The sequence below is a fragment of the Pseudomonas sp. JV241A genome (assembly GCF_900275665.1).
Taxonomy (GTDB): Bacteria; Pseudomonadota; Gammaproteobacteria; order Pseudomonadales; family Pseudomonadaceae; genus Aquipseudomonas; species Aquipseudomonas wadenswilerensis.
The window spans coordinates 113,331-221,339 of sequence record NZ_OPYO01000035.1 but is presented as its reverse complement, the minus strand read 5'-3'; the positions used below and the strand labels follow the sequence as shown (position 1 = coordinate 221,339).

Below are 108,009 nucleotides of genomic sequence, written 5' to 3'. Positions count from 1 at the left end.
GCTCGGCCTCGGCGCCAGCCGCAAGGACTGGCGCCTGGCCGAAGCCGAGCACCTGCTGCGCCTGGCCAGCCTGCGTCTATCCGCCTTGCAGGACATCGTCAGTGCCCGCGAGCTGGTCAAGGGGGCAGACGAAATCCTCCGTGAACAGAGCGACCCGGGGTCGTTTGCCGCCCGCGAGCAACTGGCCAAGAGCCTGGCCACCCTCAACAGCGTCCAGCAGCCCGATCGCACCGGCCTGTTCCTGAAGCTGGCAGCCCAGCGCGAGCAAGTGCTGCAGCTCAGTGCCCAGTCGCCGGAGTTCAACAGCAATGCCGATGCGCTGGGAGCCCTGACCGCTGATGGTGATGGCGCCAGTCGCTGGTCGCAGTGGTGGGCCGAGCTGTCCAAGTACTTCCAGATCGATTTCAACGCGGACGACAATGTTCGTCCACTGCTGGCCGGGCAATCGCTTAATCAGTTGCGCCTGGCCCTGAGCCTGACGATCGAGCAAGCCCAGTGGGCTGCGCTCAATGGCGAAGCCAAGGTCTATACCCAGGCCCTGGATGACGCCAGGAGCGTGCTGTTGGCCAATTTCAACCCGGACAACCCGCAGAGCCAGGCAATGCTTGCCGCTCTCAACGAGCTGGCCGAGCAGCCGGTTGCGGTGGTGGTGCCGGACCTGGCAGACAGCATCAGTGCCGTTCAGGCCTACCTTGAGCGCCGGCATCTGCCGGTCGAGGAGGCCAAGCCATGAAGCGCGTCTACCTGCTGGCGGTGGTGGCCATTGCAGTGGCTGCTGCGCTCGGGATCGCGATCGCCAAGCACAGCGGCTATGTGCTGATCTCCTACGGCAGCTTTCGCTATCAGTCGGGCCTGTGGGCAGCCCTGGCGGCGCTGGCCGGGATTATCCTGGCGGTGCTGCTGGTGCGCTACCTGGTCGGCCTGGTGCTGACTTCAGGCGGGGTGGTCAACCCCTGGTCGCGGCGCAACCGCAGCCGTCGCACGCAACTGGCCATCGAGCAGGGCCAGCTGGACCTCGCCGAGGGTCGCTGGGCCAGCGCTCAACGTCACCTGCATCGCGCTGCCGAAGCCGAGCGTCAACCGCTGCTGTACTACCTCGGCGCCGCGCGTGCCGCCAATGAGCTGGGCCGCACCGAAGACAGTGACAACCTGTTGGAGCGTGCCCTGGAGCGTCAGCCCGAAGCCGAGCTGGCCATTGCCCTGAGCCACGCCCAGTTGCAGATGGACCGCGGCGACAGCGACGCGGCCCTGGTTACCCTGCAGGCCATGCAGGAGCGTCATCCGCACAACGTTCAGGTGTTGCGCCTGTTGCAGCGTCTGTATCGCGAGCGTGGCGACTGGTCAGCACTGATCCGCCTGCTGCCTGAGCTGCGCAAGGACAAAGTGCTGCCGGCGCCGGAGCTGGCTGAACTGGAGCGCCGTGCCTGGGGTGAGAACCTGAGCCTGGCGGCCAGCCGCGAAGGCGATGAACAGACCGCGCGGCAATCCCTTGAGCGCGCCTGGCAGCAGCTTACCGCTGCGCAGCGTCAGGAACCGCCGCTGGTGCTGGCCTATGCCGAGCAGCTACGCCAGCTGGGTGCTGAAAGCGAGGCCGAGCAGGTCTTGCGTACAGCCCTCAAGCGTCAGTACGAAAGCCATCTGGCCCGGCTGTACGGGTTGGTGCGCGGCGGCGACCTGGCTCGCCAGTTGCAAACGGCCGAAGGCTGGCTCAAGGAGCATCCTGACGATCCAAGCCTGCTGCTCACCCTGGGCCGCCTGAGCCTGCAGAACCGCTTGTGGGGCAAGGCGCGGGATTACCTGGAAAGCAGTTTGCGTGTGCAGCGCAATCCCGAGGCCTGTGCCGAACTGGCACGCCTGCTTGCTGGCTTGGGTGATACCGAACGCAGTAACCAATTGTTCCAGGAAGGTCTGGGCATGCTTGATGAGCGTCTGCTGGCATTGCCACTGCCAGAGGTCGTGCGAGCTTGAGTTACCCATGGGCGCGCCGAAAAACGCGGGCCCATGGGCTTGAGCCAATTTCCTGCGTTAGCCGGTAAGTTTTCCTTCAAATACCTACGCATTTTTCTTGCTGAGTTCGGGATACTTCCCCAGTCGTTCAGGGACTTGTCCCGACTGTCTTGCCTTGATACAAGCCGCGCCTTTCCTCTACCGTTATCGCCTGTCTATTGCGCTCCTGGATTCGCCATGTCGTTGGCCCGCTTGCGTTCACTATTCTTCCCGGCGTTGCTGGCATCGATACTGGTCCAGGCTGCCGCCTATTACCTGGAATTCGGCATGGGCCTGGTGCCATGCCCGCTGTGCTACAGCCAACGCCTGTTCCTGGGCGCGTTTGCCGTGGTCTGCCTCTGCGCGGTGGTGCATTCCCCGGGGCGTCTGGGTACCCGCATCTATGCCGCTCTGGCGCTGTTCTTTGCCGCAGGTGGCGCGCTGCTCGCCGCCCGGCACGTGTGGCTACAAGGCAATCCGGCGCTTTCAAGCACCGAGTGCGAACCGGCTTTTGACTACGTTATCGAAAGCATGCCAACGCTCCAGGTCATCAAGGCAATGGTCATCGGCAGCCCCGATTGCGTGCCTATCAACTGGAGTTTCCTGGACCTGACCCTGCCTGAATGGAGCCTGTTGTCCTTTGTGTTGCTGGCAACCTTGCCGACCTTCCGCCTGCTCGGCCGCACCCGCCCCCTGTTCACCCGCGCAGTAAAAAACTGAGGCGAAGTTTTTCACAGTGCAAGCGACCGGCGGCAAAGGATGGTCGGATTAAACACTTGTATGAACTTTGTCGCGTGCGTACCTTGAAGGCTAGGGCGCACGGGAATAATCTCCCTGCACGCATACCGAAAACACAGCTGCTCGATGCCGCTCTGCTGATTCCACCTTTGCTCTGCACATTTGCGGCGCGGGGGCAGGGGCATTACCCAGAAGGGAAGAGATCGCCATGCTAGATAGTTGTCAGAATGCTCAGGAACGCTGGGGTGGGGTTCATAAGCTCATTGACCGCTGGTTGGACGAGCGTGCAGAGCTGGTGACGGCCTTCCGCGAGCTGCGTGATGCCAAGCCGGCGTTTGCCGACAAGGACAAGAACCGTGACTTCTGTGCGGTGCTGATCGATTACGTGTCAGCGTGGCATTTCGAAGTGAGCGAACAACTGGTCAGCGAAGCCAAGGCGTTTGGTGATACTCGCGGCCTCGAGCTGGCCAAGCAGATCAGCCCTCGCATCGACGCCATCACCGAAATCGCTTCGGCTTTCAACGATCACTGCGACAAGGGCAACTGTAACGACCCTGAACGTTTCGCGGAAAAGCTGGGCAAGCTCGGCAGCCTGTTGCATGAGCGTTTCGAGCTCGAGGATTGCCTGATCGAAGTGCTGCATACTGCGCACAGTGAAGAAGGCGCGGTGCAGGCCTGACGGTGCTGCCGACCCTCAGTCGGCAACCCCGAGCAGTTCGATCTCGAACACCAGCGGCGTATAGGGTGCAATCAGGTCACCCGCGCCATCGGCGCCGTAAGCCTGCGCCGAAGGGATCACCAGCCGCCATTTCGCCCCGGTCGCCATCTGCGGCAATGTCACCTGCCAGCCCTCGATAACACTGTCCAGATTGAACCACTGTGCCTGCTGGTTCTGATCGAACACGGTCCCGTCCGGCAACTTGCCAACATAGCGAACCTGGACTTTGCCTCCCGCTTTGGGTTTGCTGCCAGTGCCGGCCTGCAATTCGCTCACGAGTATGCCTTCAGCCAGTTCACGCACTCCGGGCCTGGCCCGTTCAGTGGCCATGAAACGTTTCTCTGCGCTCAGCAATTGTTCGGTCTGGGCTTGAACTGCAGCCTCGTTGGCCTGGGCATCATGTTCACTGAGTATTGCCGTCATGCGCTCTTTGCTCAGCGCCAGCGGCTTGTTCTGATAAGCCTGGCGCAACCCTTCGATCAAAGCATCGAGTTGCAGGCCGGGAACTTCGGTACGCAGGCGTTCACCCAGGCTGGCGCCCAGGCTGTAGGCCAGGTCATGGTCACTTGTCGAAGTAGTTTCAGGCGCTGCAATTAACGATGTCGGCAATAGCAACAGGGTAAGGATTAGATAGCGCGGCACAGGCTCGCTCCTGCTTCAGAGGAAACAAAGTATGCCAGCCTTCGCTCGTCACTTCGTGTAAATATCAGCAACACTTTGTGCAGCATCTACACTTGTTTCCAGCTGCAGCGATAACAACTTTGCCCAGGCATGCAACGCGGCGCATTTAATACTGTCAACATGCCCTAGCGGCGGTAGCAGCAGAAGCATAGTATGAGCCGCAATCTCGTCAGCCAGGAGGTAAACCATGTCGGCCAATAAGAAGCCAGTAAGTACGCCGTTGCACCTGCTCCAGCAACTCTCGGACAGCCTGCTCGATCATTTGGAAAATGCCTGCTCGCAAGCGCTGGCTGATGCTGAAAAACTGCTCGCCAAGTTGGAAAAACAACGGGGTAAGGCACAGGAAAAACTGCACAAGTCCCGTCTTAAACTGCAGGACGCTGCCAAGGCTGGCAAAGCCAAGGCACAGGGCAAGGCCAAGGACGCTGTGGCCGAACTGGAAAAGTTGCTCGACAATTTGAAGGACCGTCAATCGCAAACGCGCACCTACATCCTGCAACTCAAGCGTGACGCTCAGGAAAGCCTGAAACTGGCCCAGGGTGTTGGCAAGGTCAAGGAAGCCGCCGCCAAGGCGTTGACCCTGCGTTCGGCCAAACCTGCTGCAGTGGCTGCTGCCAAGCCAGCCGCCAAACCTGCTGCCAAGGCACCGGCCAAAGCCGCGAGCAAACCTGCTGCCAAGCCTGCGGCAAAACCGGCCGTTAAAGCCGCCGCCAAACCAGCAGCCAAGCCTGCTGCTAAAGCACCCGCGCGCACTGCTGCAGCCAAGCCTGCTGCTGCCAAACCGGCCGCCAAGCCTGCTGCCAAAGCCCCTGCCAAGCCTGCGGCGAAAACTGCAGCGGCAAAACCGGCAGCCAAGCCGGCAGCTAAACCCGTTGCGGCAAAACCTGCCGCTAAACCTGCCGCTAAACCAGCAGCGGCAAAACCAGCAGCCAAGCCAGCCGCAAAAGCTCCGGCCCGTACCGCTGCAGCCAAACCGGCCGCGGCAAAAGCCCCGGCTAAGCCCGCTGCCAAACCTGCCGCGGCAAAGCCCGCCGCCAAGCCAGCCGCTAAGCCTGCTGCCGTAAAAGCACCCGCCAAGCCTGCTGCAAAGCCCGCTGCAGCCAAACCAGCAGCCAAGCCGGCTACTCCAGCAGCACCGGCAGCAGCCGCTGCTCCTGCACCGGCAGCCGCTGCGTCGTCTGCACCAGCAGCTTCGGTAACACCGGCCGCTCAGACCCCGTCTTCGGCGTCCTGAGTCGTCAGCATCACGGCGCGCAGCCTGTGCAGCGCGTCGTGATGCGCACCGGCGCCTTCGGGGGCCAGCCAGCTTATCCAGTCCAGTGCGGTTTCGGGCGTTGCTGCCCAGTCCTTGCAGGCCGTCTCAAGGCGCTCCAGCAGGATGCGTTCTGCCGCTAACTCCAGACCTTTTACCTGCTCGCGCAATCCCGTCAATTGCGGATCCCTGGCTGCCTCGTCTCGCCAGGACTGACGCAGGGCGCGCAGTGGTTTCACCACTTCGGTTTGCCAGGTCTCGGCCAGCTCCGTGAGCTGTCGCACCCGTTGTTCGTTCGCTGCTACGCCACGGGCACTAAGCCAGATGCCGCACAGCAGCAGGCAGACGTCGCCACCCAGGTCCTGCCATTGCAGGCAGGCGGCTTCCACGCCTGGTCGGGCGTAAAGCTTCAGGGCAAAATTCCACAGGTCGGTGTGCATGGTCCCACTCGCGCCAGTTGCCGACGAAGCTGGTAGACTCCGCGGCCATTATGATCAGACTATCGAACCTCACTTTACAGCGTGGTCCACAGCGCCTGCTAGAAGGCGCCGAGATGACCCTGCACGCCGGTCATAAAGCCGGCCTGATCGGTGCCAACGGCGCCGGTAAATCCAGCCTGTTCGCCTTGCTGCGCGGCGAGTTGACGCCCGACTCCGGTGACTGTCAGCTGCCTGCGGACTGGCGCATCGCGCACATGCGCCAGGAGGTCGATACCCTCGACCGCCTGGCGGTCGACTATGTACTCGACGGCGATGCCCGCCTGCGCAAGGTCCAGGCCGACCTGGCTGCGGCCGAAGCCGCCCACGACGGCACTGCGCTGGCACGCCTGCACATCGAACTCGACAGCGCCGACGGTTATACCGCCGACGCCCGGGCGCGCAAGTTGCTGGCGGGTCTTGGCTTTACCAACGAGCAGATGGACCGCCGGGTCGGCGACTTCTCCGGTGGCTGGCGGATGCGCCTGAACCTGGCCCAGGCACTGATGTGCCCGTCCGACCTGTTGCTGCTCGATGAACCGACCAACCACCTGGATCTCGATGCCATCCTCTGGCTGGAAGACTGGCTCAAGGGCTACCCCGGCACGCTGCTGCTGATTTCCCACGACCGAGACTTCCTCGATGCCGTGGTCGATCATGTCGCCCATGTCGAGCAGTGCAAGCTGACCCTCTACCGTGGCGGCTACACCGCGTTCGAGCGCACCCGTGCCGAGCGTCTGGCGCAGCAGCAACAGGCCTACGAGAAGCAACAGGCCCAGCGCGCGCACATGGAAAAGTACATCGCCCGGTTCAAGGCCCAGGCTACCAAGGCCCGTCAGGCGCAGAGCCGGATCAAGGCCCTGGAGCGCATGGAAGAGCTGTCGGCGGCCCATGTCGATTCGCCGTTCGACTTCGTCTTCCGCGAGTCGGAGAAAATCTCCAGCCCGTTGCTCGATCTGTCCGAAGGCCGTCTGGGCTATGGCGACAAGACCATCCTCGAGAAGGTCAAGCTGCAGCTCACGCCGGGTGCCCGGATCGGCCTGCTGGGCCCGAACGGCGCTGGTAAGTCGACCCTGATCAAGAACCTCGCCGGTGAGCTGGAGCCCCTGAGCGGGCGCCTGGTGCGTGGCGAGAACCTCTCGGTTGGCTACTTCGCCCAGCATCAGCTCGACTCGCTGGACAACAAGGCCAGCCCGCTGCTGCACCTGCAACGCCTGGCGCCGACCGAGCGCGAGCAAACGCTGCGCGATTTCCTCGGTGGCTTCGACTTCCGTGGCGGGCGCATTGACGAGCCGGTGCTGAACTTCTCCGGCGGCGAAAAAGCCCGCCTGGCCCTGGCCCTGATTGCCTGGGAGCGGCCGAACCTGTTGCTGCTCGATGAACCGACCAACCACCTGGACCTCGAAATGCGCCTGGCGCTGACCATGGCCCTGCAAGAGTTCAGTGGCGCGGTGCTGGTGGTCTCCCACGACCGCCACCTGCTCAAGAGCACCACCGATGACTTCCTGCTGGTAGCCGACGGCAAGGTCGAGGCTTTCGATGGCGATCTGGACGACTACAGTCGCTGGCTGGTCGAGTACCGTCAACGCAATGCTCCGGTGAGCAGCGCGCCGGTCAATGCCGACAAGACCGACAAGAAGGCTCAGCGCCAGGCCGCAGCGGCCCTGCGTCAGCAGCTGGCACCGCACAAGCGTGAAGCCGACAAGCTCGAGCGCGAGTTGGGCAGCGTGCATGAGCAACTCGCCAAGGTCGACGCCGGCCTCGGCGACAGCGCGCTCTACGAGGCGGCGCGCAAGGACGAGCTGCGTGACCTGCTGGCTCAACAAGCCAGGCTCAAGGTCCGTGAAGGGGAGCTGGAAGAAGCCTGGATGGCTGCCCTGGAGACGCTTGAGAGCATGCAGGCGGAGCTGGAGGCGTTGTCCTGATGGAATCCTTGCAATGGCCATTGCCGGTGGAATGGATCGCACCGTTCTGGCTGGGTTTGCAGATCCTGCTGATCCTTTCGGCGGCGTTCATCCTGCAGCGTGTGGTTGCGCGTTGCCTCAAGCGCCTGGGCGAGCGCTATCCGTTGCCGCCCGAGCTGCTGATGCCGCTGCGCGGTGGCCTGCGCTGGCTGATCATGGGCAGTGCGCTGATCTTCGTCCTCGAACGCCTGGGGGTTTCCGCCACGGTGCTGTGGACCGCCTTGTCCGGTTTCGTTGCGGTGGCGGCAGTGGCGTTCTTCGCCATGTGGAGCGTGCTGTCGAACCTGCTCTGCGCGGTGCTGATCTTTACCGTCGGGCCATTTCGCATCGGTGATGTGGTCGAGCTGGTCGAAACCATCGACAAGCCCGGCGTCAAAGGCCGGGTGGTCGCGATCAACCTGTTGTTCACCACCTTGATCGAACTGCCGGAGGCTGGCGGTGCGCTGGTGCAGGTGCCCAACAGCCAGTTCTTCCAGAAATCGGTACGGCGCTGGCGCGGTGCCGAAGTACTGCCGCTGGTGAGCGAAAGCAAAACTTCGGACAATTGATCGGTCGCAGAAAAAAATCGTGGTGATTTTTTCGCCAGGGCACTAGCTTAGAGGTTTGTAACAAGTTAGTTCCGAGGTGCGCGATGTTATTGGAAACGTGGTTGGCATTTTTTGCCGCTTGCTGGGTAATCAGTCTGTCGCCGGGGGCCGGGGCCATTGCCTCGATGTCCTGTGGCCTGCAATACGGCTTCTGGCGCGGCTACTGGAACGCGCTAGGCCTGCAGTTGGGCCTGGTGCTGCAGATTGCAATCATTGCCGCCGGCGTCGGTGCCATCCTCGCGACATCAGCCACTGCGTTCCAGGTCATCAAATGGTTCGGTGTTGCCTACCTGGTGTATCTGGCGGTCAAGCAGTGGCGCGCGCTGCCGGCTGACATCAGCGACAATTCCGCCGTACGCCCCATCGGCAAGCCGCTGAGCCTGGTGTTCCGTGGCTTTCTGGTCAACGTCAGCAATCCCAAGGCGCTGATCTTCATGCTCGCGGTGCTGCCGCAGTTCATCAACCCGCATGCGGCCCTGCTGCCGCAGTACCTGATCATCATCGCGACCATGGTCACGGTCGACCTGATGGTCATGGCGGGTTATACCGGGCTTGCAGCCAAGGTGTTGCGCCTGCTGCGCACGCCCCGGCAGCAGCGGCGGATGAACCGTACCTTTGCCGGGTTGTTCCTGGGCGCGGCGACGTTGCTGGCGAGTATCCGTCGGGCGCCGGTTTAGGAACCCGCGATAAACTCACCGCACACAAAAAAGGCGACCCGAAGGTCGCCTTTTTGCTTTCTCAGCGCAAAATCTGCGCCGGCTCATCAGGCGGCAAGTTGTTGCGCGCCGGTGCACGTTCGTGCCCCGGTACGCTACCGCCCAGTTGCTCGGCCATCTGCCGCGCAACGTCCATTCCCAACTCCTTCGAGACCTCACGCACCACCCGCGGGCGGTTCAGGGTTACCCGCACATCCTGGCTGTTGACCAGCTTGGTGTCCTGGCCTTCGCCCATGGCGGTGAACGCCGAGGTGATCTCGTAGGTCTTGGTGTTGATCAGGCTGAAGTCGGCCACCAGGCTCAGGCCAAGGATGGCCGAATAGCTGTTGGTGTTGTCCAGGGAGGTGATATCGCGCTGGAAATCGATATCCGACAAGGTGCCGAACAGCACGTAGTCGGCGCCCTTGAAGTTGCCGTTCTTGATGCGCCGGATCACGTCATACACGTCGCCTTTGGCATCGGCGGTGTAGGGCGTGCCCTGAACCAGCTGAAACATCCCGGACTTGAGAATCTCGCCCTTGATGTCACCGGTGAACTTGCGCAGTTCGGTCTGCTCGATGTAGCTGTCGCGGCTCTCGTACTCGCTGTAGCTCGACGAGCCACTGGCGTGGTACATGCTTGCCTGGCCGCTGCTCTGCGCCGAGACCGTGTGGATGTACTGCTCCACACGCTCCTGGTACGCGAGGTCGGTGACCGCGACCTTGGGGGCCGCTTGCACGCTGAACGCGCAAGCCAGGCCCAGAACGCCCATCCATGCACGCATTGCTTAGCGCTCCGTGGTCTTGCGGATTTCTTTTTCGTCCATCCACTCGGCCAGGCCGCTTTCAACGTCGATCAACTGCAGGCTGAACTTGTAGAACACGTCCTTGTAGTCGCTGCTGCGCTTGACGATCGAGCTGATCGAGCCTTCCAGGCGGTACTTGGCGGCGATCATGTTGCCGGTCTTGGCCACAGTGCCCTTCTTGTACAGGCCGCTCTGGTTCTGCAGCTTGAGCTGGTCGACCTGGCTCTGCATCTGGGTGTTGTCGCTGGCGAAGCGGGCGGTGCCGGACTTCATCAACTGGGTCTTGATCGAGGTGGTGATCTCGCGGGTATCGATGTACTCGCTGGTCTTGTTCTTCACGTCATAGACCTGCACCACCGGGCGACCCTGGAGGATGCCGGACTGGGCCAGGGAGCGGGTCATGGATTCGGCGATCATCTGCAGGTCGGTCGAACCGAACTCGTTGGTGACCAGTTCCACGGCCTTGCTGTCGCCGTAGCCGATGTTCTTGCCGCCCAGGACCGGCGACGGGGTGCTGCAGCCGCTGACCAGAGCAATGGCGAGGGCGGCGAGGGAAATGCGTGCAATCATGAAAAGGTGCTCCTGCAAAAATGATTACTGAGACTGAACTTCAAGGCGGAAATCGGTGGCCTGCGGCACGGGTGCGATAGCCGGCAACACGCTGGCCTGCTTGCCGTACAGGGTCACGGTCTTCCAGCTTTCTTCATCGGCAACCGGGAAGCCGTCGTTACCCAGCCAGGCGAAGCGGTAGAACAGGGTTTTGTTGCTGCCGCTGGTGTTGTTCAGCGACACCTTGACGGTCAGGAAGCCGTTCTCGCGCGCAACGCGCATCGGGCCGGTTTCGATGTTCTTCAGTTTGCCCATCTTCACCACCTTGCTGGCGGCGCTGCCAGGCTCTGGCGGTGGCGGGGTCGCGCAACCGGCCAGCAGGGCAGTGACGAGAACGGCGAGCAATTTGATACGCATGACGCTTCCTTAAGGTTGTTTGAGGCTGGCGACGGCCTGACCCGCGGCTTTCGTTTCCACATGCAGGGCTGGACCACCGGCAAAGACCTGGTTGCCGACCACGCGCAGGGTGACGACCTGGAACGGGCGGTCGATCTTCACGCTGACCTGGCTGCCACCCAGGCTCGACGGCAGGCTGAGCTGGTGCTCGCCCTGGCGCAGGCGCACGCGGGCAACCTGGGTTTCGTCAGGCAGGGTGCGCCAGGTGCGGGTGTCGGCACCTTCGGTGATGGTCGAGGCAATACCGACGGCGAGGCCGGCCAACGGGTTGACGTCGTTCAGCTGCTTCTGTGCCACGCCACGGGAGATGGCCCGTACGCTGGTACGCAGGATGATCCCCGGCATGTCGTCACGCAGGGCGCGGCGCGACATGGCGGTGGTGCTGTTGAGGGCGGTCAGCTTCAGCTCGCGGTCATTCAGGTAGATCTCGCTGAAGTGCGCAGTGGAAGTGTCTTCCTTGATCACCGGGAACGACAGCGGGGTGATTACCAGGTTGCCGCTGATTGGCAACGGCAGTGGGACACGCACCGAGTCGCGGGCCGGGGCCAGGCCGCTCTGGATCACGATCAGCACGTCGCTGTCGGTGGTTTTCGCTGCGGGCTTGTCCAGTTCGAGCAGGGCCTGCTCCAGCAGCGGGGTGTTCGGGCGCAGCTCGGCAGCCTTGCGGTAGCCCGGTGCAGCCAGGCCTTTTTCGCCCAGGGCTTCGTACACATAGCCGGACAGGTAGTGGCTGAACGCACTCTGGTAGCTGTTCTTCAAGCCGACCACTTCCGGAGCGTCGAGGCTGGCTACCGGGTAACCCTGGAGCTCCTTGTACTCGGTCTTGACGCCTTCTTTCTCGGCCTCTTCTTCGCGCTTGAGGTACTCCTTGTCGCGCAGCTCGGCGATGACCGCTTCACGCTCGTGGGTCTTCTTGATTTCGGTACGGGCGCCGTCGAAGTCGTTCTGGGCCAGCAGGTTGAGGGCCATCTGCGTGGTCAGCATGACTTTTTCGTAGTCGTAGCCTTCGTAACGGCGGACCTTGTCGTTGACCAGGTAGCTGCCGAACTGGCTCAGGTACTTGTCGGTGTCCAGCTTGACCGACTCTTCCCACTTGAACACCACGTCGTCGGCACTGCGCCAGGCCAGCTGGCTGCCGGCCAGGTCGCCCTTGGAGCGCAGCAGTTCGCCTTTCTCGAAGTAGTAGAGAAGGTCTTTGTCCTCACCCTTGTTGTTCTTTTCCAGCAGTTGCAGGGCAGCGTCGACGTTGCCGCTGCTCAGGTGCTGGTTGGTTTCCTGAAGCTCGCTGTCGTAACTGCGAAAGGCCGAGCAACCAGCCAGTTGGATGGCCGCGACCAGGGTCGCGACGGTGAGGACACGGGATGCCATCTGAATTCTTCTTCCCTGAATTGATGAGAGGCCTGGGGGGCGAGACGGCTGTCATCTCTCTGGCGATATCGCCAAATCCTCTTAAAAGAAGAGCCTAAATTCTTATCCGCTATATAGCGGCGCGGCATTATAAACGCATTTGCTGGCTAATTAATGGCGTTTTGCTTTTTGAATCTGCCGTTGTGCCAGCATTCACATATCGGCCGACGAACGGTTGTTCTTTAGCCGGGAGGGATTCAGGGCTATTTGTCACAAAATTTTTCAAGGATCAGCCTGACAAGCCTTGAGCGAAGGGCAGTGGAAGTGAACAATGCTTTACCTCGTATTTCCATTTGAGAGTCGCTCATGATTCCCCGTTCCCGCTTACTCGCCTGGCTGCTCTGGCCGGTGCTGGCGTTGAGCAGTGCCACACTGCTGGCCGACAGCACCGATGGCGCTGCCAAGGCCCTGCACCTGCTCGATTACATCGGTGCCGATTACCCGGCCACCGTTGAGGCAGGCAAGGTCATTGACGAAGGGGAATACCGCGAGCAGCTCGAGTTCATCGATGTGCTTCAGGGGCTGATCGTCGCCTTGCCTGCGCGTGCGGAGCGCCAGGCCCTGGAGCAAGGTGTGGTCAATTTGCGTCAGGCGGTCAGCCAGCGTCAGGACGGCCTGGGTGTCGCCCGTCAGGCCCGTCTGCTCGGCGCGCAACTGGCGGTGGCTTATGAAGTCAGCCAGGCGCCGATCATTACCCCGGACCCGAGCCGCGGCGCGCCGCTGTATGCCCAGCATTGCTCGGTGTGCCATGGCGATACCGGCGCTGGCGACGGCCCGGCCGGCCTCGGCCTGACCCCGCCGCCGGCGAACCTGCGCAGCGCCGAGCGGCTCGACCGTTTGAGCCTGTTCGACCTGTACAATACGCTCGGCCTGGGTATCGAAGGCACCGACATGCCGTCGTTTGCCGACCAGCTCGACGAGCGTCAGCGCTGGGACCTGGCGACCTATGTCGCCAGCTTCACTGCCGATCCGGCCAAGGCCAAGGGTGACAAAGCCTACAACCTCGCCGACCTGGCCCGTCAGACGCCGGCCGAAGTCGAAGCCAGTGAAGGGCCGCAAGCGCTTGCCCGGTTCCGCGCCCAGCGTGCCCAGCCGCCACAGGTTCAGCGTGGCCCGGCGCAACTGCTGGAGTACACCGCCAGTACCCTGGACAAGAGCCTGGCGGCATATAAGTCCGGCGACCACGAACAAGCCTATGACCTGTCGGTAGCGGCCTACCTGGAAGGTTTCGAGCTGGTTGAAAGCTCGCTGGACAACGTTGATGCCAACGTGCGCAAGGACACCGAAAAGTCACTGATGGCGTACCGGCAGTCACTGCAGGACGGCTTGCCGCTGGAGCAGGTGCAACAGCGCCTGGATGCGGCCAAGGCCAAGCTCAAGGATGCCGCCGGCCTGCTTGGCGGTGATGGCCTGAGCTGGTCGCTGAGTTACATTTCAGGCCTGCTGATCCTGCTGCGCGAAGGCCTGGAAGCAATCCTGGTGCTGGCGGCGATCCTCGCCTTCCTGCGCAATACCGGCCAGCAATCGGCGGTGCGCAGCGTCAACGTGGGCTGGGGCCTGGCCCTGCTTGCCGGGCTCGGTACCTGGGCGCTGGCGGCGTATGTGATTGACGTCAGCGGCGCCCAGCGCGAATTGCTTGAAGGCTGCACGGCACTGTTTGCCAGCGTCATGGTGCTTTGGCTGGGCGTGTGGATGCACGATCGCCGCCACGCGGCGGCCTGGCAGGACTACATCAAGAGCAGCCTGGTCAGTGGCGGCGGGCGCTTCGGTTTTGCCGTGCTGGCGTTCTTTTCGGTGTACCGCGAGTTGTTCGAAGTCATCCTGTTCTACGAAACCCTCTGGCTGCAGGCCGGCCCCGCCGGGCACAACGCGGTGCTGGCCGGTGGCGCCACGGCGCTGGTGCTGCTGGTCGGCCTGGCCTGGGTGATCCTGCGCGGTTCGGCCAAGCTGCCGCTGGCGCTGTTCTTCAGTATCAACGCGGCATTGCTGTGCGCCTTGTCGGTGGTGTTTGCCGGGCACGGGGTCAAGGCCCTGCAGGAAGCCGGGGTGTTCGGTACACGGCCGGTGGCGTTCTTCGATTTCGACTGGCTGGGGATTCATGCCGATGCCTACTCGTTGGCGGCGCAGGTAGTTGCGCTGCTGGCCATTGCCATCCTCTACGGGCGCAGCCGCCTGGCCGAGAAGCGCCGCCAACTGGCGGGCTGATTTGAAGCGAAACGGGTGAGCAGGGATACTGTTCCCCCGTTTTTGTTGGAAATCTGTGCCATGCGTGTGTGGATCGATGCCGACGCCTGCCCCAAGGCGGCCAAGGATCAACTGGTCAAGTTCGCTCTCAAGCGACAGCTGGAAGTGGTGCTGGTGGCCGGGCAGAGCCAGATCAAGCCGGCCTTTGCCTGCGTCAAACTGATCGTCGTGCCCAGTGGTCCGGATGCCGCCGATGATTACCTGGTCGAGCACGCCGTGCCTGGCGAACTGGTGATCTGCAGTGATGTGCCGCTGGCCGATCGCCTGGTCAAGAAGGGTGTTGCCTGCCTCGACCCGCGCGGCAAGGAATTCGACGAGCGCAACATGGGCGAGCGCCTGGCGGTGCGCAACCTGTTCACCGACTTGCGCGAGCAAGGGCAGGTCGGTGGTGGTCAGGCGCCTTATGGCGACCGTGAGAAGCAGGCGTTTGCCAACGCCCTGGACCGGATCCTGACCCGCCTGGCGCGCCAGGTGCCATAGCCGCTGGCTTGGGCTGGCGATCACCCTGTGGGCGCTGGCTTTGCCAGCGATCGAGCGCGCAGCGGTCGAAAGTCAGGCAGCAATGAGGTGTTGACTGTACAGGCCTCATCGCCGGCAAGGCCGGCTCCCACAGTGGATCTGTGCCTCACTCCAGTGTTCAGTCATTCTCGTGGGTCAGTTCCAGCACCCGGTCGACCAGCTTGTAAATGCCACCTGCCGCTTCGCTGATGCTTTTGGCCAGCATGTAGGCCGGGGTGCTGACCAGCTTGCGCTGGGTGTCCTCGACGATGTCATGGACATCGCATTCCTCATGGGTGCCGCCCATCTTGACGATAGCCGCGCTGGTGCCGGCATCGTTACCGATGGTGCAGACCACGCCGGGGCCGTAGATCTTCGCCGCCAGGGCCGGTGAGATGCAGATCAGGCCGACCGGCTTGCCGGCTTCGGCGAAAGCTTCAGCCAGGGCCAGGACGTCCGGGTGCACGCTGCATCCGGCGCCTTCCACGGCAAAATTCGAGAGGTTTTTCGCCGCGCCAAAGCCGCCCGGCACGATCAGTGCGTCAAAGTCCTTGGCGTCGGCTTCACGCAGGTCCTTGACCTCGCCGCGGGCGATCCGCGCCGATTCCACCAGCACATTGCGGGTCTCGGGCATTTCTTCGCCGGTCAGGTGATCGATCACATGCATCTGCGCAATGTTTGGCGCAAAGCACTGCACTTGCGCCCCGCGCTGATCCAGGCGCAGCAGGGTGATCACGCTTTCGTGAATTTCGGCGCCGTCATAAACGCCACAGCCGGAAAGAATCACAGCAACTTTTTTCTGGGTCATGCTCACTACTCCCGATTCGAGGCGCTAAATGTCCTCTAGTTTGGCAGATGTGGCCATAGGGGTTGTGCCATTCCCGGCCTAATCTTGCTGGATAGCCTGGAGATGGATAACCCATGGACCTGATCCTGTTGGCGGTACCGTTTTTCTTCGTTCTGATCGTGGTCGAACTGCTCGCCGACCAGTGGCGGGGCATGCGTACCTATCGCCTGGCGGATGCTATCAACAGCCTCAGCGCCGGGGTGCTGTCGACCACCACCGGCCTGTTGACCAAGGGCGTGGGCCTGGTTACCTACGCCCTGGCCTGGGAACACCTGGCACTGTTCAAACTGCCGGGCGAGGCGCTGTGGGTGTGGGTGCTGGCGTTTGTCTTGTATGACTTCTGCTATTACTGGCTGCACCGTATGGGCCACGAGCGCAACATCCTCTGGGCCGCTCATTCGGTGCATCACCAGAGCGAGGACTACAACCTGTCCACGGCCTTGCGCCAGACCAGCAGCGGCTTCTTGCTGTCTTGGATCTTCTACCTGCCGATGGCCGTGCTGGGCGTGCCGCCGCTGGTGTTCATCACCGTCGCGGCGCTCAACCTGCTGTACCAGTTCTGGGTGCACACCCGGCACATTCCGAAACTGGGCTGGTTCGAATGGCTGTTCATTACCCCGTCCAATCATCGTGTCCACCATGCGCAGAATCCTCTGTACTTGGATCGCAACTACGGCGGAGTGTTCATTGTCTGGGATCGTCTGTTTGGCACCTTCCAGGAAGAGGATGACAACGAGCCGGTGATATTCGGCGTGACCACGCCGCTGGCCAGCTGGAACCCGCTGTGGGCCAACCTGCAGTTCTATGCCCAGCTATGGAGCGATGCGCGGCGGGCCGAGCGCTGGTGGGACAAGCTGCGGATCTGGTTCATGCCCACTGGCTGGCGCCCGGATGACGTGGCCCGGCGTTATCCACAGGCCAAGCAGGACTTGAGCCGCTTCGAGAAGTTCGAGGTGCCCCTGGCCTGGCCGCAGCAGCTTTATGTTGTTGTGCAGTTCGCGGCTTATGTGGCGTTGGGTAGTTACTTGATGGAGCACGCCGAGCAGCTGTCGGTCGGCGCATTGCTGCTGGGCTGGGGCTTGATGGCGTTTGGTTTGTTCGTGCTGGGCACGGCGCTGGAGAACCGGCCCTGGGCCTTGAGGCTGGAGCTGCTGCGTCTGGGGTTGAATGCCCCGGCCATGCTGCTGGCCGGGACTACCGGCTTATGGCCGGTCACCGCCCTGGCTTGGGTCTTGCTGCTTGGCTACAGCTTGCTCAGCCTGTTCGGCCTCTACGGCAGCCGCTTCCTTGCGCGCAACGCGGGCAGCCTTGAATCGCCGGCGCAGCCACAGGCAGCCGCCGAGCACCAGCAGGCCGCCGAGCACCCATAGCTCGTATTTCTTCACGTTGCCCAGAAGGCCTTCGAGAATGGCGCCGAAGTGATAGGCAGCGGCGCCCAGGGCCAGGGCCCAGATGGCTGCGCCAATGCCGTTGAGCAGCAGGTAGCGGCGCGGCGGGTAGCCGGACAGGCCGATGGCCACCGGCATCACCGTGCGCAGGCCATAGACGAAGCGGAAACTCAGAACCCAGATGTCCGGATGACGGCGAATGTGCTCCAGCGCACGGTCGCCCATCATCTGCCAGCGCGGTTTGCGCGCCAGCAGTTTGCGCCCATGGCGGCGCCCCATGAAGTACCACAGCTGGTCGCCCGCGTAGCTGCCGAAGAAGGCCACTACGACCACCAGGTTGATATCCATGTATCCGCGGAACGCAAGGAAGCCTGCGAGAACCAGGATGGTCTCACCTTCGAAAAACGTGCCGAGAAAAAGGGCAAAGTAGCCGAAATCCTGCAGGAATTGTTGGAGCATTTTCTGGGTGCTGGCGAAATGAACGCGCAGCCTAACCCTTCGTGGCCTTTGGGGAAAGTGTCCAAATGTGTCTCGACGTGAACATTTCCTACAAGGACAATGACTGCGTCCTCAAGTCGCAGGGTTGCCCTTGGCTGTCATACAGGCGTCATAATGGCCGCTTATAACTGTCGCGCTCGCCCGCCTGCGCGGGCTCAGGAGTCTGCCGTGAGCTTTACCCCCGCTAACCGTTTGTTTCCTGCCACCCGTCTGCGTCGCAACCGTCGTGACGACTTTACCCGTCGTCTGGTTCGCGAAAATGTTCTGACTGTCGATGACCTGATCCTCCCGGTGTTTGTCCTCGATGGCGAAAACCGCCGCGAAGAAGTCGCCTCGATGCCGGGCGTCGAGCGTTTGTCCATCGACCTGTTGCTGGAAGCTGCGCAAGAGTGGGTAAAACTGGGCATTCCGGCCCTCGCGCTGTTCCCGGTAACCCCGGTGGAAAAGAAATCCCTCGACGGCGCCGAAGCCTGGAATCCCGACGGTATTGCCCAGCGTGCCACTCGTGCCCTGCGTGAGCGTTTCCCGGAACTGGGGGTGATCACCGACGTTGCCCTGGACCCATTCACCACCCACGGCCAGGACGGCATTCTCGATGAAGAAGGCTACGTCCAGAACGACATCACCGTCGATGCCCTGGTACGCCAGGCGCTGTCCCATGCCGAAGCCGGTGCCCAGGTGGTCGCACCATCGGACATGATGGACGGCCGCATCCAGGCCATCCGTGAAGCCCTGGAGCTGGCCGGTCACGTCAACGTACGGATCATGGCCTACTCGGCCAAGTATGCCAGCGCCTATTACGGCCCGTTCCGCGATGCGGTCGGCTCGGCGCTGAACCTGGGCAAGGCCAACAAGGCCTCCTACCAGATGGACCCGGCCAACAGTAACGAGGCCCTGTACGAAGTGGCCGCCGACCTGTCGGAAGGTGCCGATATGGTCATGGTCAAACCGGGCATGCCGTACCTGGATATTCTTCACCGGGTCAAAGACGAATTCAAAGTGCCGACCTTCGTGTACCAGGTCAGCGGCGAGTACGCCATGCACATGGCGGCGATTCAGAACGGCTGGCTCAGTGAAGGGGTTATCCTTGAATCCCTCACCGCTTTCAAACGGGCGGGCGCCGATGGCATCCTCACCTATTTCGCTGTTCGCGCTGCTCAATTGATGAGAGGGCAGTAACGCCCTTCAGGAACGCTAGATGAATAACGAAGTACTTACCGACGTCGCTGTGAAAGACGCCCAGCCTGTGCCCGAGCAGATGGTCGAGACCCCGCCGGAACCGCCTGCGGTTGCCGAGCCTGCGCTCGAAGCCCCTGCGGTAGAGGCGCCAGCTCCGGCACCGGTGGCCGCGCCGGCCATCGTCATTCCCGGTCTGGACGACAGCAGCCTGTACATTCATCGCGAATTGTCCCAGCTGCAGTTCAACATCCGCGTGCTGGAACAGGCGCTGGATGAGTCCTATCCATTGCTGGAGCGACTGAAGTTCTTGCTGATCTTCTCCAGCAACCTGGATGAGTTCTTCGAAATTCGTGTGGCGGGCCTGAAGAAACAGATCACCTTCGCCCGTGAACAGGCCGGCGCCGACGGCTTGCAGCCGCACCAGGCGCTGGCGCGGATCAGCGAGCTGGTGCACAGCGAAGTCGATCGCCAGTACGCGATCCTCAACGACGTGCTGCTGCCGGAGCTGGAAAAACACCAGATCCGCTTCATCCGCCGCCGGCACTGGAACACCAAGCTCAAGACCTGGGTGCGGCGCTTCTTCCGTGACGAGATCGCACCGATCATCACTCCGATCGGCCTCGACCCGACCCACCCGTTCCCGTTGCTGGTGAACAAGAGCCTGAACTTCATCGTCGAGCTTGAGGGCGTCGATGCCTTCGGCCGTGATTCGGGCCTGGCGATCATCCCGGCGCCGCGTTTGCTGCCGCGGGTGATCAAAGTGCCGGAGGAAGTCGGGGGGGCTGGCGACAACTATGTGTTCCTGTCCTCGATGATCCACGCTCACGCCGATGACCTGTTCCAGGGCATGAAGGTCAAGGGCTGCTACCAGTTCCGCCTGACCCGTAACGCCGACCTGGCGCTGGACTCCGAGGATGTCGAAGACCTGGCCCGGGCCCTGCGCGGCGAGCTGTTCTCGCGCCGTTATGGTGATGCCGTGCGCCTGGAAGTGGCCGACACCTGCCCCAAACACCTCTCCGACTACCTGCTCAAGCAGTTCAGCCTGAGCGAGAGCGAGCTGTATCAGGTCAATGGCCCGGTCAACCTGACCCGGCTGTTCAGCATCACCAGCCTGGATAGCCACCCGGAGCTGCAATACACGCCGTTCACCCCGGCGATCCCCAAGCTGTTGCAGAACAGCGAGAACATTTTCAGCGTGGTCAGCAAGCAGGACATCCTGCTGATGCACCCCTTCGAGTCGTTCACTCCGGTGGTCGACCTGCTGCGCCAGGCGGCCAAGGACCCGCACGTCCTCGCCGTGCGCCAGACCCTGTACCGCAGCGGTGCCAACTCGGAGATCGTCGACGCGCTGGTCGACGCCGCGCGTAACGGCAAGGAAGTCACTGCGGTGATCGAATTGCGTGCGCGTTTCGACGAAGAGTCCAACCTGCAGATGGCCAGCCGCCTGCAGGCTGCTGGTGCGGTGGTGATCTACGGCGTGGTCGGCTTCAAGACCCACGCCAAGATGATGCTGATCCTGCGCCGCGAAGCCGGCGAGATCGTCCGCTACGCGCACCTGGGTACCGGTAACTACCACGCCGGCAACGCCCGCCTGTACACCGACTACAGCTTGCTGACCTCCGATGACGCCCTCTGCGAAGACGTCGGCAAGCTGTTCAGCCAGCTGATCGGCATGGGCAAGACCTTGCGCATGAAGAAGCTGCTGCACGCGCCGTTCACCCTGAAAAAGGGCATGCTCGACATGATCGCGCGCGAAACCCAGTTCGCCCTCGACGGCAAGCCGGCGCACATCATCGCCAAGTTCAACTCGCTGACCGATCCGAAGATCATTCGCGCGCTGTACAAGGCCAGCCAGTCAGGGGTGCGTATCGATCTGGTGGTGCGCGGCATGTGCTGCCTGCGCCCGGGCATTGCCGGGGTATCGCACAACATTCAGGTGCGCTCGATCATCGGCCGCTTCCTCGAGCACACGCGGGTGTTCTACTTCCTCAATGGCGGCGAAGAGCAGATGTTCCTCTCCAGCGCCGACTGGATGGAGCGCAACCTCGACAAGCGCGTCGAGACCTGCTTCCCGGTCGAGGGCAAGAAGCTGATCCTGCGGGTGAAAAAGGAACTGGAAGGGTACCTGACCGACAACACTCACGCCTGGATCCTGCAACCGGATGGCCGCTACGTACGCAGCACGCCAACCGGCAACCAGAACCCGCGCAGTGCCCAGGCCACTCTGCTCGAGCGCCTGAGCAACCCGGTGCTTATCGTACGCTGAGTACGAAGCCGACCCGGGCCAGCCACTCGGCCTCCAGGCCGAAGTCGGCCTGGGTCAGCTGGTTTTCATCCAGCCAGCCCACAGGGAACTCGACGTCCAGGCTGTCGCCTTTGGCGTGCAGGGTCACCGTGGGCATCTGCTGGGTGCCGCGGATGTGGTGGAACAGGATCGCAAAGCGCAGTAGCACGCACAGGCGGATCAGCTTGGCGGCGTCGTCGCCGAACTCGGCGAACTTGTCCTTGGGAATGTTGCGCCGGTGGCCGCGTACCAGCAGCGCGAGCATCAGTTGGTCTTCCCGGGAGAAGCCGGAAAGGTCGGAGTGCTCGATCAGGTAGGCGCCGTGCTTGTGGTAATGGTAGTGGGCGATGTCCAGGCCCACTTCATGCACCTTGGCCGCCCAGCCCAGCAGTTCACGCCAGATACCGTCTTCCAGGTCCCAGTCCTTGGCCACCTGGTCGAAGGCATGCAGGGCCTTGCGCTCGACCCGTGCCGCCTGTCCCTGATCAACGTGGTAACGCTCCATCAGCGAGGTCAGGGTGCGCTCACGTACGTCTTCGTGGTGATGGCGGCCAAGCAGGTCGTAGAGCACGCCTTCGCGCAGAGCGCCGTCGCAGTGATCCATGCGTTGCAGCTCAAGGGCGTCGAAAATCGCTTCCAGGATCGCCAGGCCTGCCGGGAATATCGCCCGGCGGTCGGGTTTGACCCCGTCGAAGTCAATCTTGTCGGTTTCCCCCAGCTTGAACAGCTTGCGTTTGAGCCAGGCCAGGCCTTCGGCATTGACCTCGCCGCTGCCCATGCCACCGGATTTCAGCGCCAGGCCAATGGCGCGGATCGTCCCCGAAGAGCCGATGGCTTCATCCCAGGTCAGGCGGTGCAGGGCGTTTTCAATGCTCATCAGCTCCAGGCGTGCGGCGGTGTAGGCCTGGGCGTAGCGCGCCGGGGTGATCTTGCCGTCGCGGAAATAACGCTGGGTGTAGCTGACGCAGCCCATCTGCAGGCTTTCGCGCAGCAGCGGCTCGAACCGCTGGCCGATGATGAATTCGGTGCTGCCGCCGCCGATGTCGGCGACCAGGCGCTTGCCCGGGGTGTCGGCCAGGGTATGGGACACGCCAAGGTAAATCAGGCGGGCTTCTTCACGACCGGAGATGACTTCCACCGGGTGGCCAAGGATGGCTTCGGCGCGGCGGATGAATTCGCCACGGTTGCGCGCCTCGCGCAGGGCGTTGGTGCCAACGATGCGTACGGCGCCATCGGGCAGGCCGTTGATCAGTTGGGCAAAACGCTTGAGGCAGTCCAGGCCGCGTTGCATGGACTCTTCGCTGAGCTGGCGCTCTTCGTTGATGCCGGCGGCCAGCTGAACTTTTTCGCCGAGCCGCTCTAGGATGCGGATCTCGCTATGGTGGGCCTTGGCGACCACCATGTGGAAACTGTTGGAGCCCAGGTCTATGGCAGCGATCAAGGACAGATTCTTGGCTGTGGTTTGCGGCATGGTCATGGGTTCTCGGTCGATAACCCGGCAATCCTGCCACGATCCGGCGCTGGCGCCAACGCGCAGCGTATCAAGGCTTGATATGGGGCAGGTTGTGCGGGAAATATGACTTTCCCGTGACAGCAGCGATATGCGCGGTCATGCACAACTATAGTTACACTCAATCGTTCCCGGCTTCCTGTAGGCGGCGGGTGCAGCTATGATGGGCCACGTTTTTTTGCTTACGACCTTGGAGACTTCCATGAGCAGCGATCTTATCAAACACGTCACCGACGCCACCTTCGAAGCCGAAGTTCTGAAGGCTGAAGGCCCGGTGCTGGTCGACTACTGGGCTGAATGGTGCGGCCCTTGCAAAATGATCGCGCCGGTTCTGGACGACATCGCCGCTACCTACCAGGGCAAACTGACCGTCGCCAAGCTGAACATCGACGACAACCAGGAAACCCCGGCCAAGCACGGCGTGCGTGGCATCCCGACGCTGATGCTGTTCAAGAACGGCAACGTCGAGGCCACCAAGGTCGGTGCACTGTCGAAATCTCAGCTGGCAGCCTTCCTGGACGCCAATATCTGAGTGAAAAAAGCCCCGCATTCGTCGGGGCTTTTCTTTATCTGGTGACTAGACGCCAGAAAAAGCAGGTGTTACATTCGGCCTCGCACTGTTTCTTCGGTGCCCTCTGCACGCCGTCGCCGACGCATCCCTAATTCGAATCAGTACGCGATCCTGTCGCCTTCTTTGCGGCGCGGCTTCATTAAGCCAGAAGCTTAATTCCCCCTTCTTACATGATTACGTCACTCCCCTTATGAACCTGACTGAACTCAAGCAAAAGCCGATTACCGATCTGCTCGAAATGGCCGAACAGATGGGCATAGAAAATATGGCCCGTTCGCGCAAGCAAGATGTGATTTTCTCCCTGTTGAAAAAGCATGCGAAAAGCGGCGAGGAAATCTCCGGTGACGGCGTGCTGGAGATTCTCCAGGACGGCTTCGGCTTCCTGCGCTCGGCCGATGCCTCGTACCTGGCCGGCCCGGACGACATCTACGTGTCGCCAAGCCAGATCCGCCGTTTCAACTTGCGTACCGGCGACACCATCGTCGGCAAGATCCGCCCGCCAAAAGAAGGCGAGCGTTACTTCGCCCTGCTGAAAGTCGACACCATCAACTTCGACCGGCCGGAAAACGCGAAGAACAAGATCCTGTTCGAGAACCTGACGCCGCTGTTCCCCAACGAGCGCCTGAAGATGGAAGCCGGCAACGGTTCCACCGAAGACCTCACCGGCCGGGTTATCGACCTCTGCGCCCCGATCGGCAAAGGCCAGCGCGGCCTGATCGTCGCTCCGCCAAAAGCGGGCAAGACCATCATGCTGCAGAACATCGCGGCCAACATCACCCGTAACAATCCCGAGTGCCACCTGATCGTCCTGCTGATCGACGAGCGCCCGGAAGAAGTGACCGAAATGCAGCGCACCGTGCGCGGCGAAGTGGTTGCCTCGACTTTCGACGAGCCGCCAACCCGCCACGTGCAGGTTGCCGAAATGGTCATCGAGAAGGCCAAGCGCCTGGTTGAACACAAGAAAGACGTGGTCATCCTGCTCGACTCCATCACCCGTCTGGCCCGTGCCTACAACACCGTGATCCCGAGCTCCGGCAAGGTCCTCACCGGTGGTGTCGATGCCCACGCCCTGGAGAAGCCGAAGCGTTTCTTCGGTGCCGCGCGTAACATCGAAGAAGGCGGTTCGCTGACCATCATCGCCACCGCGCTGGTCGAAACCGGCTCGAAGATGGACGAAGTGATCTACGAGGAGTTCAAGGGTACCGGCAACATGGAGCTGCCCCTGGACCGCAAGATCGCCGAGAAGCGTGTCTTCCCGGCCATCAACATCAACCGTTCGGGTACCCGTCGCGAAGAGCTGCTGACCGCCGACGACGAGCTGCAGCGCATGTGGATCCTGCGCAAGCTGCTGCACCCGATGGATGAAGTTGCTGCTATCGAGTTCCTGATCGACAAACTCAAGCAGACCAAGACCAACGACGAGTTCTTCTTGTCGATGAAGCGCAAGTAAACTGCTGCGCTGGGCAAGAGCCGGGGCGACCCGGCTTTTTGCTATCTGTACTTTGGCTATTCTGAGCAGCCGAGTTCGGCGCTACACTCTGCAGCCCGACCGCTACGGCAGCCAATACGAGGCTTTTGCATGCAGTATCGCGATTTGCGCGACTTTATCCGTGGCCTGGAACAGCGCGGCGAACTCAAGCGCATCCAGGTGCCGATCTCTCCAGTCCTGGAAATGACCGAAGTCTGCGACCGCACCCTGCGCGCCAAAGGCCCGGCCCTGCTGTTCGAAAAACCTACCGGCTTCGACATTCCGGTGCTCGGCAACCTGTTCGGTACCCCGGAGCGGGTAGCCATGGGCATGGGTGCCGAGTCGGTCAGCGAGCTGCGCGAAATCGGCAAACTGCTGGCCTTCCTCAAGGAGCCCGAGCCGCCGAAAGGCCTCAAGGACGCCTGGTCGAAGCTGCCGATCTTCAAAAAGGTCGTGGCAATGGCGCCGAAGGTGGTCAAGGATGCGCCGTGCCACGAAGTAGTCATCGAAGGCGACGATGTCGATCTGGGCCTGCTGCCTGTGCAGCATTGCTGGCCGGGCGACGTTGCGCCGCTGATCACCTGGGGCCTGACCGTTACCCGCGGGCCGAACAAGGACCGCCAGAACCTGGGTATCTATCGCCAGCAGGTAATCGGCCGCAACAAGGTCATCATGCGCTGGCTGAGCCATCGCGGCGGCGCCCTGGACTATCGCGAATGGTGCGAAAAGCACCCCGGCCAACCCTTCCCGGTGGCCGTGGCCCTGGGCGCCGACCCGGCGACCATTCTCGGTGCTGTGACGCCGGTGCCTGATACCTTGTCCGAATATGCCTTCGCCGGCCTGCTGCGCGGCAACCGCACCGAGCTGGTCAAATGCCGTGGCAGCGACCTGCAGGTGCCGGCGACAGCCGAAATCATTCTCGAAGGCGTGATCCATCCGGGCGAAATGGCCCCGGAAGGGCCGTACGGCGACCACACCGGTTACTACAACGAAGTCGACAGCTTCCCGGTGTTCACTGTCGAGCGCATCACCCACCGCACCAAGCCGATCTACCACAGCACCTACACTGGCCGTCCGCCAGATGAGCCGGCGATCCTCGGCGTGGCGCTGAACGAAGTGTTCGTGCCGATCCTGCAGAAGCAGTTCCCGGAGATCACCGACTTCTACCTGCCGCCTGAGGGCTGCTCGTACCGCATGGCGGTGGTGACCATGAAAAAGCAGTACCCGGGCCACGCCAAGCGCGTAATGCTGGGTGTCTGGTCGTTTTTGCGACAGTTCATGTACACCAAGTTCGTTATCGTCACCGACGACGATATCAATGCGCGGGACTGGAACGACGTGATCTGGGCAATTACCACGCGGATGGACCCCAAGCGCGATACGGTGATGATCGACAACACCCCGATCGATTACCTGGACTTTGCTTCGCCGGTGTCCGGGCTGGGATCAAAAATGGGCCTGGATGCCACCCACAAGTGGCCGGGTGAAACCACCCGCGAGTGGGGCCGGGTCATCGTCAAGGATGAGGCCGTCACTCGGCGGATCGATGAGCTTTGGCATCAGTTGGGAATAGACTAAATGCAGGTAACCTTGCAGCCGTCCGGGGCCGTGTTGGCGCTCAAGCCCGGAGAAAGGATTCTGGATGCGGCGCGGCGCCTGGGCTACGACTGCCCGCAGAGCTGTCGCAACGGTAACTGCCATGTCTGCGCCGCGCTGCTGGTCGAAGGCCGGGTGCGCCAGGATGGCGTCGAGCGTGATCACGGCGAGCTGTTCACTTGCATCGCCGAGCCCCTGGAGGACTGTGTCTTGTTGTGGGATGGCGTGCTGGCCCTGGGCGAATTGCCGGTACGGACCCTGGCCTGCCAGCTCAGCGAATGCGTGGAAGTCGGCGGCGACGTCTGGCGCGTGCGCCTGCGTGCGCCAGCCGGCAAGCCACCGCGCTACCATGCTGGGCAGTACCTGATGATCGAGCGTGACAGCGGCGACAAGGCCGCCTTCTCACTGGCCTCGGCACCGCACAGTGGCCGCGACCTTGAGCTGCATGTGCTGGCCCGCGAGAACAGCGCACTTGAGCTGATCGCCCAGTTGCAACGCAATGGCATGGCACGGCTCGAGATGCCGTTTGGCGACACGCACCTGGCGGAGTTGCCCGACGGCCCGCTGGTGCTGATCGCCGCCGGTACCGGCATGGCGCAGATGCACAGCCTGATCGAGCATTGCCGGGCCAGCGGTTTCAAGCACCCGGTGCACCTGTACTGGGGCGTGCGCCTGCCGGACGACTTCTACCAGATCGAGCACTGGGCCGAATGGGAGCACCTGCCCAACCTGTTCCTGCACAAGGTGGTCAGCGATCTGTGTGGTTGGGAAGGGCGCTGCGGCCTGCTGCACCAGGCGGTGTGTGAAGACATCAGCGACCTGGCCGGTGTGCATGTCTATGCCAGCGGCTCGCCGAACATGATCTATGCCACGCTCGATGCCCTGGTCGAAGCCGGCATGGATGCGCATCAAATGCGCGCCGATGTATTCGCTTATGCCCCACGCAATTGAATGACGGAATAAGGCACGCTGCAACAGCGTGCCGGCTTAAATAACGGTTGGCGTTGCCCGTGGTGATAAGCCAATAATTATTGGCAACAACGAAAATAACTTTCGCTACACTTGAAACAGTGCACCTGTTATCGCACCTGCACGGCCGTTGTTGCCGTCTCCGGAGGCCTGGGGGCTTGTATTGCAGCGCTTATCTGCCGTACGGTAACTCGGTGCGCAGTGCTTTGGCTTATAGTGCAGTGCTTTGGTAATTCACGGGGAAGTGTGGCGGCAGCTATGTCGGCGATCGAAACTGCATCTTTGAATGTGGCATATCCTCCTTTGCTTGATTTCGGGGAACAATTAACCCGCGAGCAACTTGTACATTCAGTTCAACACACCATGTCCCGGCATCAGGGCGGCCCGGTGTGGTTGTTTGCCTACGGCTCGTTGATCTGGCGCCCGGAGTGCAATGCCGCCGAAAGGCGCCGGGCGCGGGTGCATGGTTATCATCGTGGTCTGTACCTGTGGTCCCACGAGCACCGCGGCACGCCGGAATGCCCGGGTCTGGTCTTCGGCCTGGATCGCGGTGGTTCGTGCAGCGGTTTCGCCTACCGCTTGCCGGACGACTGCCTGGAAGAATCGCTGCTGGCCTTGTGGCAACGGGAGATGCCTTACCCGGCCTATCGTCCGCACTGGCTCAATTGCCGTCTTGAGGATGGCAGCAAGGTCCAGGCCCTGGGCTTCGTACTCGAACGCCACTTGCCGTGCTACGCCGGCAATTTGCCGGACACCTTGCTCAGTCAGATCTTTGCCAGTGCCAAGGGTCGTTATGGCACTACCCGCGACTATGTCGAGCAGACCCTCGATGCCCTGCGCAGCCACGCCATGCCGGATCGCAATCTGGAGGCGCGCTTTCGGCGTTGTCATTCCAGGTAGGAGCGGGCTTGCCCCGCGATGAGGTCGGTAATGTGGGAGGCATTGCGGGGCAAGCCCGCTCCCACAGCTTCAGCTGTTTAGGCCATGGTCACTACCAGCTTGCCTACCGCCTTGCGCTGGCCAAGCATCTCGATGGCTGCACCGGCTTCAGCCAGCGGGAAGGTTTGCGACACCAGCGGCTTGAGCTTGCCCTCGGCAAACCAGGCAAACAGCTGCTGAAAGTTCGCCGCGTTGTCAGCCGGCTGGCGTTGGGCAAAGGCGCCCCAGAACACCCCGAGCACCGCCGCACCCTTGAGCAGCGCCAGGTTCACCGGCAGCTCGGGGATGCGTCCGCTGGCAAACCCGACCACCAGCAGCCGGCCATTCCAGGCGATACCGCGCACCGCCTGGTCAAACAGGTCGCCACCCACCGGGTCGTAGATCACATCGGCGCCATTGCCGCCGGTCAGGCGTTTGATCTCGTCCTTGAGGCTGGCTTCGCTGTAGTTGATCAGCTCGTCGGCACCGGCAGCCTTGGCCACGGCCAGCTTCTCGGCACTGCTGGCTGCGGCAATCACCCGCGCGCCCATGGCTTTGCCAATTTCCACCGCCGCCAGGCCGACACCGCCGGAAGCACCGAGCACCAGCAGGGTTTCCCCGGCCTTGAGCTGGCCGCGCTGGCTGAGCGCATGCATCGAGGTGCCGTAGGTCATGCCGAAGGCCGCAGCGGTGGTGAAGTCCATCTGCGCTGGAATCGGCAATACGTTATAGGCCGGCACCGCCACCTGTTCGGCAAAACTGCCCCACCCGGTCAGGGCCATGACCCGGTCGCCGACCTTCAGGTTGCCAGCCTTTTCGCCCACGGCGCTGACCACGCCAGCGGCTTCGCCACCCGGCGAGAATGGCAGTGGTGGTTGGAACTGGTACTTGCCTTCGATGATCAGGGTGTCGGGAAAGTTGACCCCGGCGGCCTGCACGTCCAGCAGGATCTCGTTCTTCTTCGGCACCGGGCTGGCGACGTCTTCCAGGACCAGGTTTTGCGCCGGGCCAAGGGCTTTGCACAACACTGCTTTCATCGGGACTATTCCTTTGCGCGTAGTGGCCGATAAGTGTAGGTGGGCGAGGTGCCGGGTCAACGAGCATGGCCCGCCCTGATAGGCCGGCATAAGCCCGGGCTTGGGTTTGACCGGTGCGCTGGGTATGCTGGCGCCAACTGTATGAGGAGCGAATTCGTGAAAGCGTGGATCTTGATGGTACTGGCGCTGATGCTGCCGATGGCGGCCATGGCCGAGGAAGCCAAGGAAGGGGAACCGAAGGTTTCCTATATTTCCCTCACCCCGCCTTTTGTGGGTAACTACGCCCTCGATGGCGGGTCGAAATTGCGCGTGTACAAGGCCGACGTGGCCCTGCGGGTCAACAGCGACGCCGCGGCGGCAGCAGTGCGTCATCACGAGCCGTTGATCCGTAACCAGCTGGTTGCCCTGTTCACCCAGCAGAACCTCGAGAGCATGAGTAACGTCGAGGCCAAGGAAAAGCTGCGTCAGGAAGCCCTGAAGCAGGTCCAGCAGGTGCTCGAAACCGAAGAAGGCAAGCCGACGGTCGACGACCTGCTGTTCAACAACCTGATCGTCCAGTAATCACGACGTCAGGCTGCGGCGAAAGCGCGCCAGGGCAATCGCGAAGAAGGCCAGGCCAATGGCGGCGAGCGCTGCGATGTCTGGCCAGACTACTTCCAGCCCGGCGTCACGGAACAGGATGGCTGCACTCAGGCTGACGAAGTGGGTCGAGGGCGAGCCCTGCATCACCCACTGCAGCCACTGCGGCATGCTGTCCAGTGGCGTGCTGCCGCCCGAGAGCAACAGCATCGGGATGATCACCGGGATGGCCAGCAGGCCGAACTGCGGGGTCGAGCGTGCCAGGGTGGCGAGGAAGATCCCCAGCGCGGTGCTGGCGAACAGGTACAGCGCCGTCACCGCCAGAAACAACCCCAGCGATCCCGCCAGTGGCACCCCCAGCGCCCCTTTGACGATCACTTCCAGCGACACCCAGGTGCACAGCACCACCACCAGGGCGTTGCTGCCGATCTTCGCCAGCATGATTTCCAGGGCGGTCAGCGGCAGCACCAGCAGGTGGTCGAGGGTGCCGTGTTCGCGCTCGCGCAGCAGTGCCGTGCCGGTGAGGATGATGGCCAGGATGGTGATGTTGTTGACGATCTGGATCACCGCCAGGAACCAGCCACCCTCAAGGTTGGGGTTGAACAGCGCCCGGGCGCTGAGCAGCGCCGGGCTGCCGGCAGTGGCCGAGCCCTGGTTGGCGTAGTCGAGCAGTTCGCGTTCGACGATCCGGCCGATGTAGCCGGCGCCCATGAATGCCTGGCTCATGGCCGTGGCGTCGACGTTGACCTGCAGCTCCGGCGAGCGTCCGGCCAGCAGGTCGGTCTGGAAGTTCACCGGCACGTTGATCACAAAGGTGTAGCGGCCGCTGTCCATGGCCTGGTCGAGCTGATCGTAGGCCAGTGGCACAGCGCGCTGGAACTCCGGTGGTTGCAGGGCTTCGGCGAGCTTGCGCGAAACCAGGCTATGGTCTTCGTCGATCACCGCGACGCTGGCGTTGTGCACGCCGATCACCGAGCCTGCGGCCGGCATGTAGATCGCCACGCTGAAGGCATACAGCAGGAACAGCAGCAGCACGCTGTCATGACGCAGGCTGGTCAGCTCCTTGAGCCCCAGGCGCAGGGTGTGTGCCAGACGATGCATCAGACCTCCTGCTTCTTCAGCATGGCCAGACTCAGGCCGGTGAAACCGACAAAGAAGCCCAGCAGTGCCAGGCATTGCGGCCAGAGTTCACGCAAGTCCAATGCCTTGGTGAAGGTGCCGACAGCGATATCGAGAAAGTAACCGGCCGGGAACAACTGCCCCATCAAGGTCGCAGCGCCGTCGAGCGAGGAGCGCGGCACGATCAGCCCGGAGAACTGAATGGTCGGCAGGCTGGTGATGATCATGGTGCCGAGGATCGCGGCGATCTGGGTACGGGTGAAGGCCGAGATCAGCAGGCCCAGGCTGGTGGTCGCCAGCAGGTACAGCAAGCCACCGCAGGCCAGTGCCAGGGCGCTGCCCTTGAACGGCACGCCGAACAGCCAGCGGTTCATTGCCACCAGCAGCGCCAGGTTGATCATGCTCACCGCCAGGTACGGCGCCTGCTTGCCGAGCAGGAACTCCAGGCGGGTCAGTGGCGTGGCATAGAAGTTGGTGATCGAGCCCAGTTCTTTCTCGCGCACGATACCCAGCGCGGTGAGCATCGCCGGAATGAACGCCAGGATCAGCGCCATCACCCCAGGGCCGATGGCGTTCACGCTGACCACATCCTGGTTGTAGCGAAAGCGGGTTTCCAGGCGCACCGGGGTTTGCCCGGGCCGGGACTTGCTGCTCAGCGCCGCCAGTTGTTCAAGGTTGGCCTGGTGCACGGCCTCGACATAGTTGCGGCTGGTCTCGGCGCGAAACGGCATGCCGCCATCCAGCCAGGCCGCGACTACCGGCTGGCGCCCGGCGTACAGGTCGCGGCCAAAACCTGGCGGAATCTCCAGGGCCAGTTTGATTTCCGAGCGCTGCAGGCGTTTATGCAACTGTGCGGCATCGCGGATCGGTGTCTGCTCGGCGAAGTAGCGTGAGCCGCGGAAGGCTTCCAGGTAAGCGCGGCTTTGCGGGCTCTGGTCCTGGTCGTAGACGGCGAAGGCGAGGTTCTCCACATCCAGGGAGATGCCATAACCGAAGATCACCATCATGAACAGCGCGCCGAGCAGGGCGAAAGCCAGGCGCACCTTGTCGCGCAGCAGTTCCTTGCCTTCGCGGGTGGCGACGGCGAACAGGCGCTTGAGGCTGAAGCCGCGGCGCAGGTGCAACGGCGCTGCGTTGGCTGGAGTATCGAGCTGGGTGCTGACCGTCGGCGCTTCGCTGGCTCCCTGAGCCTGTTCCAGGCAGGTGACGAAGGCGTCTTCAAGGGTCTCGCCACCAAACTGCTGCTGCAGCGCCGCCGGGGTATCGCAGGCCAGGACCTTGCCGGCATGCATCAGGGAAATCCGGTCGCAGCGCAACGCTTCGTTCATGAAGTGGGTGGAGAGGAAGATCGTCACCCCCTGGTCTCGCGACAGCTCGATCAGCAGGCGCCAGAAATCATCGCGGGCGGCGGGATCGACGCCTGAGGTGGGTTCGTCGAGGATCAGTACTTCCGGGCGGTGCAGCACTGCCACCGCCAGTGACAGGCGCTGGCGCAAGCCCAGGGGCAGGGCGCCGGACTGCTGGTCGGCGATGGCGCCCAGGTCGAAACGCTCGATCAACTCGGCGATACGCGGGCCACTCTCGGCCTTGGGCAGGTCGAACAGCCGCGCATGCAGGTCAAGGTTCTGTCGCACGCTGAGTTCGCCATACAGCGAGAAGCTCTGGGACATGAAACCGACGCGCTTGCGCGTGGCCAGGTCCTTGGCGTTCACCGGGCGGCCGAGCAGGGTGGCGCTGCCTTCGCTGGCCGGCATCAGGCCGGTGAGCACTTTCATGGTGGTGGTCTTGCCGCAGCCGTTGGAGCCGAGAAAACCGAAGATCTCGCCACGGCCGATGGCGAAGCTGACCTTGTTCACGGCGGTGAAGTCGCCAAAGCGCAAGGTCAGTTCGTGGGCCTCGATGGCGATCTCGGCATTGCCGGTGTCACGCGCAGGGATCACCAATGGCTGCTGGCTGTGCTGGCTGTCGCCCTGGAAGTGGGTAAAGGCGTCATCGAGCTTGTGGCTGGCGGTGGCTGCGGCCAGTTCTTCGCTCAAGCCCGCGGCAATCAGCCGGCCACGATCAAGCATCAGGCAGTGTTCAAACTGTTCGGCTTCTTCCATGTAGGCCGTGGCCACCAGCAGGGTCAGTTGCGGTCGCTCCTGGCGTACCTGTTCGACCAGCTCCCAGAAGCGCCGGCGCGACAGCGGGTCGACGCCGGTGGTGGGTTCGTCGAGAATCAGCAGGTCCGGTTCGTGGATCAGCGCACAGCACAGCCCGAGCTTCTGCTTCATGCCGCCCGACAACTTGCCCGCCGGGCGCTCGGCAAAGCGCAGCAGGTCGGTGGCCAGCAGCAGGTTGTGCATGCGCTGTTCGCACTCCTTGGCGCCAAGGCCGAACAGGGTGGCGAAGAAGCGGATGTTCTCGCTGATCGAAAGCTCAGGGTAAAGGTTATTGCCCAAGCCTTGGGGCATGAAGGCGATGCGCGGGTACAGGTTGTTGCGATGGCGGCGCTGGCGGATCGAGCCGCCGAGCACCTGCAGCTCGCCGCTTTGCAGTTTCTTGACCCCGGCGATCAGCCCGAGCAGGCTCGACTTGCCGGCGCCGTCCGGGCCGATGAGGCCGCAGCGGGTGCCAGCCGGCAGGCTGAAGGCGATGTCCTGCAGGGCACTCAGCCCACCGTAGCGGTGGTTGATGCCCTCGGCGTTCAGCGCCAGCGCGCTCATTGCAGGTTGGCCGGCCAGTCCACATCAGCGGTGCGCACATAGCCTGCGCCCGGCATGCCGGGTTTGGCCTGGGGCACGGCGCTCGGTTCGGTCAGGCGCAGCTTGACCCGGAACACCAGCTTCTGGCGCTCGTCACGGGTTTCCACTTGCTTGGGGGTGAACTGTGCCTTGGCCGCGACGAAGGCAATCTTCGCCGGCAAGGCCCGGTCGGGCAGGGCGTCGAGGACGATGCGCGCCTGGTCGCCGACAGTCAGGCGGCCTGTGGTGGAGGCGGGCAGGTAGAGGTTCATGTACTGGTCGCTCGGGTCGATCAGCATCAATACGCGGCCGCCAGCACCGAGCACTTCGCCAGGTTCGGCCAGGCGCAGCTGGATCACGCCGTTGATCGGCGCGCGCAGGCTGCTGTCGTCGATTTCGCTGGTCAGTTGCGCGACCTGGGCTTCGGCAGCGCCGATGGCCGCCTTGATTGCCGCCAGTTGCGCGCGGGCGGCGACCACGGCCGAGTTGCTGGTGTCGTAACGGGCCTGCTGCTGGTCGAGCAACTGCTGGCTGGCATATTTGCGCTGGAAGATTTCGCGTACGCGCTTGAGCTCCTGGCTGGCCAGCAATTGCTCGCTCTGGCGCAATTGCACCGTGGCCTGGGCCGCGGAGTAGTTCTCCCGGGCGCGCAGCACTTCGGCTTCGGCCTGGCTGCGCTGGGCTTCGAGGGTGCGGGTGTCGATGCGGGCGAGCAACTGGCCCTGTTTGACCGTATCGCCTTCATCGACCAGTACTTCGGCCAGGCGCCCGGGGATCTTGCTGGCGATCTGCACTTCAGTGGCTTCGAGCCGGCCGTTGCCCATGCTCAGGCCTTCGGGCAGGCGGTCATGCAGGGACTTCCAGTAGCCCAGGCCACCTGCGGCCAGGAGCAGGGCGATCAAGGCGCCGGCGAAGAGTTTGGGGGTGTGTTGGCTCATCGACATGGTTGGGCAATCCTTGCTGCATTAACGTCAAATTGTGACGCCGCACCGGTCCTGGTGCGTTGATGTTCGTCAAATGAGCGGCAATCCTACCCTGTTTAACGCAGTGCGAGTACCGCTGCCCATTGTTCGGCGGTGACCGGCATCACCGAAAGACGGCTGCCTTTGTGCACCAGCGGCAGTTCGGCCAGGGCGGTTTGCTGCTTGAGGTAGCCCAGTTGCAGGACCTTGCCGAAGGTTTCGACATGGGCGACATCCACGGCGCTCCACGGGTTCTTCTCGTCGTTGGCCTTGGCGTCGAAGTAATGGCTTTGCGGGTCCAGCGCAGTGGGGTCGGGGTAGGCTGCGGCGCTGATGCGGGCGATGCCGGCAATGCCCGGCTCCGGGCAGCTGGAGTGGTAGAAAAAGAACAGGTCACCGACCGCCATGGCGCGCAGGAAATTACGCGCCTGGTAGTTGCGCACGCCATCCCAGCGCGCTTCGCCAAGGCGCGCCAGGTCCTTGATCGAGAGTTCGTCGGGCTCGGATTTCATCAGCCAGTAGGCCATGGGTGGTGCTCCAGACAATGTTTGAAATAACCTGTTTCAGGAAACCGACGGTCGGTTGGCGTCAACGTTTGCGTGTCGCCTCAGGTTGTCGGAGAATGCGCGCATTTTAAGCTTGACGCTGCTGCAACAACAAAAACGTTGCTGACAACGTGATCAGTTTGCCTGAGGGGGGCAATCGATGAATCGCAAACCGGATTTGCTCTGGATTCTGGTGTTTCTGTTCGGTTTGGGTGTTGTCACTACCGGTTATGCGCAAAGCCTTTGGGAACGCAAACTCGACGCCCCCTACGAAATGCCGGTCAATCCGCAACAGCGTTGATTGCCCTTGCTGGCGCCTATCAATCGGGTGCCAGGTACCAGCCACGGTCCGAGACCGTCCCCTGCAGCGGCACATCCCAACTGGCTTGCGCCAGTCGCTCGACCTTCTGGCATTCATGCGCCAGGCCCAGCAGCAATGGCTTTTTCCAGGCCTTGCGGCGGGCCTGATAGGCCAGGCTGCGGTCATAGAAACCGCCGCCCATGCCCAGCCGACCACCCACTTCATCAAAACCCACCAGCGGTAGCAGGATCAGGTCCAGCGCCCAGATCGGCCGTTGCCGGGCCAGGCTGATGTGCGGCTCGGGGATGCGAAAGCGGTTGGGCCGCAGCTTCTCGCCGGCTTCGATGCGCTGGAACACCATCTTGGTCTTCGGCCAGGCGTGCAGCACCGGCAGGTAGGTGCGCTTGCCGCGACGCTGGGCTTCACGCATCAGCAGACGCGGGTCGATCTCGCAATCATTGGGCAGGTACAGGGCGATGTGTCTGGCCCGGCGAAACAGCGGGTGCTGCGCCAGCTGACGGTACAGGCCTCTGGCTGCCTGGCGCTGTTCGGCCGGCGTCAGGGCGCGGCGGGCATCGCGAAGCAGGCGGCGAAGTTGGGGGCGGGTAAGCGGCGCGGTGTCGGTCATGGCACGGGCGGTCCCAGAGAGGGCTGCCACCTGCGGGTGACAGCTCGATTGCCCGCGCAGAAGGGCGGGCAAAGGTAATTCAGGCTCCCCGACGAACCGCTGTCGGTGTAGCCCTTGAACCCGAAAGTTCAAGGTGGAGATTGCAGGAGGCGTTAAGGCTTTCCGTCAAGCGGACATGCACACCGGCCTCACGTGCAACCCCCGTGGTTGTGCGTATCGGCTCAGGGACATGACCGACTGGCAAGCACTCCAGGGAGTGGCGCCAGTATACCGATACTCAACCCTTATTTGAATCTTGATCGTCGGCCAATGCCTGATCGACGCGTTCAAGCAGGTCGCGCACCTGTTCACGGTTAACGCCAGTGCCCGTCGCTTCCGGGCGTTCCTGGTTGTGCAGCAGGTCGTGGGTGATGTTCAGTGCGGCCATCACGGCAATCCGGTCGGCACCGATGACTTTGCCGCTGCTGCGGATTTCGCGCATCTTGCCGTCCAGGTAGCGCGCGGCGCTGACCAGGTTGCTGCGTTCTTCCGGCGGACAGATGATCGAATACTCTTTGTCGAGAATCTGAACAGTGACGCTATTGCTTGAGCTCATGAGTCTTGCTCCAGGGCCTTGAGTCGCAAAATCATCGATTCGACCTTACGCCGGGCGATTTCATTTTTTTCGATGAGGTGGGCGCGCTCTTCGCGCCAGGATTTTTCCTGAGCTAATAAGAGTGCATTTTGCCGTTTTAGTTGCTCGACCCGCTCAATCAGCAGTTCGAATCGGCCCATCAGCGCTTGCAGATCGTTCTCTTGCATTGGTTGCCACTCGATTCGGTCTTGCGGGTGGTTGCCCGGTTTATGCCCTGGCCGGCCCGGAGTTGGCCGCGTCGATGGTCTTGGCGCGCCTGCCGGTGCTAGGATACAAGGTCTTCATTCTAGTCATTGCGCCGTCTGGCGCCTAGTTGCCCATGCCCAATACCAATTCGCCGTACACCGCCTTCGCCACCTTGCTCAGCAGCAACGGGCATCCTGTTTCCCCTGCCGAACTGCACGGGCTGTTGCTCGGGCGCAGCTGCGCCGGTGCTGGCTTCGATGCCGACGCGTGGCTGGCAGACGCCGCCGGCCTGCTGGAAAGCGAGCCGGTAGACAACGTTCGTAACGCTTTGATCGGCCTGCAAGAAATGGTCAAGGGCGAACTCACCAGTGACGATATCACCGTCGTGCTGTTGCTGCCGGGTGATGATGAGCCGCTGACCGAGCGTGCTGCCGCCCTGGGTCAATGGTGCCAAGGCTTCATTGCCGGTTTCGGCCTGAACGCCGGTGGCAAGGAACTGAGCACCGAGGCCAAGGAAGTGCTGCAGGACCTGGTCGCGATCTCTCAGGTTCAGGACGCCCTGGAAGAATCCGAAGACGGCGAAAATGATTACATGGAAGTCATGGAATACCTGCGTGTCGCCCCGCTGCTGCTCTACACGGAGCTGGCAAAGCAGCCGGTCGAGCCTGCGGCCAAACCTTCGCTGCACTGATCAACCAGGGACTGCCACTGCCCATGAGCCACATCCCCAAGTCGGAATACGCCCGTCGACGCAAGGCGCTGATGGCGCAGATGGAACCCAACAGCATCGCCATCCTGCCCGCCGCCGCGGTTGCCATCCGCAACCGCGACGTCGAGCATGTGTACCGCCAGGACAGCGACTTCCAGTACCTCAGCGGCTTCCCCGAGCCCGAGGCGGTGATCGCTCTGATCCCTGGCCGCGAGCACGGCGAATACGTACTGTTCTGCCGCGAGCGTAATCCCGAGCGCGAGCTCTGGGACGGCCTGCGTGCTGGCCAGGAAGGAGCGATCCGCGATTTTGGCGCTGATGACGCCTTCCCCATCACCGATATCGACGACATCCTCCCCGGCCTGATCGAAGGCCGTGACCGGGTGTATTCGGCCATGGGCAGCAACCCCGAGTTCGACCGCCACTTGATGGAGTGGATCAACGTGATCCGCTCCAAAGCGCGCCTGGGTGCGCAGCCGCCGAACGAATTCGTTGCCCTGGATCATCTGCTGCACGACATGCGCCTGTATAAATCGGCGGCGGAAGTGAAAGTGATGCGCGAGGCCGCGGCGATTTCCGCCCGTGCCCACGTGCGGGCCATGCAGGCCTGTCGCGCCGGTCTGCGCGAGTACAGCCTGGAAGCCGAACTGGACTACGAGTTTCGCAAGGGCGGGGCGAAGATGCCGGCCTACGGCTCGATCGTCGCCGCCGGGCGCAATAGCTGCATCCTGCATTACCAGGAGAACGACGCGCCGCTCAAGGACGGTGACCTGGTGTTGATCGACGCCGGTTGCGAGATCGACTGCTACGCCAGCGACATCACCCGTACCTTCCCGGTCAGCGGGCGTTTTTCGCCGGAGCAGAAGGCTATCTACGAGCTGGTACTGAAGGCTCAGGAAGCCGCCTTTGCGGTGATCGCCCCGGGCAAGCACTGGAACCACGCCCACGAAGCCACGGTGCAAGTGATCACCGAAGGCCTGGTGGAGCTGGGCCTGCTCAAGGGCCAGGTGCAGGAACTGATTGATAGCGAAGCCTACCGGGCCTTCTACATGCACCGCGCCGGGCACTGGCTGGGCATGGATGTGCACGATGTCGGCGAGTACAAGGTCGGTGGTCAGTGGCGCGTGCTCGAGCCGGGCATGGCCCTGACCGTGGAACCCGGCATCTATATCGGTGCCGATAACCAGAGTGTCGCGAAGAAGTGGCGCGGCATCGGTGTGCGAATCGAGGATGACGTAGTGGTAACCAAGCAGGGCTGTGAAATCCTGACCTCCGGCGTACCCAAGACGGTTGCCGAAATCGAAGCCTTGATGGCTGCTGCGCGCAGTGACGCGGCATGAGCCGGGTCAATCTGGCGATCATTGGCGGCGGCCTGGTCGGCGCCAGCCTGGCCCTGGCCCTGCAAGCCGGGGCCAAGGCCCGTGGCTGGAAGATCCTGCTGATCGAGCCGTTCGCCCCTGGTGACAGTTTTCAGCCGAGCTACGATGCCCGTTCTTCGGCGTTGTCCTTCGGTACCCGGCAAATCTACGAACGCCTCGGCCTGTGGCAGCAGATCAGCCGCCGCGCCGAGCCGATCCGCCAGATCCAGGTCTCCGACCGCGGGCGCTTTGGCGCCACCCGCCTGGATGCCCTGGAAGAAGGCGTGCCGGCGCTTGGCTATGTGGTCGAGAACGCCTGGCTCGGCCAGTGCCTGTGGAAGGGCCTGGACGCCGAGGTGGTGAGCTGGCGCTGCCCGGCGGAAGTCACCGCCATGCAGGCGTTGGAAGACGGCTATCGGCTGTCGCTCAACGACGACACCACGCTTGAATGCGACCTCGCGGTACTGGCCGATGGCGGCCGCTCTGGCCTGCGCGAGCAACTGGGCATTCATGTCAGCCAGCGGCCGTACAACCAGAGCGCCCTGATCGCCAACATCACCCCGAGCGAAGCCCATTGCGGCCAGGCCTTCGAGCGCTTCACCGATGACGGGCCGATGGCCTTGCTGCCATTGCCGGAAAACCGCTGCGCGCTGGTCTGGACCCGCGCCGGGATGGACGCCAAGCGTTTGGCCGAACTGGACGAGCGCAGCTTCCTCAGCGAGCTGCAGGACGTGTTTGGCTACCGCCTGGGCGCGCTGCGCCAGGTTGGCGCCCGGCATTTGTATCCATTGTCGCTGGTGGAGGCCCAGGAGCAGGTGCGCCCGCACCTGGTGGTGCTCGGTAATGCCGCGCACAGCCTGCACCCGATTGCCGGGCAGGGTTTCAACCTGTCGCTGCGCGATGTGCAGTCGCTGGCCGAAGGCCTGCTGGCCAGCCCAGGTTTGCCGGGAGATTTCACCACACTGCAAGCTTATCGCGAGCGTCAGCGCCTGGATCAGGACCTGACCGTGGGCTTCTCCGACCGTGTGACTCGTTTGTTCGGCAGCGCCCAACCGTTGGTGGCCACCGGCCGTAACCTGGGCCTGCTCGGCCTTGACCTGCTGCCCCCGGCCAAGCGCTGGTTCGCCCGCCAGGCCATGGGCCTGGGCACTCGCCCGGACCCACGGAACTGAACATGAGCGACCCGCGCAAACTGGCCCGGCGCGCGCGCAGGCTGCGCTGGCTGCTGAACATCTATCCGCCGTACCTGGGTGCGGGCATCCGTGTGCTCAGCGTCAGCCCCGACCTGCGCCATATCCGTGTGCGCATGGGCCTGCGCTGGTTCAACCGCAACTATGTCGGCACCCAGTTCGGCGGCAGCCTGTATGCGATGGTCGACCCGTTCTACATGTTGATGCTGATGGAGCTGCTCGGGCGTGAGTACATCGTCTGGGACAAGGCCGCCAGCATCGACTTCGTGTCCCCGGGCAAAGGCCCGGTGTTCGCCGACCTGCGCATCGACGATGCGCTGCTCGACGACATCCGCCAGCACACCGCCGGCGGCAAAAAGTATCTGCCACGACTTCAGGTCGATATCCGCGACGCCGCCGGTGAGCTGGTGGCGCGGGTCGACAAAACCCTTTACGTGCGGCTCAAGCCGCAAGCGAGACAGGCTTAAGGCATGGAAATGCGCGCAGATCTGTTGATTGTCGGTGCTGGTATGGTCGGCAGCGCTCTGGCCCTGGCGTTGCAGCACAGCGGCCTGGAAATTCTCTTGCTCGATGGCAGCCCGTTGTCGATCAAGCCCTTTGACCAGCAGTCGGCATTCGAGCCGCGGGTCAGCGCCTTGTCGGCGGCCAGCCAGCGCATCCTCGAGCGCCTGGGCGCCTGGCAGGGGATCAGCGAACGGCGCTTGAGCCCCTACTCGGACATGCGTGTGTGGGACGGCAGTGGCACTGGCCAGATCCATTTCTCGGCCGCCAGCGTGCATGCCGAGGTGCTCGGCCATATCGTCGAGAACCGGGTGGTGCAGGATGGCCTGCTGGAGCGCCTGCACGACAGCGAGATCGGCCTGCTGGCCAATGCCCGCCTGGAGCAGATGCGTCGCTCCGGCGACGACTGGCTGCTGACCCTGGCCGACGGTCGCACCCTGCGTGCGCCGCTGGTGATTGCCGCTGACGGTGCCAACTCGGCGGTGCGCCGCCTGACCGGTTGTGAGACGCGCGAGTGGGATTACCTGCATCATGCCATCGTCACCAGTGTGCGTTGCGCCCAGCCGCATCAGGCGACCGCCTGGCAGCGCTTTACCGATGAGGGGCCGCTGGCGTTCCTGCCCCTGCTGCGCGATGGCCAGCAGGATTGGTGCTCGATCGTCTGGTCGACCACGCCGGAGCAGGCCGAACACCTGATGGCGTTGAGCGACGAAGGGTTCTGCGCCGAGCTCGAGCGTGCCTTCGAAGGGCGCCTGGGCAGCGTGCTGCAGGCCGATCCGCGGGTCTGCGTGCCACTGCGTCAACGTCACGCCAAACGTTACGTGGCCGAAGGCCTGGCGCTGATTGGCGATGCCGCGCACACCATTCACCCGTTGGCCGGGCAGGGTGTCAACCTCGGTTTTCTCGATGCCGCGGTGCTGGCCGAAGAGCTGCAACATGCCTACGAGCGTGGCGAGCGCCTGGCCGATATTCGCGTGCTGAGCCGTTTCGAGCGCCGGCGCATGCCGCACAACCTGGCCTTGATGGCGGCGATGGAAGGTTTCGAGCGCCTGTTCCAGGCTGATCCATTGCCCTTGCGCTGGTTGCGCAATAGCGGCCTGAAATGGGTCGAGCAACTGCCGGAAGCCAAGGCTTTGTTCGTGCGCCAGGCCCTGGGCTTGAGCGGTGACCTGCCGGAACTGGCGCGGGCCTGAGGGCCCCGCAACATCTGGTAACTCCTCACTTGTGAGTTCGGTTGAGAAGCCAAATGGGATTAACTACCATTTGCGCCTCTCTTGAACTCCGAGGACCGCACCATGTTGCCACGCAAGCACGTACTGGCCGCCCTGGCTCTGACCCTGTTCGGCACTGCCGCCCAGGCGGCGGACGAGGTGGTGGTGTATTCCTCGCGCATCGACGAGTTGATCAAACCGGTATTCGACGCCTACACCAAAGAGACCGGGGTGAAGATCAAGTTCATCACCGACAAGGAAGCACCGCTGATGCAGCGGATCAAGGCCGAGGGCGAGAACGCCACTGCCGACCTGCTGCTCACCGTCGACGCCGGCAACCTCTGGCAGGCGGAGCAGATGGGCATCCTGCAGCCGATCAAGTCGGACATCATCGACAAGAACATCCCCGCCCAATACCGTGCCTCGTCCCACGACTGGACCGGCCTGAGCCTGCGCGCGCGGACCATTGCCTACTCCACCGACCGGGTCAAACCCGAAGAGTTGAGCACCTACGAGGCCCTGGCCGACAAGAACTGGGAAGGGCGTCTGTGCCTGCGTACGGCGAAGAAGGTCTACAACCAGTCGCTGACCGCCACCCTGATCGAAACCCACGGCGAGCAGAAAACCGAAGAAATCATCAAGGGCTGGGTCAACAACCTGTCCACCGACGTGTTCTCCGACGACACCGCGCTGCTCCAGGCGATCAACGCCGGCCAGTGCGATGTCGGTATCGTCAACACCTACTACTACGGCCGCCTGCACAAGGAAAACCCCAAGCTGGCAGTCAAGCTGTTCTGGCCTAACCAGGCTGACCGTGGCGTGCACGTCAACCTCTCGGGCATTGGCCTGACCAAATATGCGCCGCATCCTGAAGCGGCGAAGAAGCTGGTCGAATGGATGACCGGTGAAGAGGCGCAGAAGATCTTTGCGGGCGTGAACCAGGAGTTCCCGGCCAACCCGGCAGTGGCGCCTTCGGAAGAAGTGGCCGCCTGGGGCAAGTTCAAGGCCGACAGCATTCCGGTGGAAGTAGCCGGCAAACGCCAGGCCGAAGCCATTCGCCTGATGGATCGGGCTGGCTGGAACTAAGCGCCAGGCTTTATCCTTCCGGGGCCCTATCGGGCCCCAATCGCTGGCAAGCCAGCTCCCACAGGGATAGCGGTGCTCTCTTTTCACTGTGGGAGCTGGCTTGCCAGCGATCGACCGCAACGCGGTCGCAATCATTCCCATAGAGATTTCACTTTTGGCCCACCCCGCCCAACGCCGCTGGTACCCCCTGGTCTTCACCATCGCCGCCCTGGTGCTGTTGCCGCTGAGCGTGCTGTTGTTGTCCTGGCAGTCGGTCGACATGCAGATCTGGTCGCACCTGCTCGATACCCAGATGAGCCGCCTGCTGGGCAACACCCTGACGCTGATCCTCGGTGTCGGCGTCGGCGTGACGGTGCTGGGGGTGAGCCTGGCCTGGCTGACCAGCCTGTGCGAGTTTCCCGGGCGGCGCTGGCTCGACTGGGCCCTGATGCTGCCCTTCGCAATTCCGGCCTATGTGCTGGCGTTCGTGTTCGTCGGCCTGCTGGATTTCGCCGGGCCGGTGCAAACCCTGTTGCGCGAGTGGTTCGGGCCCATGCACCTGCCGCGGGTGCGCTCCACCGGCGGGGTGATCACCGTGCTGGTGCTGGTGTTCTACCCGTACGTTTACCTGCTGGCCCGTAACGCCTTCCTGGCCCAGGGCAAAGGCCTGATGGAAGCGGCACGGGTACTGGGACTTTCGCCGCTGCAGGCATTCTGGCGGGTCGCCATGCCCATGGCGCGGCCGGCGATCGGTGCCGGGGTGGCGCTGGCGTTGATGGAGACCCTGGCGGATTTCGGCGCAGTGTCAGTGTTCAATTTCGACACCTTCACCACCGCCATCTACAAGACCTGGTACGGCTTCTTCAGCCTCTCCAGCGCCGCCCAGCTGGCCAGCCTGCTGTTGCTGGCGGTGATGCTGGTGTTGTACGGCGAGCGGCGTGCCCGTGGCGCGGTGCGCAGCAGCAACGAACGGCCGCGGGGCAAGGCGTTGTATCACTTGCGTGGATTCAAGGCGCTGGCTGCCAGCAGCTGGTGCCTGCTGGTGTTTGCCTGTGCCTTCGTGGTGCCGATGCTGCAACTGATGGTGTGGTTCTGGCAGCGCGGCCGCTTTGACCTCGACGAGCGCTATGCCGGCCTGATCCTGCATACCCTCTACCTGGGCGCCATGGCGGCGCTGATTACCGTGTGTGTCGCCCTGGTGCTGGCGTTTGCCCGGCGCCAGGCACCGACGCCGGGCATCCGCGCGGGTGTCGGCCTTGCCAACCTGGGCTATGCCTTGCCCGGTTCGGTGCTGGCGGTGTCGATCATGCTGGCCTTCAGTTACCTCGATAATCAGTTGGTGGTGCCGCTCTCCAACTGGCTGGGTGGCGCCGGCAAGCCGTTGCTGCTCGGTAGCCTGTCGGCTTTGTTACTGGCTTACCTGGTGCGTTTTATTGCAGTGGCCTACGGGCCATTGGAAAACAGCCTGGGGCGGATTCGTCCTTCTTTGCCGGAAGCGTCCCGCAGCCTGGGCGTCAGCGGTCCGAGATTGTTTTTCAAGGTGTATCTACCCTTGCTGGTGCCCGGTGCAATGAGTGCAGCGCTGCTGGTGTTCGTCGACGTGCTCAAGGAGATGCCGGCGACCCTGCTGATGCGCCCGTTTGGCTGGGACACTCTGGCAGTACGGGTGTTCGAAATGACCAGCGAAGGCGAATGGTCGCGAGCGTCGCTGCCGGCCTTGACCCTCGTGTTAGTCGGCCTGTTGCCGGTCATCGGGCTGATTCGACGTTCGGCCCAGCACCCGGGTCAAACGCGCTGAGGGTGTAAGCCTGCCTCCTTGCAGCTACAATGCGCGGCATTCGCTGCGGCCGGTCCTACAGGCCGGGTAGCTGCAACGCTGCCAGCCGTAGCCTCGCCACGCCCGGAAGGAGAAACCCATGGGACAGCGTACGCCTCTTTATGACCTGCACTTGGCCCTTGGCGCCAAGATGGTCGATTTTGGCGGTTGGGATATGCCTCTGCATTATGGTTCGCAGGTCGAGGAGCACCATCAGGTGCGCCAGGCCTGCGGCGTATTCGATGTATCCCACATGACCGTGATCGATATCCGTGGCGTCCAGGCCCGCTCTTGGCTGCAGCATGTGCTGGCCAACGATGTCGACCGCCTTGGCGCTCCCGGCAAGGCCCTGTACAGCACCATGCTCAACGAGCAGGGCGGAGTCATCGACGATATGATCGTCTACCGTTGTGAAGACGGTTACCGCCTGGTGGTCAACGCTTCGACCCGCGACAAGGACATGGCCTGGCTGCAGGCGCGCAAGATCGGTTTCGAAGTCGAACTCAGCGAACGCCCGGAACTGGCCATCCTGGCCATCCAGGGCCCGGACGCACGGGAAAAGGTCGCTGAACTGGTGACTGCCGCACGCGCCGCGTTGATCCGTGAACTGAAACCTTTCGAAGGCCTGGCCGACGGCGACTGGTTTATCGCCCGCACCGGTTACACCGGTGAGGATGGCCTGGAAATCATCTTCCCCGCTGTCCAGGCCCCGGCATTTTTCAACGACCTGGTCGGCGCCGGCATTGCCCCGAGCGGCCTTGGTGCGCGCGACACCCTGCGCCTGGAAGCCGGCATGAACCTTTATGGCCAGGACATCGACGAAGCCCATACGCCGCTGACTTCGAACCTGGGCTGGAGCGTCGCCTGGGAGCCGGCAGCGCGCGATTTCATCGGCCGTAAAGGCTTGTTGGAAGAAATCGAGCATGGCGTCGAGCAGAAACTGGTCGGCCTGGTGCTCGAAGAACGCGGGGTTTTACGCGCCCATCAGGTGGTCCGTGTCGCCGGGATTGGCGAAGGGGAGATCACCAGTGGTAGTTTCTCTCCTACGCTGAGCAAATCCATTGCCCTGGCGCGGGTGCCGATGGCCACCGCCGATCGTGCCGAGGTGGAGATCCGCGGCAAGTGGTACCCGGTGCGAGTGGTCAAGCCGACCTTCGTGCGCCATGGCAAGATCCTGATCTGAACCTTTCTGGCGGGCCAACCGCTGACCCAATCGAGGACAACAATTATGAGCAATATCCCCGCCGACCTGCGTTTTGCCGAAAGCCACGAATGGGCCCGGCTGGAAGCTGATGGCACTGTGACTGTCGGGATCAGCGACCACGCCCAGGAAGCCCTGGGTGACGTGGTGTTCGTCGAGCTGGCGGAAGTGGGCAAGGTCTTTGCCGCCGGCGATGCGGCGGGTGTGGTCGAGTCGGTCAAGGCAGCTTCCGACATCTACGCACCGGTCAGCGGTGAAGTGATTGCGGTCAACGAGGAGCTGGCCGACAGCCCTGAGTCGCTGAACAGCGATCCGTACGCCAGCTGGATCTTCAAGCTCAAGCCAAGCGACAAGGCCGAGCTGGACAAGCTGCTCGACGCCGCCGGTTACAAAGCCTCCATCGGCGAATAGTTTCACGCAGGCGGCAATCTCTTCCTAGACTCAATATGCCTCGAGCGCTCGAGGCTTGGTCGAGGAAGAGAGAGCCGCTATGTCCCAGTCGCCGTCCCTGAGCCAACTGCAAGACCGCAATTCTTTCCTGCGTCGCCACCTGGGGCCCGATGCCTCGGAGCAGCAGGCCATGCTCGCCACCCTCGGCGTTGGCAGCCGGCGCGAGCTGATCGAGCAGACCGTGCCGCCGGGCATTCGCCTGATCCGGCCGCTGGACCTGCCTGACGCCCTCGATGAACAGGCCGCCCTGGCCAAGCTCAAGGGCTACGCCGAGCAGAACCAGGTGTGGACCAGCCTGATCGGCATGGGTTATCACGGCACCGTCACCCCCACCGTCATTTTGCGTAACGTCCTGGAAAACCCGGGCTGGTACACCGCCTATACCCCGTATCAACCGGAAATCGCCCAGGGCCGCCTGGAAGCCTTGCTCAATTTCCAGCAGATGATCATCGACCTCACCGGCCTGGACCTGGCCAACGCCTCGTTACTCGACGAAGCCACCGCCGCGGCGGAAGCCATGGCCCTGGCCAAGCGCGTGGCCAAGTCGAAAAGCAATGCCTTCTTCGCCGATGAACACTGCCATCCGCAAACCCTTTCGGTGCTGCAGACCCGTGCCGAAGGCTTCGGCTTCGAACTGATCGTCGACGCTGTGGATAACCTCGCCAAGTACCAGGTATTCGGGGCTTTGCTGCAATACCCCGATACCCATGGCGAAGTGCGCGACCTGCGCCCGCTGGTTACCCAGTTGCATGCCCAGCAGGCATTGGCCTGTGTAGCTGCCGACCTGCTCAGCCTGGTGATGCTGATGCCGCCCGGCGAGCAGGGCGCCGATGTGGTGCTGGGCTCGTCCCAGCGCTTTGGCGTGCCCATGGGCTTTGGTGGCCCGCATGCGGCGTATTTTGCCTGTCGTGACGAGTTCAAACGGGCCATGCCCGGGCGCATCATTGGCGTGTCCAAGGATGCCTGGGGCAACACTGCGTTGCGCATGGCCCTGCAGACCCGCGAGCAGCATATCCGCCGCGAGAAGGCCAACTCCAACATCTGCACTGCCCAGGTACTGCTGGCCAACATCGCCGCGTTCTATGCGGTGTACCACGGCCCGGAAGGCTTGCAGCGCATCGCCCAGCGCGTGCATGCGCTGACCTTCGTGCTTGCTGCGGGCCTGGAGAGCAAGGGCATCAAGCGCCTCAATGAACACTTCTTCGACACCCTGACCCTGGAGGTCGGTGGCAGCCAGACGGCAATCATCGAAAGCGCCGAGGCGGTGCAGGTCAACTTGCGGATTCTTGGCCGCGGGCAACTGGGCGTGAGCCTCGACGAGACCTGTGACGAAAGCACGGTCATGCGCCTGTTCGATATCTTCCTCGGCGCCGACCACGGGCTGGATATCGCCGCGCTGGATGCTCTGGCGCAGCCCGAAGGCATTCCGCCAGCACTGGTGCGGCGCTCGGACTTTCTCCGTCACCCGGTGTTCAACCTGCACCACAGCGAAACCGAGATGCTGCGCTACCTCAAGCAGCTGGAGAACAAGGACCTGGCACTGAACCAGTCGATGATCCCGCTGGGCTCGTGCACCATGAAACTCAACGCCAGCAGCGAGATGATCCCGATCACCTGGCCCGGCTTTGCCCTGCTGCACCCCTTTGCGCCGGCGGCACAGGTGCAGGGTTACAAGGCGATGATCGACGAGCTGGAAAGCTGGTTGTGTGCGATCACCGGCTTCGATGCCATCTGCATGCAGCCCAACTCTGGCGCCCAGGGCGAGTACGCCGGGTTGATGGCGATTGCCAAGTATCACCGCAGCCGCCATCAACCGCAGCGCGATATCTGCCTGATCCCGGCTTCGGCCCACGGCACCAACCCGGCCTCGGCGCAGATGGCCGGGATGCAGGTGGTGATCGTCGAGTGCGACCAGGCCGGCAACGTCGACCTGGCCGACCTCAAGGCCAAGGCGCAGGCGGCCGGCGAGAAGCTGTCATGCCTGATGGCCACCTATCCATCGACCCACGGCGTCTACGAGGAGGGCATCAGCGAGATCTGCGAGGTTATCCACAAGCACGGCGGCCAGGTGTACATGGACGGCGCCAACCTCAATGCCCAGGTCGGCCTGGCGCGACCGGCGGATATCGGCGCCGATGTCTCGCACATGAACCTGCACAAGACCTTTTGCATCCCCCACGGCGGTGGCGGCCCGGGCATGGGCCCGATCGGCGTGCGAGCGCATCTGGCGCCCTTTGTCGCCAGCCACCCGGTAATCCCGCTACCCGGCCCCGACCCGCAGAACACAGCGGTCAGCGCCGCGCCCTGGGGCAGCGCCAGCATCTTGCCGATCAGCTGGATGTACATTGCCATGATGGGCCCGCAGCTGGCCGATGCCAGCGAGGTGGCGATCCTCTCGGCCAACTACCTGGCCGAGCAGTTGGGCGGCGCCTTCCCGGTGCTTTATCGCGGACGCAACGAACGGGTGGCGCATGAGTGCATTCTCGACCTGCGGCCGCTGAAAGCCCTGACCGGGATCACCGAGGAGGATGTGGCCAAGCGTCTGATGGATTACGGCTTCCACGCACCGACCATGTCATTCCCGGTGCCGGGGACCTTGATGGTCGAGCCGACCGAGAGCGAGTCCAAGGCCGAGCTGGACCGCTTTGTCGAGGCGATGTTGAGCATTCGTGCCGAGATCCGCGAAGTGCAGGAGGGTAACTGGCCGGCAGAAGATAATCCGCTCAAGCATGCGCCGCATACGCTTGAGGATGTGCTGGGCGTATGGGAGCGGCCCTACAGCATTGCCCAGGGCGTGGCGCCCAGTGCCCATGCGCGGATGCACAAGTACTGGCCGGCGGTGAACCGGGTCGACAACGTGTATGGCGACCGGAATCTGTTCTGTGCCTGTGTGCCGGTGGAAGATTACCGCTGAGGCAATTGTTTCGGGTAGGAGCGGGCTTGCCCCGCGATGAGGCCGGTGCAGACTGGCTTTTTCGCATTCGCGGGGCAAGTCGAGGCGTCGCACCGCCGCTCCCACAAGGGTTGCCGCTTACTCGCTGGCTACCGCGTTCTTGGCCAGGATCGCATTGGCCAGTTCCATGTCACTGACTTTCAGGCCCGGGTTGTCGGCGCGGACTTTCTGCATCGCCGCTTCCAGGTATGGGCCGCGGATCGCACCTTCGCTGGCGACAAAGCTGCCGGCATCATCCTGGGCAGCCACGACCAGCTTGTGGTCTTTGGAGGTCAGGTAAGAGGACGCTGTGGTGGCGCCAGAAGAGATGACGTTGCGCCAGAAGGTATCAGCCATGGCAGATCCAACCGGTAGGGAGAGCAGGGCAAGGGTTGCGACTGCAAACTTGAAACGCATTAAGGTGACTCCAACTGAGGTGAACTGGGGCCTTTGATTGGGTTTATGTGGATCTAGTTCCCTGGCCAGATAAAAGGTTTGGCGCCTGCTTCAGGCGATGACGCGAAGCACTTCGGCCTCGGTTGTCTGCCCTGCGGCAACCTTCTCGGCGCCACTGTGCTTGAGGCTGAGCATGCCGTCATCAAGCGCCAGTCGGCGCAAGGCGAGCAGATCGAGGTCGGGCTCGAATCGGGCTTTGAGTGCATCACTGATGCCCAGCAGTTCGTAAATCGCGCTACGTCCGTGATAGCCGGTCTGCCGGCATTCACTACAGCCCACCGCTTGATGGCTCTGCCCCGGCGACGCTGGCGCGGCCTTGCAGTGCTTGCACAGGGTGCGCACCAGGCGCTGGGCCATGACCCCGATCAGGCTGGCCTTGAGCAAGTAAGGCGCGATGCCCAGCTCCAGCAAGCGGGTGATGGCGCTGCAGGCGTCGTTGGTGTGCAGGGTCGAGAGCACCAGGTGCCCGGTGAGGGCCGCCTGAATCGCCACCTGGGCAGTTTCCAGGTCTCGTATCTCGCCGATCATGATGACATCCGGGTCCTGGCGCAGCAGGGCGCGGGTCCCGGTGGCAAAATCCAGGTCGATGCTTGGTTGCACCTGCAACTGGTTGAAGGCCGGCTCGACCATCTCGATCGGGTCTTCGACGGTGCACAGGTTGATCTGCGGGGTGGCCAGGTGCTTGAGGCTGGCGTAAAGGGTGCTGGTCTTGCCCGAGCCGGTGGGCCCGGTGACCAGGATGATGCCATGGCGATGGTCAAGCATCGACAGCCAGCGCCTGAGATCGGCTCCGCCGAGGCCCAGTTGCGCAAAGTCCTGTTGCAGCAGTTGCGGGTCGAAGACTCTCAGCACCAACTTTTCGCCGAAGGTAGTGGGCAGGGTCGACAACCGCAGCTCGACCTCTTCGCCGCCAGGCAGGCGGGTCTTGATCCGGCCATCCTGGGGGCGGCGCTTTTCTGCGACATTCATGCGCCCCAGGCTTTTCAGGCGGCTGACCACAGCCAGGGTGACCGGCCCCGGGAACTGGTAGACCGGATGCAGCACGCCGTCGATACGAAAGCGCAGCTGACCCTGGTCGCGCCGGGGTTCGAGGTGAATATCGCTGGCGCGCTGTTCGAAGGCGTACTGCAATAGCCAGTCGACGATGCTGACGATATGCGCATCGTTGGCTTGCGCCTCGCGGCCCCGGTTGCCCAGTTCGAGCAACTGCTCAAGATTGCCCGCGGCCGTCGGCATTGACTGTTGCTGGCTGGCGCCACTGACCGATTGCGCGACCTGGAAAAACGTCTGGCTGAGCTGGCGGATCTGCACCGGGCTTGCCAGCACGCGCTTGATCGGCCGTTGCAGCACCTGGGCCAGGTCCGCTTCCCAGGCGCGTACATAGGGTTGTGCGCTGGCCACGGTGACGCCGCTGGCATCGGCGGCCAGCGCGAGGATGCCGTGGCGCCGGGCGAACCCTGCGGACATCAGACCGGTGAGCCGGGCAAGGTCGATCTTCAGGGGATCGATATGCAGGTAAGGCTGGCCAGCCTGCCTGGCCAGCCATTGGCACAGGGTACCCAGGTCCAGGCGTTGGCCGGGATTGCCCAGGTCGGCAAACTGTTGGCTGGCGATCCATTCGAGTGGGTGCTGCTCGTGCTGCACGGGAGGGCAGATGTTGCGATCATCCGGGCTGATGCGTTGATCGGCCACTAGCTCGTCAAGCAAGGTGCCGAGGTCAAGCCAGCGATCTTCGCTGAGGTTGTGCATGCGTGCGGGCTTCCTTGCCGCGCCACCGACAGTGGTGGCCTGAGCAAGGTTAGCCGCTGAGGCGGGCTTTCCACGGGTACAAGGGTTACCAGGCTTTTCGGGTCTCGCTCAATTGCACCTCGGTCACGCAGATCAGGTTGCGCATTTTTTGTGCAATCAGTTCGGCGCGGTGCCAGCTCAGGCCGCTGATGCCGATCTCGACGTTGAGCAGATCATCCTCTTGCTCAACCTTCAGCCGATGCGGCACCAGAAATTGCAGGGCAAACAGGTTGAGCAGCCGGCACAGGCTGTCGGGCTCGGCTTCTACCTGCAGTTGGTAGCAGACATCGCTGTGCACGTTGCTGGCGGCCCAGACATCGTTGCGCAAGGGCGTAAGGGGGCTGTCCAGCCGTTCGAGAGCGCTCATGGGATTCTCCGCAGAAAGTGGAGAAATTTTTACATGCAGGTCGGGGTATTTCTTCTCTATGATCGTGCGATATCGCCAGCTATTGAATAGCTCAATTCGTCACTATCCGTTTTTGAGGAATAATCATGCACAGCGAGTTAGACGCCTATGACCGGCGCATCCTGGCCTTGTTGCAGGAAGATGCCTCGCTCTCCAGCGCGCAGATCGCCGAGCGCGTGGGCTTGTCGCAATCGCCATGCTGGCGGCGCATACAACGCCTGAAAGAGGAGGGGGTGATTCGCGCCCAGGTAACCCTGCTCGACCGCAAGAAGATCGGCCTGAACACGCAGATTTTCGCCGAGGTCAAACTCAACGCCCACGGGCGCTCCAACTTCACCGAGTTCACCGAGGCGATCCGCGGCTTTCCGGAAGTGCTGGAGTGTTATGTCTTGATGGGCGCAGTGGATTTTCTGCTGCGCATTGTCACCCCGGACATCGAAGCCTACGAACGGTTCTTCTTCGAAAAGCTGTCGATGGTGCCGGGGATCCAGGAGGTCAACTCGACCGTGGCCTTGTCCGAAATCAAGTCCACGACGAGTCTGCCGGTATTGCCTTGAGCCTTACTTGCGCAGCAGATGCTTCCAGCCGCGACTCTGGAACACCGCCATGGCCTGGTGGACGCGGGCTTCGAGCACTTCGTCGCTGATCGGCAGGTTGGCCAGCTCGTGCAGCTTGTTCAGTTCACCGAACAGGCGGTCCAGGTCCGGGCTCTCCAGCACCTGACGGGCGTGGTGCAGCCAGGCCAGCAGGCGTTCGATCCGCGGCAACTGCTCGGCCAGGTCTTCCGGCTGGCGATGGTACAGCGGCAGGTTGAGGGCCTTGGCTTCTTCGGCCAGCAGCACGTTCAGCCAGTTGGCCAACTGTGCGGCGCCCTGGCGGTCGCCGCGCTTGTTGCGCTCGACGGTCCAGCCACGGGCCAGCAGCCAGCGCGAGGTTTCCAGGGAGAACTGGCCCCAGCGGGTTTCCAGCAGCTCTTCAGCGAACTGCTCGGGCGCAGCGCGACGCACGTCTTCATCGTCGGCACCGGCCAGCACCAGCGGGCGCCAGTCTTCGAGCAGGGCGTCAAGGCTGTTGCGCAGCTCGCGGGTGCTGGCGCGTGGGCCGGCCTGACCGAGGCTGCTGGCCAGGGCGCGCAGCTCCCAGAGGCTTTCGACCCAGTCCTGCAGCAGGCGCCAGTGGCCATTGAAACGGTACTGTTCGGCCAGGCGCTGGCTGCTGCCGAGCAACTGCCAGGCCAGCGCAGCGAAGGCGTCGTCGAGGGTCATCTCGGCGTTCAGTTCGGCGCCAGGCAAGCTCAGGGCGTAGCTGCCGGCGTCGAGCAGGCGGTAGCCGCGCTCGGCCTTGCTGATGTCGCAGGGCATCAGCGGCAGTTTTGCCGACAACTCGGCGGCCAGTTCCAGCAGGGCTTCGGGGGCGCCTTCGCGCAGCTCCAGCTCCAGCTCGCAGATTTCTTCCTTCTGCTTGCCGGCGACCACGGTGCCGAGGTCCAGTGCGGCTTCGATCACCACCTTGGCCTTGCCGCGGCCCCAGGCGATTTCGGCGTATTCACGAGTGAAATCGGTGGTGAACAGCGGCTTGATGGTCTTTTTGTCGACATCAGCCAGTTGCTCTGGCCAGCACTCGGCGTCGAGTTTTTTCAGGTCGAGCTTGGCCTTGGGCAACTCCCACTCGAACTCGTTGCGCTGGGACAGGCCGGCGACGCTCTGGCCACGGGTCTTGAGGGTCTGGATCACCACATCGCCGTCGCGGCGCAGGCGCAGGGCGACCTTGGCGGCGGCCAGGTCGCGCTCCGGGGTGTCGAAGTACTGGTTGAGCAGTTCGCGGCTTTGCCACCCGGACTTGTTGCGCTTGTTCAGCAATGGGTGTTCACGCAGGGCGGCGAGGGTCTCGCGGCTGACCCGCAGTTTGATTTCGGTTTCTTTATGCATTGCTGGGTAATCCAGGCTCGAATGACAGGGAGCGTCTTGGGGGTGCAGTGTACAGGAGTCGGCTAGCGGCGGTTTATTCCCGGTGCCGGATGGCCCTATGATGGGCTTCGCCCAAGGAGAAAGCGCATGCCGTTGCCATCGCTCAAAGAGCAGTTCGCCGCCCTGATCGCTGCGCCATCGGTCAGTTGCACCCAGCCGTCACTGGATCAGTCCAACCGTGCGGTGATCGACCTGCTGGCCGGCTGGCTGGGGGACCTGGGTTTTGCCTGCGATATCCAGCAGGTCAGCCCGGGCAAGTTCAACCTGCTGGCAAGCTACGGCAGCGGCCCGGGCGGGCTGGTGCTGGCCGGGCACAGCGACACCGTGCCCTACGACCCCGAGCTTTGGCAGACCGATCCGCTCAAGCTGACCGAGGTCGACGGGCGCTGGGTGGGCTTGGGCAGCTGCGACATGAAGGGCTTTTTCGCCCTGATCATCGAAGCCGTGCAGCCCTTGCTGGCTCATGACTTCAAGCAACCGCTGCTGATTCTCGCCACTTGTGACGAAGAAAGTTCGATGGCCGGCGCCCGCGCCCTGGCCGAGGCCGGGCGGCCCTTGGGCCGTGCGGCGGTGATCGGCGAGCCGACCGGGCTCAAGCCGGTCCGCCTGCACAAGGGGGTGATGATGGAGCGCATCGACATCCTTGGGCGCAGCGGCCACTCGTCCGATCCGAGCCTGGGCCATAGCGCCCTGGAGGCCATGCACCAGGTGATGGGCGAACTGATGAACCTGCGTCGGCAATGGCAGAAGGAATTCAGCAACGCGCAGTTCAGCGTGCCGCAGCCGACAATGAACTTCGGCTGTATCCATGGTGGCGACAACCCCAACCGCATCTGCGGCCAGTGTGCCCTGGAATTCGACCTGCGCCCGCTGCCGGGCATGGACCCTGAAGTGCTGCGTGCTGCCATTCGCCACAAACTGGCGCCGCTGGCCGAACAGCATCAGGTGCGCATCGACTATGCGCCGCTGTTCCCCGAGGTGCCGCCGTTCGAGCAGGCTGCCGATGCGGAACTGGTGCGGGTAGCCGAACGTCTTACCGGTCATCGCGCCGAAGCGGTAGCCTTTGGCACCGAAGCGCCTTATCTTCAGCGCCTGGGCTGCGAGACCCTGGTGCTCGGCCCTGGCGACATCGCCTGCGCCCACCAGCCGGGTGAATACCTGGAAATGTCACGCTTGCAGCCTACTGTGCGTCTATTGCGTGAGTTGATCGAACATTATTGCCTCAGCCCGGTAATTGCCCGCTGAGCTGAACCGTTTTGCAGAGGAGATTGCGCGTGACGCCAAGCCTGTTCCGACGATAACCCTTCGAGCGCTGTGTGCTTTCCCGTTCTTGTCCCTATTTTCTACAGGCTCTCCGGTTATGCCCGAATACGTCAATTGGCTGCGTCACGCTTCGCCTTACATCAACGCCCACCGCGACTGCACCTTCGTGGTCATGCTCCCCGGTGACGGGGTCGAGCACCCCAACTTCGGCAATATCGTCCACGACCTGGTGTTGCTGCACAGCCTTGGCGTGCGCCTGGTGCTGGTCCACGGTTCGCGCCCGCAGATTGAAAGCCGCCTGGCTGCCCGCGGCCTGGCCCCGCACTACCACCGCGGCATGCGGATCACCGATGCTGCCACCCTGGAATGCGTGATCGACGCCGTCGGCCACCTGCGCATCGCCATCGAAGCGCGCCTGTCGATGGACATGGCCGCCTCGCCGATGCAGGGCTCGCGCCTGCGCGTGGCCGCTGGCAACCTGGTTACCGCACGGCCGATCGGCGTGGTCGAAGGCGTCGATTACCACCACACCGGCGAAGTGCGCCGGGTCGACCGCAAGGGCATCAACCGCCTGCTCGACGAGCGCTCTATCGTCCTGCTTTCGCCTTTGGGCTACTCGCCCACCGGCGAGATCTTCAACCTGGCCTGTGAAGACGTCGCCACCCGCGCCGCTATCGAACTGGGCGCCGACAAGCTGCTGCTGTTCGGCGCCGAGCGTGGCCTGCTCGACGAGCAGGGCCGGCTGGTACGCGAGTTGCGCCCACAGCAGGTGCCCGCGCACCTGCAGCGCCTGGGCAGCGATTACCAGGGCGAGCTGCTCGATGCTGCCGCCGAAGCCTGCCGTGGCGGCGTGGCGCGCAGCCATATCGTCAGCTATGCCGAAGACGGCGCCTTGCTCACCGAGCTGTTCACCCGCGACGGTGGCGGCACCCTGGTGGCCCAGGAGCAGTTCGAGAAGGTCCGTGAGGCGGCAATCGAGGATGTCGGTGGCTTGCTCGACCTGATCAGCCCGCTGGAGGAGCAGGGCATCCTCGTGCGTCGTTCGCGCGAGGTGCTGGAGCGCGAGATCGAGCAGTTCAGCGTGGTCGAGCGCGAAGGCATGATCATCGCCTGTGCGGCGTTGTACCCGATTGCCGATTCTGAAGCGGGTGAGCTGGCGTGCCTGGCGGTGAACCCGGAGTATCGCCATGGTGGCCGTGGTGACGAGCTGCTGGAGCGTATCGAGACGCGGGCGCGGGAGATGGGGCTCAACACGCTGTTTGTGCTAACGACGCGGACAGCGCACTGGTTCCGCGAACGCGGCTTCGTGCCGAGCGGCGTCGAGCGGCTGCCGGCGGCGCGGGCATCGCTGTACAACTATCAGCGTAATTCGAAGATCTTCGAAAAAGCGCTGTAGCCTTTGGGGCTGCCTTGCAGCCCATCGCTGGCAAGCCAGCTCCCACAGGTCCGGTGTACACAGCACTTGTGGGAGCTGGCTTGCCAGCGATGAGGCCATAAAAAACGCCGTCGACTCAGGGGCCGACGGCGTTTTTCATTCCAGCATCCAACCGTTGTTACACGGTATGCAGATACCAGTTGTACTCAAGGTCGGAGATGGAGTGTTCGAACTCCTCCAGCTCGCTCTCTTTGCAGGCCACGAAGATATCGATGTATTTCGGATCGATGTACTTGGCCAGGATCTCGCTGTCGTCCAGCTCGCGCAGGGCATCACGCAGGTTGTTCGGCAGGCTCTGCTCGTTCTGCTCGTAGGAGTTGCCTTCAACCGGCTCGCCCGGGTCGACCTTGTTGGTCAGGCCATGGTGAACACCGGCCAGTACGGCGGCCATCAGCAGGTACGGGTTGGCGTCGGCACCGGCTACGCGGTGTTCGATGCGCACGGCATCCGGCGTGCCGGTGGGCACGCGCAGGGCCACGGTACGGTTGTCCAGGCCCCAGCTCGGCGAATTCGGCACGTAGAACTGGGCACCAAAACGGCGGTACGAGTTGACGTTCGGGCAGAGGAACGCCATCGACGCCGGTAGGGTCTCGAGCACACCGCCGATCGCGTGACGCAGTGCGGCGTTCTGCTCGGGATCCTCGCTGGTGAAGATGTTCTTGCCATCTTTGTCCAGCACCGAGATATGGACATGCAGACCATTACCCGCCTGGCCCGGATAGGGCTTGGCCATGAAGGTGGTATCCATCTCATGGTCGTAGGCGATGTTCTTGATCAGGCGCTTGAGCAGGACCGCGTAGTCGCAGGCCTTCATCGGGTCGGCAACGTGGTGCAGGTTCACTTCGAACTGGGCCGGGGCGCTTTCCTTGACGATGGCGTCGGCAGGAATGCCTTGTTCCTTGGCGCCTTCGAGGATGTCCTGCAGGCAGTCGACGTACTCGTCGAGGTCGTCGATCAGGTACACCTGGGTCGAGATCGGGCGTTTGCCGGAAATAGGCGAGCGCGGCGGCTGCGGACGGCCATTCACGTTCTCCTGGTCGATCAGGTAGAACTCCAGCTCGAATGCGGCACAGATGGTCAGGCCGAGCTCGTCGAACTTGCTCACGACCTGACGCAGGACTTCGCGCGGGTCGGCGAAGAACGGCTCGCCTTCGAGCTCGTGCATGGTCATCAGCAGTTGTGCGGTGGGACGCTTCTGCCAAGGCTCGTTGGACAGGGTGTCAGGGATTGGATAGCAGATGCGGTCGGCATCGCCGATGTCCAGGCCAAGGCCGGTGCTTTCGACGGTCGAACCGTTGATATCCAGGGCGAAGAGGGAGGCCGGCAGGTTGATGCCTTTCTCGTAAACCTTGTGGAGGCTGGTGCGCTCGATGCGCTTGCCGCGCACCACACCATTCATATCTGCAATCAGAAGGTCAACGTAGAGAACCTCAGGATGTTCCTTAAGGAACGCGTTCGCTTCGTTAAGCTGAACGGCACGCGGGGGTACCGACATGATGCAACACCTTTGTTGTTAAAAATATCAATCAATGGGGGCTTGCAGGTTCAGTCAATCGGAAAGCCTTGCTGAAGTCAAGCCAGCCCCATGATGCCCTAAAATGGCCCTCAAGCGGCATTTTTGCTGCAATTGGGGGCGCCGACAAGGGCTGCTTTCGTACGGTAACGGCGATCTTGAGCGGGGCGTGTTCTATTTTTTACGGGGGTGTTGTGTAAAAAAATGAACAAGGCTAAGCTCGGTGGCAACCCATAACACCAATAATACCGGGGGTTACATGTCACGCCTGCCGACAACCGGCATCATCGCCCGCCGTTCACAGAACGGTTTGCACGCGTTCCTCGCGGGTGGCTTGCGCCATGCGCCAGCACGTTGCGCCCCGGCTGAAATAATTGACGGCCCGGGCGTCCTGCCTGCTGCCGACGCTGCTTCGAATTACCTCTGCCATCACTATAGCGGGCTCGTCAGCCTTGCGGGAACTGCCCGTTGCGGCCTCCCTGCGCCTGACTTTTGCTTTAGCCTCGTGGGGCATCCAGAATGTCTGGGACGGCCCACTCCGGGTGTCGTCCTGACGTCTGTCCAGACATTTACCTCCTGAGGTATTTATGAGTAGCAACCTCGACCAGCTCACCGATTGGTTGAAAGAACACAAGATCACCGAAGTCGAGTGTCTGATCAGCGACCTCACCGGTATCACCCGTGGCAAGATCTCGCCGACCAACAAGTTCATTGCCGAAAAAGGCATGCGCCTGCCCGAGAGCGTGCTGCTGCAGACCGTGACCGGCGACTATGTCGACGACGACATCTATTACGAGCTGCTCGACCCGGCCGACATCGACATGATCTGCCGCCCCGACGAGAACGCGGTGTTTCTCGTGCCTTGGGCCATCGAGCCGACCGCCCAGGTGATCCACGACACCTACGACAAGCAAGGCAACCCGGTTGAGCTGTCGCCGCGCAACGTGCTCAAGAAGGTCTTGAAACTCTATGCCGACAAGGGCTGGCAGCCGATCGTGGCGCCAGAAATGGAGTTCTACCTGACCAAGCGCTGCGAAGACCCGGACTTCCCGCTGCAGCCACCGATCGGCCGCTCCGGGCGCCCGGAAACCGGCCGTCAGTCGTTCTCGATCGAGGCGGCCAACGAATTCGACCCGCTGTTCGAGGACGTCTACGACTGGTGCGAGCTGCAGAACCTGGATCTCGACACGCTGATCCACGAAGACGGCACGGCGCAGATGGAGATCAACTTCCGTCACGGCAACGCCCTGTCGCTTGCCGACCAGATCCTGGTGTTCAAGCGCACCATGCGCGAGGCCGCGCTCAAGCACAACGTCGCCGCCACCTTCATGGCCAAGCCAATGACCGGCGAGCCGGGCAGCGCCATGCACCTGCACCAGAGCATCATTGACGTGCACACCGGCAAGAACATCTTCTCGGACGAAGACGGGCGCATGAGCGAGTTGTTCCTCAACCACGTCGGCGGCCTGCAGAAGTTCATCCCGGTGGTGTTGCCGCTGTTCGCGCCGAACGTCAACTCGTTCCGCCGCTTCCTGCCGGATACCTCGGCACCGGTAAACGTCGAGTGGGGCGAAGAGAACCGTACCGTTGGCCTGCGCGTACCGGATGCTGGCCCGCAGAACCGCCGGGTCGAGAACCGTCTGCCAGGCGCCGACGCCAACCCGTACCTGGCGATCGCCGCCAGCTTGCTGTGCGGCTTCATTGGCATGGTCGAAGGCATCAAGCCGAGTGCGCCGGTACAGGGGCGTGGTTACGAGCGCCGCAACCTGCGCCTGCCGCTGACCATCGAGGACGCCCTGGAGCGCATGGAAAACTGCAAAGCCCTGGAGCCATACCTGGGCAAGAAATTCATCGCCGGCTACGTCGCCACCAAACGCGCCGAGCATGAAAACTTCAAACGCGTAATCAGCTCCTGGGAACGTGAGTTCCTGCTGTTTGCGGTCTGATCAACCCGGAGCCGCAGGGCCGCGGCCGTCAACAAACGGAGAAGCACATGAGCGTCAACAACCCGCAAACCCGTGAGTGGCAAACCCTTAGCAGTGAGCATCACCTGGCACCTTTCAGTGACTATAAACAGCTGAAGGAGAAGGGGCCGCGGATCATCACCAAGGCCGAGGGCGTGCACCTGTGGGACAGCGAGGGCAACAAGATCCTCGATGGCATGGCGGGCCTGTGGTGCGTGGCGGTCGGTTACGGCCGTGAAGAGCTGGTTGAAGTGGCCGCCAAACAGATGCGCGAGCTGCCGTATTACAACCTGTTCTTCCAGACTGCCCACCCACCGGCACTGGAGCTGGCCAAAGCGGTCTCCGCGGTGGCGCCGAAAGGCATGACCCATGTGTTCTTCACCGGTTCCGGTTCCGAAGGCAACGACACCAACTTGCGCATGGTCCGCCACTACTGGGCGCTCAAGGGCAAGCCGCAGAAGCAGGTGATCATCGGTCGTATCAACGGTTATCACGGTTCCACCGTGGCCGGTGCCGCCCTGGGTGGCATGAGCGGCATGCATGCACAGGGCGGGACGCTGCCGGGCATCGAGCATATCCCGCAGCCGTACTGGTTCGGCGAAGGTGGCGACATGACTCCGGACGCGTTCGGCGTGTGGGCAGCCGAGCAGCTGGAAAAGAAAATCCTCGAAGTCGGCGAAGACAACGTCGCCGCCTTTATCGCCGAGCCGATCCAGGGCGCGGGCGGGGTGATCATTCCGCCAGACACCTATTGGCCGAAGATCAAGGAAATCCTCGCCAAGTACGAGATCCTGTTCATTGCTGACGAAGTGATCTGTGGCTTCGGTCGCACCGGTGAGTGGTTCGGTTCCGATTACTACGACCTCAAGCCCGACCTGATGACCATCGCCAAGGGCCTTACCTCCGGTTACATCCCCATGGGCGGTGTGATCGTGCGTGACGAAGTGGCCAAGGTGCTCAGCGAAGGTGGCGACTTCAACCACGGCTTCACTTACTCCGGTCACCCGGTGGCGGCGGCGGTGGGCCTGGAAAACCTGCGGATCCTGCGCGACGAGAAGATCATCGAGCGTGTCCACGAAGAAACGGCACCGTATTTGCAGAAACGTCTGCGTGAGCTCAACGATCACCCATTGGTGGGCGAAGTGCGTGGCCTGGGCATGCTCGGTGCCATAGAACTGGTCAAGGACAAGGCTACCCGCGCCCGTTACGAAGGTCAGGGTGCAGGCATGATCTGCCGCCAGTTCTGCTTCGACAACGGCCTGATCATGCGCGCCGTGGGCGACACCATGATCATCGCCCCGCCGCTGGTGATCAGCCATGCAGAGATCGACGAGCTGGTGGAAAAGGCGCGCAAATGCCTGGACCTGACGCTCGAAGCGCTGAAGTAGCCAAGTGCTAGGCTAGCGTAATGGCATCAATGAGTTTCAAGGTGCCTCTTTTGTTGAAAGAGCGCCTTGTAACTTGCCAGACTAGCGACTGTTTCAGTCGCTCGGAGCTTGCGCCGAATAAGCCGGCCGCTGAACAGATGGCTAAATAAAAATTCTGGAGCATTACGCATGAAGAAATTGGGCAAGACGTTGCTGGCTATGTCCCTGATGGGCGCCATGGCCAGTGCTGTTCACGCGGATGACAAAGTACTGCACGTCTATAACTGGTCCGACTACATCGCACCAGACACCGTCGCCAAGTTCGAGAAACAGTCCGGCATCAAGGTCGTCTACGATGTCTTCGACAGCAACGAAACCCTTGAGGCCAAGTTGCTGGCGGGCAAGTCCGGCTACGACGTGGTAGTACCTTCTAACAACTTCCTGGCCAAGCAGATCAAGGCCGGCGTCTACCAGGAGCTGGACCGCTCCAAGCTGACGAACTGGAAGAACCTCGACGAAGACCTGCTCAAGGCCGTTGGTGACGCCAGCGACCCGGGCAACAAATATGCGTTCCCCTACATGTGGGGCTCCATCGGCATCGGCTACAACCCGGAGAAGGTCAAGGCTGCGCTGGGCATCGACAAGATCGATTCCTGGGACGTGGTGTTCAAGCCCGAGAACATCGCCAAGCTCAAGAGCTGCGGTGTGAGCTTCCTCGATGCTCCGACCGAGATGATCCCGGCGGCGCTGCACTACCTGGGCAAGCCGACCAACAGCACGAAAAAAGAAGACCTGAAAGCCGCCGAGGACCTGTTCCTCAGCGTGCGTCCTTCGATCGGTTACTTCCACTCCTCCAAGTACATCTCGGACCTGGCCAACGGCAACATCTGCGTGGCCGTGGGTTACTCGGGTGACCTGGAGCAGTCCAAGGCCCGGGCCCACGAAGCCGGTGACAAGGTCAAGCTGGACTACATCATTCCGAAAGAAGGCGCCGGTACTTTCTACGACATGGTTGCCATCCCCAAAGATGCCGCCAACGTCGACGCCGCCTACAAGTTCATGGATTTCCTGATGCAACCGGAAATCATGGCCGAGATCACCAACGCCGTACGTTTCCCGAACGGCAACAAGGCGGCCACCCCGCTGGTGGACAAGGACATCTCGGGCGATCCGAGCATCTACCCACCGGCTGATGTGAAGAAACAGCTGTACGCAATTGCTGACCCGGGTGCCAAGGCCCAGCGCGAAATCACTCGCAGCTGGACCAAGATCAAATCGGGCAAGTAACCCTGGTTGCCTCCCTGGGTGCGGTGTAAATCCCGCCCAGGGAGCATGAAAGCACAAATTTTTTTTGCGGCACGAGTGCATCGAAGGTAAGTTGCGCGCCGGTTTGCTTATCCGGCAGGTATTTCTGTCGTTCGCCACTGGCACATTTGTGAGGACCTCCCACTTGTCTATTTCTGTATTTCGCAAGGCCGTCATGGCTGGAGCGGGTCTGACGCTGGCGATCAGCGTCCAAGCGGCGCCCACGGTGCACATTTATAACTGGTCGGACTACATCGGTCAGACCACCCTCGCCGACTTCGAAAAAGCCACTGGCATCAAGCCGGTGCAGGATGTCTTCGATTCCAACGAAACCCTGGAAGGCAAGCTGCTGGCCGGTCGCACCGGCTATGACGTGGTCGTGCCGTCCAACCATTTCCTCGGCAAGCAGATCAAGGCGGGCGCGTTCCAGAAGCTCGACAAGGCGCTGCTGCCCAATTACGCGAACCTCGACCCGGCGCTGATGAAGCGCCTGGAAAAGAACGATCCTGGCAACCAGTACGCCGTCCCCTACCTGTGGGGCACCAATGGCATCGGCTACAACGTCGAGAAGGTCAAGGCGGCGCTGGGTACCGACAAGATCGATTCCTGGGCCATGCTGTTCGAGCCGGAAAACATCAAGAAGCTTTCCAAGTGCGGGGTCGCCTTCCTCGACTCGGCCGACGAGATGCTCCCGGCCGTCCTCAACTACATGGGGCGAGACCCCAACAGCACCAACCCCAAGGACTACGCCGACGCCGAGAAGAAACTCCTGGCCGTGCGTCCTTACGTGACCTACTTCCACTCGTCCAAATACATCTCGGACCTGGCCAACGGCGACATCTGCGTGGCCGCCGGTTTCTCCGGCGATGTATTCCAGGCCAAGTCCCGCGCCGAAGAAGCCGGCAAGGGCGTCAAGGTGGCCTATGCGATTCCCAAGGAAGGCGGCAACCTCTGGTTCGACATGCTGGCGATCCCCAAGGATTCCAAGAATGTCAAAGAGGCCCACGCCTTCATCAACTATTTGCTGCAGCCTGAGGTCATTGCCCAGGTCAGTGATTACGTCGGTTATGCCAACCCGAACCCCAAGGCTGGCGATCTGATGGACCAGAGCGTGCGAACCGACGCAGCGGTTTACCCACCGCAAGAAGTGCTGGACAAGTTGTACGTCAATTCCGAGCTACCTCCCAAGGTGCAACGGTTGATGACCCGTAGCTGGACCAAGGTCAAGTCGGGCAAGTAAAAATCCAGGGTCCGTCACGGCAGGGGCGGGCGCAAAAAATCTTGTTGGGAGTTTCACAAATGGCAGTTGCCTCCGGTGCCTATAAGAAAGCCCTCGAGGGCGACCAGCAACCTAAACAGGTGCTGGTCAAAATCGACCGGGTCACGAAGAAGTTCGACGAAACGATCGCCGTGGACGATGTGTCCCTGGAAATCAAGAAGGGCGAGATCTTTGCCCTGCTCGGTGGCTCGGGTTCGGGCAAATCCACCTTGCTGCGCATGCTCGCCGGTTTCGAACGGCCAACCGAGGGGCGTATTTTCCTCGATGGTGTAGACATCACCGATATGCCGCCCTACGAGCGGCCGATCAACATGATGTTCCAGTCGTACGCGCTGTTTCCGCACATGACCGTAGCGCAGAACATTGCCTTCGGCCTGCAGCAGGACCGCATGCCCAAGTCCGAGATCGATGCCCGCGTGGCCGAGATGCTCAAGCTGGTGCACATGACCCAGTATGCCAAGCGCAAGCCGCACCAGCTCTCCGGTGGCCAGCGTCAGCGCGTGGCCCTGGCCCGCTCGCTGGCCAAGCGGCCGAAGCTGCTGCTGCTCGATGAGCCGATGGGCGCGCTGGACAAGAAACTGCGCTCGCAGATGCAACTGGAGCTGGTGGAGATCATCGAGCGGGTCGGCGTGACCTGCGTAATGGTGACCCACGACCAGGAAGAGGCCATGACCATGGCCCAGCGCATCGCCATCATGCACCTGGGCTGGATCGCCCAGATCGGCAGCCCGATCGATATCTATGAAACTCCGACCAGCCGCCTGGTCTGCGAGTTCATCGGTAACGTCAACCTGTTCGAAGGCGAAGTGGTCGATGACGCCGAAGGCCACGCGGTGATTTCCAGCCCCGAGCTCGAGCGCCGCATCTACGTCGGCCACGGTGTCACCACCTCGGTGGAAGACAAGCGCATCACCTACGCCCTGCGTCCGGAAAAACTGCTGGTGACCACCGAGCAGCCGACCTGCGAGCACAACTGGTCGCGCGGCAAGGTCCACGACATCGCCTACCTGGGCGGCCATTCGGTGTTCTACGTCGAGCTGCCTGGCGGCAAGATCGTCCAGTCGTTCGTCGCCAACGCCGAGCGCCAGGGCACCCGGCCGACCTGGGACGACCAGGTCTACGTCTGGTGGGAGGATGACAGCGGCGTGGTACTGCGCTCATGAACGCCCGCAAGCTCAAGCGAGCCTTCAACCGAATAAAGCCCGAGGGGCGCCATGTGGTGATCGGCGTGCCGTTCATCTGGCTGTTCCTGTTCTTCATGCTGCCGTTCTTCATTGTTCTGAAGATCAGCTTCGCCGAAGCCGACGTGGCGATCCCTCCGTACACCGAGATCTACAGCTACGTCGAAGACAAGGTGCAACTGGTGCTCAACCTGGCCAACTATGGCCTGTTGACCGAAGATGAACTGTACATCTCGGCGTACCTGGGTTCGTTGAAGATGGCCTTCGTCAGCACCCTGCTGTGCCTGCTGATCGGCTATCCGATGGCCTATGCCATTGCCAATGCGCGCAAGGAAACCCAGACCGTGCTGTTGCTGCTGATCATGATGCCGACCTGGACGGCAATCCTGATCCGCGTGTATGCCTGGATGGGCATCCTCAGCAACAACGGCCTGCTCAACGCCTTCCTGCTGTGGCTGGGCTTGATCGATCAGCCGTTGCAGATCCTCAACACCAACCTCGCGGTATACATTGGTGTGGTCTATTCGTACCTGCCGTTCATGATCCTGCCGCTCTATGCCAACCTGGTGAAGCACGACCAGAGCCTGCTTGAGGCCGCGTCGGACCTGGGTTCGAGTACCTTCAACAGCTTCTGGAAGATCACCGTGCCGCTGTCGAAGAACGGCATCATCGCCGGCTGCATGCTGGTGTTCATTCCGGTGGTGGGTGAGTTCGTCATTCCTGAGCTGCTCGGCGGCCCGGAAACCCTGATGATCGGTAAAGTGCTCTGGCAAGAGTTCTTCAACAACCGCGATTGGCCGGTGGCCTCTGCCCTGGCGGTAGTGATGCTGGCGATCCTGATCGTACCGATCCTGCTCTTCAACCGTAGTCAGGCCAAAGAGATGGAGGGCAGGGCATGAAGCGTTTCAGTTTCTCCAAATTGATGTTGATCCTGGGCCTGCTGTTCATTTACCTGCCCATGCTGATCCTGGTGATCTACTCGTTCAACGCCTCCAAGCTGGTTACGGTGTGGGGCGGCTGGTCGGTGAAGTGGTACGTCGGCCTGCTCGACAATACCCAGCTGATGGGCTCGGTGATGCGCTCGCTGGAGATCGCCTGCTACACCGCGATCGCCGCAGTGGCGCTGGGTACCCTGGCCGCCTTCGTGCTGACCCGGGTCACCCGCTTCAAGGGCCGTACCCTGTTCGGTGGCCTGGTTACCGCACCGCTGGTAATGCCCGAGGTGATCACCGGTCTGTCGCTGTTGCTGCTGTTCGTGGCCATGGCGCAGATGATCGGCTGGCCCCAGGAGCGTGGCATCGTCACCATCTGGATCGCCCACACCACCTTCTGCGCAGCCTATGTGGCGGTAGTGGTGTCGGCACGTCTGCGTGAGCTGGACCTGTCGATCGAAGAAGCGGCCATGGACCTCGGTGCGCGGCCGTGGAAGGTGTTCTTCCTGATCACCATCCCGATGATCGCACCGTCGCTGGCAGCAGGCGGGATGATGTCCTTCGCCCTGTCGCTGGATGACCTGGTGCTGGCCAGCTTCGTGTCCGGCCCTGGCTCGACCACCCTGCCGATGGAGGTCTTCTCTGCCGTGCGTCTGGGCGTGAAGCCAGAAATCAACGCCGTGGCCAGCCTGATCCTGCTCAGCGTGTCGCTGGTGACCTTCATGGTCTGGTACTTCAGCCGTCAGGCCGAAGAGCGTCGCCGCCGGGCGATCCAGCAGGCGATCGAAGAAAGCGCTGCCGACTCGTGGAAACAACCGGACGTGCGTCGCGCGCCGGCGCCGGTTTCGGCGTGATCTGACGGGCCTCATCGCCGGCAAGCCAGCTCCCACAGGTTCTGTGTACGCAGTCCCTGTGGGAGCTGGCTTGCCAGCGATGGGGCCTTCGGGTTTTCACTCCGGCCAGTGCCAGGCCGGCTCATCCAGCATCCCCTGACCGGCAACACGGGTCTGCCCCAGCACCTTCTCCAGCACGATCGAATTGCAGGTCGCATCCTGTTCCAGCGCGGCCACCAATCTTCGTGCATGCGACACCACCCATACCTGACACTGCTCCGAGGCGCGAACGATCAAGCGTGCCAGTGCCGGCAGCAAGTCCGGGTGCAAGCTGGTTTCCGGCTCGTTCAACACCATCATGGTCGGTGGCCTTGGCGTCAGCAGCGCGGCGACCAGCAGCAGGTAGCGCAAGGTGCCGTCCGACAGCTCGGCTGCGGTCAGCGGTCGCAACAAGCCTTCTTGATGGAACAACACGCCAAACGCCCCACCCGGCACTGCATCGATTTCCAGGCGCGCGCCTGGGAAGGCATCGGCGATGGTCGCCTGTAAGGCGTGCGGGTCGCCGATCTCGATAATGGTCTGCAGCGCGGCGGCCAGGTCGCGGCCATCGTGGTGCAGCACCGGCGTGCGCGTGCCCAGTTGCTGGCGGCGGGCCGGGGCATCACGGTCGGTGCGAAAGTGATCGTAGAAGCGCCAGCCACGGATGCGCTCGCGCAGCAGCAACACTTCGGGCGAGGAACGCAGGTTGCCGACCTGGTCGAACAGGCTGTCGAAGCTCGGTGTGTGCTGCGCCTGCACATCCCATTGCCGTCCTTCGCGGGCCTTGACCATCGGCCCCTGGCGATCCACCAGCAGGCTGGCCGGACGGTACAGCGTTCCTGCCCAGATGCTTTCGCGCTTGATCTGCGGGTCGAGTGCGAAACATGATTTGCTCGGTTCCGGCAGGCCCAGGCCGATGGCGTAACCGAACGCCTCGTCAGCAAACCCCAGGCGCAAGCGCCGAGCGTGCTGGCGCGGACCGCCCTGGATGGCGACTTCGCCGTTGCTCATGCGCCGGCTGATCTGCTCGGGGCCGGCCCAGAACGTTGATTCCAGCCCGCCTTCCACGGCCAGGGCGTTGACCACGCCACCCTGGGCCGTTTCGGCGAGCAGGCGCAAGGCCTTGTACAGATTGGACTTGCCGCTGCCGTTGGGCCCGGTGATGACATTCAAGCGTGCCAGCGGCAGCACCAGATGATTGATCGAGCGGTAGTTGGCGACAGCCAGGGTGGTCAGCATGGCGGCGTCCGTTCAGGCAAAGAGGCCAGTATCGCCGATTCTGCGTGGTGAACGAATTGTGTATGCCGACAAGCGGCAAGTGGATCCCTGATCTACGCTAACACTCGCATTCCTCAATAGATCTGGCACGTGCAAGGAGCCTGCATGACGGTGTCGCGTTCTTTATCGATCGTCTGCCTGGGGGTGTTGTTGGTGCTGGCGGGGTGCGGCGAAAAAAAGGCTGCTGAAGCCGAGCTGCCCAGGGTCGGCGTACAACGAGTTGAGCCCAGTGATTTCGCGGCTTCGGTGACGCTGACCGGTGATGTTCAAGCGCGGGTGCAGACCGATCTTTCGTTTCGCGTGGGCGGCAAGATCATTGCCCGCAGCGTCGACGTCGGCGATCACATCAAGGCCAACCAGGTCCTGGCCCGGCTCGACCCCAAGGACTTGCAGACCAATGTCGATTCGGCCAAGGCCGAAGTCTTTGCCGAACAGGCGCGCGTGACCCAGACCGCCGCCGCCTTTGTCCGTCAGCAAAAGCTATTGCCCAAGGGTTACACCAGCCAGAGTGAGTACGACTCTGCCGAAGCGGCTTTGCGCAGCAGCCAGAGCGCCCTCAAGGCCGCCCAGGCACAACTGGCCAACGCCCGTGAACAGCTGAGCTACACCGCCCTGGTGGCCGAGGCGGACGGGGTGATCACCGAGCGCCAGGCCGAAGTCGGCCAGGTGGTCCAGGCCACGGTGCCGATTTTCAGCCTGGCCCGCGATGGCGAGCGTGATGCGGTGTTCAACGTCTATGAGTCCTTGCTGGTGGCGCCGCCGAGCGAGCATGCCATCACCGTGCGCCTGGTCGATGATCCGAAGATCCAGACCCAGGGCCATGTGCGGGAAGTCACCCCGACGGTGTCGGCGCAAAGCGGCACGGTGCAGGTCAAGGTGGCCCTGGACCAGGTCCCGGCGGGAATGGAACTCGGTTCGGCCGTCACCGCTACCGGTAGCAGCCAGGGCAAGCCAAGCGTCGAGTTGCCCTGGTCGGCCCTGACCAAGGCCCTGCATGACCCAGCTGTGTGGGTGGTGGGCGAAGGCAACAAGGTCAGCCTGCAGCAGGTCAAGGTGATTCGTTACCTCACGGGCAAGGTGGTGGTCGGCGAGGGCCTCAAGGGCGGGGAGACCGTGGTGGTGGCGGGCGGACAACTGCTGAACCCGGGCATGCAGGTGGAAATCGCCGCGAACAAGGACAGCGGGGTGGCGCAATGAGAACCGTGACCCTGGGCCTGTGCAGCCTGCTGTTGCTCAGCGGCTGTGAACAGCAGGCGACTGCGCCTGAACCGGTCCGGCCTGTGTTGTCGATGATCGCCGAGCCTCAGGTCCAGGCCAACCTGGGCCGTTTCGCTGGCAGCATCCAGGCGCGCTACGAGAGTACCTTGGGTTTTCGTGTGGGCGGTCGCATCGCCCGACGCTGGGTCGATGTCGGCAGTCAGGTGAAACCGGGTGACTTGCTTGCCAGCCTTGATCCGACTGATCAGCGTAACCAGTTGCGCGCCGCCGAAGGCGACCTGGCCAAAGTCCAGGCGCAATGGATCAACGCCCAGGCCAATGCTCGCCGCCAGCAACAGTTGTACGACCGCGGCGTGGGCGCCCAGGCGCAGCTGGACATTGCCCAGACCGACCTGAAAACCACCACCGCCGCGCTGGAGCAGGCGCGCGCGGCCGTGGCCCAGGCGCGTGACCAGCTTGGCTACAGCGAACTGCGTACCGACCACGCGGCAGTGGTCACCAACTGGCAAGCCGAGGCAGGGCAGACGGTCAGTGCCGGTCAGGCCGTGGTCACCCTGGCCAGGCCGGATATCAAGGAGGCGGTGATCGATCTGCCGACGTACCTGGCCGAGCAGCTGACGACCGAACTGAAATTCCAGGTCGCTTCGCAGCTGGACCCCAGCATCAATACCGCCGCGACCCTGCGTGAACTCGAACCCCAGGCCGATGCTGCCACCCGCACCCGGCGCGCGCGACTGACCCTGGTCGACACTCCGGCGGCTTTTCACCTGGGCACAGCCATCAGCGTCACCTTGACTTCCCTGGTGTCGCCGCGAACTGAGCTGCCGCTATCGGCATTGCTGGAACGGGATGGGCAGACCCAGGTCTGGGTGGTCGATCCGCAGCAGAACACCGTCGCTGTGCGCGAGGTGAAACTGATGGAACGTACATCCGACAGCGTCGTGCTGAGCTCAGGGGTGCAGGCAGGCGAACGGGTGGTGACGGCAGGCGTGAACAGCTTGAAGCCGGGCCAGAAAGTCAAAGTCGATGAGGAAGATCCACGATGAAAGGAAGCTTCAACCTATCGGAGTGGGCGCTGAAGCACCAATCCTTTGTCTGGTACCTGATGTTCGTCGGCTTGCTGATGGGCGTACTTTCCTACATGAACCTGGGGCGCGAGGAAGACCCGTCATTCACCATCAAGACCATGGTGATCCAGACACGCTGGCCTGGAGCGACGCAGGATGAAACCCTCAACCAGATTACCGACCGGATTGAAAAGAAGCTCGAAGAGCTGGATTCGCTCGACTATGTGAAAAGCTACACCCGCCCGGGTGAGTCGACGGTCTACGTCAACCTGCTCGATACCACTCCGGCCGAGAGCATCCCCGAGATCTGGTATCAGGTGCGCAAGAAGATCCAGGACATACGCGGCCAGTTTCCCCAGGGTATCCAGGGCCCGGGGTTCAACGACGAATTCGGTGATGTGTACGGTTCGATCTACGCCTTTACCGCCGACGGCCTGACCATGCGCCAGTTGCGCGACTACGTCGAACAGGTGCGCGCCGAGATCCGCGAAGTGCCCAACCTGGGCAAGGTGGAAATGATCGGCACCCAGGACGAGGTGCTGTACCTGAATTTCTCCACACGCAAACTGGCGTCGTTCGGTATCGACCAGCGCCAGGTGCTGCAAGCCCTGCAGAGCCAGAATGCGGTAACCCCAGCCGGGGTCATCGAAGCCGGGCCTGAGCGGGTTTCGGTGCGCACCAGTGGCCAGTTCGCCTCGGAAAAAGACCTGCAAGCGGTCAACCTGCGCATCAATGACCGCTTTTTCCGTCTGGCCGACATTGCCGAGATTCAGCGTGGCTATGTCGACCCACCCGCGCCGATGTTTCGCTATAACGGTCAGACCGCCATCGGCCTGGCCATCGGCATGAAGGCCGGTGGCAACATCCAGGCCTTCGGGGCCGACCTGCACAAAATGATGGACCGGGTGATTACCGAACTACCGGTCGGTGTTGGCGTGCATACCGTGTCCGACCAGGCCGTGGTGGTCGAAGAGGCAGTGGGGGGGTTCACCAGCGCGCTGTTCGAGGCGGTGATCATCGTGCTGGTGGTGAGTTTCGTCAGCCTCGGCGTGCGCGCCGGGCTGGTGGTGGCCTGCTCGATCCCGCTGGTGCTGGCCATGGTGTTCATCTTCATGGAATACAGCGGTATCACCATGCAGCGGATTTCCCTGGGTGCTTTGATCATTGCCCTGGGCTTGCTGGTGGACGATGCGATGATCACCGTGGAGGTGATGGTCACGCGCCTTGAAAAGGGCGAGAGCAAGGAGCAGGCGGCAACATTCGCCTACACCTCGACGGCATTCCCGATGCTCACCGGTACCCTGGTAACCGTGGCGGGCTTCGTACCCATCGGCCTCAATGCCAGTTCGGCGGGGGAATACACCTATACCTTGTTCGCAGTGATTGCCGCGGCTTTGCTGGTGTCCTGGGTGGTGGCCGTGATGTTCGCGCCAGTGCTGGGGGTGCATATCCTCAGCACCAAAGTCAAAGCCCATGATGCGGAGCCCGGCCGCGTCGGCAAGGCTTTCGAGCACAGCCTGCTGTGGTGCGTGCGCCATCGCTGGGTGACCATCATCGGTACGGTGTTGTTGTTCGTGCTGGCGTTGTTCTGCATGCGCTTTGTCCAGAACCAGTTCTTCCCCTCTTCGGATCGCCCGGAAATCCTGGTCGATCTGAACCTGCCGCAGAATGCTTCAATCGAGGAAACCCGCAAGGCCGTGGACCGCTTGGAGGCGACGCTCAAGGGTGATCCGGATATCGTGCGCTGGAGCACCTATATTGGCCAGGGTGCGATCCGCTTCTACCTGCCGCTGGACCAGCAGCTACAGAACCCCTACTACGCCCAGCTGGTGATCGTCAGCAAAAGCTTCGAGGCGCGCGAGGTACTGATCAAGCGCTTGCAGCAGCGCTTGCGCGAGGACTTCGTCGGCATCGGCAGCAACGTTCAGTCACTGGAAATGGGCCCACCGGTGGGCTTGCCAATCCAGTATCGGGTCAGCGGCAAGGACATCGATCAGGTGCGCCAGCATGCCATCGCGCTGGCAACCTTGCTGGACAGCAACGATAACATCGGCCAGATGATTTATGACTGGAACGAGCCAGGCAAGGTGTTGCGGATCGAGATCGCCCAGGACAAGGCGCGCCAGTTGGGCTTGTCGTCCGAGGACGTGGCCAATGTGATGAACAGCATCGTCAGCGGCATGCCGGTGACCGAGGTGAATGACAATATCTACCTGATCAATGTCGTGGCCCGTGCCGAGGACAGCGAACGTGGCTCGCCGCAGACCTTGCAGAACCTGCAGATCGTCACCCCCAATGGCACCTCGATCCCGCTGCTGGCTTTTGCCACCGTACGTTACGAGATGGAGCAACCCCTGGTCTGGCGCCGCGACCGCAAGCCAACCATTACCATCAAGGCGGCGGTGCGCGGCGAGATCCAGCCAACCGACCTGGTGCGTGAACTCAAACCGCAGATCGACGACTTCGCCAGCAAGTTGCCAGTGGGCTACCAGGTGGAAACCGGTGGTACGGTGGAGGCCAGCGGCAAGGCCCAAGGCCCAATCGCTAAAGTGCTGCCATTAATGTTCTTTTTGATGGGCACGTTCCTGATGCTCCAGCTGCACAGCGTGCAGAAGCTGTTCCTGGTCGCCAGCGTGGCGCCGCTGGGCTTGATCGGTGTAGTCCTGGCGCTGGTGCCGACGGGCACGCCGATGGGCTTTGTGGCGATCCTGGGGATCCTCGCGCTGATTGGCATCATCATTCGCAACTCGGTGATCCTGGTGACCCAGATCGACGAGTACGAAGCCCAGGGCTATTCACCCTGGGACGCGGTACTGGAAGCGACCAACCACAGGCGCCGGCCGATCCTGCTGACGGCGGCAGCGGCGAGCCTGGGCATGATCCCGATTGCCCGGGAAGTGTTCTGGGGGCCGATGGCCTACGCCATGATTGGCGGGATTATCGTGGCGACCTTGCTGACCCTGCTGTTTTTGCCGGCGCTGTATGTGGCCTGGTACAAGATCCGCGAGCCGCAGCGTTCGTAGATATGTCATCGCGGGTCAAGCCCGCTCCCACAGTTGCAACGGTGGGAGCGGGCTTGACCCGCGATGAATTCAGCGCTTGTTCAAACCCTTTGCCAACCGATCCCCGCCCAGCTGGATCAACGCCACCAACACCACCAGCATGACGATCACCGTCAGCATGATCTGGCTGTCGAAGCGCTGGTAGCCATAGCGGTAGGCAATGTCGCCCAGGCCCCCGGCACCAATGGCGCCAGCCATGGCCGAGGAGTTGATCATGGTCACCAAAGTGATGGTAAAGCCGCCGACAATACCCGGCAGGGCTTCTGGCAGCAGCACATGCCAGACGATGTGCCAGCGCCGGCAACCCATGGCCTGGGCCGCTTCGATCAGGCCATGGTCGACCTCGCGCAGGCTGACTTCGGCGATGCGCGCAAAGAACGGCGTGGCGGCAATGGTCAGCGGCACTACCGCTGCCCAGACACCATAGGTGGTGCCGACGATCAAACGGGTGAAGGGGATCAGCGCCACCATCAGAATCAGGAACGGAATCGAACGGAACAGGTTGACGAAGGCGCCGAGCACCCGGTTCAGGGTGGGCGCTTCGAAGATCCCGCCCTTGCCGCTGGTGACCAGGATCACCGCCAGCGGTACACCGGCGAGCAGGGCAATCAGCGACGAGACGCCAACCATCAGCAGCGTGTCGAGTACACCCTGAAGCAAGCGATCAAACCACATAACCCAGTACCTCCACCTGTGCAGCCCATTGCCGGGCGCGCTCAATCACCTGCTCGTGGCTGTGCGGCGAGTGGGCCACCGACACCACGAGTTGCCCCAGGGCGCGGCCCTGGATCGGTTCAATGCCGCCTTGCAGCAGGCTGATCTGGCCGCCGAGCAAGGTGAACAAAGAAGACAGCTCCGGCGCCTGCTTGTCCTTGCCGCTGACCCGCAGGTTGAGCACCAGCGCCGCTTCCGGGCTGGGCGCCTGTGCTTGCAAGCGTGCCTGCAACGCAGCCGGCAGGGCGGCTTGCAACGGTGCAAGCAGGGTCTTGCTGACCTCATGCTGCGGGTCGCCAAACACTTGCCAGACGGCACCCTGCTCGACGATTCGCCCACGCTCGAGCACCACCACTCGATGGCAGATATCGCGAATCACCGCCATCTCATGGGTGATCAGCACGATGGTCAGGCCCAGGCGCTGGTTGATGTCGCGCAGCAGGCCGAGGATCGACTCGGTAGTCTCCGGGTCTAGTGCCGAAGTGGCTTCGTCACACAGCAGAATTTCCGGGTCATGTACCAGCGCCCGGGCAATGCCGACGCGCTGTTTCTGCCCGCCGGACAACTGAGCCGGGTACACGTGGTGCTTTTCCTGCAGCCCGACCAGTTCCAGCAACTCGGCGACCTTGCGCTGGCGCTGGGCCTTGGGCACGCCGGCAACCTTGAGCGGCAACTCGACGTTCTGCCACACGGTCTTGGCCGACATCAGGTTGAAGTGCTGGAAGATCATGCCGATGCGCCGGCGCAGGCGCACCAGGCGGTCTTCGTCGTACTCGCCAATGTCCACCTGGTCGATCAGCACCCGGCCATGGCTCGGTTGCTCCAGGCGGTTGATGGTACGGATCAGCGACGACTTGCCGGCACCGCTGCGGCCGATGATGCCGAAGATCTCACCGTGCTGGATGTTCAGGTCGATGCCGTCCAGCGCCGGGGCTTGCTGGCCCGGGTAGGTCTTGCCCAGGCCGATGAAACGTACATGGGCGTTGCCCAGCTCCGGGTGCAAGGCCCGTTGCCGGGCCTGTTGCAGGGGCGCGAAAGGCCGCTGCTGCTCCTGCGCCACGCGGGCGCTGACGGCGCTCATCTCAGCTCTCCCAGCCAGCTTGGTAGAGCTTGCCGTGGGCCTGGTCGAGGGCGGCCCGCACCACCGGCGAGTGCTGGTAGATGTCGATGAATCTGGCCAGGCGCGGGTCGTCCTTGCTCTGCGGGCGGATGACGAACTGGATCACGTATTCCTTGTGGTCCAGGCCGTCGAACAGCAGCGCCGAGGTGGCGTCGAAGGTCTTGGCCAGGCGAATGTAGGCCGGGTAGCCCTGGACCAGGTCGGCGTCATCGTAGGCGCGCACTAGTTGCACCGCTTCGACCTGGAGGATCTTCAGTTTTTTCGGGTTGGCGACGATGTCTTCTTCGGTGGCCTTGTAGCCGACACCGGGCTTGAGGGTGATCAAACCGGCCTTGGCCAGCAGCTGCAAACCGCGGCCGCTGTTGATCGGGTCGTTGGCGATGGCGACGCTGGCGCCCTCGGGCAACTCAGCGAAGCTTTTGAATTTTTTCGAGTACAGGCCGACGTTGTTGATGATCCCCGGGGCGAAGGGCACCAGGTCGAAACCGCCGGCGGCCTTGGCGTTTTCCAGAAACGGGATGTGCTGGAAGTAGTTCACGTCGATGTCACCGGCCGCCAGGCTGACGTTGGGCGCGATCCAGTCGCTGAACTCGATCAGCTCGACGTCCAGGCCCTGTTTCTTCGCTTCGCTGACGGCCGCTTCGAGGGGGATGGAAAAGGCTGCGGTGGTGCCGACTTTCAAGGCGTCGGCGGCCTGGGCGGTGCCGAACAGGCTAAAGGTCAGGGCCAGGGCTGCGACCGGGCGGGCAATAAAGGTCTTAAGCATGCTGTAGCGCTCCCGTCGGGGTCGTAGGGGTGTGGCGATAGCTGGCGCCAGGATGGTCTGCCGGCAGGTGAGGCTGGTCGCTGGCGAAGAGTTTCTCGCGCAGGCTGCCCTGTTCGTAGGCGGTCTTGTACGAGCCGCGGCGTTGCAGCTCGGGGATCACCAGGTCGATGAAATCGACATAGCTTTCCGGGGTAACCGTGCGGGCCAGGTTGAAGCCGTCCAGGCCGGTTTCGGCGATCCAGCTTTCCAGCTCGTCGGCGACCTGGGTCGGCGAGCCGATCAGGGTGATGTAGCGTCCGCCAAGGGCGTGTTGCTCGAGCAGCTTGCGCCGGGTCCAGTCGTTGTTCTGCAGGTTCTTGGTGGCGGACTGGATGGCGTTGCTTTTCACGTACTGGATCGGCTCGTCCAGTTCGTACTCGGAGAAATCGATGCCGGTGGAGCTGGCAAAGTGCGCAACACCGGCCTCGGCGCTGGCATAGCGCAGGTACTCGGCGTGCTTGGCCTTGGCCTGCTCTTCAGTGCGGGCGACGATCACCGTCAGGCCCATGAACACCTTGATCGCCTGCGGGTCACGCCCCGCTGCCACGGCGGCAGCGCGCACCTTGTCGACCTGGGCGCGGGTGGCGGCCTTGTTCTGGCCGCTGATGAACACGCACTCGGCGTGGCTGCCGGCAAAGCTCAGGCCGCGCTCGGAGCTGCCGGCCTGGAACAATACCGGGGTGCGCTGTGGCGATGGCTCGCACAGGTGATAACCCTCGACCCGGTAGAACTCGCCCTTATGGTTGACCTTGTGCACTTTGTCCGGCCGGGCGTAGACCCGCTGCTGGCGGTCGTTGACCACCGCGCCGTCTTCCCAGCTGCCTTCCCAGAGCTTGTACAGCACCTGCAGGTACTCGTCGGCCTGGTCATAGCGGCGGTCGTGCTCGGGCTGCTGATCCAGGCCCATGGCCTTGGCTGCGCTGTCGAGGTAGCCGGTGACGATGTTCCAGCCCACCCGGCCACGGCTCAGGTGGTCGAGGGTGGAAAGGCGCCGGGCGAACAGGTAAGGCGGCTCGTAGGTCAGGTTGGCGGTCAGGCCGAAGCCGAGGTTGCGGGTGACGGCGGCCATGGCTGAAACCAGCAGCAGCGGGTCATTGACCGGAAGCTGGATCGACTCCTTCAGCGGTACATCGACGGACTGTTGGTAGACATCGTAGACGCCGACGATATCGGCAATGAACAACCCGTCGAACAGCCCGCGCTCCAGTAGCTGGGCCAGCTCGGTCCAGTATTCGAGGGTCTTGTACTGGCTCGAGTTGTCCCGCGGATGGGTCCACAGGCCGTGGTTGATATGGCCGACGCAGTTCATGTTGAAGGCGTTGAGCAGGATCTTCTTCTTGGCCATCAGATGGTGCCCCGCAACGGTGGATTTTCATCGTTCAGGTAGTAGTTGCCGATGGCGTGGTACTTCCAGCGCACCGGGTCGTGCAGGGTATGCACCCGGGCGTTGCGCCAGTGTCGATCAAGGCCATGCTCGGCCAGGGTTGCCTGGCTGCCGGCCAGCTCAAACAGCGTGGTGCCGGCGGCGAGGGAAATCTCGGTACTGATCGCCCGCGCTTCGGCCACGGCGATGGAGGCGGCGGCGACGGTTTCGGCATTCGGCTCGGCCTGGGCACGGTCGAGGTGCTCGCCGGCGCGTTCGAGCAGGGCTTCGGTAGCGTGCAAGCGGATCGCCAGGTGGCCGAAGGACTTCAGGGTCAGCGGGTCTTCGCTGGCCTGGTCGACACCGGAGTCGACCCATGGCCGGCTGCGGGTGCGCACGAAGTGCAGGGCATCTTCATAGGCGGCGCGGGCGATGCCGGTGTCAATGGCAGCATGGAGGATCTGCGCCAGCGGGCCGACCGTGGTCGGGCGCTCGAAGGCACTCTGGAACGGCAGCACGTCCTCGGCGGCGACCTGCACGTTGTCGAACACCACTGAACCGCTGCCGGTGGTGCGTTGGCCGAAGCCGCTCCAGTCGTCAATTACCTTCAATCCAGCGCTGTCAGCCGGCACGAAAGCCAGGCGCTGAATGCCCTCTTCATCGACGACCGACGTGGGGATGCGCTGAGCGTAGATCGCACCCGTGGCGTAGAACTTGCGGCCATTGATGCGATAAGCGTCGCCATCGCGGGTCAGGGCAGTGGTACGGTCGTGGGCAGTCTTGGTGCCGAGCTCGGCCAGGGCATTGCCGAAGCGCTTGCCGGCCAGTACTTCGGCGTACAGGCGCTGCTGTTGCTCCGGAGTGCCGTTCACCCGCAGCACTTCCAATGCATAGAAGTGGTTCTGTGGAATTTGCCCCAGCGAGGCGTCGGCCTGGGCGATGCGGGCGATGACCCTGGCCAGGGTGACGTTCGATACGCCAGCGCCGCCATAGGCCTTGGGCACGCTGATGCCCCACAGGCCGGAGCGGGAGAACAGCTCGAGTTCAGGGTGCGGCAGGCGTCGTTCGCGGTCGCGCAAGGCGCTGTCGCGATGCAGTTGGACGGCGATTTCCTCGGCGATTTGCAATGCCTGGGCGTCAGTGTGGATGACCGCGACGTTAGCGTGCGGTTGTGGCAATAGGCTCATAAACAGGGCTCCAGTGGTCTGGTCAAATCCAGGAGTGCCGGGCAGGCAAGGTACCGTTGAGGTGATAGGCGCCGACGGCGTGGTATTTCCAGCGCACCGGGTCGTGCAGGGTGTGCACGCGGGCATTGCGCCAGTGCCGGTCGAGATTGAACTCGGCCAGGGTGGCGCGGCTGCCGGAGAGCTCGAAGAGCTTCTCGCTGGCTTGCAGGGAGATCTCGGTGGTCAGCACCTTGGCTTCGGCCACGGCGATCGAGGCGCGGGCGGCAGCGGCGGCGTCGACCGGTGCGGCGTTGACTTCGTCGAGTACCCGCGCAGCCTTGCCCAGCAGTGCCTGGGCAGCATGCAGTTCAAGCTGCAGGCGGCCGACGTCGGCGATCACGTAGAGATCGTCACTGGCGCGATCGACCTTGGCGTCGATCCACGGCCGGGCTTTTTCGCGGACAAAAGCGATGGTGTCGGCAATCGCCGCTTCGGCGATGCCTGCATCAATGGCAGCCTGGATCAGCTGCGATGCGGCGCCCTGGATGTTCGCTACTTCGCCCTGCTTCCAGGTATCGATCATCAGTTCGGCGTCGACCTGCACCTTGTCCAGCAACACGGTGCCGCTGGCGGTGGTACGTTGGCCGAAACCGGACCAGTCGTCGACGATGCGCAAGCCCGGGGTGCCACGGCGGACGAAGGCCATGACCTGGCGGCCGTCGTCGTTCAGCGCCTTGACCGCCACCCAGTGGGCAAACAGGGCGCCGGTGGAATAGAACTTCTGGCCACTGAGCACATAATGATCGCCCTCGCGGGTGATCCGCGCCTTGAGGTCCAGGGTGTGCTTGGTGCCGCGTTCCGGCCCGGCATTGCCGATGCGCCAGCCGTCGAGCACTGATTTGAACAGCAGCTCTTTCTGCCGCTCAGTGGCGGTGCCTTTGAGCAGTTGCAGGATACCGAACTGGTTTTGCGGGATCTGCCCCAGCGCCGGGTCGGCGGCGCTGATGATGCGAAACACCTCGGCAATGGTGACAAACGACACCTGCGCGCCGCCAAACGCCCGCGGGATGCTGATGCTACCCAGGCCGCTGCGGGTGAATTGTTCGATTTCTGCCCAGGGCAGCTTGCGTTGCTGGTCGCGCCTGGCCGCCTGGCCGCGTGCTGCCTCGGCCAGCTCATGGGCCGCCTGCAGGGCTTGCTCGTCATTGCTCAGCACCTTGGCCGGCAACAACAGCGGGGCGCTGTCCAGGTCGCTGTGGATTGTGGTTTCTGCCAGATTGGACATCAGTACCGCTCCTTGGCTGCACTCAATGCCCTGGCGTTACGCACTGGGGTGATTGTGTTCCTGACCATACCTACCTCACGAATTGAAAACGTCGACGCGGGGGTGCGGCGACAAAATTGCGCTGGTCCGGTGGTCCGGTTCATATACCCTAATAGCGTATAAAAATTAAATAAACTAACTTTTAGGAATAAATATAGAAGTACTTGGCGGTCGCTGGAGGAACGCCTGCCGGGGCAGGGCAGGCGCTATCAGAAAGGCGGGACAGGGGAGGGAAAAACTCAGTAACCGGTGTTCTGCGTGCCGAGGAATTTGCCGAGGAACTGGCGGGTGCGTTCTTCTTTCGGCTGGGCAAACAGCGCCTTGGCTTCGCCCTGTTCGACGATCACGCCCTTGTCGAAGAAGATCACCCGGTTAGCTACATCGCGGGCAAAACTCATCTCGTGGGTGACGATGATCATGGTGCGCTTTTCTTCGGCCAGGCTGCGGATGGTCGCCAGCACTTCGCCGACCAGTTCGGGGTCGAGCGCCGAAGTCGGCTCGTCAAAGAGGATCACCTCCGGCTCCATGGCCAGTGCCCGGGCAATCGCTACCCGCTGCTGCTGACCACCGGACAGCTTGCGCGGGTAGGAGGCCTCCTTGCCGGCCAGGCCGACCTTGGCCAACAGCTTCATGCCCAGGGCCACGGCCTGCTCGCGAGGCGTCTTCTTGACCACCAGAGGGCCTTCGATGACGTTCTCCAGCGCAGTGCGATGGGGGAACAGGTTGAAGTTCTGGAAGACGAACCCGACCTCCTGGCGCAGCCGACGGATCAGCCCGCTTTGCTGGCTGAGCGGACGGTTGGCGTCAATCTCCACATTGCCGACCTTGATGCGCCCGCTGCTAGGGGTTTCCAGCAGGTTCAGGCAACGCAGGAAGGTGGTTTTGCCGGAACCGCTGGGGCCGATGATGGCGATCACCTCGCCGGCCTCGACCTTGAGGCTGATGTCATCGAGCACGGTCTGGCCGTTGAACTGCTTGCTCAGTCGTTGTACCTCGATCATGCCTCAGGACTCCTGGTCGTGCCGGTTGACTCGCGCTTCCAGGCGGTTCTGCAGGTGTGCGAGAACGCTGGCCAGCACCCAGTAGATCAGTGCAGCGGCAAGGTACATGGTGAAGATTTCGAAAGTGCGCGCAGTAATCAGCTGCGCCTGGCGGAACAGCTCCGGCACCTGGATGGTGGCGGCCAGGGCGGTGTCCTTGACCAGCGAGATAAAGCTGTTGCCCAGTGGCGGCAAGGCGGTGCGCGCCGCTTGCGGCAGGATCGCCCGGCGCATGGCCTGGCCACGGGTCATGCCGATGCTGGCGGCCGCCTCCCACTGGCCGCGGTCGATGGAGCTGATTGCGGCGCGAAGGATTTCACAGGCATAGGCGGCCATGTTCAGCGAGAAGCCGATCAGCGCCGCCGGCAGCGGATCGAGCTCGATGCCTAGCTGCGGCAGGCCGTAGTAGATCATGAACAGCTGCACCAGCAGCGGCGTGCCGCGAAAGAACGAGACGTAGACCCGCGCGGTCCAGCTCAGCAGCTTGAGCGACGACAGGCGCATCAACGCCAGGCTGAAGCCCAGCAGCAGGCCAAAGAACATCCCGCCGAGGCTGAGGACTACCGTGAAGTACGCGCCCCTGAGCAGGAAGGGCGCGGACTCTATTGCGAGTTGGAAAGCTTCTTCCATTATTGAGTGACGTCAGCGTTGAAGTACTTTTCCGAAAGCTTTTTCAGCGTGCCGTCGGCGCGCAGCTTGTCGATGGCCTTGTTCACGGCGGCTAGCAGTTCCGGCTCGCCTTTGCGCAGGGCAATACCGGCCTCCTGGCGGGAGAACGCGTCACCGGCGGCGGTGGTGTCCTTGGCTTTCTTGGCGTATTCCAGTGCGGCCAGACGGTCGATCAGGATGGCGTCGATACGGCCGACACGCAGGTCCTGGAACTTGGTCGGATCGTCTTCGTATGTGCGCACGTCAGCGGTCGGCACATTGGCTTTGACCCACTGTTCGTAGTTGGTGCCCAGGCCCACGCCGACTTTCTTGCCGCCCAGGTCGGCAGCGGACTTGATGTTCAGGTCGGCGGCCTTTTTCGTCAGCACAAGCGCCTGAATCCCGGAAACAGTGTAGGGCTCGGAGAAGTCGTACTTCTTCTTGCGTTCTTCGGAGATGGTCACCTGGTTGACCACCGCATCCAGGCGCTTGGACTCCAGGGCCGCGAGGATGCCGTCCCACTTGGTCGGTTGCAGCTTGACCTTGACCCCCAGCTCCTTGGCCAGGGCCTCGGAGAGTTCCACCTCAAAGCCGGCCAGCTTGCCGTCGGCATCGACGAAGCTGAACGGTGGATAGGTGCCTTCAAGGCCGATGTTGATCACGCCCTTGTCCTTGATCTGCTGCAGTTGCTCGCCAGCCACAGCCTGGCCGAGCAGGCTGGCCCCGAGCAGCAGGCCAAGGCCGGCGGCTACTGCCTGTTTACCGAAAGCGGAAATCTTCATGGTTAGCCCCAATGTTGTTGTGAGTGTGGCGCTGACTATAGGGTGACGCTTTTAGTCTGAAAAATAATATAAATTCATGCTCTTATATCATTTTCAAATAAGTTGATTAGCCGTTCCAGACCTCAGGGTAGGCGAATAATGCTGGTGCCCCACCGGTATGCAGAAAAATCAGCGGGCCGTCGTCGAAGCGCTGGCGGGCAATGCCGTCGAGCAGCCCGGCCATGGCCTTGCCGGTATACACCGGGTCGAGCAGCAATCCTTCCTGGCTGGCCAATAAGCGAATGGCGGCAAGGGTGCCAGCGTTCGGTTCGCCATAGCGTGGGGCGAAGTACTCGTCCCACAGTTCGATCTTGAAGGTTTCTGGCAAACGCACGCCCAACAGCTCGGCGGTGCGTTCGGCCAGGCCCTGGACTTTCGGCCGCTGGTCTTCATCGCTGCGCGATACGGTCACGCCGATCACCGGCAGTTTCGGCAGTTTGTGCGCCAGGGCGATGGCCAGGCCGCTGTGGGTGCCGGCGCTACCAGAAGCCAGTACTACCCCGGCGAACTGCTCGCCGCAATGTTCGATCTGCTGTGCCAGCTCAAGGCCTGCGCGTACATAACCCAAGGCACCCAGCGCGTTGGAGCCGCCAATCGGCACGATGTAGGGTTTGCGCCCGCTGGCGTGCAGGCGCACCGCCAGGGCTTGCAGTTGTTCATCGGCATTATCGAGGTTGTCGACCAGTTCGACCTTGGCGTCGAACAACTCCAGCAACAGTCGGTTGCCGTTCTGCCGGTAGTTGAGCGAATCGGTACCGATCGGGTTTTCCAGCAGAGCTACACACGTCAGGCCCAATTGAGCGGCCAGGGCTGCGGTCTGGCGCACATGGTTGGACTGGATCGCCCCGGCGGTGACCAGGGTGTCGGCACCTTTGCTCAGGGCGTCGGCGGCCAGGTATTCGAGCTTGCGCAGCTTGTTGCCGCCCATCGCCAGCGGCGTGCAATCGTCACGTTTAACGTAGATGTCGCGGCCAGCCCAGGCCGAGAGGCGATGGAGTTTTTCCAGCGCGGTGGGGGCGCCAAGCAAGTCCAGACGATTGAAGCGGGCAAGCTGTCGGTCGATCATGGGGTCACGTCGGCTAGGTAAAATTTGACTATAAGCAGCCTGCGGCGTGCGGGCAACTACCTGGCTTATGCCGCCTTTATCGCGTTCTGGAATAAAGGGTTATTTTTTCCCCTGTAGGAATTTGCCGTAAAGTGATCGTCAATTGTGGCGGAACTTCAACCCACCGACCGCCGCTGCAGCAGGAGAGGTAACCGTGAGCGAGAACGCGCAATCAGGGCATTGGCAGCTGCAAACCATCGTTGGCCAGCTGCGTGCCGCCCGCGATCAGTGGCGCAGCAGCAATGGTCGCAGCAGCGGCGAGCAAGGCGGCCGTGAGCTGCCTTCGCGCGAAGCGGTGCGGCATATTCTCGAGCAGTTGTGTGGTGCCTTGTTCCCTATGCGCCTGGGCCCGGTCGACCTGCGTGAAGAGAGCGAAGACTTTTATGTCGGCCATACCCTCGACGCGGCCCTGACCGCCTTGCTTGCCCAGGCCCGCCTTGAACTGCGTTATGTCGCTCGCCAAGGTAAAAACACATCGTCCGAGATCGATGCCAAGGCCTTGCGCCTGATCCAGGACTTTGCCGCGGCCTTGCCGGGTCTGCGCAGCATCCTCGATACCGATGTGCTGGCCGCTTTCCACGGTGACCCGGCGGCGCGCAGCGTCGATGAGGTGCTGCTGTGCTACCCGGGTATTCTCGCCGTCATCCACCACCGCCTGGCCCACCATCTGTACCGGGCCGGCCTGCCATTGCTGGCGCGGATCAGTTCGGAGCTGGCCCACTCGGTCACCGGCATCGATATCCATCCCGGCGCGCAAATCGGCCCGAGCTTCTTCATCGACCACGGCACCGGCGTGGTGATCGGCGAAACGGCGATCATCGGCGAGCGGGTACGCATCTACCAGGCCGTTACCCTGGGCGCCAAACGCTTCCCGGCGGACGAAGACGGGCAGTTGCAGAAGGGCCATCCGCGTCACCCGATTGTCGAGGACGACGTGGTGATTTATGCCGGCGCGACTATTCTGGGACGAATCACCATCGGCAAGGGTTCGACCATCGGCGGCAACGTCTGGCTGACCCGCAGCGTGGCTCCGGGCAGCAACCTGACCCAGGCCAATCTGCAGCATGATGACGGTACCCAGAAGTAGATTCTAATGGCCATCGCGGGGCAAGCCCGCTCCCACTGTGGGAGCGGGCTTGCCCCGCGATGGGTCGCGCAATGGTCCCATCCATGTTTAACTTGAACGCTTGTTCAAGTTAAAACGGTGGTCCGCTGCCGGTGTTCAACAGGAGGAAACCCTTTGCTGAACCCGTTCAATCCAAGCTTCTCCCCCCTCGGCGAGGTGCACGACCAATGAGTGCACCCAGCCCCGACTCCAGCGGCAAGATCCGCATGAATCCGCCGGTTTTCTACTTCGCGGCGAGCTTTATCCTGATATTCGGCCTGGTGGTCATCAGCAATCCGCAAGCCGCTGGCGAGTGGCTGCTGGCGGCGCAGAACTGGGCGGCCAACACCGTTGGCTGGTACTACATGCTGGCGATGACGCTGTATCTGGTCTTCGTGGTGGTCACCGCCTTGTCTGGCTACGGCAAGATCAAGCTCGGTGCCGACCACGACGAGCCCGAGTTCAGCTACCTGTCCTGGGCCGGCATGCTGTTCGCAGCAGGCATCAGCATTACTCTGTTCTTCTTCTGTGTCTCCGAACCCCTGACCCACATGCTCCAGCCGCCGCAAGGCGAGGCCGGCACGGTCGAGGCTGGGCGCCAGGCGATGCAGCTGCTGTTCCTGCACTGGGGCCTGCATGGCTGGGGCGTGTTCGCCTTTGTCGGCATGGCCCTGGCGTATTTCGCCTACCGGCACAACCTGCCGCTGGCCTTGCGTTCGGCGCTGTATCCGCTGATCGGCAAGCGTATCAACGGCCCGATCGGTTACGCCGTGGACGGCTTCGGCATCATCGCCACGGTGTTCGGCCTGGGCGCCGACATGGGCTTTGGCGTGTTGCACCTCAACTCTGGCCTGGACTACCTGTTCGGCGTGCCGCATACCCAGTGGGTGCAGGTGATCCTCATCACCCTGATGATGGGCGCGGCGGTCGCCGTGGCGGTTGCCGGGGTCGAGAAGGGCGTGCGGGTGATGTCCGACATCAACATGTTCCTGGCCTGCGCTCTGCTGCTGTTCGTGCTGTTCGCCGGGCCCACCCAGCACCTGTTCAATACCCTGATCCAGAACCTCGGTGACTATCTCGGCGCCTTGCCGCGCAAGAGTTTCGATGTCTACGCTTACAACCAGGCCAATGAGTGGCTGGGCGGCTGGACCGTGTTCTACTGGGCCTGGTGGATTGCCTGGGCGCCGTTTGTCGGCCTGTTCATTGCGCGGATTTCCCGCGGCCGGACCATCCGCGAGTTTGTCTTTGGCGTACTGCTGATTCCCCTGGGTTTCACCCTGGCGTGGATGTCGATCTTTGGTAACAGCGCGCTGTTCCAGGTGCTCGAACACGGCATGACCGCGCTGGGCCAATCGGCCCTCGACAACCCGTCGATGACCCTCTATTTGTTGCTGGAAACCTACCCGTGGAGCAAGGCAGTGATTGCCGTCACGGTGTTCATCAGCTTCGTGTTCTTCGTGACCTCCGCCGACTCCGGCACCGTGGTGCTCTCGACCCTCTCTGCACGTGGCGGCAACGCCGACGAAGACGGTCCGAACTGGCTGCGGGTGTTCTGGGGCGCGATGACCGCGCTGGTGACCAGCGGGTTGTTGTTCGCCGGCAGCATCGATTCGCTGAAGTCGGCGGTGGTGCTCACCTCGCTGCCGTTCTCGGTGATCCTGCTGTTGATGATGTGGGGCCTGCACAAGGCGTTCTACCTGGAATCGCAACGGCAGATCGCCCAGCTGCATTCGCTGGCACCGTTCGCCAACTCACGGCGTGGCCGTGGTGGCTGGCGTCAGCGTTTGAGCCAGGCCGTGCACTTCCCGTCACGCGATGAGGTGTATCGCTTCATGGATGACGTGGTGCGCCCGGCGATTGCCGAGGTGACCCAAGTGTTTGGCGAGAAGGGTCTGCATGTCATCACCCAGGAAGACCCGAGCCACGACAACGTCAGTTTGAAGATCGGCCATGGCGAAGAGCAGCCGTTCATTTACCAGGTGCAGATGCGCGGTTACTTCACCCCGTCATTTGCCTTGGGGGGCCTGGGTACCCAGGAACTGAAGAACCGCCGCTACTACCGTGCCGAAGTGCACCTGAGCGAAGGCAGCCAGGATTACGACCTGGTTGGCTACAGCAAGGAGCAGATCATCAACGACATTCTCGATCAGTACGAGCGGCATATGCAGTTCTTGCACCTGGTGCGTTGATTTTTCTGGCCCCATCGCTGGCAAGCCAGCTCCCACAGGGTTTTGTGGGAGCTGGCTTGCCAGCGATGGTAGCGCCGCGATGGATCTTTAAAACGGCGCGTCCCCCAGAATCGTCGCCCGGTGCATCACCCGCCGCACCGGCCGGTAATCATCCACCGCGTAATGCTGGGTCACGCGGTTATCCCAGAACGCCACGTCGTTTTCCTGCCAGCGCCAGCGAATGGTGAACTCCGGACGGGTCGCGTGAGCGAACAGCAGCTTGAGAATTGCCTCGCTTTCAGCCTCGCTCAGTTCGTTGATGCGGGTGGTGAAACCGTCGTTGACGAACAGCGCCTTGCGCCCGCTCACCGGGTGAGTACGGATCACCGGGTGCGACAACGGCGGGTTGTTGCGCCGTGCCGCTTCCCAGCGCGCCAGGTCTTCAGGGGTGGTACCGAAGCGCTCCAGCGGAAACGACTTGGTGAAGTCATGGGTCGCGGTAAGGCCAGCAAGCAGCTGCTGCAGCGGTGCCGACAGCGCCTCGTAGGCAGCGATGCCACTGGCCCACAAGGTATCGCCGCCGTAGGCCGGCAGCTGCTTGGCACTGAGCACGGCACCCAGCGCCGGGGTCGGCAGGAAGGTCACGTCGGTGTGCCAGATGGCGTTGTCGCGCACGTCGGTGACGGCGGTATCGAGCACCAGCACTTGTGGGGTTTCCGGCACATTCGGGTAGATCGGATGGATATGCAGGTCGCCAAAGCGCGCGGCAAATTCGGCCTGCTGCTGCGGGTTGATCGGCTGGTCGCGAAAGAACAGCACCTGATGCTTGAGCAGTGCCTGTTCGATGGCGTCGCGTTGTTCTTGGCTGATTTCGCGGCTGAGGTCGATGCCGCTGATCTGGGCGCCGAGGGCAGGGCTCAGCGGGGTAATGGTCAGGCTCATGGTTGTTCTCTATCCGTTGTCAATGGCTCTGGCCGTGCCAGGGCACCAGCTTGCGCTGCAGGGCGCGCAGGCCCATCTCCAGGGCGAAGGCAATCAGCGCGATCACCAGGATGCCCAGCACCACCACATCGGTTACCAGGAACTGCGCCGCCGACTGGACCATGAAACCCAGGCCGCTGGTGGCGGCGATCAGCTCGGCAGCCACCAGGGTCGACCAGCCGACACCCAGGCCGATGCGCACGCCGGTGAGAATGTCGGGCAGGGCGCTGGGCAGGATCACATGGCGAATCAGCTGCCAGCGCGTGGCCCCCAACGACTGCGCCGCGCGCAGCTTGGTGGGGTCGACGGTACGCACGCCAGTGGCGGTGGCAATGGCGATCGGGGCGAAGATCGCAAGATAAATCAGCAGCACTTTCGACAGCTCGCCGATGCCGCACCAGATCACGATCAGCGGCAGGTAGGCCAGGGGCGGAATCGGCCGGTAGAACTCGATCAGCGGGTCGAGAATGCCGCGGGCGATACGGTTATGGCCGATGGCAATACCGATCGGAATCGCCGTGACGATCGCCGCAGCGAGGGCCAGGCCGATACGTTGCAGGCTGGCGCCCAGGTGCTGCCACAGGGTGGATTCCATGTAGCCCTGGGTCAGTAGCAACCAGGCCTTGCTCAGCACCGCTTCGGGTGAGGGCAAAAACAACGGCTCGATCCATTCGGCGGCGGTAACCGCCCACCACACCAGCAACAGCGTGGCCAGGGTCAGGGCGCTGATCCAGCGGGTGCTCAGACTGCGCCGGGGTTTGCTCGGCGTGGTTTGGCTGGCGGCGCGTTTGGCCGCTACCGGGACATCCAGGCTGCTCATGCAGACTCCTGCCGCGTCGCGGCACTGCGTTGGGAGAACACCCGGGCCAGCACGTGCTCGCGGGTTTCGATAAAGCGCGGGTCGGACTTGATCGAGCGGGCCGGCTCGCCGGCGCTGTAGCGCTGGCCGAAATCCAGTTGCAGGCGTTCGACGATCTGCCCGGGATTCGGCGCCAGCAACACCAGTTCGGTGGCGAGGAACACCGCCTCTTCAATGTCGTGGGTAATCAGGAACACCGGTTTGGCGGTGCGCTGCCAGACTTGCAGCAGCAACTCCTGCATCTGTTCACGGGTAAAGGCATCCAGTGCGCCAAACGGCTCGTCCATCAGCAGCACACGCGGGTCGGCAGCCAGCGCCCGGGCCAGGCCCACGCGCTGCTTCTGGCCACCGGACAGCTGCCAGATTCGCCGGCTGGCAAAGTCCGCCAGGTCGACCAGGGCGAGCATCTCGCGGGCCTTGCTTTCCCGCTTGGCGCGCGATACCCCGGCCAGTTCCAGGCCGAAGGCAACGTTGGCCAGCACATCCTGCCAGGGCAGCAGCGCATCATCCTGGAACACCACGCCGCGCTCGGCGCCGGGGCCTTGCACCGGGACGCCGTCGAGGGTGATACGGCCGCTGCTGGGCGCCACGAAACCGGCAATCAGATTGAGCAGCGAGGTCTTGCCGCTGCCCGAAGGGCCGAGGGCCACCAGCAATTGCTGCGGGCCCAGGCTCAGGTTGATGTCGGCCAGCACCGGCTCGGCCGCGCCGGGGTACTGTGCGCTGATGCGCTCCAGTTGTAACAGGGCCATGGTCTGCTCCGAGTCTCAGTTGGCAATGAATTTGGCGCTGACGTAAGGCGCATAGTCCGGCAGCACCGCTTCGACCTTGCCTTGCTCCTTGAGGAAGGTAGCGGTGTCGGTGATTGCCTGGGTGGTCGGTGCGCCCAGCGCTGCAACCTGGTCGGCGGCCAGCGGGAACACGTTGCCTTGCAGCAGGCCAGGGATATCAGCCGCCTTGGCGCCGGAGAGCTTCACCAGCTTGTCGACGTTGCTCTTGTTCGCCAGCCACGCTTGCGGGTCTTTGCGGTAGTCGGCGTAGGCATCCAGGGTGACTTTGGCGAAGGCCTTGACGATCTCCGGGTGCTTGGCCGCGAAGTCCTTGCGCACGATCCAGGCGTCGAAGGTCGGTGCGCCTTTGTCGGCCAGCTCACCGGAGGTGATCAGTACCTTGCCGTTTTCCTTGGCCACGCCCAGGGCCGGGTCCCAGACGTAGGTGGCGTCGATGTCACCGCGCTTCCAGGCGGCGATGATTGCCGGTGGTGCGAGGTTGAGGATCTGTACCTTGGCCGGGTCGATGTTCCATTGCTTGAGCGCAGCCAGCAGGCTGTAGTGACCGGTGGAGACGAACGGTACGGCGATCTTTTTGCCAATCAGGTCCTGCGGCGAGTTGATGCCGGCGCCATCGCGGGCGACCAGGGCTTCGGCAGCGCCAATCTGGGTGGCGATCAGGAAGGTTTCCACCGGCAGCTTGCGGGTCGCGGCCGCGGCCAGCGGGCTGGAACCGAGGTAGCCGATCTGCACATCGCCGGAGGCCACGGCGGTGATCACGTCGGCGCCGCTGTCGAATTTGCGCCAGTCGATGTCGGCTTTGCTGGTTTTCTCGTAGGTACCGTCGACCTGGGCGACTTTCGCCGGGTCCACGGTGGTCTGGTAGGCCACCGTCAGGTCGGCCGCCTGGGCAAACCAGCTGGTGCCGGCCAGGGTCAGGGCGGCGAACAGGCGCAGGGGAGCATGCAGGGTCATGGTTAACTCCTTGTCAGGCGGGCGGTTGTGTTGGTGTGGAATAAGACTAGATGATCTAAGAAAGTTAAAATAAATAACTTTTTTGCATTAGCTTAGGAGCCAATTGATTTAAGGCTCTGCAAATGAGGTGGTTTCATCGCGGGGCAAGCCCACTCCTGCAGGTCCTTGTGGGAGCGGGCTTGCCCCGCGATACGATCTCACTGAATAAACTTGGCGCTCACGTACGGCGCGTAGTCCGCCAGTACCGCTTCGACCTTGCCCTGTTCCTTGAGGAACCGCGCGGTCTCGCCAATCGCCTTGGGCGTCTGGCTCTGCAGCAACTGCGGCTGCGCCTGGGCATCGGGGAACGCCGCCCCGGCCAGCAACTGCGGAACATCTGCCGGATTGGCGCCGGTCAATTTGGCGATCTTCTGCACCGGTACCGAGTCGCTCGTCCACTGCGCCTTGTTGGCAGCGTAGTCGGCAAATGCATCAAGGGTGACCTTGGCGAACTTGCTCACCACCTCAGGATGCTTCTCGGCAAAATCCTTGCGCGCTACCCACACTTCGAACGTCGGTGCACCCCAGCCGCCAACCTCGGCGGCGTCGGTGAGCGTTTTGCCGGTCTTGCGGATTTCGCCCAATGCCGGCGACCAGACAAAGGCACCGTCGATGTCGCCACGTTTCCACGCTGCGGCGATTTCCGCTGGTTGCAGATTGACCACCTTGACCTGACGGGTGTCGAGGTTCCAGTGCTTGAGCGCACCAAGCAGGCTGTAGTGCGAGGTGGACACGAACGGCGTGGCGATGGTCTTGCCGACCAGGTCCTGCGGGCTGTTGATGCCGCTGCCGTTGCGCACCACCAGAGCTTCGGCGGCGTTGATCTGCGCCGAGACGATAAACGCCACGATCGGCAACTTGCGCGAAGCGGCAGCGGCTAACGGGCTGGAGCCCAGATTGCCAATCTGTACATCGCCAGAGGCAATCGCGGTGACCACTTCCGGGCCGCTGTTGAAACGGCGCCAGGCGATCTTTTCACCGATGGCCTGTTCATAGGCGCCGTCGGCCTGGGGCACTTTGCTCGGGTCGATGCCGGTTTGGTAGCCCACCGTCAGTTCATCGGCCTGGGCGACAAAAGTGATGCTGGTCAAGGCCAGGGCATAAAGGAAACGCAATGATGGTCTGGCCATGAGGGGCTGCCTTGTCGAAAGGGGAAGGTTCGTCAAAGCTAAGCGATCTAAAAAACCGCTTCAAAATACCCTTTAGGAATTAGCTTATGTGCCGATAACGGCAGCGGAGAAAAATTCGGATCATATTCCGTAATAATCTGAAAAATTACGAAATAAGTCTTTTTGGATTTATAGGATTGTCATTATCCTTCACCCCCACCGCTGGCGCATTAGACCAAAGTAGTGAAATGAATAGTTACGATTGACTAGACGGTCACCCTTTGGTGCTAATCGCCAATCGACGTCGAGCGGGACACAAAGATCCTGCCGTAAGCGACACACAAGAATTAGAACGTAGAGGAGCAAAACATGTACAAGTCCACCTTGGCACTTGCCGTGGCCGTTGGGGTTCTGGCCCAGCAGGCGGGTGCTGCCGGTTTCGTTGAAGACAGCAAGGCAAGCATCACTGCCCGCAACTTCTACATCAACACCGACAACCGTAGCGGCACCGCTGACCCATCCAAGACTGAAGAGTGGGGCCAAGGCTTCATTTTCAACTTCACCTCCGGTTACACCGAAGGTACCGTCGGCTTTGGTGTCGATGCCATCGGCCTGCTGGGCATCAAGCTCGACTCCGGTCGTGGCACTGCCTACAACAAAACCAACGGCAGCACTGGCGGTACTGTATTCCCGAGTGAAAGCAACGGCCGTGCTGTCGACGATTTCGGCAGCCTGGGCCTGACCGGCAAGGTCAAGTTCTCCAAGACTGAAGCACGCCTCGGTACGCTGATGCCGAAGCTGCCGGTCGTGACCTACAACGACGGTCGACTGCTGCCGCAAACCTTTGAAGGTGGTCAGGTCACTTCGAACGAAATCGAGAACCTGACCTTGATCGGCGGTAAGCTGGAGCACGCCAAAGGTCGTAACTCCACCAATAACGACTCGCTGTCGATTGCAGGTGCCAACAGCCGTACTGGTCAGCGCAGCAACGCCTTCTACTACGCCGGTGGCGACTACAAGGTCACCAAGGACCTGCTTGCCCAGTACTACTATGGCAACCTGGACGACTTCTACAAACAGCACTTCCTCGGCCTGACCCATAACTGGGCGCTGCCGGTCGGTAGCCTGAAGTCCGACCTGCGTTACTTCTACAGCGATTCCGATGGCAAGAACGCCAGCACTGAAGGCCGCCTGGCTGGCTATAAAGCTTCCGGATACCAGAACAACGGCGAAGTGGACAACCGCACCTGGAGTGCGATGTTCACCTATAGCCTGCAAGGTCATGCGCTGAGCGCTGGTTACCAGCGTGTCAACGGCACCAGTGACTTCCCGTTCCTGAACCAGGGTGACGGTGCTTCGGCCTACCTGATCACCGACCGTCAGATCGGCAAGTTCCAGCGTGCCGGCGAGCGCACCTGGCTTGCGCAGTATGCCTATGACTTCGCTGCGGTTGGCCTGCCGGGCCTGACCACCTCCGTGGTCTACCTCAAAGGTACCAATATCAATGCTCCGGGCAGCGACCGTTCCGAATGGGAGCGCGACTTCTCCCTCGGCTATGTTGTACCTGAAGGTACCTTCAAAGGCCTGGGCCTGGCCTGGAAGAACGCTTCGCTGCGTTCCGACGCAGTAAACCAGCGTGACCAGGACGAAAACCGTCTGATCCTCAGCTACACCCTGTCGATCCTGTAAGTCGGCAATCAGAGCCCGTCCCGCATTTGTGCCGGGCGGGCTTTCTTTTGCCTGTTTTTTGATATCCCTTTTTGATCTAAATAATTCGATATTTATTCTTTTTAATTTTACGAGTAAGCAGGCACAGTGAAGCCATAACGAACCCAGCCAAGGAGCCGCACCATGAGCCTCAGACTCGGCGATATCGCCCCCGACTTCGAACAGGATTCCAGCGCCGGCAAGATCCGCTTCCACGAATGGCTGGGCGACAGCTGGGGCGTGCTGTTCTCTCACCCGGCCGACTTCACCCCGGTGTGCACCACCGAGCTGGGTTTCACTGCCAAGCTCAAAGAGCAGTTCGCCGAGCGCGGGGTCAAGGCCATCGCCCTGTCGGTGGACCCGGTGGATTCGCACCACCGCTGGATCGAAGACATCAACGAAACCCAGAGCACTGTCGTCAACTTCCCGATCCTGGCCGATGCCGATCGCAAAGTCTCCGACCTCTACGACCTGATTCATCCCAATGCCAGCGATACCCTGACGGTGCGTTCCTTGTTCGTTATCGATCCGAACAAGAAGATCCGCCTGACCATCACCTATCCGGCCAGCACCGGGCGCAACTTCCACGAGATCTTGCGGGTGATCGATTCGCTGCAACTGACCGACAACCACAAGGTTGCCACCCCGGCCAACTGGCAGGATGGTGACGAGGTGGTGATCGTGCCGTCGCTCAAGGATGAAGACGAAATCAAGCGCCGCTTTCCCAAGGGTTACCGGGCGGTCAAGCCGTACCTGCGCCTGACCCCGCAACCCAATCGTTGATCTTTAGCCATAGCAGGGAACTCGGGCCGTTTTACGGCCCTTTTTTTATTCCCCCCAATACCTGTAGGAGCGGGCTTGCCCCGCGATGCTCTCATAGCTCTAAAAAGAATAAACAAATGAAAAAATATGATTTATCGATATATGCATCAAGCTGTTAAGGTCACTTCACTCCAGCGAGAACTCCAACTCGCGGCCCTCTAGAACACGATCAAGGATGCGTTCCAATGCTGGTTGTTTCTCTCGGTGGTAGTCCCAGTCTGCGTTCCCGCTCCGGTGTCCTGCTTGAGCGCAGCCGCCAGTGGCTGCAAGGCCAGGGCGTGGAAGTGGTGACTTTCCAGGTGCGGGATTTTCCGGCCGAAGACCTGCTCCATGCACGTTTCGACAGCCCCAAGGTGCAGCACTTCCTGCAATTGGTAGAACAGGCCGATGGCCTGGTGGTTGCTACCCCGGTGTACAAGGCCTCGTTCGCCGGTGCGCTGAAAACCCTGCTCGACTTGCTGCCCGAACGCGCCCTGAGCCACAAGGTGGTGCTGCCGATCGCTACCGGCGGCAGCATCGCCCATATGCTCGCCGTGGACTACGCGCTCAAGCCGGTGCTGTCGGCACTCAAGGCCCAGGAAACCCTGCAAGGGATCTTCGCCGACGACAGCCAGATCGCCTACGGCGAAGGCAGTGCCGCCGCACAACTGGCGCCGGCCCTGGAGCAGCGTCTGCTCGAATCCCTGGAACTGTTTCACAGCGCCCTGGCGCGTCGACCCAAACCGGTTGCGCCGGGCGTGTTGAATGAGCGTCTGCTCAGTGCTCGCTGGAGCATCTGAGGCGTATCACCCGCTACCTGTAGTTCCCACCTTACTCGCCCGCCAACGGGCAAGCAGGTGCAGCCTGAACCCCAACAGCAAAGGAGAGCGCTATGCGCACTGTCATTTTGCGTCGTGGTCTGGTCGCTCTGTTTGCTGCGGCTGTGTCCTTCGGCGCCATTACTCAAGCCCAGGCCGAAAGCCTGCGTATCGGTTACCAGAAGTACGGCACCCTGGTGCTGCTCAAGGCCAAGGGCACGCTGGAGAAGCGCCTTGCCGCTCAGGGCGTGCAGGTGCAATGGACTGAATTCCCCGGTGGCCCGCAACTGCTCGAAGGCCTGAACGTCGGCTCGATCGACTTCGGGGTGACCGGCGAGACGCCGCCGGTGTTCGCCCAGGCCGCTGGCGCCGACCTGCTGTATGTCGCCTACGAACCGCCAGCGCCGCACAGCGAAGCCATCCTGGTGCCCAAGGGCTCGGCAATCCAGTCGGTCAAGGAGCTCAAGGGCAAGAAAGTCGCGCTGAACAAAGGCTCCAACGTTCACTACCTGCTGGTCCGCGCCCTGGAAGACGCCGGCCTCAAGTACAGCGACATCCAGCCGGTATTCCTGCCGCCCGCCGATGCCCGCGCCGCCTTCGAGCGTGGCAGCGTCGATGCCTGGGTGATCTGGGACCCGTACCAGGCCGCTGCCGAGCAGCAGTTACAGGCACGCACCCTGCGTGACGGCGAGGGCATCGTCGACAACCATCAGTTCTACCTGGCGACCAAGCCCTACGCGCAGAAGCACCCTGAAGTGATCAGCGCCTTGGTCGATGAAGTGCGCGCAGTGGGCGAGTGGTCCAAGGCCAACCCGCAGGAAGTCACCGACCAGGTCGCGCCGCTGCTCGGCTTGCCCGCCGACATCACCCTGACCTCGGTCAAGCGCCAGGGCTACGGCGCCGCCTTCCTCACCCCGGAAGTGATCGCTGCCCAGCAGAAGATCGCCGACACCTTCAAGACGCTCAAGCTGATTCCCAAGCCGTTGAGCATCAAGGACGTGATCTGGACACCGCCGGCCAAGGTCGCCAGCGCCCCTTGACGATTTGCCCGCGCCGGGGCGCCGCCCCGGTCTGCGCCACCCCTAGGAGACAACTCCAATGAGCCTCAACGTATTCTGGTTTCTTCCAACCCATGGCGACGGCCATTACCTTGGCACCGCCGAAGGCGCGCGCGCCGTCGATCACGGCTACCTGCAGCAGATTGCCCAGGCGGCTGACCGCCTCGGCTTTGGCGGTGTGCTGATCCCCACCGGGCGTTCCTGCGAGGACTCCTGGCTGGTCGCCGCTTCGCTGATTCCGGTGACCCAGCGCCTGAAGTTCCTGGTAGCCCTGCGTCCGGGGATCATCTCGCCGACCGTGGCAGCGCGTCAGGCGGCGACCCTGGATCGTCTTTCCGGTGGTCGTGCCTTGTTCAACCTGGTCACCGGTGGCGATCCGGAGGAACTGTCCGGTGACGGCCTGTTCCTCAGCCACGAAGAGCGCTACCAGGCCTCGGTGGAGTTCACCCGCATCTGGCGCCGGGTGCTGGAAGGCGAAACCGTCGACTACGACGGCCAGCACATCCAGGTCAAAGGCGCCAAGCTGCTCTATCCGCCGATCCAGCAGCCGCGTCCGCCGCTGTACTTTGGTGGCTCTTCGGAAGCGGCCCAGGACCTGGCGGCCGAACAGGTCGAGCTGTACCTGACCTGGGGCGAGCCACCCGCCGCGGTTGCCGAGAAGATCGAGCAGGTGCGTGCCAAGGCCGCCAAGCAAGGCCGTAGCGTACGTTTCGGCATCCGCCTGCACGTGATCGTGCGTGAGACCAACGCCGAAGCCTGGCAGGCCGCCGAGCGCCTGATCTCGCACCTGGACGACGACACCATTGCCCGCGCCCAGGCCTCGCTGGCGCGCTTCGATTCGGTCGGCCAGCAACGCATGGCCGCGCTGCACGGCGGCAACCGCGACAACCTGGAAGTCAGCCCCAACCTCTGGGCCGGTGTCGGCCTGGTGCGCGGCGGTGCCGGTACGGCCCTGGTCGGCGATGGCCCGACCGTGGCCGAACGGGTCAAGGAATACGCGGCGCTGGGTATCGACACCTTTATCTTCTCCGGTTATCCACACCTGGAAGAGTCGTACCGGGTGGCCGAGCTGCTGTTCCCGCACCTGGACGTGGAGCGCCCGCAACTGCCGCAAAGCGGTGGCTACGTGAGCCCGTTCGGCGAGATGGTCGCCAACGACATCCTGCCCAAATCCTCGGCGCAGCGCTGAGGGCCCGGCCATGAGTCGTTCATCCACTCCCTGGCAGCAACGCCTGGCGCCCTGGGCGCTGCCGTTACTGTTGTTGGCGGTCTGGCAACTGGCAGTCAGCGTCGGCTGGCTGTCGACGCGGATTTTGCCGGCGCCAAGTGCGGTGTTGAGCGCTGGCGTCGAGCTGGTGCGCAGCGGCGAGATCTGGACCCACCTGGCAATCAGTGGCTGGCGGGCAGCCGTCGGCTTTCTGATTGGTGGCGCCATCGGCCTGGCGCTGGGCTTTATCACCGGCCTGTCGAAATGGGGCGAACGCCTGCTCGACAGTTCGGTGCAGATGATCCGTAACGTGCCGCACCTGGCGCTGATTCCGCTGGTGATCCTGTGGTTCGGCATCGATGAGTCGGCGAAGATTTTCCTGGTGGCCCTGGGCACCCTGTTCCCGATTTACCTGAATACCTACCACGGCATTCGCAACGTCGATCCGGCCCTGGTGGAAATGGCCCGCAGCTATGGCTTGTCCGGCTTCGAGCTGTTCCGCCAGGTGATCCTGCCGGGCGCCTTGCCGTCGATCCTGGTTGGCGTGCGCTTTGCCCTGGGCTTTATGTGGCTGACCTTGATCGTTGCCGAAACCATCTCGGCCAACGCCGGTATCGGCTACCTGGCCATGAATGCCCGCGAGTTCCTGCAGACCGATGTGGTGGTACTGGCCATCGTCCTCTATGCCGTGCTCGGCAAGCTTGCCGATCTGGCCGCACGCGGTCTTGAGCGGGTCTGGCTGCGCTGGCATCCGGCCTATCAACCGAGCAGGGGAGAGGGCGCATGACCATCCTCAAGGAAACGCCACCACGACTGCTGCGCGGGATTCCGCTGGCGGCGCAGAACCTGCAGAAGACCTTCGGCCAGCGCCAGGTGCTGCGTGACATCGACCTGCATATTCCGGCCGGGCAGTTCGTCGCCATTGTCGGGCGCAGCGGCTGCGGCAAGAGCACCTTGCTGCGCTTGCTCGCCGGGCTCGACCAGCCCAGTGGCGGCGAGCTGTTGGCCGGTTCCGCGCCGCTGCGCGAAGCCCAGGAAGACACCCGCCTGATGTTCCAGGAAGCGCGCTTGCTGCCGTGGAAGAAGGTCATCGACAACGTTGGCCTGGGCCTGTCGGGCAACTGGCGGCCGCGAGCCCTTGAAGCGCTGGAGGCGGTCGGCCTGGCCGAGCGCGCCCATGAATGGCCGGCGGCGTTGTCGGGCGGCCAGAAGCAGCGTGTGGCCCTGGCCCGCGCCCTGATCCACCAGCCACGCCTGTTGCTGCTCGACGAGCCATTGGGCGCGCTGGATGCGCTGACTCGTATCGAAATGCAGCAGTTGATCGAACGGCTGTGGCGCCAGCATGGCTTTACCGTGTTGCTGGTTACCCACGACGTCAGTGAAGCGGTGGCGGTTGCCGACCGGGTGATCCTCATCGAAGACGGCGAAGTGGGCCTGGACCTGACGGTCGAGCTGCCTCGCCCGCGGGTGCGCGGGTCACACCGCCTGGCCGCACTGGAAACCGAAGTACTCAACCGGGTTCTGTCGATTCCGGGCACACCGCCCGAGCCGGAACCTGTCGCACCTTTGCCGACGCAATTGCGTTGGGCTCTCTGACCTGTAAGGAACCAAGCAGATGACTATCAAAGCGATCAACGTACGCAACCAGTTCAAAGGCACCGTCAAGGAAATCCTCGAAGGCCCGGTGTTGTCGGAAATCGATGTGCAAACGGCCTCGGGTATCGTCACTTCGGTGATCACCACCCGCTCGGTGCGCGAGCTGGAGCTGACCATTGGCAGTGAGGTGATTGCCTTTGTGAAGTCGACTGAAGTGTCGATTGCCAAGCTCTGACTACCAGGGCAAGGCTTTGCCTTGCATCGCTGGCAAGCCAGCTCCCACAAGGTTCGGTGTATACAGTCCCTGTGGGAGCTGGCTTGCCAGCGATGAGGCCATCAGCGTTTAGGCAGAAACGGCGGCAAATACAGCCCCAGATACGCATCAAACACCCGCATCCCTTCCTCGGCCATGCGCGGCGTGATCTGCCCGTGCAACTGCACCGAACGGGCATACACCCGATCGCCCAGTTCCATGGCCAGCGCAAACACATCCACGTCCTGCGGCAACACCGGCAACTGGAAATGCTCGGCGAACAAGGTATGCATCAGGTCGCCCAGCTCGATGTCGTGCTGGCGGTCAGCCTGGGTCACTTCGCTCAGACCATGCTGGGCCAGGATCAGCTGGCGCGCCGCGGCATCTTCGTTGTAGATCACCAGCATGCGTTGCTCAACCAGGCGCGACAGGTCGTGCCAGGTGTTCAACGCCGCTGCATCAATGGGCGCTTCAAGGCAGGCGCGAAAGGCGCTGTGCACGTCGGCGGTGAGCGCTTCAAGCAGGGCCGGGACACTGGCGAAGAAGTGATACACCGACGACGGCGGAATCTGCGCGCGCTCGGCCACGCTGTAGATCGACAGGCTGGCCACCCCTTCGCTGGCCAGCAGCGTGCGCGCCGCCTCGAGGATCGAATCGATCCTCGCCTGGCTGCGGGCCCGGGGTTTGCGCGGGGTAGCAGTGCGGGTCATGTCAGTTGCTGATCGCCAGGATGCTCGCCTGGTAAGCGCTGACGAACAGGTCGAAGTCGGCCTTGTCCTCTTCGCGCTCGAGCTTTGCCTGGGCTTCCAGGGACTCGTGCGCTGCCGTTTCGAAGCGTTGCTGCTGCTCGATCGGCAGGGCCTGGGCGCGGAAGAACTCTGCATGGGCCTGGCTTTGCCGCAAGGCGAAGCGGCTGAAGCTTTCCTTGTGCTCGGTCATGCTCGCCAGCACCTGCGCCGATGGCGTCAGGGAAGGGTCGCTGACCTTGGCTTTCTGCGCGTGCAGGGCCTTGGCGTGTTCGTCGCTGCCGTGGCTGCGGTCGAGCAGTTCGGCCAGGGGCGCAATGCGTTCGAGCAGTTCAGCGGCCCACTGCTTGAGCTCGACCGGCTGACCGTCACGCTGCAACTCCAGGCCCGGACGGCGACCTTCCTTGACCACGCTAAGGAAGTTGCCGGTGCAGTTGCCGCACTCCAGGTTGCCCAGCAGCGGGCTTTCTTCCAGGGCGCAGAACAACAGGAAGGCGTCGAGGAAACGCGCTTCGGGCAAGTCGATACCGGTTGGCAGGAACGGATTGATGTCCAGGCAGCGCACTTCGACGTACTGGATGCCACGGGCCATCAGCGCCTGGATCGGCCGCTCGCCGCTGTAGGTGACGCGCTTGGGGCGGATATTGGAGTAGTACTCGTTTTCGATCTGCAGGATGTTGGTGTTCAACTGAACCCACTCGCCATCCTTGTGCGTACCGATCTCGACATAGGGCGCGTAAGGCGTGGCTACCGCTTTGCGCAGGCTGTCGGTGTAGCTGGCGAGATTGTTGTAGCAGGGCGTCAGGCCGGACTGGGCGTTGCTCTGGTAACCCAGGTCGCTCATGCGCAGGCTGGTGGCGTAGGGCAGGTACAGGGTGTCGGCGTCGAACTGTTCGAGCTGGTGCGGGCGGCCACGCAAAAAGCCCGCATCCAGGGCCGGCGAGGCGCCGAACAGGTACATCAGCAGCCAGCTGTAGCGGCGGAAGTTGCGGATCAGGGCGATGTAGGCCGACGACTGATAGTCGCGATTATCTTCCGTGCCGTGTTCGGCAGCGCGCAGCAGCGGCCAGAGTTTTTCTGGCAGCGAGAAATTGTAGTGAATCCCGGCGATGCACTGCATGGTGCGGCCGTAACGCAGGGCCAGGCCCTTGCGGTAGACGTACTTGAGCTGACCGATGTTGGAGGTGCCATACCAGGCGATCGGAATGTCTTCCTCGGCCGGCAGCGGGCAAGGCATCGACGGGCTCCAGAGGAACTCGTTGCCAAGCTTGGTGTAGGCGAAGCGGTGGATGTTTTCCAGGCTTTCGAGGGTCTGCGCCGGGTCGGCCAGGGCTGGGGTGATGAACTCCAGCAGCGACTCCGAATAGTCCGTGGTGATCTGCTCGTGGGTCAGCGCCGCGCCGAGGGCTTCGGGGTGCGGAGTCTGGGCCAGACGACCTTCCTCGGTCACACGCAGGCATTCACGCTCGATGCCGTGCAGGCACTGCTTGAGCAGGGAGAGGTTGTCGCCTTGGCCGAGCAGGCTCAGGCGGCGGTTGAGAAGTTCGCTCAAGATGGATTCCTTCACGCGTCAGTCGCCCCAATATGGGGGTGGAGATGACGGTCTACAAGGGTGGACAGAGGAACTGGCGTTGTCGCCTGGTTGTGGCCGGCTTTCGGCAGCGCCTGCGCTCTGCCGAAAGTACCGCAGTTTGGCCATTTGCGGCTAGAGGACGACGAATGTCCCCTGCGCTTTTGCCACCAGTTTGTCGCCCTGAAGTACATCGGCGTCGACCACCAGCGTGCGCCGCCCGGCATGCAGCACCCGGGCAACGCACAGCACTTCACCTTCGCTGACCGCGCGCAGGTAGTTGATCTTGCATTCCAGGGTCACGCTCTGCTGGTCGAAACCATGGGAACTGGAACAGGCCAGGCCCATGGTGGTGTCGACCAGGCTGAAGATCGCCCCGCCATGCAGCTTGCCGCCCCGGTTGCGCAGGTGCGGCTCCAGGGCCATGACCACCTCTGCAACACCGTTTTCCAGGCGTTGCAGACGGCAGCCGAGCAACTGGCTGAAGGCGCTGAAGACGACGTCGTCGGGAGCCGTCATCACTTCTTCTTCAGCTGCTTGGCGTTGGCGAACAGCGAGGCCATGGCGTTGTTGGCCGGTGCCGGGGTTTCCTTGGCACGGGCTGGAGCGCTTTGCTGGCGCGGGGCCGAGCCCGGGCGGCTGCCACGGGCGCCGTCGATCTTCTCGCCCGGGGTGTCGCTCATGCGCATCGACAGGCCGACGCGTTTGCGCGGGATGTCGATTTCCATGACCTTGACCTTGACCACGTCGCCGGCCTTGACCGCTTCACGCGGGTCCTTGATGAACTTCTCCGACAGGGCCGAGATGTGCACCAGGCCATCCTGGTGCACGCCGATGTCGACGAAGGCACCGAAGTTGGTGACGTTGGTCACCACACCTTCGAGGATCATCCCCAACTGCAGGTCCTTGAGGTCTTCGACGCCTTCCTGGAACTCGGCGGTCTTGAACTCGGGGCGTGGGTCGCGGCCGGGTTTGTCCAGCTCCTGGAGGATGTCGGTGACGGTCGGCAGGCCGAAGGTTTCATCGGTGAATTTCTTCGGCTCCAGACGCTTGAGGAAACCGCTGTCGCCAATCAGCGAACGGATGTCGCGGTCGGTTTCAGCGGCAATGCGCTGTACCAGCGGGTAGGCTTCCGGGTGCACTGCGGAGGCGTCCAGCGGGTTGTCGCCGTTCATTACGCGCAGGAAGCCTGCGGCCTGCTCGAAGGTTTTCTCGCCCAGGCGGCTGACTTTCTTCAGTGCTGCGCGGGTCTTGAAGGCGCCGTTGGCATCGCGGTGAGCGACGATGTTCTGCGCCAGGGTGCTGTTGAGGCCGGAGATACGGGCGAGCAGGGCGACCGAGGCGGTGTTGACGTCAACGCCGACGGCGTTCACGCAGTCCTCGACCACAGCATCCAGGCCACGGGCCAGTTTCAGCTGCGAAACGTCATGCTGGTATTGGCCGACACCAATGGATTTCGGGTCGATTTTCACCAGTTCGGCCAGCGGGTCCTGCAGGCGCCGGGCAATGGACACGGCGCCGCGGATCGATACGTCGAGGTCCGGGAACTCCCTGGCCGCCAGTTCCGAGGCCGAATACACCGAAGCACCGGCTTCGGAGACCATGATCTTGGTCATCTTCAACGCCGGGTGTTTTTTGATCAGTTCGGCGGCGAGCTTGTCGGTTTCGCGGCTGGCGGTACCGTTACCGATGGCGATCAGTTCCACCGAGTGCTTGGCGCACAGCGCGGCGAGCACGGCGATGGTCTGGTCCCACTGGTTTTTCGGCACGTGCGGGTAGACGGTGGCGGTGTCCAGCAGCTTGCCGGTGGCATCGACCACGGCGACCTTGCAACCGGTACGCAGGCCCGGGTCCAGGCCCAGGGTGGCACGCGGGCCGGCCGGGGCGGCCAGCAGCAGGTCGTGCAGGTTGTGGGCGAAGACGTTGATCGCCTCGCCTTCGGCGTTGTCGCGCAGCTCGCCGAACAGGTCGGTTTCAAGGTGGCTGTAGAGCTTGACCTTCCAGGTCCAGCGCACCACTTCGGCCAGCCACTTGTCGGCAGGACGGTTCTGGTTTTGCAGGCCGAAACGCTCGGCGATCATCATTTCGCAGGGGTGCAGGGTGCCCGGCAGCTCTTCGCCGACTTTCAGCGAAGCAGCCAGCACGCCTTCGTTACGGCCCCGGAAAATCGCCAGGGCGCGGTGCGACGGCACGCTCTTGAGCACTTCGTCGTGCTCGAAGTAATCGCGAAACTTCGCCCCTTCCTCTTCCTTGCCGGCCACCAGGCGAGCACTGAGCACCGCTTCCTGCTTGAGGAAGCTGCGCAGCTTGTCGAGCAGGCTGGCGTCTTCGGCGAAGCGCTCCATGAGGATGTACTTGGCGCCTTCGAGGGCGGCTTTGACATCGGCCACGCCTTTTTCGGCGTCGACAAAACGCGCGGCTTCGGTTTCAGGGCTCAGTTGCGGGTCGTTCAGCAGGCCATCGGCCAGCTCGCCCAGGCCGGCTTCCAGGGCGATCTGACCCTTGGTGCGGCGCTTTTGCTTGTACGGCAGGTACAGGTCTTCGAGGCGGGTCTTGGTATCGGCCAGTTTGATTTCGCGGGCCAGCTCCGGGGTCAGCTTGCCTTGCTCTTCGATGCTGGCAAGGATGCTGACACGCCGGTCGTCCAGCTCGCGCAGGTAGCGCAGGCGCTCTTCCAGGTGGCGCAGCTGGGTGTCATCCAGGCTACCGGTGACTTCTTTCCGGTAACGGGCGATAAAAGGTACGGTCGAACCTTCATCAAGTAGAGCCACGGCCGCTTCGACCTGTTGTGGGCGGACACCGAGTTCCTCGGCGATGCGGCTGTTGATGCTGTCCATAAAACCACCTGACAAATTGTGAATACAAAGGCCGCGGGCGGGCGCTGTAGAGCGCTTGTGGTCAATGCGGCGCTGGCTGAAAGCGGCGCATTATACCCAGCGCGTCCGGCTTGCGGTGATAGCAGCAGGCCAGTTGTCGGCCCGGCAATACTGGCACCCGGGGAAAAATCTGCTAACAATGCACACGGCACGGCCATTGATGGCTAAGCCATAATGCGTGCCGAGATTAGAGGAGCTACCCATGAGCAGCACTGCACAAACCGCCGAAGGCGACAAAATTCTCATCGTCGACGATGACCCGGGCCTGAGCAGCCTGCTGGAACGTTTCTTCACCAGCAAGGGTTATCGTGCCCGTGCAGTACCCAATACCGAACAGATGGACCGCCTGCTGGCCCGCGAAGTTTTCAACCTGGTGGTGCTCGACCTGATGCTGCCTGGCGAAGACGGCCTGACTGCCTGCCGCCGCCTGCGCGCCGCGAACAACCAGATCCCGATCATCATGCTCACCGCCAAGGGCGACGAGCTGAGCCGCATCAAGGGCCTGGAGCTGGGTGCCGACGACTACCTGGCCAAGCCTTTCAACCCCGACGAGTTGATGGCCCGGGTCAAGGCCGTGCTGCGCCGTCAGGCACCGGCGGTACCGGGCGCACCGGGCAGCGAGGACGAAACCGTTACCTTCGGCGACTACGAGCTGTCGCTGGCCACCCGCGAACTCAAGCGCGGTGAAGAAGTGCACATGCTCACCACCGGCGAGTTCGCCGTACTCAAGGCGCTGGTGATGCACGCCCGCGAGCCGCTGACCCGCGACAAGCTGATGAACCTGGCCCGTGGTCGCGAGTGGGACGCCCTTGAGCGCTCCATCGACGTGCAGATCTCGCGCCTGCGGCGGATGATCGAACCCGACCCGTCCAAGCCGCGTTATATCCAGACCGTCTGGGGCGTTGGTTATGTGTTTGTGCCGGATGGTAATGCCACCAAGTGATGTTTCGTTTGCAGGAGTAGCTCACCGCCAGCAGGGCAGACCTTCGGGGTTGCCCTGTTTTTGCCTGTGCAGCGCTTTGCAAAGCCTGCGAGCCCCGCTCGTTCCCGCATAGTGTGTAGCCGTTGTCGATGAAAACGCCCCTGTGGTTCCCGCAAAGCTTCTTCGCCCGCACCCTCTGGCTGGTGCTGATCGTCGTGCTGTTCTCCAAGGCCCTGACCCTGGTGTACCTGCTGATGAACGAGGACGTGCTGGTTGATCGGCAGTACAGCCACGGCGTGGCCTTGACCCTGCGCGCCTACTGGGCTGCCGACGAGTCTGACCGCGACAAGATCGCCGAGGCGGCGGGGCTGATTCGCGTGGTTGGCTCCGGCGTTCCCGAGGGTGAACAGCACTGGCCGTACAGCGAGATCTACCAGCGCCAGATGCAGGCCGAGCTGGGCGCCGATACCGAAGTTCGCCTGCGCGTGCATGCACCACCGGCCTTGTGGGTACGGGCTCCGAGCCTGGGCGATGGCTGGCTGAAGGTGCCGCTGTATCCGCACCCGCTGCGTGGGCAGAAGATCTGGAGCGTGTTGGGCTGGTTCCTGGCCATCGGCTTGTTGTCCACCGCGTCGGCGTGGATCTTCGTGCGCCAGCTCAACCAGCCGCTCAAGCGCCTGGTGTTCGCTGCCCGGCAGCTGGGCCAGGGGCGCAGCGTACGGCTGCCGATCAGCGACACGCCGAGCGAAATGACCGAGGTATACCGCGCGTTCAACCAGATGGCCGAGGATGTCGAACAGGCCGGCCGCGAGCGCGAGTTGATGCTGGCCGGGGTTTCCCATGACCTGCGCACACCGCTGACGCGCTTGCGTCTGTCGTTGTCGTTGCTGGCCAACGAAAGTGACCTGACCGACGACATGGTCCGCGATATCGAAGACATGGACGCAATTCTCGACCAGTTCCTGGCGTTCATTCGCGATGGCCGCGACGAGCCGGTCGAAGAGGTCGATTTCAGTGAGCTGGTGCGTGAAGTGGTGGCGCCGTTCAACCAGCCGGAAGAACAGGTACGCCTGTGCCTGGAGCCGATCCCTCCGTTCCCGCTGCGCCGGGTGTCGCTAAAGCGCCTGCTCAACAACCTGATTGGCAACGCCCTGTATCACGCCGGCAAGGGTGTGGAAGTGGCGGCCTATGTATCGGGTGAGAGTGGTGCGCCTTACGTGGTGCTGAGCGTGCTGGACCGTGGTGCCGGGATCGACCCGGGCGAGCTGGAGGGTATCTTCAACCCGTTCATTCGCGGTGACCGTGCCCGCAGCGGCAAGGGCACCGGGCTGGGCCTGGCGATCGTCAAGCGGATCGCCGCCCAGCACGGCGGCAACGTGCAGTTGCGCAACCGTTCAGGCGGCGGCCTGGAGGCGCGGGTGCGGTTGCCGTTAGGGCTGATGCTGCCCCGCGACGCGGTCTAGCCTTTGCCTTTGGTGCGGGTCAGGTTCGGCCCGCCATTCTTCTCCAGGTGTTCGATGATCATCCCGGCAACGTTCTTGCCGGTGGTGACTTCAATGCCTTCCAGGCCTGGTGAGGAGTTCACCTCCATCACCAGCGGACCGTGATTGGAACGCAGGATATCCACCCCGGCCACGCTCAGGCCCATGACCTTGGCCGCGCGGATGGCGGTCATGCGCTCTTCCGGGGTGATCTTGATCAGGCTGGCGCTGCCGCCGCGGTGCAGGTTGGAGCGAAACTCACCAGGCTTGGCCTGGCGCTTCATCGAGGCGATGACCTTGTCACCGACCACGAAGCAGCGGATGTCGGCGCCTCCGGCTTCCTTGATGTATTCCTGGACCATGATGTTCTGCTTCAGCCCCATGAAGGCTTCGATCACCGACTCGGCGGCCTTGGTGGTTTCGCACAGCACGACGCCGATGCCCTGGGTGCCTTCGAGTACCTTGATCACCAGCGGGGCGCCGTTGACCATCTGGATCAGGTCGGGGATATCGTCCGGCGAGTGGGCAAAGCCAGTGACCGGCAGGCCGATCCCCCGACGCGACAATAGCTGCAGCGAACGCAGCTTGTCCCGCGAGCGGGCAATGGCCACCGATTCGTTGAGCGGGAACACCCCCATCATTTCGAACTGGCGCAGCACTGCGCAGCCGTAGAAGGTCACCGAAGCGCCGATCCGTGGGATCACCGCGTCGAAGTTTTCCAGCGGCTTGCCGCGGTAGTGAATCTGCGGCTTGTGGCTGGCGATGTTCATATAGGCGCGCAGGGTGTCGATCACAACCACCTCATGGCCTCGTTCGGTACCGGCTTCGACCAGGCGACGAGTGGAATACAGACGCGGGTTTCGCGACAGCACGGCGATCTTCATGCAACACCTGTGGAGGGAGTGATAGTGGCCGGGAATGCCGGCTTGTCCTGAACGTACTTGAGCCCCGGATTGACCACCAACTGGCCATGGATCAGGGCTTTGGAACCGAGCAACAGGCGATAGCGCATGGCCTTGCGGCAAGCCAGGGTGAATTCCACTTCCCACACCCGGTCACCCAGCGCCAACGGCGTGCG

Annotated in this window: 98 protein-coding genes, 1 other RNA gene and 1 pseudogene (1 of these 100 cut by a window edge); 55 read left to right on the top strand and 45 right to left on the bottom strand. The window is 62.7% G+C overall.

The annotated features are described in order from the left end of the window. From JV241A_RS24750 to rsd, 4 genes are all read left to right on the top strand, one after another. The coding region (locus JV241A_RS24750) for a uroporphyrinogen-III C-methyltransferase (RefSeq protein WP_134064919.1) at positions 1-733 on the top strand (733 nt) is incomplete at its 5' end. Then, positions 730-1,968, top strand: coding sequence for a heme biosynthesis protein HemY (locus JV241A_RS24745; protein ID WP_115084743.1), 1,239 nt, complete (start codon positions 730-732; stop codon positions 1,966-1,968). The genes JV241A_RS24750 and JV241A_RS24745, both read left to right, overlap by 4 nt. 216 nt (positions 1,969-2,184) lie before the next feature. Beyond that, complete coding sequence (locus JV241A_RS24740) at positions 2,185-2,706, top strand: disulfide bond formation protein B (protein ID WP_115084745.1); 522 nt, start codon at positions 2,185-2,187, stop codon at positions 2,704-2,706. A gap of 226 nt (positions 2,707-2,932) precedes the next feature. Continuing rightward, positions 2,933-3,403 carry a sigma D regulator gene (gene rsd / locus JV241A_RS24735; protein WP_115084747.1) on the top strand — a complete coding sequence of 157 codons (471 nt, stop codon included), beginning with the start codon at positions 2,933-2,935 and terminating at the stop codon, positions 3,401-3,403. A gap of 15 nt (positions 3,404-3,418) precedes the next feature. On the opposite strand, the gene JV241A_RS24730 is transcribed toward rsd, so the two are convergent. Continuing rightward, a complete protein-coding gene (locus JV241A_RS24730; RefSeq protein WP_233674103.1) occupies positions 3,419-4,060 on the bottom strand; it encodes an FKBP-type peptidyl-prolyl cis-trans isomerase in 642 nt (213 codons plus the stop codon). 250 nt (positions 4,061-4,310) lie between these two features. Here JV241A_RS24730 and JV241A_RS24720 point away from each other — a divergent pair, with 250 nt between their 5' ends. After that, the gene (locus JV241A_RS24720; RefSeq protein WP_134064918.1) at positions 4,311-5,357 is read left to right on the top strand and encodes an AlgP family protein; all 1,047 of its coding nucleotides are present in this window, start codon (positions 4,311-4,313) and stop codon (positions 5,355-5,357) included. Here JV241A_RS24720 and JV241A_RS24715 read toward each other — a convergent pair. Next, positions 5,333-5,815 carry a TIGR02444 family protein gene (locus JV241A_RS24715; RefSeq protein WP_134064916.1) on the bottom strand — a complete coding sequence of 161 codons (483 nt, stop codon included), beginning with the start codon at positions 5,813-5,815 and terminating at the stop codon, positions 5,333-5,335. The genes JV241A_RS24720 and JV241A_RS24715 overlap by 25 nt on opposite strands. A gap of 50 nt (positions 5,816-5,865) precedes the next feature. Here JV241A_RS24715 and abc-f point away from each other — a divergent pair, with 50 nt between their 5' ends. From abc-f to JV241A_RS24700, 3 genes are all read left to right on the top strand, one after another. Further along, entirely contained in the window at positions 5,866-7,776 is a 1,911-nt protein-coding gene (abc-f, locus tag JV241A_RS24710) for a ribosomal protection-like ABC-F family protein (RefSeq protein WP_115084998.1), read from the top strand. Then, complete coding sequence (locus JV241A_RS24705; protein ID WP_115084754.1) at positions 7,776-8,363, top strand: mechanosensitive ion channel family protein; 588 nt, start codon at positions 7,776-7,778, stop codon at positions 8,361-8,363. The genes abc-f and JV241A_RS24705 overlap by 1 nt, the downstream gene beginning before the upstream one ends. 83 nt (positions 8,364-8,446) lie before the next feature. Further along, complete coding sequence (locus JV241A_RS24700) at positions 8,447-9,079, top strand: LysE family transporter (RefSeq protein WP_115084756.1); 633 nt, start codon at positions 8,447-8,449, stop codon at positions 9,077-9,079. 61 nt (positions 9,080-9,140) lie between these two features. Here the strand turns inward: JV241A_RS24700 and JV241A_RS24695 are convergent, their stop codons facing one another. The 4 genes from JV241A_RS24695 to JV241A_RS24680 are packed head-to-tail and all read right to left on the bottom strand — an operon-like array spanning position 9,141 to position 12,275. Beyond that, entirely contained in the window at positions 9,141-9,881 is a 741-nt protein-coding gene (locus JV241A_RS24695; protein ID WP_115084758.1) for a penicillin-binding protein activator LpoB, read from the bottom strand. 3 nt (positions 9,882-9,884) lie between these two features. Then, complete coding sequence (gene lpoB / locus JV241A_RS24690) at positions 9,885-10,472, bottom strand: penicillin-binding protein activator LpoB (RefSeq protein ID WP_115084760.1); 588 nt, start codon at positions 10,470-10,472, stop codon at positions 9,885-9,887. Positions 10,473-10,496: 24 nt separating this feature from the next. Continuing rightward, positions 10,497-10,868 (bottom strand): YcfL family protein, encoded by a 372-nt coding sequence (locus tag JV241A_RS24685; protein ID WP_115084762.1) that lies wholly within the window; start codon positions 10,866-10,868, stop codon positions 10,497-10,499. Positions 10,869-10,877: 9 nt separating this feature from the next. After that, positions 10,878-12,275 carry a hypothetical protein gene (locus tag JV241A_RS24680; RefSeq protein ID WP_115084764.1) on the bottom strand — a complete coding sequence of 466 codons (1,398 nt, stop codon included), beginning with the start codon at positions 12,273-12,275 and terminating at the stop codon, positions 10,878-10,880. Between the two features lie 345 nt (positions 12,276-12,620). Here JV241A_RS24680 and JV241A_RS24675 point away from each other — a divergent pair, with 345 nt between their 5' ends. Together JV241A_RS24675 and JV241A_RS24670 are read left to right on the top strand one after the other, a co-directional pair. Continuing rightward, the gene (locus tag JV241A_RS24675) at positions 12,621-14,519 is read left to right on the top strand and encodes a cytochrome c/FTR1 family iron permease (protein WP_134064914.1); all 1,899 of its coding nucleotides are present in this window, start codon (positions 12,621-12,623) and stop codon (positions 14,517-14,519) included. A 60-nt stretch (positions 14,520-14,579) separates the two neighbouring features. Further along, the gene (locus JV241A_RS24670) at positions 14,580-15,038 is read left to right on the top strand and encodes a YaiI/YqxD family protein (protein ID WP_115084767.1); all 459 of its coding nucleotides are present in this window, start codon (positions 14,580-14,582) and stop codon (positions 15,036-15,038) included. Between the two features lie 157 nt (positions 15,039-15,195). On the opposite strand, the gene elbB is transcribed toward JV241A_RS24670, so the two are convergent. After that, entirely contained in the window at positions 15,196-15,864 is a 669-nt protein-coding gene (elbB, locus tag JV241A_RS24665) for an isoprenoid biosynthesis glyoxalase ElbB (RefSeq protein ID WP_115084769.1), read from the bottom strand. 113 nt (positions 15,865-15,977) lie between these two features. Here elbB and JV241A_RS27845 point away from each other — a divergent pair. After that, positions 15,978-16,604, top strand: a pseudogene (locus JV241A_RS27845) (sterol desaturase family protein); the annotation flags it as partial. 501 nt (positions 16,605-17,105) lie between these two features. On the opposite strand, the gene JV241A_RS24655 reads toward JV241A_RS27845, so the two are convergent. Next, complete coding sequence (locus tag JV241A_RS24655; protein WP_166675748.1) at positions 17,106-17,750, bottom strand: DedA family protein; 645 nt, start codon at positions 17,748-17,750, stop codon at positions 17,106-17,108. A gap of 207 nt (positions 17,751-17,957) precedes the next feature. Between JV241A_RS24655 and hemB the strand changes: the two genes are divergently transcribed. Then, positions 17,958-18,968 carry a porphobilinogen synthase gene (gene hemB / locus JV241A_RS24650; RefSeq protein WP_134064912.1) on the top strand — a complete coding sequence of 337 codons (1,011 nt, stop codon included), beginning with the start codon at positions 17,958-17,960 and terminating at the stop codon, positions 18,966-18,968. A 19-nt stretch (positions 18,969-18,987) separates the two neighbouring features. Further along, positions 18,988-21,234: a polyphosphate kinase 1 gene (gene ppk1, locus JV241A_RS24645; protein WP_134064911.1), complete on the top strand. Its 2,247-nt coding sequence runs from the start codon at positions 18,988-18,990 to the stop codon at positions 21,232-21,234. Here ppk1 and ppx read toward each other — a convergent pair. Continuing rightward, positions 21,221-22,723 (bottom strand): exopolyphosphatase, encoded by a 1,503-nt coding sequence (gene ppx / locus JV241A_RS24640; protein WP_115084999.1) that lies wholly within the window; start codon positions 22,721-22,723, stop codon positions 21,221-21,223. The two genes, ppk1 and ppx, sit on opposite strands and share 14 nt — an antisense overlap. Before the next feature lie 241 nt (positions 22,724-22,964). Here ppx and trxA point away from each other — a divergent pair, with 241 nt between their 5' ends. The 5 genes from trxA (at position 22,965) to JV241A_RS24615 (ending at position 28,266) form a co-directional block, all read left to right on the top strand. Continuing rightward, on the top strand, positions 22,965-23,294 hold the full coding sequence (gene trxA / locus JV241A_RS24635) for a thioredoxin TrxA (protein ID WP_045201042.1): 330 nt from the start codon (positions 22,965-22,967) through the stop codon (positions 23,292-23,294). Between the two features lie 229 nt (positions 23,295-23,523). Beyond that, positions 23,524-24,783 carry a transcription termination factor Rho gene (gene rho, locus JV241A_RS24630; RefSeq protein ID WP_028942380.1) on the top strand — a complete coding sequence of 420 codons (1,260 nt, stop codon included), beginning with the start codon at positions 23,524-23,526 and terminating at the stop codon, positions 24,781-24,783. A 129-nt stretch (positions 24,784-24,912) separates the two neighbouring features. Beyond that, positions 24,913-26,379 (top strand): 4-hydroxy-3-polyprenylbenzoate decarboxylase, encoded by a 1,467-nt coding sequence (gene ubiD / locus JV241A_RS24625; RefSeq protein WP_115084774.1) that lies wholly within the window; start codon positions 24,913-24,915, stop codon positions 26,377-26,379. Continuing rightward, positions 26,380-27,348: a CDP-6-deoxy-delta-3,4-glucoseen reductase gene (locus tag JV241A_RS24620; protein ID WP_115084775.1), complete on the top strand. Its 969-nt coding sequence runs from the start codon at positions 26,380-26,382 to the stop codon at positions 27,346-27,348. It abuts the gene before it with no gap. Between the two features lie 276 nt (positions 27,349-27,624). Further along, the gene (locus JV241A_RS24615) at positions 27,625-28,266 is read left to right on the top strand and encodes a gamma-glutamylcyclotransferase (RefSeq protein ID WP_115084776.1); all 642 of its coding nucleotides are present in this window, start codon (positions 27,625-27,627) and stop codon (positions 28,264-28,266) included. A 77-nt stretch (positions 28,267-28,343) separates the two neighbouring features. On the opposite strand, the gene JV241A_RS24610 is transcribed toward JV241A_RS24615, so the two are convergent. Continuing rightward, entirely contained in the window at positions 28,344-29,321 is a 978-nt protein-coding gene (locus JV241A_RS24610) for an NADPH:quinone oxidoreductase family protein (RefSeq protein WP_134064909.1), read from the bottom strand. A gap of 156 nt (positions 29,322-29,477) precedes the next feature. On the opposite strand from JV241A_RS24610, the gene JV241A_RS24605 reads away from it, so the two are divergent. Next, the gene (locus JV241A_RS24605) at positions 29,478-29,882 is read left to right on the top strand and encodes a flagellar basal body-associated protein FliL (RefSeq protein WP_115084778.1); all 405 of its coding nucleotides are present in this window, start codon (positions 29,478-29,480) and stop codon (positions 29,880-29,882) included. On the opposite strand, the gene JV241A_RS24600 is transcribed toward JV241A_RS24605, so the two are convergent. The 4 genes from JV241A_RS24600 to JV241A_RS24585 form a co-directional block, all read right to left on the bottom strand. After that, entirely contained in the window at positions 29,883-31,001 is a 1,119-nt protein-coding gene (locus JV241A_RS24600; protein WP_115084779.1) for an ABC transporter permease, read from the bottom strand. It abuts the gene before it with no gap. After that, complete coding sequence (rbbA, locus tag JV241A_RS24595) at positions 31,001-33,724, bottom strand: ribosome-associated ATPase/putative transporter RbbA (RefSeq protein ID WP_134064907.1); 2,724 nt, start codon at positions 33,722-33,724, stop codon at positions 31,001-31,003. Before rbbA ends, JV241A_RS24600 begins: the two co-directional genes overlap by 1 nt. After that, entirely contained in the window at positions 33,721-34,680 is a 960-nt protein-coding gene (locus JV241A_RS24590) for a biotin/lipoyl-binding protein (RefSeq protein WP_115085000.1), read from the bottom strand. Before JV241A_RS24590 ends, rbbA begins: the two co-directional genes overlap by 4 nt. Positions 34,681-34,781: 101 nt before the next feature. Then, on the bottom strand, positions 34,782-35,231 hold the full coding sequence (locus tag JV241A_RS24585; RefSeq protein WP_134064905.1) for an EVE domain-containing protein: 450 nt from the start codon (positions 35,229-35,231) through the stop codon (positions 34,782-34,784). Between the two features lie 178 nt (positions 35,232-35,409). Here JV241A_RS24585 and JV241A_RS27515 point away from each other — a divergent pair, with 178 nt between their 5' ends. After that, positions 35,410-35,550 (top strand): hypothetical protein, encoded by a 141-nt coding sequence (locus JV241A_RS27515; RefSeq protein ID WP_165392175.1) that lies wholly within the window; start codon positions 35,410-35,412, stop codon positions 35,548-35,550. 19 nt (positions 35,551-35,569) lie between these two features. Here the strand turns inward: JV241A_RS27515 and JV241A_RS24580 are convergent, their stop codons facing one another. From JV241A_RS24580 to JV241A_RS24565, 4 genes are all read right to left on the bottom strand, one after another. Continuing rightward, positions 35,570-36,178 (bottom strand): 5-formyltetrahydrofolate cyclo-ligase, encoded by a 609-nt coding sequence (locus tag JV241A_RS24580; RefSeq protein ID WP_115084782.1) that lies wholly within the window; start codon positions 36,176-36,178, stop codon positions 35,570-35,572. A gap of 81 nt (positions 36,179-36,259) precedes the next feature. Then, a non-coding RNA gene (ssrS, locus tag JV241A_RS24575) (6S RNA) lies at positions 36,260-36,437 on the bottom strand. Positions 36,438-36,455: 18 nt separating this feature from the next. Next, the gene (locus tag JV241A_RS24570; protein WP_115084783.1) at positions 36,456-36,773 is read right to left on the bottom strand and encodes a cell division protein ZapA; all 318 of its coding nucleotides are present in this window, start codon (positions 36,771-36,773) and stop codon (positions 36,456-36,458) included. Then, positions 36,770-36,979 (bottom strand): TIGR02449 family protein, encoded by a 210-nt coding sequence (locus JV241A_RS24565; RefSeq protein ID WP_010221172.1) that lies wholly within the window; start codon positions 36,977-36,979, stop codon positions 36,770-36,772. Before JV241A_RS24565 ends, JV241A_RS24570 begins: the two co-directional genes overlap by 4 nt. A gap of 152 nt (positions 36,980-37,131) precedes the next feature. Between JV241A_RS24565 and JV241A_RS24560 the strand changes: the two genes are divergently transcribed. The 10 genes from JV241A_RS24560 to gcvP all read left to right on the top strand — a co-directional run bounded on the left by JV241A_RS24560 (position 37,132) and on the right by gcvP (position 49,413). After that, positions 37,132-37,689: a YecA family protein gene (locus tag JV241A_RS24560; RefSeq protein ID WP_115084784.1), complete on the top strand. Its 558-nt coding sequence runs from the start codon at positions 37,132-37,134 to the stop codon at positions 37,687-37,689. Positions 37,690-37,712: 23 nt separating this feature from the next. Further along, positions 37,713-39,047 (top strand): Xaa-Pro aminopeptidase, encoded by a 1,335-nt coding sequence (gene pepP / locus JV241A_RS24555; protein ID WP_115084785.1) that lies wholly within the window; start codon positions 37,713-37,715, stop codon positions 39,045-39,047. Continuing rightward, positions 39,044-40,237: a 2-octaprenyl-6-methoxyphenyl hydroxylase gene (gene ubiH / locus JV241A_RS24550; RefSeq protein WP_134064903.1), complete on the top strand. Its 1,194-nt coding sequence runs from the start codon at positions 39,044-39,046 to the stop codon at positions 40,235-40,237. The genes pepP and ubiH overlap by 4 nt, the downstream gene beginning before the upstream one ends. Before the next feature lie 2 nt (positions 40,238-40,239). Next, a complete protein-coding gene (locus JV241A_RS24545; RefSeq protein ID WP_115084787.1) occupies positions 40,240-40,722 on the top strand; it encodes a DUF4442 domain-containing protein in 483 nt (160 codons plus the stop codon). 9 nt (positions 40,723-40,731) lie between these two features. Continuing rightward, the gene (locus JV241A_RS24540; RefSeq protein ID WP_166675751.1) at positions 40,732-41,949 is read left to right on the top strand and encodes a 2-octaprenyl-3-methyl-6-methoxy-1,4-benzoquinol hydroxylase; all 1,218 of its coding nucleotides are present in this window, start codon (positions 40,732-40,734) and stop codon (positions 41,947-41,949) included. Positions 41,950-42,051: 102 nt separating this feature from the next. Continuing rightward, complete coding sequence (locus tag JV241A_RS24535; protein WP_115084789.1) at positions 42,052-43,053, top strand: extracellular solute-binding protein; 1,002 nt, start codon at positions 42,052-42,054, stop codon at positions 43,051-43,053. 154 nt (positions 43,054-43,207) lie between these two features. Next, positions 43,208-44,830: an iron ABC transporter permease gene (locus tag JV241A_RS24530; RefSeq protein ID WP_134064901.1), complete on the top strand. Its 1,623-nt coding sequence runs from the start codon at positions 43,208-43,210 to the stop codon at positions 44,828-44,830. 118 nt (positions 44,831-44,948) lie between these two features. Beyond that, a complete protein-coding gene (gcvT, locus tag JV241A_RS24525) occupies positions 44,949-46,031 on the top strand; it encodes a glycine cleavage system aminomethyltransferase GcvT (RefSeq protein ID WP_134064899.1) in 1,083 nt (360 codons plus the stop codon). Between the two features lie 45 nt (positions 46,032-46,076). Continuing rightward, entirely contained in the window at positions 46,077-46,460 is a 384-nt protein-coding gene (gene gcvH / locus JV241A_RS24520) for a glycine cleavage system protein GcvH (protein ID WP_134064897.1), read from the top strand. Between the two features lie 79 nt (positions 46,461-46,539). Beyond that, the gene (gcvP, locus tag JV241A_RS24515) at positions 46,540-49,413 is read left to right on the top strand and encodes an aminomethyl-transferring glycine dehydrogenase (RefSeq protein ID WP_134064895.1); all 2,874 of its coding nucleotides are present in this window, start codon (positions 46,540-46,542) and stop codon (positions 49,411-49,413) included. A 117-nt stretch (positions 49,414-49,530) separates the two neighbouring features. On the opposite strand, the gene JV241A_RS24510 is transcribed toward gcvP, so the two are convergent. From JV241A_RS24510 to JV241A_RS24500, 3 genes are all read right to left on the bottom strand, one after another. Further along, positions 49,531-49,848, bottom strand: a complete 318-nt coding sequence (locus JV241A_RS24510; protein WP_036994901.1) for a DUF2388 domain-containing protein — start codon at positions 49,846-49,848, stop codon at positions 49,531-49,533. Positions 49,849-49,938: 90 nt separating this feature from the next. Further along, a complete protein-coding gene (locus JV241A_RS24505; protein ID WP_134064893.1) occupies positions 49,939-51,636 on the bottom strand; it encodes a GspE/PulE family protein in 1,698 nt (565 codons plus the stop codon). 85 nt (positions 51,637-51,721) lie between these two features. Beyond that, the gene (locus JV241A_RS24500; protein ID WP_134064891.1) at positions 51,722-52,042 is read right to left on the bottom strand and encodes a hypothetical protein; all 321 of its coding nucleotides are present in this window, start codon (positions 52,040-52,042) and stop codon (positions 51,722-51,724) included. A 125-nt stretch (positions 52,043-52,167) separates the two neighbouring features. Here JV241A_RS24500 and JV241A_RS24495 point away from each other — a divergent pair, with 125 nt between their 5' ends. Continuing rightward, entirely contained in the window at positions 52,168-52,638 is a 471-nt protein-coding gene (locus tag JV241A_RS24495) for an Lrp/AsnC family transcriptional regulator (protein ID WP_123565204.1), read from the top strand. Between the two features lie 3 nt (positions 52,639-52,641). On the opposite strand, the gene JV241A_RS24490 is transcribed toward JV241A_RS24495, so the two are convergent. Beyond that, the gene (locus JV241A_RS24490) at positions 52,642-54,009 is read right to left on the bottom strand and encodes a CYTH domain-containing protein (protein WP_134064889.1); all 1,368 of its coding nucleotides are present in this window, start codon (positions 54,007-54,009) and stop codon (positions 52,642-52,644) included. Between the two features lie 126 nt (positions 54,010-54,135). On the opposite strand from JV241A_RS24490, the gene argE reads away from it, so the two are divergent. Both argE and argA read left to right on the top strand, forming a co-directional pair. After that, positions 54,136-55,293, top strand: coding sequence for an acetylornithine deacetylase (gene argE / locus JV241A_RS24485; RefSeq protein WP_115084798.1), 1,158 nt, complete (start codon positions 54,136-54,138; stop codon positions 55,291-55,293). 115 nt (positions 55,294-55,408) lie between these two features. Then, the gene (gene argA / locus JV241A_RS24480) at positions 55,409-56,707 is read left to right on the top strand and encodes an amino-acid N-acetyltransferase (RefSeq protein WP_115084799.1); all 1,299 of its coding nucleotides are present in this window, start codon (positions 55,409-55,411) and stop codon (positions 56,705-56,707) included. Positions 56,708-56,864: 157 nt separating this feature from the next. Here argA and JV241A_RS24475 read toward each other — a convergent pair whose 3' ends face one another. Then, positions 56,865-58,241, bottom strand: coding sequence for a glutamine synthetase family protein (locus JV241A_RS24475; RefSeq protein WP_115084800.1), 1,377 nt, complete (start codon positions 58,239-58,241; stop codon positions 56,865-56,867). Between the two features lie 605 nt (positions 58,242-58,846). Between JV241A_RS24475 and JV241A_RS24470 the strand changes: the two genes are divergently transcribed. The 7 genes from JV241A_RS24470 (at position 58,847) to JV241A_RS24440 (ending at position 67,141) form a co-directional block, all read left to right on the top strand. Beyond that, complete coding sequence (locus JV241A_RS24470) at positions 58,847-60,205, top strand: glutamine synthetase family protein (RefSeq protein ID WP_115084802.1); 1,359 nt, start codon at positions 58,847-58,849, stop codon at positions 60,203-60,205. Between the two features lie 47 nt (positions 60,206-60,252). After that, the gene (locus JV241A_RS24465; RefSeq protein WP_115084803.1) at positions 60,253-61,611 is read left to right on the top strand and encodes an aspartate aminotransferase family protein; all 1,359 of its coding nucleotides are present in this window, start codon (positions 60,253-60,255) and stop codon (positions 61,609-61,611) included. A gap of 168 nt (positions 61,612-61,779) precedes the next feature. Next, entirely contained in the window at positions 61,780-62,877 is a 1,098-nt protein-coding gene (locus tag JV241A_RS24460; protein ID WP_134064887.1) for a polyamine ABC transporter substrate-binding protein, read from the top strand. Positions 62,878-63,040: 163 nt separating this feature from the next. After that, on the top strand, positions 63,041-64,135 hold the full coding sequence (locus JV241A_RS24455; RefSeq protein WP_115084805.1) for a polyamine ABC transporter substrate-binding protein: 1,095 nt from the start codon (positions 63,041-63,043) through the stop codon (positions 64,133-64,135). A gap of 59 nt (positions 64,136-64,194) precedes the next feature. Next, positions 64,195-65,337, top strand: a complete 1,143-nt coding sequence (potA, locus tag JV241A_RS24450) for a polyamine ABC transporter ATP-binding protein (RefSeq protein ID WP_115084806.1) — start codon at positions 64,195-64,197, stop codon at positions 65,335-65,337. Further along, positions 65,334-66,254 (top strand): ABC transporter permease subunit, encoded by a 921-nt coding sequence (locus tag JV241A_RS24445; protein WP_115084807.1) that lies wholly within the window; start codon positions 65,334-65,336, stop codon positions 66,252-66,254. The genes potA and JV241A_RS24445 overlap by 4 nt, the downstream gene beginning before the upstream one ends. After that, on the top strand, positions 66,251-67,141 hold the full coding sequence (locus JV241A_RS24440) for an ABC transporter permease subunit (RefSeq protein ID WP_115084808.1): 891 nt from the start codon (positions 66,251-66,253) through the stop codon (positions 67,139-67,141). Before JV241A_RS24445 ends, JV241A_RS24440 begins: the two co-directional genes overlap by 4 nt. Positions 67,142-67,237: 96 nt before the next feature. Here JV241A_RS24440 and JV241A_RS24430 read toward each other — a convergent pair whose 3' ends face one another. Continuing rightward, complete coding sequence (locus JV241A_RS24430; protein WP_115084809.1) at positions 67,238-68,398, bottom strand: AAA family ATPase; 1,161 nt, start codon at positions 68,396-68,398, stop codon at positions 67,238-67,240. 144 nt (positions 68,399-68,542) lie between these two features. Here JV241A_RS24430 and JV241A_RS24425 point away from each other — a divergent pair, with 144 nt between their 5' ends. Genes JV241A_RS24425 through JV241A_RS24415 form a run of 3 tightly spaced genes read left to right on the top strand, consistent with a single transcriptional unit; the run spans position 68,543 to position 73,745 of the window. Further along, positions 68,543-69,634, top strand: a complete 1,092-nt coding sequence (locus JV241A_RS24425) for an efflux RND transporter periplasmic adaptor subunit (protein WP_115084810.1) — start codon at positions 68,543-68,545, stop codon at positions 69,632-69,634. Further along, positions 69,631-70,701, top strand: coding sequence for an efflux RND transporter periplasmic adaptor subunit (locus JV241A_RS24420; RefSeq protein WP_115084811.1), 1,071 nt, complete (start codon positions 69,631-69,633; stop codon positions 70,699-70,701). Before JV241A_RS24425 ends, JV241A_RS24420 begins: the two co-directional genes overlap by 4 nt. Beyond that, on the top strand, positions 70,698-73,745 hold the full coding sequence (locus JV241A_RS24415) for an efflux RND transporter permease subunit (RefSeq protein ID WP_134064885.1): 3,048 nt from the start codon (positions 70,698-70,700) through the stop codon (positions 73,743-73,745). Before JV241A_RS24420 ends, JV241A_RS24415 begins: the two co-directional genes overlap by 4 nt. Positions 73,746-73,814: 69 nt before the next feature. Here the strand turns inward: JV241A_RS24415 and JV241A_RS24410 are convergent, their stop codons facing one another. The 10 genes from JV241A_RS24410 to JV241A_RS24360 all read right to left on the bottom strand — a co-directional run bounded on the left by JV241A_RS24410 (position 73,815) and on the right by JV241A_RS24360 (position 83,851). Further along, positions 73,815-74,459 (bottom strand): methionine ABC transporter permease, encoded by a 645-nt coding sequence (locus JV241A_RS24410; protein ID WP_036994912.1) that lies wholly within the window; start codon positions 74,457-74,459, stop codon positions 73,815-73,817. Beyond that, positions 74,449-75,579 (bottom strand): ATP-binding cassette domain-containing protein, encoded by a 1,131-nt coding sequence (locus JV241A_RS24405; RefSeq protein ID WP_115084814.1) that lies wholly within the window; start codon positions 75,577-75,579, stop codon positions 74,449-74,451. Before JV241A_RS24405 ends, JV241A_RS24410 begins: the two co-directional genes overlap by 11 nt. Before the next feature lies 1 nt (position 75,580). Beyond that, positions 75,581-76,384, bottom strand: a complete 804-nt coding sequence (locus JV241A_RS24400; protein WP_115084815.1) for a MetQ/NlpA family ABC transporter substrate-binding protein — start codon at positions 76,382-76,384, stop codon at positions 75,581-75,583. Then, positions 76,377-77,768: an LLM class flavin-dependent oxidoreductase gene (locus JV241A_RS24395; protein WP_134064882.1), complete on the bottom strand. Its 1,392-nt coding sequence runs from the start codon at positions 77,766-77,768 to the stop codon at positions 76,377-76,379. The genes JV241A_RS24400 and JV241A_RS24395 overlap by 8 nt, the downstream gene beginning before the upstream one ends. Further along, positions 77,768-78,973, bottom strand: coding sequence for an SfnB family sulfur acquisition oxidoreductase (locus JV241A_RS24390; RefSeq protein ID WP_134064880.1), 1,206 nt, complete (start codon positions 78,971-78,973; stop codon positions 77,768-77,770). Before JV241A_RS24390 ends, JV241A_RS24395 begins: the two co-directional genes overlap by 1 nt. Positions 78,974-78,995: 22 nt before the next feature. After that, on the bottom strand, positions 78,996-80,237 hold the full coding sequence (locus tag JV241A_RS24385; protein ID WP_134064878.1) for an SfnB family sulfur acquisition oxidoreductase: 1,242 nt from the start codon (positions 80,235-80,237) through the stop codon (positions 78,996-78,998). Positions 80,238-80,515: 278 nt separating this feature from the next. Then, on the bottom strand, positions 80,516-81,277 hold the full coding sequence (gene tcyN / locus JV241A_RS24375; RefSeq protein ID WP_115084820.1) for an L-cystine ABC transporter ATP-binding protein TcyN: 762 nt from the start codon (positions 81,275-81,277) through the stop codon (positions 80,516-80,518). Between the two features lie 3 nt (positions 81,278-81,280). Then, entirely contained in the window at positions 81,281-81,946 is a 666-nt protein-coding gene (gene tcyL, locus JV241A_RS24370; RefSeq protein ID WP_115084821.1) for a cystine ABC transporter permease, read from the bottom strand. Further along, entirely contained in the window at positions 81,946-82,746 is an 801-nt protein-coding gene (gene tcyJ, locus JV241A_RS24365) for a cystine ABC transporter substrate-binding protein (protein WP_115084822.1), read from the bottom strand. Before tcyJ ends, tcyL begins: the two co-directional genes overlap by 1 nt. 106 nt (positions 82,747-82,852) lie before the next feature. Beyond that, the gene (locus JV241A_RS24360) at positions 82,853-83,851 is read right to left on the bottom strand and encodes a D-cysteine desulfhydrase (RefSeq protein WP_115084823.1); all 999 of its coding nucleotides are present in this window, start codon (positions 83,849-83,851) and stop codon (positions 82,853-82,855) included. 193 nt (positions 83,852-84,044) lie between these two features. Between JV241A_RS24360 and epsC the strand changes: the two genes are divergently transcribed. After that, positions 84,045-84,977 carry a serine O-acetyltransferase EpsC gene (gene epsC, locus JV241A_RS24355; protein ID WP_115084824.1) on the top strand — a complete coding sequence of 311 codons (933 nt, stop codon included), beginning with the start codon at positions 84,045-84,047 and terminating at the stop codon, positions 84,975-84,977. A 206-nt stretch (positions 84,978-85,183) separates the two neighbouring features. Then, positions 85,184-87,184: a choline transporter BetT gene (betT, locus tag JV241A_RS24350; RefSeq protein ID WP_115084825.1), complete on the top strand. Its 2,001-nt coding sequence runs from the start codon at positions 85,184-85,186 to the stop codon at positions 87,182-87,184. Between the two features lie 87 nt (positions 87,185-87,271). Here betT and tauD read toward each other — a convergent pair whose 3' ends face one another. The 5 genes from tauD to tauA (JV241A_RS24325) form a co-directional block, all read right to left on the bottom strand. Further along, positions 87,272-88,105, bottom strand: a complete 834-nt coding sequence (gene tauD, locus JV241A_RS24345) for a taurine dioxygenase (RefSeq protein ID WP_115084826.1) — start codon at positions 88,103-88,105, stop codon at positions 87,272-87,274. A 19-nt stretch (positions 88,106-88,124) separates the two neighbouring features. Then, positions 88,125-88,964 (bottom strand): taurine ABC transporter permease TauC, encoded by an 840-nt coding sequence (gene tauC, locus JV241A_RS24340; RefSeq protein ID WP_115084827.1) that lies wholly within the window; start codon positions 88,962-88,964, stop codon positions 88,125-88,127. Continuing rightward, the gene (gene tauB, locus JV241A_RS24335; protein ID WP_134064876.1) at positions 88,961-89,755 is read right to left on the bottom strand and encodes a taurine ABC transporter ATP-binding subunit; all 795 of its coding nucleotides are present in this window, start codon (positions 89,753-89,755) and stop codon (positions 88,961-88,963) included. Before tauB ends, tauC begins: the two co-directional genes overlap by 4 nt. Positions 89,756-89,770: 15 nt before the next feature. Continuing rightward, positions 89,771-90,748 (bottom strand): taurine ABC transporter substrate-binding protein, encoded by a 978-nt coding sequence (gene tauA, locus JV241A_RS24330; protein ID WP_115084829.1) that lies wholly within the window; start codon positions 90,746-90,748, stop codon positions 89,771-89,773. Between the two features lie 197 nt (positions 90,749-90,945). Further along, positions 90,946-91,917, bottom strand: a complete 972-nt coding sequence (tauA, locus tag JV241A_RS24325) for a taurine ABC transporter substrate-binding protein (protein WP_134064874.1) — start codon at positions 91,915-91,917, stop codon at positions 90,946-90,948. A 348-nt stretch (positions 91,918-92,265) separates the two neighbouring features. Between tauA (JV241A_RS24325) and JV241A_RS24320 the strand changes: the two genes are divergently transcribed. The 8 genes from JV241A_RS24320 to JV241A_RS24285 all read left to right on the top strand — a co-directional run bounded on the left by JV241A_RS24320 (position 92,266) and on the right by JV241A_RS24285 (position 99,318). Further along, positions 92,266-93,585, top strand: coding sequence for an OprD family porin (locus JV241A_RS24320; RefSeq protein WP_134064872.1), 1,320 nt, complete (start codon positions 92,266-92,268; stop codon positions 93,583-93,585). Positions 93,586-93,747: 162 nt separating this feature from the next. Next, the gene (locus JV241A_RS24315) at positions 93,748-94,386 is read left to right on the top strand and encodes a peroxiredoxin (protein WP_134064870.1); all 639 of its coding nucleotides are present in this window, start codon (positions 93,748-93,750) and stop codon (positions 94,384-94,386) included. Between the two features lie 224 nt (positions 94,387-94,610). Beyond that, positions 94,611-95,204 (top strand): NADPH-dependent FMN reductase, encoded by a 594-nt coding sequence (gene ssuE / locus JV241A_RS24310; protein WP_115084832.1) that lies wholly within the window; start codon positions 94,611-94,613, stop codon positions 95,202-95,204. Between the two features lie 92 nt (positions 95,205-95,296). Then, complete coding sequence (locus JV241A_RS24305) at positions 95,297-96,262, top strand: sulfonate ABC transporter substrate-binding protein (protein ID WP_134064868.1); 966 nt, start codon at positions 95,297-95,299, stop codon at positions 96,260-96,262. Positions 96,263-96,320: 58 nt separating this feature from the next. After that, positions 96,321-97,469, top strand: a complete 1,149-nt coding sequence (gene ssuD, locus JV241A_RS24300; protein WP_115084834.1) for an FMNH2-dependent alkanesulfonate monooxygenase — start codon at positions 96,321-96,323, stop codon at positions 97,467-97,469. Between the two features lie 10 nt (positions 97,470-97,479). After that, positions 97,480-98,274 (top strand): aliphatic sulfonate ABC transporter permease SsuC, encoded by a 795-nt coding sequence (ssuC, locus tag JV241A_RS24295; RefSeq protein ID WP_115084835.1) that lies wholly within the window; start codon positions 97,480-97,482, stop codon positions 98,272-98,274. Then, positions 98,271-99,083, top strand: coding sequence for an aliphatic sulfonates ABC transporter ATP-binding protein (gene ssuB / locus JV241A_RS24290; protein ID WP_166675747.1), 813 nt, complete (start codon positions 98,271-98,273; stop codon positions 99,081-99,083). Before ssuC ends, ssuB begins: the two co-directional genes overlap by 4 nt. Positions 99,084-99,102: 19 nt before the next feature. Next, positions 99,103-99,318, top strand: coding sequence for a molybdopterin-binding protein (locus JV241A_RS24285; RefSeq protein ID WP_010221227.1), 216 nt, complete (start codon positions 99,103-99,105; stop codon positions 99,316-99,318). A gap of 101 nt (positions 99,319-99,419) precedes the next feature. Here the strand turns inward: JV241A_RS24285 and JV241A_RS24280 are convergent, their stop codons facing one another. From JV241A_RS24280 to JV241A_RS24265, 4 genes are all read right to left on the bottom strand, one after another. Then, on the bottom strand, positions 99,420-100,046 hold the full coding sequence (locus JV241A_RS24280; protein WP_115084836.1) for a TetR/AcrR family transcriptional regulator: 627 nt from the start codon (positions 100,044-100,046) through the stop codon (positions 99,420-99,422). Position 100,047: 1 nt separating this feature from the next. Then, the gene (gshA, locus tag JV241A_RS24275) at positions 100,048-101,649 is read right to left on the bottom strand and encodes a glutamate--cysteine ligase (protein ID WP_134064866.1); all 1,602 of its coding nucleotides are present in this window, start codon (positions 101,647-101,649) and stop codon (positions 100,048-100,050) included. Positions 101,650-101,787: 138 nt separating this feature from the next. Further along, on the bottom strand, positions 101,788-102,171 hold the full coding sequence (locus JV241A_RS24270) for a PaaI family thioesterase (protein ID WP_115084838.1): 384 nt from the start codon (positions 102,169-102,171) through the stop codon (positions 101,788-101,790). After that, positions 102,171-104,489, bottom strand: a complete 2,319-nt coding sequence (locus JV241A_RS24265) for a Tex family protein (RefSeq protein WP_134064864.1) — start codon at positions 104,487-104,489, stop codon at positions 102,171-102,173. The genes JV241A_RS24270 and JV241A_RS24265 overlap by 1 nt, the downstream gene beginning before the upstream one ends. A 241-nt stretch (positions 104,490-104,730) precedes the next feature. Between JV241A_RS24265 and ompR the strand changes: the two genes are divergently transcribed. Next, complete coding sequence (ompR, locus tag JV241A_RS24260) at positions 104,731-105,471, top strand: two-component system response regulator OmpR (RefSeq protein ID WP_115084840.1); 741 nt, start codon at positions 104,731-104,733, stop codon at positions 105,469-105,471. A gap of 128 nt (positions 105,472-105,599) precedes the next feature. Next, positions 105,600-106,913 carry an ATP-binding protein gene (locus tag JV241A_RS24255; protein WP_115084841.1) on the top strand — a complete coding sequence of 438 codons (1,314 nt, stop codon included), beginning with the start codon at positions 105,600-105,602 and terminating at the stop codon, positions 106,911-106,913. Here the strand turns inward: JV241A_RS24255 and rimK are convergent. Both rimK and JV241A_RS24245 read right to left on the bottom strand, forming a co-directional pair. Next, positions 106,910-107,815, bottom strand: coding sequence for a 30S ribosomal protein S6--L-glutamate ligase (rimK, locus tag JV241A_RS24250; protein ID WP_010221234.1), 906 nt, complete (start codon positions 107,813-107,815; stop codon positions 106,910-106,912). The two genes, JV241A_RS24255 and rimK, sit on opposite strands and share 4 nt — an antisense overlap. After that, a protein-coding gene (locus tag JV241A_RS24245) for an ATP-dependent zinc protease (RefSeq protein ID WP_038998194.1) crosses the window boundary here: on the bottom strand, positions 107,812-108,009 show its 3' portion. 285 nt of this gene lie beyond the right edge of the window; 198 of the gene's 483 nt are visible here — the last part of the coding sequence; the start codon falls outside the window, past its right edge; it ends in the stop codon at positions 107,812-107,814. The genes rimK and JV241A_RS24245 overlap by 4 nt, the downstream gene beginning before the upstream one ends.

Bases quoted from the DNA above. Each gene is read 5' to 3' on its own strand.
- JV241A_RS24320 (WP_134064872.1), top strand. From the start codon at position 92,266: ATGTACAAGTCCACCTTGGCACTTGCCGTGGCCGTTGGGGTTCTGGCC.
- JV241A_RS24565 (WP_010221172.1), bottom strand. From the start codon at position 36,979: ATGCAAGAGAACGATCTGCAAGCGCTGATGGGCCGATTCGAACTGCTG.
- ubiH (WP_134064903.1), top strand. From the start codon at position 39,044: ATGAGCCGGGTCAATCTGGCGATCATTGGCGGCGGCCTGGTCGGCGCC.
- argE (WP_115084798.1), top strand. From the start codon at position 54,136: ATGCCGTTGCCATCGCTCAAAGAGCAGTTCGCCGCCCTGATCGCTGCG.
- JV241A_RS24590 (WP_115085000.1), bottom strand. From the start codon at position 34,680: ATGAGCCAACACACCCCCAAACTCTTCGCCGGCGCCTTGATCGCCCTG.
- tcyN (WP_115084820.1), bottom strand. From the start codon at position 81,277: ATGATCGAGGTACAACGACTGAGCAAGCAGTTCAACGGCCAGACCGTG.
- JV241A_RS24440 (WP_115084808.1), top strand. From the start codon at position 66,251: ATGAAGCGTTTCAGTTTCTCCAAATTGATGTTGATCCTGGGCCTGCTG.
- abc-f (WP_115084998.1), top strand. From the start codon at position 5,866: ATGATCAGACTATCGAACCTCACTTTACAGCGTGGTCCACAGCGCCTG.
- JV241A_RS24460 (WP_134064887.1), top strand. From the start codon at position 61,780: ATGAAGAAATTGGGCAAGACGTTGCTGGCTATGTCCCTGATGGGCGCC.
- JV241A_RS24445 (WP_115084807.1), top strand. From the start codon at position 65,334: ATGAACGCCCGCAAGCTCAAGCGAGCCTTCAACCGAATAAAGCCCGAG.
- JV241A_RS24610 (WP_134064909.1), bottom strand. From the start codon at position 29,321: ATGAAAGCAGTGTTGTGCAAAGCCCTTGGCCCGGCGCAAAACCTGGTC.
- elbB (WP_115084769.1), bottom strand. From the start codon at position 15,864: ATGACCCAGAAAAAAGTTGCTGTGATTCTTTCCGGCTGTGGCGTTTAT.
- tauB (WP_134064876.1), bottom strand. From the start codon at position 89,755: ATGGCCCTGTTACAACTGGAGCGCATCAGCGCACAGTACCCCGGCGCG.
- rbbA (WP_134064907.1), bottom strand. From the start codon at position 33,724: ATGAGCGCGCTGGCGCTGAACGCCGAGGGCATCAACCACCGCTACGGT.
- ppk1 (WP_134064911.1), top strand. From the start codon at position 18,988: ATGAATAACGAAGTACTTACCGACGTCGCTGTGAAAGACGCCCAGCCT.
- JV241A_RS24685 (WP_115084762.1), bottom strand. From the start codon at position 10,868: ATGCGTATCAAATTGCTCGCCGTTCTCGTCACTGCCCTGCTGGCCGGT.
- argA (WP_115084799.1), top strand. From the start codon at position 55,409: ATGCCCGAATACGTCAATTGGCTGCGTCACGCTTCGCCTTACATCAAC.
- ssuD (WP_115084834.1), top strand. From the start codon at position 96,321: ATGAGCCTCAACGTATTCTGGTTTCTTCCAACCCATGGCGACGGCCAT.
- JV241A_RS24600 (WP_115084779.1), bottom strand. From the start codon at position 31,001: ATGCATCGTCTGGCACACACCCTGCGCCTGGGGCTCAAGGAGCTGACC.
- JV241A_RS24265 (WP_134064864.1), bottom strand. From the start codon at position 104,489: ATGGACAGCATCAACAGCCGCATCGCCGAGGAACTCGGTGTCCGCCCA.
- JV241A_RS24620 (WP_115084775.1), top strand. From the start codon at position 26,380: ATGCAGGTAACCTTGCAGCCGTCCGGGGCCGTGTTGGCGCTCAAGCCC.
- JV241A_RS24695 (WP_115084758.1), bottom strand. From the start codon at position 9,881: ATGCGTGCATGGATGGGCGTTCTGGGCCTGGCTTGCGCGTTCAGCGTG.
- JV241A_RS24715 (WP_134064916.1), bottom strand. From the start codon at position 5,815: ATGCACACCGACCTGTGGAATTTTGCCCTGAAGCTTTACGCCCGACCA.
- ssuE (WP_115084832.1), top strand. From the start codon at position 94,611: ATGCTGGTTGTTTCTCTCGGTGGTAGTCCCAGTCTGCGTTCCCGCTCC.
- JV241A_RS24405 (WP_115084814.1), bottom strand. From the start codon at position 75,579: ATGAGCGCCGTCAGCGCCCGCGTGGCGCAGGAGCAGCAGCGGCCTTTC.
- JV241A_RS24475 (WP_115084800.1), bottom strand. From the start codon at position 58,241: ATGTCGGTACCCCCGCGTGCCGTTCAGCTTAACGAAGCGAACGCGTTC.
- tcyJ (WP_115084822.1), bottom strand. From the start codon at position 82,746: ATGAAGATTTCCGCTTTCGGTAAACAGGCAGTAGCCGCCGGCCTTGGC.
- JV241A_RS24395 (WP_134064882.1), bottom strand. From the start codon at position 77,768: ATGGCCAAGAAGAAGATCCTGCTCAACGCCTTCAACATGAACTGCGTC.
- JV241A_RS24315 (WP_134064870.1), top strand. From the start codon at position 93,748: ATGAGCCTCAGACTCGGCGATATCGCCCCCGACTTCGAACAGGATTCC.
- gcvT (WP_134064899.1), top strand. From the start codon at position 44,949: ATGGGACAGCGTACGCCTCTTTATGACCTGCACTTGGCCCTTGGCGCC.
- trxA (WP_045201042.1), top strand. From the start codon at position 22,965: ATGAGCAGCGATCTTATCAAACACGTCACCGACGCCACCTTCGAAGCC.
- JV241A_RS24510 (WP_036994901.1), bottom strand. From the start codon at position 49,848: ATGCGTTTCAAGTTTGCAGTCGCAACCCTTGCCCTGCTCTCCCTACCG.
- ubiD (WP_115084774.1), top strand. From the start codon at position 24,913: ATGCAGTATCGCGATTTGCGCGACTTTATCCGTGGCCTGGAACAGCGC.
- JV241A_RS24430 (WP_115084809.1), bottom strand. From the start codon at position 68,398: ATGCTGACCACCCTGGCTGTCGCCAACTACCGCTCGATCAATCATCTG.
- JV241A_RS24285 (WP_010221227.1), top strand. From the start codon at position 99,103: ATGACTATCAAAGCGATCAACGTACGCAACCAGTTCAAAGGCACCGTC.
- gcvH (WP_134064897.1), top strand. From the start codon at position 46,077: ATGAGCAATATCCCCGCCGACCTGCGTTTTGCCGAAAGCCACGAATGG.
- JV241A_RS24490 (WP_134064889.1), bottom strand. From the start codon at position 54,009: ATGCATAAAGAAACCGAAATCAAACTGCGGGTCAGCCGCGAGACCCTC.
- JV241A_RS24585 (WP_134064905.1), bottom strand. From the start codon at position 35,231: ATGGCCTACTGGCTGATGAAATCCGAGCCCGACGAACTCTCGATCAAG.
- lpoB (WP_115084760.1), bottom strand. From the start codon at position 10,472: ATGATTGCACGCATTTCCCTCGCCGCCCTCGCCATTGCTCTGGTCAGC.
- potA (WP_115084806.1), top strand. From the start codon at position 64,195: ATGGCAGTTGCCTCCGGTGCCTATAAGAAAGCCCTCGAGGGCGACCAG.
- JV241A_RS24700 (WP_115084756.1), top strand. From the start codon at position 8,447: ATGTTATTGGAAACGTGGTTGGCATTTTTTGCCGCTTGCTGGGTAATC.
- tauA (WP_115084829.1), bottom strand. From the start codon at position 90,748: ATGACCCTGCATGCTCCCCTGCGCCTGTTCGCCGCCCTGACCCTGGCC.
- ssuC (WP_115084835.1), top strand. From the start codon at position 97,480: ATGAGTCGTTCATCCACTCCCTGGCAGCAACGCCTGGCGCCCTGGGCG.
- JV241A_RS24540 (WP_166675751.1), top strand. From the start codon at position 40,732: ATGCGCGCAGATCTGTTGATTGTCGGTGCTGGTATGGTCGGCAGCGCT.
- JV241A_RS27515 (WP_165392175.1), top strand. From the start codon at position 35,410: ATGAATCGCAAACCGGATTTGCTCTGGATTCTGGTGTTTCTGTTCGGT.
- JV241A_RS24400 (WP_115084815.1), bottom strand. From the start codon at position 76,384: ATGCTTAAGACCTTTATTGCCCGCCCGGTCGCAGCCCTGGCCCTGACC.
- JV241A_RS24705 (WP_115084754.1), top strand. From the start codon at position 7,776: ATGGAATCCTTGCAATGGCCATTGCCGGTGGAATGGATCGCACCGTTC.
- JV241A_RS24680 (WP_115084764.1), bottom strand. From the start codon at position 12,275: ATGGCATCCCGTGTCCTCACCGTCGCGACCCTGGTCGCGGCCATCCAA.
- tauD (WP_115084826.1), bottom strand. From the start codon at position 88,105: ATGAGCCTGACCATTACCCCGCTGAGCCCTGCCCTCGGCGCCCAGATC.
- JV241A_RS24580 (WP_115084782.1), bottom strand. From the start codon at position 36,178: ATGACCGACACCGCGCCGCTTACCCGCCCCCAACTTCGCCGCCTGCTT.
- tauC (WP_115084827.1), bottom strand. From the start codon at position 88,964: ATGAGCAGCCTGGATGTCCCGGTAGCGGCCAAACGCGCCGCCAGCCAA.
- JV241A_RS24360 (WP_115084823.1), bottom strand. From the start codon at position 83,851: ATGATCGACCGACAGCTTGCCCGCTTCAATCGTCTGGACTTGCTTGGC.
- JV241A_RS24280 (WP_115084836.1), bottom strand. From the start codon at position 100,046: ATGACCCGCACTGCTACCCCGCGCAAACCCCGGGCCCGCAGCCAGGCG.
- JV241A_RS24425 (WP_115084810.1), top strand. From the start codon at position 68,543: ATGACGGTGTCGCGTTCTTTATCGATCGTCTGCCTGGGGGTGTTGTTG.
- JV241A_RS24410 (WP_036994912.1), bottom strand. From the start codon at position 74,459: ATGTGGTTTGATCGCTTGCTTCAGGGTGTACTCGACACGCTGCTGATG.
- JV241A_RS24670 (WP_115084767.1), top strand. From the start codon at position 14,580: ATGCGTGTGTGGATCGATGCCGACGCCTGCCCCAAGGCGGCCAAGGAT.
- rsd (WP_115084747.1), top strand. From the start codon at position 2,933: ATGCTAGATAGTTGTCAGAATGCTCAGGAACGCTGGGGTGGGGTTCAT.
- JV241A_RS24740 (WP_115084745.1), top strand. From the start codon at position 2,185: ATGTCGTTGGCCCGCTTGCGTTCACTATTCTTCCCGGCGTTGCTGGCA.
- JV241A_RS24420 (WP_115084811.1), top strand. From the start codon at position 69,631: ATGAGAACCGTGACCCTGGGCCTGTGCAGCCTGCTGTTGCTCAGCGGC.
- ompR (WP_115084840.1), top strand. From the start codon at position 104,731: ATGAGCAGCACTGCACAAACCGCCGAAGGCGACAAAATTCTCATCGTC.
- JV241A_RS24385 (WP_134064878.1), bottom strand. From the start codon at position 80,237: ATGTCCAATCTGGCAGAAACCACAATCCACAGCGACCTGGACAGCGCC.
- JV241A_RS24505 (WP_134064893.1), bottom strand. From the start codon at position 51,636: ATGCACAACCTCAGCGAAGATCGCTGGCTTGACCTCGGCACCTTGCTT.
- JV241A_RS24655 (WP_166675748.1), bottom strand. From the start codon at position 17,750: ATGCTCCAACAATTCCTGCAGGATTTCGGCTACTTTGCCCTTTTTCTC.
- JV241A_RS24390 (WP_134064880.1), bottom strand. From the start codon at position 78,973: ATGAGCCTATTGCCACAACCGCACGCTAACGTCGCGGTCATCCACACT.
- JV241A_RS24535 (WP_115084789.1), top strand. From the start codon at position 42,052: ATGTTGCCACGCAAGCACGTACTGGCCGCCCTGGCTCTGACCCTGTTC.
- betT (WP_115084825.1), top strand. From the start codon at position 85,184: ATGAGTGCACCCAGCCCCGACTCCAGCGGCAAGATCCGCATGAATCCG.
- JV241A_RS24255 (WP_115084841.1), top strand. From the start codon at position 105,600: ATGAAAACGCCCCTGTGGTTCCCGCAAAGCTTCTTCGCCCGCACCCTC.
- JV241A_RS24570 (WP_115084783.1), bottom strand. From the start codon at position 36,773: ATGAGCTCAAGCAATAGCGTCACTGTTCAGATTCTCGACAAAGAGTAT.
- JV241A_RS24415 (WP_134064885.1), top strand. From the start codon at position 70,698: ATGAAAGGAAGCTTCAACCTATCGGAGTGGGCGCTGAAGCACCAATCC.
- JV241A_RS24500 (WP_134064891.1), bottom strand. From the start codon at position 52,042: ATGAGCGCTCTCGAACGGCTGGACAGCCCCCTTACGCCCTTGCGCAAC.
- JV241A_RS24470 (WP_115084802.1), top strand. From the start codon at position 58,847: ATGAGTAGCAACCTCGACCAGCTCACCGATTGGTTGAAAGAACACAAG.
- JV241A_RS24545 (WP_115084787.1), top strand. From the start codon at position 40,240: ATGAGCGACCCGCGCAAACTGGCCCGGCGCGCGCGCAGGCTGCGCTGG.
- JV241A_RS24560 (WP_115084784.1), top strand. From the start codon at position 37,132: ATGCCCAATACCAATTCGCCGTACACCGCCTTCGCCACCTTGCTCAGC.
- gcvP (WP_134064895.1), top strand. From the start codon at position 46,540: ATGTCCCAGTCGCCGTCCCTGAGCCAACTGCAAGACCGCAATTCTTTC.
- JV241A_RS24495 (WP_123565204.1), top strand. From the start codon at position 52,168: ATGCACAGCGAGTTAGACGCCTATGACCGGCGCATCCTGGCCTTGTTG.
- tcyL (WP_115084821.1), bottom strand. From the start codon at position 81,946: ATGGAAGAAGCTTTCCAACTCGCAATAGAGTCCGCGCCCTTCCTGCTC.
- ppx (WP_115084999.1), bottom strand. From the start codon at position 22,723: ATGCCGCAAACCACAGCCAAGAATCTGTCCTTGATCGCTGCCATAGAC.
- JV241A_RS24305 (WP_134064868.1), top strand. From the start codon at position 95,297: ATGCGCACTGTCATTTTGCGTCGTGGTCTGGTCGCTCTGTTTGCTGCG.
- JV241A_RS24745 (WP_115084743.1), top strand. From the start codon at position 730: ATGAAGCGCGTCTACCTGCTGGCGGTGGTGGCCATTGCAGTGGCTGCT.
- rho (WP_028942380.1), top strand. From the start codon at position 23,524: ATGAACCTGACTGAACTCAAGCAAAAGCCGATTACCGATCTGCTCGAA.
- pepP (WP_115084785.1), top strand. From the start codon at position 37,713: ATGAGCCACATCCCCAAGTCGGAATACGCCCGTCGACGCAAGGCGCTG.
- JV241A_RS24270 (WP_115084838.1), bottom strand. From the start codon at position 102,171: ATGACGGCTCCCGACGACGTCGTCTTCAGCGCCTTCAGCCAGTTGCTC.
- JV241A_RS24465 (WP_115084803.1), top strand. From the start codon at position 60,253: ATGAGCGTCAACAACCCGCAAACCCGTGAGTGGCAAACCCTTAGCAGT.
- ssuB (WP_166675747.1), top strand. From the start codon at position 98,271: ATGACCATCCTCAAGGAAACGCCACCACGACTGCTGCGCGGGATTCCG.
- JV241A_RS24720 (WP_134064918.1), top strand. From the start codon at position 4,311: ATGTCGGCCAATAAGAAGCCAGTAAGTACGCCGTTGCACCTGCTCCAG.
- tauA (WP_134064874.1), bottom strand. From the start codon at position 91,917: ATGGCCAGACCATCATTGCGTTTCCTTTATGCCCTGGCCTTGACCAGC.
- JV241A_RS24615 (WP_115084776.1), top strand. From the start codon at position 27,625: ATGTCGGCGATCGAAACTGCATCTTTGAATGTGGCATATCCTCCTTTG.
- JV241A_RS24675 (WP_134064914.1), top strand. From the start codon at position 12,621: ATGATTCCCCGTTCCCGCTTACTCGCCTGGCTGCTCTGGCCGGTGCTG.
- rimK (WP_010221234.1), bottom strand. From the start codon at position 107,815: ATGAAGATCGCCGTGCTGTCGCGAAACCCGCGTCTGTATTCCACTCGT.